The organism is Flavobacterium sp. (assembly GCF_052437795.1).
Lineage (GTDB): Bacteria > Bacteroidota > Bacteroidia > Flavobacteriales > Flavobacteriaceae > Flavobacterium.
Map to the genome: position 1 here is coordinate 57672 of NZ_JBQVPA010000003.1, position 115343 is coordinate 173014.

Here is a 115343-nt window from a genome sequence, read left to right on the forward strand (position 1 = left end):
TTAACTTCGGCTGTGTTCAACATTGGTAATTTTAACCTGACTTTAGGCGATAATGCGATAGCGGGAAGCTTCTCAGCCTCAACCATGATCGCTGCGGAAGGTACTGGCGTTGTGCGCAGGCCCTATACGGCTACAGGGTCTTACCTGTTCCCAATAGGAGAACTTACCAGCAATCCATCCTATTCGCCGATAACCGTGAATGTAACATCGGCGTCATCGTTTACGAACGCCTATATAAGCGTGAACCTGAGGGATGCGGTACATCCGAATAATTACAGCACAGGCAGTTACATGACCCGTTACTGGAATGTTACGCAAACAGGTATTACCGGCGCCATTGCAACTGTTACAGCAAATTACATAACAGGTGATGCTGTGGGTGGCGAAAACACCCTGGCGGCTGCACAGCTCAATGGCACTTTTAACATCAATACTAACTCATGGGTTAAGTTCGGGACGCTTTCCGGTAATACCCTAACGGCTGCTAATGCAGTACTTAACGATGGACAGGTATCGGTATTTACCGGAATAAAAGCCTCTAATATTACAGCGCTTATCTCCGGCGAAGGCTCATTCTGCCAGGGTGATGCAGTCATCCTAACTTCTGAAGTTTCAGGTGGCGATACGCCATATAGTTACTCATGGTCAGGAGGGTTAGGTACCGGTACATCGGCCACTCCTCCCACAAGTACTGCCAGCACTATTACCTATACCCTTACTGTGAGGGATGCCAATGGTATCGTATCGTCTGATACTGCAGATGTTACCGTAACTACACCTCCGGTGGCGGGAACGCTAACCGGCAACCAGGAAATATGTGCCAACACTACCCCTGCAGACATTACGCTGACCGGTTACAATGGTACGATCGTACGTTGGGAACGTTCTACAAATACCGGCTTTACAAACCCTGCTTTCATTGCAAGCAACTCTCCAACACTCACTGGTGCGCTGATAGGAAGCGGCCTTACTTCTACAAGGTATATAAGGGCAGTTATACAAAATGGCTCTTGCCCGATAGTATATTCCAACTATATCGAAATAAAGATCAGTTCAACTACATGGAATGGTACCTGGAGCAACGGCACACCTACTGCGACCACAGCCGTTATTTTCAATGCCGATTATACCGCAACATCTGATCTTGCTGCATGTACAGTTGTTGTAAACACTGATGCAGACGTTGTAATACCGGCAGGATTTAATATGACTGTCGATGGCGCAGTAACCGTGAACGGGGGAACATTCACTGTAGAGAATAATGCTAACCTTATACAGGTACGCGATGTAAATAATAGTGGCAGCATAAGCGTTGTTAAAACCAGTTCGCCATTATACAGGCTCGACTATACACTGTGGTCATCGCCGGTCGAAGGCCAGCTGCTTCAGGAATTCTCACCTGAAACTTTGAGCAACCGTTTTTACACCTACAATCCTGTAAACGATACTTATAGCTCAGTAACTAATCCTTCAAGCACTAATTTTGGGGAAGGAATAGGTTACCTGATCCGTGTTGCGAACGATCACCTTGACTTTGTTAACGTTACTATTCCTGGTGTTTCCTGGACAGGGACATTTACCGGAGTGCCTCACAATGGAGATGTTAATGTATCTGCAATACCTGGCTTCAATGCAGTCGGTAATCCGTATCCGTCATCGATCAATATAGCAGATTTTTATGCCGAGAACGCAAGTAATCTTGCACAAGATGCGCCATTATTCTTCTGGAGAAAGAAAAACGACAGTGAGGCATCAAGTTACGCTTCATTGACCCTTGCCGGGTACATAGAAAATGATGCTTTAGGGGGCGATAGCAGTGATGGAGTGTTCACTGACCCTGATGAGAGCGATGAATGGGTGATAAATACCGGACAAGGCTTTATTGTCGAGGCTGTAACCAACACGATATCTTTCAATAATGAAATGCGCCGTGGAATAAATAATGGACAATTCTTTAGGAATGCCCAGGATCTGCAGAAGTCGAGGCTATGGCTTAACCTTACAGGGACTGATAGTGAGTTTAGCCAAATGTCTGTAGCGTATACAGATAATACTACCCTTGATATTGATTATGGCTGGGATGGCAGGGCCCTTACCGATGGTAAAATATCGCTATATTCACTTGCCGGGCAATCTAAACTAGGCATACAGGCTCGCGGAACATTTAACGCAGCTGACATTGTTCCGCTGGAAATGAAAATTTCTACCGCAGGAAACTATATCATCGCTATCGACCATGTTGATGGTGTGTTTACCGAAGGGCAGGATATTTTCATAAAGGACAACCTGTTAGGAGGCACAACACATAACTTGAGCCAGGGACCTTATTCATTTGCCACCGAAGCAGGAATTATTACCGGGCGGTTTGAGGTAGTATACGCAGAAGCTCTGGGAACAGGAAACCCTGTAGCGCAGGCAAATGCCATCAGGATCTATAAAATGGAAAATATTATACACATCGATTCCGGTAAGGTAAATATGAAGTCGGTTTCAGTATATGATACCCGCGGAAGGGTGTTATACATCACCAATGATATTAATGATGTTTCTGCGGTTATCTCTACACTGCAGTCTCAGGAACAAATGCTTATAATTAAAATAACTGATGTGAACGGTGTTATAACAAATAAGAAGATAATTTTTTAGCGCTGTCCCCTCACTATGAATCAGCCCCACTGCACATTGCATCGGGGCTTTTTTATTATACTTACCGGTAATTTTGATGATATACAACGATTAAATCTGCTGTTTATCCGTAACTTTCTCATTAACAATCTACTTTAAAAGAAAAAATTTGGTTGATACCGAGGCTTTGACTTATTTTTGCCGCGAAATCCAACTACAACCATATGAAACACATTTATTTTAAATGTTTTAAAACGGCATCAGTCCTATTTTTGGCATTATTAGCTAGTCAAACCTATGCCCAAAACCCCACGAGTCATGATGAAGCTTCAAATTATGATGAAGGCGAATTCACCTATGGTTCCGGCCGGGGGATGGGCTTTGTTCCTTGGCAGTTGCAGGGAGGCAGCGAAACTTCGGGCTTTTCACTCGGGAGTAGTACTGCAGTAGGCCTTGGTGATGTAAATACAGATGGGCAGGCTTTTTATATTTATGGTTATAATCAGCAAGGTGTTGGTGCTACAAGGTATTTTCGCGGCACAGGGTCAATAGCAGACCCTGGTGATGCAAGGTCGTACCTGCTTCCGGGACAAGTTTTCTCGATAAAGATAGCAACCGGGAATGGCAGCGGATATAAAGGTATTGATATAACAACAGATGATGGCTCAGTAAGGCTTGCTACTTTTGGAATTGCATTGGGCAATTACAGATTTGGCAGCGAAGATGATGGTTCTTTTGTAATTGTAAATGATGAACTAAGCCCCAGTGTCAATTCTATTTTTACCTTAGAAGCGTTCCAACTAACAGCCACCACCTGCGAAATAAGGCTTACTAGTAACACAGGCGGCACTGTAACTACTGGTGAAAAGTCGGGTACTATAGGAGGGTACAAACTATACGTGGGTACTACCAATGGCGACAACCCCCATAACAGGATTTACTTTAATCACCTCCTTGTAGAAAGAAGATGCCCCGAAATTACTACATGGAATGGCACGGAATGGAGCGATGGCACACCCGACATTACCAAAACGGCAGTTATAGCATCGGGTTCACTAACCGTAGATGAAGACTTGGAAATGTGTACACTATTTGTCAGCGGGACTGCGCAAGTTATTGTTGAATCTGATGTTAACCTTACTGTAGCTAATTTTGTAAATGTTGACCCAACAGCTTCGATGGTAGTGGAAAATAATGCTAACCTTATCCAAATCGATAATATCCAAAATTCCGGAAAAATTAAAGTGCTAAGGAATAGTTCTGCGATAAAAAGGCTCGACTACACTTTGTGGTCTTCGCCGGTTACAGGCCAAAACCTTTTTGGATTTTCGCCCGAAACGCTTCCTAACCGTTTTTATACATATAATTCTGCTACAAACATTTACAACACCATACAGGGCCTAGGGGAGGAATCGGAAACAATATTTGACAAAGGCCGTGGCTATTTGATCCGAGTGGCAAATAACCATCCTGATACCCCGACAATATGGGAAGGCGAATTTGAAGGCCTGCCTAACAGTGGTACTGTTTCTATTCCCATGAATACCAGCAATGACCCGTCTCAAAGATATACGCTTATTGGTAATCCGTATCCTTCTGCGATCAGCGTTGAAAAGTTCGTAAGCAGGAACTCCCTCAATATAACCGGTCAGCTGTGGTTTTGGAGAAAGACCAATAATCCTGCAACTTCAAGTTATTGTACTGTAATGGCAGATGGTGACTATGTTGGAAATGGTGCACTTGAAGATAGCGAAGCATTCGATCCACAAGGGGTCATAAGGACCGGACAGGGCTTCTTTGTTCAGGCGGCATCATCTTCTCCTGCCAATATAATATTCAATAACAGCCTTCGCGAAGCCGATAACAGCAACAGGTTTTTCCGTAACGCCATGAACAGCGAGACCGAAAATAACCGTTTTTGGCTCAACATTTCCAAAGGCGGCGACTATTTTGGGCAAACGTTGGTCAATTACAGGACAGGTGCTACGATGGGAATGGATTACGGAATGGACGGTAAGGCCCGAGTAAATGAAGGCAGCTTAAAGCTGTACACTGTTGAAGCGGAAAATATGCTTGCCATACAGGCACGAAGCCTTCCTTTTTCTACAGAAGACATTGTTCCTGTTGGGTTCAGGGTCGAGGAAGCGGGAATGCTTACCATTGTACTTGATAAAACAGACGGGCTTTTTACAACCCAGGATATTTACCTGGAAGATAATTATCTGGGCATTACGCATGACATTAGGGGCGGAGGTTATGAGTTTGCCACTGAAGCAGGAACATTTAACGACAGATTCCGGGTCGTGTATGCAGAAGCGTTGGATACGGATATCCCTTCAGTTTCAGGCAATGGCATCATTGTCTACAAACAAGGCAATGTACTGAACATTAATTCAGGGAAAATCAATCTGACATCGGTTGAAATATTCGACGTCCACGGAAAGACTATCTTTGAAAAAGCTGCTATTAATGACACAGAGACTTCGATCAGTTCATTACTGCCGCAACAGCAATTCCTAATTGTGACCGCATTAACAGAGAGTGGCGTGAAAATTTCGAAAAAAGTGATCTTCTAAACTCAAAAATATATTTAGTATAGCCCCGCCCGATATTTTAGGCGGGGCTTTTCTATTACGCTCAATCAAGCGCAGCCCGGTAAAACCTCAATTCGCTCCACGTGAACGTATTACCATGCTTTTCCTTAAGAGGACTAAGAGATTCGCCTTCAAACCCCTCAAATGCGGCCTTTAGGGTTTCTATGCGGTCGCTTGGCAGCAGGTCGGTAAGTTCGACCTTGCCCGACTCAATAAGTTTCGCTAGATGGCCTTCTATCGTCTGGATGGTCAGTTTGCGGATTCGTGCAATATCTTCTACCGACATTTTTTGCTGCCAAAACTCAAAAGTCTCATCAATAGTGGTTTTCTTCGCTTCAGACGGTTTTTTCTTTTTGGACACATAGCGTTGCGCAACATACAGTTCTTCCTCATCATCGCCATCCATGAGGGACGCATGGCTGTTGCGCATTATTGCCCGTATGGCGTCTAGCTTTTTAGCCTTGTATGATCCTATTTCGGGGGTAATGAGGCTTTCCCTGCTAATACTTGTGCCCTCCTTTACCAGGTCGATCAGCAGCCTGGCCTTCATAAGCCGTACTGCCGCAGCGGTTTGCAGGTCCTCGAGTTCGGCCAGCTCCTCGTAGAACTGTTTCGCTTTGCGATGGCGCTTTATTTCCTCCATCGTCTCCAAGATCCCCTGGACCATACGGTCGAGTGTTGGGAAAAAGTAGTCGGTCGCCGCTGTAACCCTCTCACCGATAAAGACCAGATCTATAGGCTGCTGTGCAAAAAGCTTGTTGAGCTGGTTAATGAACCTGCCCGATGCATCCAACAATCCGTGGATGCTGTTCTCGTGGCGGGCGGCCCATTCGCGGTACTGCGATTTGAGCGCCTTTGGCCCCTCCTGCAGGTAGCTCATTTTGTGTCGTTGCCATTCTGTGGCCAGTTCGTTCCATAAAAAACTGTTTACCAAAAAGTTATGGATAAAATTTTGTGTTTCAAGCTTCAGTGATTGCTCGAGGTGCGATGTTTCGGCTTTGGCCGAAGCATAATCCATTACATCTGCATCGCTCGAAATGCCATTCATTTGCATCGGAGAAAGCAAAATAAGCCCCTCTAGCGAACGCAAACGCGACAAAGCCACATAGGCCTGCCCCGGCATGAAAACCCGCGATACATCGAGTACAGCTTTGTCAAACGTCAACCCCTGGCTTTTATGTACTGTTATGGCCCATGCCAGACGCAGAGGATACTGTGTGAATGTACCCAGTACCTCTTCATTAATGTCTTTGGTGACAGCATCTACAAAATAGCGTACGTTCTTCCATTCATATTTTTCGGCCTCGATGGTAACATTCTCCTCAGGGAAATGTACGAGCACTTCGTCCTCCGATAGTGACTTTATAACCCCTATTTTCCCGTTGAAGTAGCGCTTTTCGGGAGAAAGGTCATTCTTGATGAACATGACCTGCGCACCTACTTTCAGCTTTAGCTCCTCTTCTACCGGATATATCTTATCTGGAAAATCATCTACTATGTCCGGCCGGTATATATACTGCTTACCTTCAAGTTCTTCGAGCGATGCCGCGTTCATGGCATCAGCTTTGGCATTGTGTGTGGTTAGTGTAATATAGCCCTTATCCTTCTTTATGTCGAATGCAGGGTTCACAAAACCATTGAGGATGGCAAGGTCGGAACTTGTTATCACATTGTTCCTCAAATTGTTAAGCACTCCAATAAAAGCCTCGTCAGTCTGGCGGTAAATTTTGTCCAACTCTATGTACAATGGCGGGTTTTGCAGTACCACATGCGAGTGGAAAAAGAATTTACCTTTATAATATTTTTTCAGGACCTCCCATTCCTCGTTGCGCACCACTGGCGGCAACTGAAGCAGGTCGCCAATGAAAAGTACCTGTACACCACCAAAAGGCAGGTCTTTCCTGCGAGTCGTCCGCAGCATATAGTCTATCGCATCCAAGAGGTCGGCTCGCAGCATGCTCACTTCGTCGATCACGAGCAGCTCCAGGTTCTCCAGCACGGCCTTCTTGTCACCTCGCATACGGAAATGGCGCCTCAGGCTGTCCTTTGTTTCAAATTTTACAGAATCGCTAAACTGGAATGGGATGTTGTTTTCAGGTAGGAAGCCGGCAAAGGGCAACTGGAACATGGAGTGGATCGTGACACCTCCCGCATTGAGCGCGGCAATGCCTGTCGGAGCGACAACAACCGTATTCTTGTGTGTGGTACGAATGATCTCGCGCAGTAATGTTGTTTTCCCTGTACCGGCCTTTCCGGTAAGGAATACAGATCTGTTGGTTTGATTGATGAATTTGAGTGCATACGATGCGGCGGTAGATAGTGTTTCCATTGGCGTGTAAATAATGCCGAAAGTACAAATTTTTACTTATATAAAAGAAAAAAATCTTATATTGTACTTTTGATCTAATGAATGTTTCCCGTGGAACATAATAAAAAATGCTCCCTTAAAAGGAGCATTTTTTATTATGTATATGACAGAAAATTACTTCTTAACTTCTTCTTTCTTAGGTGTATCTTCAGATTTAGTTCCTCCTTTGTATGTGGAATTCAATTCTTTAAGTACGTCATTAGTAATGTCATAACTGTCTTTAGCATATAGTATAGTATTAGTTGCATCACCGGTACCGTAAACGTAGTCATAACCCTTTTTCTTTCCGTAGTCCCTGATCAGCTTTTTCATCTTGCTAACAGCAGAGTCATTTTTAACTCCAAATTCATCCTGAAGCTGCTTCATCATTCCCTGTTGAAGCATATTGAGCTCCTGCTCCCTTTTCTGGAGTTCCTGCCCTTTAAGTTGTGCCCACTGGGGCCCCTTTACCTTAGCTTCTTCCTGAAAACTGGCAGCATCAAGTTTCCATTGATTTACTTTGCCATCAAGTTCCCTGCCCATTTCTTCCATCTTTACTTTGCTTTGTGACTCAAGGTCTTTAAATTCCTCATAGTCTTTTGAAAGTTTAGATGTATCAACGTAGGCAGTCTTAAATCCGGAAGCCTCTCCTCCTTCTTTATTGCATGAGAACATTGCCAAAGCACAACCGAATATCAATAATGATTTTTTCATTTCCTGGATTTAGATTAAAAATTTCGCGTAAAAGTAGTGATTAGTTTTTATGTGCCAAAATTCATTTAAGTAGATATGATATTGACTTTATTACCAAAATATTTTTGCTTGATCAACAGGAAAGTGCCTGATCGCCTCCGGATAAAGAAAATACGAAGGAAAGACCGTCTATAAATAATTACTATGAACAACCAAATAATAATAAATTATAATAATTGAAACAGGCTTTAAACAAATCGTTTTAAGCCATTTTCTCAATTATTCCCACTAGTTACACATTTATCGCTTAAAAAGGCCCTAAAATGAGCTCTATTTAATTTTTAGCGATTTTCATGACATAAATGTGAGATGAATACTCCATATTTCGTGATGCTTTACGGTTAGACTTCCATCCGGTCAAAAATCCTTTGACAAAATTCATTTTCCCGTTTTTATATTTCTCAGAAAGAAGGCTGACGTAAAAACTATCAAATTTCATTGGCAGTACCTTAATTAGTTTGATGCCCTGGCGTGCGAAAAGTTTTTCAATAGCCGTTTTTGAGAAATGCCACAAATGCCTTGGAACGTCGTAAGCTGCCCAAAATTCTCCGTAGTATTGGGCATCGTATGATCTGTAATTCGGCACCGCAATAATGATCACTCCATCGGGCTTAATGATCCTTTTCAGTTCTGAGATCTGGGCATCTACATCAGGAACGTGTTCCAATACATGCCACATGGTGATGACATCATATGACTCATCGGCAATTGCCTCTAAGCCTTCCATAAATACCACGCCCTTACTCTCTGCTATTTTTTTCGCTTTATCATTGGGCTCAATGCCTGCAATATCCCAGCCATTGGCTTTTGCTACAGCCAAAAGATCTCCGGTGCCTGCACCAATATCTAACAGTTTCCCCTTTTGTGGCTGGAAGTTCTGTATTAACTTTATTTTATCACGTAATGCCTTTTGCTTTACTGTATGGTAGATCTTTTCGAATAGCGACCTCTTTCCGTCCGTGTGTGAAATATAATCATCACTTTCGTAATAGCGCCCAAGTTTTCCGGGAGCTGGCTGAGGGTGCGTTTTAAGGAGTTCAAGGTCAGCATCGAGCAGTAGCTCAAATTCTTCTCCTGACACAGAGTGGTCCTTAACTTTGATATATGTTGTAGCGTTACTAAAATCCATTAGCTTTTATTGAATTCGTCTTTTAATCTTTCGAGGTATTTGATAGTAATGTTTTTGTACAGGGAATTATCTTCAAGGCAGTCCTCATTCATTTCACTGATCACTGATAGCGCCAAAAACCTCGCTTTGGTAAGCGTGTTCACTTCTGTCTCTGCATTGGTCACCATAAATTGCGATACATCAAAATACTTTTCAAGTTCATCATTCGTATACAACATAACTTTAAGGCGATGGCCATCTACAGTTACCCAATAAGCTATATCGGTATAATTCCCTAAATTATACTTCGTGGCAAGGAATTGCGCAAAGGGCATTTTACTTTGGTTGTTCTCAAATACGAAAGCTGTTAAACCCTTTTCCCTCCCCAACACTTCTTTGCCATTATCCATCAGTACAAAATTGTTGATCTCTACAGTATGTCTCGGCGTAATGCATGACACTGCCAATATCAGTATCAAAAACACTAAAAACCCTTTACTCGAAAGGGTTTTTATAAATCGTTTCACGTGGAACATTTTCATTATCGTCCCATGTGTATTAATAATACCGATACATCTGCAGGAGATACACCGCTTATGCGCGATGCCTGTGATATGGTAACCGGCCTGATCTTTTTCATCTTTTCACGGGCCTCGTGCGACAACGATCTTACCTTGTCATAATCAAAAGTTTCGGGGATCGCTACATCTTCAAGCCTATTCAACTTGTCGGCATTGTTCTTTTCTTTTTCGATATAGCCCGAATACTTTACCTGCACCTCTGCCTGCTCTATCATTTCAGTATCCAGTTCGTGTTCGGCAATATAATCCCTTACCTTATCGAACTTAAGCATATCTACCATTTCAATTTGCGGACGGGATAGTACTTTAAACATTTTATCCGGCTGATTTACCCCCGGAGTATCCTTGGCTTCCAGAACAGGGTTTACTTCTGCAGGGCTCACACTTGTAGTTTTAAAGAAGTTTACGAACGCATCACTTTTATCACGCTTTAGTTCCATCCTGCGCATCCTGTCTTCTTTGGCAAGGCCAATTTCGTATGACAGGGGCGTAAGCCTGAAATCGGCATTGTCCTGGCGCAGCAACGTACGGTATTCAGCACGCGAGGTGAACATCCGGTAAGGCTCTTCAGTACCTTTGGTGATCAGATCGTCTATCAGAACGCCTATATAGGCCTCGTTACGCTTCAGGATGAACGGATCTTTATCATGTACTTTCAAATGTGCATTAATACCCGCCATAAGCCCTTGCGAAGCCGCTTCTTCATAGCCCGTTGTACCGTTTATCTGGCCCGCGAAATACAATCCTTCGACCAGCTTTGTTTCAAGCGTGTGCTTCAACTGTGTTGGCGGGAAGTAGTCGTACTCTATCGCGTAACCGGGACGGAAGAACTTCACATTCTCAAATCCCGCAACCGAACGTAATGCTTTAAACTGGACATCCTCCGGCAACGAGGTAGAAAAGCCGTTCACATATACCTCTACCGTATCCCAGCCTTCCGGCTCAACGAACAACTGATGTCGGTCTTTATCGGCAAAGCGGTTGATCTTGTCTTCTATAGATGGACAGTAGCGTGGTCCAAGGCTTTTTATGCGGCCATTGAACATTGGTGAACGGTCAAAACCCTCTTTCAATATGTCATGTACTTCCTGCGACGTATACGTCATGTAACATGAACGCTGCTGTTTCAATGGCTGCGTTACGTTAGAATAAGAGAACTTATCCGGCTTATCGTCACCGGGCTGCTCCTCCATTTTAGAGTAGTCAAGCGAGCGCCCGTCTACGCGTGGCGGGGTGCCTGTTTTCATTCTTCCTGCTTCAAATCCCACACGCACGAGATCCTCGGTAATACCATAGGCAGCGCCCTCTCCTGCCCTACCACCGCCAAACTGTTTCTCCCCGATATGGATCAATCCGTTCAGGAACGTACCATTGGTCAATACAACGGCTTTCGCCTTTATCTCTATGCCCAGCGATGTACGAACACCGGCAATTTTGCCGTTCTCAATAATTAGTCCTGACACCATTTCCTGGTAAAAATCCAGGTTTGGGGTGCGCTCCAGCATCAGCCGCCATTCCTCTGCAAAACGCATCCTATCGCTCTGTGCACGGGGGCTCCACATGGCAGGCCCTTTGGACTTGTTAAGCATTTTGAACTGGATGGCTGTTTTATCCGTCACGATCCCCGAATAGCCTCCCAAAGCGTCGATCTCCCGCACGATCTGTCCTTTTGCAATGCCGCCCATAGCAGGATTGCAGGACATTTGCGCTATGTTTTGCAGGCTCATCGTCACCAGCAGGGTCTTCGACCCCATATTAGCAGCGGCGGCCGCGGCTTCGCTTCCAGCGTGCCCAGCCCCCACAACTATCACATCATATACCTCGTTGAACATTGTCTATTTCTTTCTCCTTGTTCCACGTGGAACAAGGATTGTTATATAAAATAAAAAGTATTATTGTTCCACGTGGAACAATAAATGGTACGGCAATTTAATTATAGTTCCACGTGGAACATTTCCATCTTCTCATCTTCCTTCGCACGCATTTCAAGGGCATCTTCGTCGGTCTTGTCTTTGTAACCGCAATAATGCAGTATGCCGTGGACCATTACACGGCGCAGCTCGTCCTCAAAAACCACGCCGAACTCGGCTGCATTTTCGCGGACACGCTCTACCGAAATAAAGATGTCGCCACTGATCAGGCTGCCCATCGTGTAGTCAAAACTAATGATATCGGTCAGGGTATCGTGATCGAGGAACTCAATGTTCTTCTGCAACAGGTCTTCATCGTTGCAGAAGATATAGTTGATCTCCCCTTCTTCATACTCCTCAGAGTCGATCACTTGCGATAGCCATGCTTCGTACTTTGGCTCATCGGCCAACTCAAAATCGGTCTCGTAATTAAAGCTTATCATCTTTCCTGAAATAGGTTTGCACCCTTTGATTAAAATTTGGGCGCAAAGGTAGGCTTTGCCGGTTTAATATCTCCACGCTATTTAAATATTCTTTCAGTGCCTCAGGAAGTTCCCTTGGCGCGTTACTAAAGTCTTTCTGGTTGGTCTGCGACTGGCGCTTGTTCTCCTCGCCCTGTTGCTGCATGGCTTTGTCAAGCTTCAATAGCTCGTGCTTCAGGTTTTGCATCTTCTCCATGGTTTGCTTGTTCAGGCCTTTGTTGAGCAGCTGCTTTTCAATGTCCTTCATCTGCTTCATAGCATTCTGCCCATTGCCGCCCATACCTTCCTTTTCGAGTGCTTTCTGCAACTCCTCGCGAAGGCGCTGTTGCTCTTTGTATATCTCTAAAAGCTTACCTGCATCACCTTCTCCGCCTTCACCATCGCCCTCACCCTGCTGGCCCTGGCCTTTACCTTTGCCGTCCTTATTTCCTTTTTCGCCACCGCCGGGCTCTTCACCCTCTCCTGGTTTCTTCCCTTTGCCTTTGTCCTTATCCATTCCTTCCTGCATCTTTTTGGCAAGGCCTTCCTGTTTTTTTATTATGTCCGGAAGCTGCATGCCTTCGCCCTGGCCCTGTCCCTTGCCTTGCCCTTTACCCTTGCCCTTTCCTTCGCCCATGCCCTGCAACTGCATCTGCATGCTGTTAAGTACATCGCTCAGAAAGTCGGCCAGCTTATTCGCAGAAGTAACTGCGTACTGCTGGTTCGAAACGCCCCGCGGAACAATGTTCTCGGCAAGGTCAGCCAACGCCTTGTCAACGTAGTAATGCACGTTACCCACCTCTTTGGTGATCTGTTCGGTTATCTTCGGGTTGCGCAGCGACATGGCGAACAGGCTGTCATCTACATGGCGGAACTGCTGCTTAAGGTCCTGCTGCTTTTTCAGGTATTTGGCATAAGAGGCCGAACGCCCCGTAGTCGATTTGAACTGCCCCATTACATCTTCCTGCGAGAAGGAATACGCCAACAGGTTATCTAATATCTGGCGGAGCATTTTCACGTCTTCTTCCATCTGCTCCATTTCACCGCCGGCCATGGCATCCATCATCTGGCCGCCCATCTGCTTCATTTTCTCGGCAGCCGACTTTTGTTTCGGCTTGGCTTTGGATGCTTTTTCCTTACTGTCCTTATTCTCTTTCTTCAGTTCTTCAGACGCCTTTTTCATATCCTCATCAATGCTCTTTTCCTGCTTCTCGTCGGTAGGTACATCCATAGGTTTCTTGAGGTCCTTGTTCTGTTTGTCAAGTTCGCGCATCTCTTCCTGCAGTTTATCAAACTCCTTATTGATCTCGTCCTGCTTCTGCGCATTGTTGTCCTTATCTTCCGAAAGCTTGTCCTGCTTCTCTCCCAGCTTATCCAGCTTTTCGGCGATCTGCTGGGCTTTTTTCTCTACATAGAAACGTTTCGTCAGTTCCACAAGCTGCTCCAGGTTCTTGGAGTTGTCTTTAGCATTCTGCTTGAACTTATCCATCTTATCGAACAGTTCCTCTTCCTTCAGCTTGTTGGTAAGCTCCTTCAATTCATCTAACAGCTTTTGGTTCTTCTCAGCCTCCTTCTCATTCTTTTCAAGGCGTTTCATCAGTTCTTCCTTAAACTCATCCTTCTTTTCGGGGTTGAACTGTTCCAGGTTTTCATTCAGTTTTTTCGAGAATTCCTTCATCATTTCGTCCTGCTGTTTTTGGCGATTGATGAAATCCTGCACCTTCTTCTGGTCCTTGAAGTCCATATTGGTTTTCTCCTTGCCCATTTTTTGCAGCTTATCCAGCTCGCTCATCTGCTTGTCCTGGTTCTTGATCGACTTCTCAAGGCTGTTGATGTTGCTGTTCTGCTCCTGCAATGCATTCTCCTGTTTCTCTTCCTCTGTCAGTTCCCTATGTGAGAAAACCGACGACTTGGTACTCTTATAGTTGTGTACCGCATCGTTATCGAATACTTCAAAATAGTATTCGTAGTTCACACCCTGCTTAATGTCGAGTCCTGTGGGGAACGAATAGTAAAAGCGATCCACCGGTTCCTTTTTCACGGCAAGGCTAAGGCGTTTGGCGGCGTTGGGGTTATCCTGTGGGTAATATACGATCTGCAATTTCGTCAGCCCGTAATCATCGCTCAGCTGGCCAAGCACTATATTGCGGTCCAGCTTAAGGCTATCCGGCGCGTTCTCGACACTGATGGTTGGGTACTGGTCTTTGATGGTCGTGATCTGGTATTGGAGCTTTTCGTGGTTTTTTACTTTATCATTAGAAGTAAGTATCTGGTAATCGGTATTTTGCATGATAGTTTTGGCCAAAGTAAAACCATTATCACCTGAATTGAAGGCTGTTGCCGCGCCATTGCTGTTCCATTCTATAGTTTTGGTAGCCAAAGCCTTTACCCTCCATGTTACCTTCGTGCCTTCGGGAACCACGGCATTGCCTGTTCCACGTACAACCTCAGCCTTCTTGCCCAAATAGCCCGGAAAATTAAGCACCATTTCAAAGTTGGCAATAGTAGGCACGGCGACGACCGCAAGTTCATAAGGCTGCGAGGTAACATCGTTGGCCTTCAATTGGAATTCCAGGCTCTTCGTAGGCTTTTCAAAGCGGTATTGGAACACGCCGGGTTTTACGCTCTCCAGATAATAATTTTCGTCACCAATGGTGATCATGGCATTCTCGGGCACTACTGTACCCTGCGTTTTTACCTGCAATAGGAAATCGGTGTCCTGCTGCGCCGTAAGCGAATTATTGGTCACGATAAACTCAAATGGTGCCGGCGGTGCATAATGCTTATTGTAGTTCACCACCCTGTCAAAACTCTTTGTCAGTACAGCTGAATTGCCGCTGATCATGAAGAACAAGATCAGCAGTAGCGGAATGGCCGCATAAGGGATGTATCTCAAATTCTTTTTAAGGTTTATAGCATTAGCGAAAGGTACAGGCTGGAGGCTGTTGGCTTTCTGTTCGATGGAAGCGGCCAGTAGTTCGGACTGTTGCGATTGCCCCGACAGCTGCAGGAAGTTGGTCAGCTTGTCGCTTACCTCGCTGAAGTGCGTGCCAATGATGTAAGAAGCCTGGCGGTAGTCGATACCCTTCTGCAATTTGAACAGTCTGGAAAGGGGGAACAAAATAAATCTCCCCAACAGGACCACTTCTACTCCAACGAATATCCAAAATAGCGCCGTTCGCCCTCCCTGTGGCAGCCACAGGAAATATTCCACCAGTAAGGTAAAGATGAGATACAGTAGCCCGAGGCCAATAAAAAAGATCGTTCCACGTAAAAGTTCGTTGGTATAGTACTTTTTAATGAAAGCTTCAAGCTTGGCATATATGATGTTTTTTGTTTCCAAAATGTTGACAATTGTTAATAACCGATAAAAATACAAATTCCGCTGGATAAGTAACGTTAAAAATGTTATTGTATGATATGGGGAGAGATCATTAGTACCGATAGTTATCAGAATGATTATTAGATCGTTATATTTTGAAAGGATTATTTCGGAAAGAAACACAAAGAAGGCGCAAAGATTCGCGAAGGTTTTCGTTGTTGATAACTCTTATGAAGACCTCACCCCCCGCCCTCTCCAAAGGAGAGGGTGACGTGGCGTAACACTCATACGCAATCACGAATTAATAATAATTAGTCAGGCTACTACCTTTATGACTTTGCAACTTTGAGACTTTACAACTTTACCACTTCTTTCCCCTATCTTTGCCCCCAAAATTATAACCAATGCCAAAGCAAGTCCGTGTGCGTTTTGCGCCAAGCCCGACCGGGCCATTACACATAGGCGGTGTCAGGACCGCCCTTTTCAATTACCTGTTCGCCAAGAAGCATGGCGGCGTTTTCTATTTGCGAATTGAGGATACCGACCAGAACCGTTTTGTTCCGGGAGCCGAAGAATATATCATCGAAGCCCTTAACTGGCTGGGCATACCGTTTGATGAAGGCGTTGGCAAGGAAGGCAAGTTCGGGCCGTACCGCCAAAGCGAAAGGAAAGCGATATACAATGCCTACGCAGATGAACTGATCAACTCCGGATGGGCCTACTATGCGTTTGATACCCCGGAAGCGCTGGACGAACTCCGCAAGCAGGATGAAGCCGAGGGAAAGACGTTCATATACAATCATACCAACAGGGAAAAGCTGGACACTTCACTTGTCATTTCAAAAGAAGAAGTCCAAAAGCGCATTGATGCCGGAGAGCATTACGTGATCCGCTTTAAAACACCTGTAAACGAAACACTGCACCTTAAGGACATCATCCGTGGCGATATAAAGTTCGATACCAACCTGCTTGACGATAAAGTATTGTTCAAGAGCGACGGCATGCCTACCTACCACCTGGCCAATATCGTAGATGACCACCTGATGGAAACCACCCACGTGATCCGTGGCGAGGAATGGCTACCCTCAATGCCGCTACACGAATTGCTATACAAAGCATTCGGTTGGGAGGCACCACAGTTCGCGCATCTTCCACTGATACTGAAACCTGTGGGCAACGGAAAGCTCTCTAAGCGCGATGGCGACAAGCTGGGCTTCCCGGTATTCCCGTTAGAATGGAAAAACCCCGACGGTACTACATCTTCAGGCTACAGGGAAAACGGTTTCCTTCCGGAAGCGGTCATCAACTTCCTGGCACTGCTGGGCTGGAACCCGGGCACCGACCAGGAGCTGTTCACGCTTGACGAACTGGTACACCTTTTTGATTTGGAGCGTGTGCATAAGGCCGGCGCCAAATTCGACCCGGAGAAGAACAAGTGGTTCAACCACCAGTATTTCGGCAGGCAGGATAACGAGGTTTTGGCAAAGCAATTGTCACACGTACTGTTGGAAAAAGGCATCAATAGGCCGATAGAATATACTACAGAAGTTGTAGGATTGGTAAAGGAGCGTGCTTCTTTTGCAAGTGAACTTTGGGACCTGACCGATTATTTCTTTGAAGCGCCGTCATCATACGATGAAAAGGCCGTGAAGAACTGGAAACCAGAGACGGCAGAAATTATGGAACAGCTTATCAACGTTATTGAAAACACGCTGGACTTCTCCTCTGCCAATGTAGAGGCTGTTACAAAGGCCTGGATGGAAGAGAACGGCATTGGTATGGGCAAGGTGATGCAGCCGCTGCGTTTAAGCCTTGTAGGCGCCATGAAGGGCCCACACCTGTTTGACATCATATCTTTGATAGGGAAAGAAGAGGCGATCGCAAGGATCAAAAAGGCGATAGGAACATTATAGAACTTGCAAGGTAACGTGATACCTGTAGGTTTAACAACAGTAAAGCTTTCCTTCGGGAAGGCTTTTTTATTTCCCTAAAATTCCATATCTTACCAAAAATCAATAAAAACAAACAGATCATGGAAAACATTTTTTTGTATGTGTTGCTGTTTTTTGCAGTAGTCATTTTTCTCTCATCATTCTTTACCGTTAAGCAGCAAACCTCGGTTATCGTGGAACGCTTTGGTAAGTTCCACAGCATCCGCCACGCAGGGTTACAGTTAAAGATACCTATCATCGACCGCATTGCCGGAAGGGTGAACCTCAAGATACAGCAGCTCGACGTGATCATCGAGACCAAGACCAAGGAGAACGTATTCGTGAAAATGAAGGTATCGGTGCAGTTCAAGGTGATACAGGAAAAAGTGTACGATGCCTTCTACAAACTCGAATTCCCGCATGACCAGATCACTTCTTATGTTTTTGACGTAGTGCGTGCCGAAGTACCAAAGCTGAAACTGGATGATGTATTCGAGCGCAAGGATGACATTGCCGTTGCAGTGAAACGCGAACTGAACGAAGCTATGTCAGGCTACGGCTATGACATCATTAATACGCTGATCACCGATATCGACCCGGATCCCCAGGTAAAACATGCCATGAACCGCATCAACGCCGCTGACAGGGAAAAATCGGCTGCAGAATATGAGGCCGAGGCACAACGCATTCGTATCGTAGCCAAGGCAAAAGCAGAAGCGGAAAGCAAAAGGCTGCAGGGACAGGGTATCGCCGACCAGCGCCGTGAAATTGCCCGTGGACTGGTAGAAAGTGTAGATGTGCTCAACAAAGTAGGCATCAACTCTCAGGAAGCTTCTGCGCTTATCGTAGTAACACAGCATTATGATACGCTACAGGCCATAGGCAGCGATACCAACTCCAACCTTATCCTGCTACCCAACTCGCCACAGGCCGGCAGCGACATGCTCAACAATATGGTAGCATCATTCACCGCCTCCAATCAGGTGGGAGAAGCCATAAAGCAAGGCAGTAAAAAACGGGAAAAGCGTGAACAGGAAGAACGCAGGAGTACATGGCAGCAGCCTCCAACCGCAGAAACACCTGATGAAGCCCCAACAGAATAATTTTAGAAGCCGCTGAGAGATCAGCGGTTTTTTTGCTACTTTTAGTTAAATTATTAACTTGCATTAAACCAAACAACTATAGAGAAGTCTAACCTCATATCAAAATATCAAATTATGAAAATGAAGTTTTTAGGACTGATGATGCTTGCAGCATTGTTTACCACAGCAGGTGCTGTTGCACAGGAAAAAGAAAAAGTTCGTGAAGGGAAAGGAAATGGCGAAATGTTCGCTAAGCTGGATACCGACAATGATGGGAAAATAAGTCTGGCGGAAGCAGACAAAGCGCCTAAAGGAAAACTTAAGGAGAACTTTGCCGCCATTGATACCAACAAGGATTCTTATCTCGATAAAGATGAGCTTAAAGCCTACCGCGAGCAAAAGCGCAAGGAAAGGCAAGGCAAAGGCAGGAAATAATAAAACCTGCCGGTAAATAAAAAGCCGCTGATGTAATGTCAGCGGCTTTCTCTTCATTGTCCTCCCCCATTAAAATACTTTCTTGAATAACCATGTTAGCGCTGCACTCTTCAGCGGCCCCGATAATAGTCCGAGTATCCCCAATACCTGTCTTGGCTTTTCGCCGATCAGGTTCATGGGTGTAAGGCTGTCTTTTGTTTCCTCAAGGTCTTTCATAAACCTTGCATAAGCAAGGTCCTTCTCTACTTTAAGGATCTCAAGGTCCCTGTTGATCTCGTCGTATGAGCTGTATACCGTCGTATTCATGGTTAGTACTTTTTTAAGAATATCTTTGAAAAGCGCGACAGCATCGGGCCTTCCACGATCTTATCCTGAACATAATACACTACAATGGCCATTATCAGGTATATAAGGCCTACTATAAGGAAGCCCCAGGCAAAATTATCAAGCCAATACCCAATGCCCAAAGCGGCGGCAATGGAAAAGAAGACCGTAACGATCATCAGCATGACGGCAAGCAGGAAAAGCTTGAGCATCATGGTGGTCGACTTCATGAGTATCTTAAAGCCCCACAGCTTGTAGTACTTTAAGTTAGCGTCTATTACACGCTTTGCCTCATTTTTAAGGTCTTCCACATTATCCTTTACATCTTCTAATGCCATAGTACGTTATTAATTATTTCCTCCTGCAGCGTTACCGTTCGTGCCGGCTGCTGCAGCTTTACTGCTTTTCAATTCGTCCAGTTTCCTTTCAAGGGCATCGATGATCTCATCTTTCTTGCTCTCAACATTTGTTACCAGGTTGTCAAGCGTGCCCTGTAGGTCCTGCTTCGCGCCACCAAATTTGCTTTTTACGGTTTCAGTAAGTTCGCTCAACTTGTCTTTGATCTCATCGGCTTTCGAACCAACGCCGTCTTTGATCTTCCTTCTTGTCTTAGAACCCTCGTCCGGGGCAAACAAAATTCCCAACGCTGCTCCTACTGCCGCACCTGCAAGCACGGCTACTATTGTTCCTGTTTTACCAGCCATAATCTTTTATTTTTTGAATTAATAATTTCTTTTCATAAAGATACGGCAAATAAAATTTTGTAGGATGTTAATGTGTAGTTAATTGAACGCTAAAGTATGTGAAAACTAAAAATAAGGCGATTTAAAGCTGTTTTACAACCGCCAATAAGGATTTGGGTTTCTTACAAAAATTATTGCAGGAGGATCAGTTTATGGAGGCTGTTTTCAATAGATTAAATTTATCAGTACTTAATTATTATCAGAATTGTAAATAATAATTGAAATTGATCTGATATTGAAGTAGGATCGATAATTATTATTCAGAGCTGAACAGGCATAAATAAAAAAACCGATAGCTGTTAACTATCGGTTTCATCTAAAGATACGGCAAATAAAATTTTGTAGGATGTTAATGTGTAGTTAATTGAACGCTAAAGTATGTGAAAACTAAAAATAAGGCGATTTAAAGCTGTTTTACAACTGCCAATAAGGATTTGGGTTTCTTACAAAAATTATTGTAGGAGGATCAGTTTATGGAGGCTGTTTTCAATAGATTAAATTTATCGATACTTAATTGTGATCAGAATTGTAAATAATAATTGGAATTGATCTGATATTGAAATAAAATCGATAATTATTATTATTCAGACGTAACAGGCATGAATAAAAAAACCGATAGCAGTTAACTATCGGTTTCATCTACTGTATGTAAAATTATTCTTTACTTTCAAGTTTTGCCCACGTGTCCCTAAGCCCGACCGTTTTATTGAAAACGATCTTCTCGGCATTCGTATCCGGGTCAACGCAGAAGTATCCTAATCTTTGGAACTGGTACCGCTCCCCTGCTTCGGCACTTTTAAGGCTTGGCTCAAGGTAACCGGTAATAACTTCCAATGAATTAGGGTTAATGAACGTCTTAAAATCAACATCTTTATCACCATCAGGCGCTTCGTTGCTGAAAAGCCTGTCGTATACCCTCACTTCGGCAGTAACGGCATGCTGTATCGATACCCAGTGAATAGTTCCTTTTATTTTACGCATGCTGGCCTCGCTGCCACTTCCGCTGCGGCTGTCAGCATCATAGGTACAATGTATTTCTGTAATATTTCCGTCAGCATCTTTAACAACACTTTCCCCTTTAATGATGTACGCATTCTTAAGGCGTACTTCTTTGCCTAAAGTAAGGCGGAAATACTTACTGTTGGCATTCTCCATAAAGTCCTCGCGCTCAATGTACAATTCTCTCGAGAAAGGTACTTCACGGAAGCCTGCACTTTCGTCCTCCGGATTGTTCTCGGCCTCAAGCCATTCCTCCTGTCCTTCAGGGTAATTGGTAATTACAAGCTTTACCGGGTCAAGCACTGCCATTACACGCGGTGCGGTCTTGTTCAGTTCTTCCCTCACACAGAATTCAAGCAGCGATACATCTATAAGGTTGGTACGCTTCGCTATGCCTATGGTATCAGCAAAATTACGAATGGCCATTGGCGGGTAGCCCCTCCTACGCATACCCGAAATGGTGCTCATCCTTGGATCGTCCCAGCCGGTTACGTGGTTCTCGTTCACCAGTTGTAAAAGTTTCCTTTTGCTCACAACGGTGTGGCTCAGGTTACGGCGGGCAAATTCGCGCTGTTTAGGACGCACTTTGGTACTGTCATATATCTGGTCAAGGAACCAGTCGTAAAGCTCCCTGTGCGGCAGGAATTCCAGCGTACACAGTGAGTGTGATATTTGTTCGAGGTAGTCGCTTTCACCATGGGCCCAGTCGTACATCGGGTATATGCACCAGTTGTCGGCGGTGCGGTGGTGATGCGCGTGGAGTATGCGGTACATGATCGGGTCGCGCATGAGCATATTAGTCGACTGCATGTCGATCTTAGCTCTAAGGATATGGGTGCCTTCAGGAAATTCGCCATTTTTCATGCGTTCAAAAAGCTCGAGGTTCTCTTCTACCGAACGGTTCCTGTATGGGCCTTCTACCCCAGGTTGTGTAGGTGATCCTTTTTGCCTTGCCATCTCTTCAGACGACTGGCTGTCAACATACGCCACACCTTTTTTAATGAACTCCACGGCCCAGTCATACAGCTCCTGAAAATAGTCTGACGCATAACGCTCCTCAGCCCATTCATAGCCCAGCCATTGTACGTCTTTCTTTATAGCGTCCACATATTCCTGTTCTTCCTTGGCAGGGTTGGTATCGTCAAAACGCAGGTTTACCGGTGCATTGTACTTTAGCCCCAGTCCAAAGTTCAGGCAAATGGCGCTTGCGTGGCCTACATGCAGGTAACCATTAGGCTCCGGTGGGAAGCGGAAACGCAGCTTATCGTTGGGCAGTCCGTTAGTTAAATCCTCTTCAATGATATGCTCTATGAAATTGAGCGACCTTTCTTCAGTTGACATAGTTTTCTTGTATGAAGTGCAAATGTAATTAAATAGTTGCAAAGTGACAGAATAGCAGAGTTGCAAAGTTTGGGAAGAGGCCCAGGGTTTGAAGTTGTGTTAAATCCCTGAAAAAACAAAAAAAGCTGCCTTTACAGACAGCTTTTATGAGGCATCTAGCGGATTCGAACCGCTGTAGCAGGTTTTGCAGACCTGTGCCTAGCCACTCGGCCAAGATGCCATAAATATGGATGGCAAATTTACATATATTTTGCACTAACGCAAGAAAAAACGATATAAAGTGCAATAAAAATCAGGTGCGGTATTCTTCCAGTTGAATTGTTACGGACTCTACATCACCACCAATGGGAGGGTTAAGCTTTGAAACTGAAAGCACTATCCTCGAAACTTCGGGCAATTCGCTAAAAATTCGTTTGACTATGCGCTGTGCCACATGCTCCAGGAGCCTGGAACGAATAGCCATTTCTTCCACTACAATTTTGTTCAGTTGTACATAATCCACCGTGTCGGCCAGTTCATCGGTTTCCATGGATCTGCGGAGGTCAGCCTTGATCTCGAGGTCAACGCGGTAATCAGAGCCTATTTTGCTTTCTTCTACAAGGCAGCCGTGGTAAGAAAAGGTGCGGATATTCTGGAGTTTTATGGTGCCCATTTATTATTATTCTTAGTTTTTTAAAGTGTAATTCTACAAGTTATAACCACTGAATTTTTCAGGAAAGAGTGAAGCTCGATCTGAAATTACTCCGCTGCCGACTGGTTCTCAAACTGCTCGATCATCTTTGTGCTTTCCTTCGGGAACCATCCCTGTACCAACAGTGCAAGGCCAAAAACCATTAGTATGATACTTATACCCTTCTTGATCTTAGCAATATTTTGCGAAGTTAGCTTATTGCGAAGCTGCTTGGCCAACATTATCTTGCCGAGGTCGATCATAAAATAAGTGCCGATCACTGATGTAAAGAAAATAAACATCCGTGAGGGCTTCAGGTCAAGCTGCGGCCCCCAGGTAATGATGATCGCGAGCCAAAAGCCCAATACACCAATATTGATGAAATTTAGCAGGAAACCTTTTGCGAACAGGCTGAAATAATCTTTTTTAATGATGTCGCGGGAAGCATCGTCTATCAGTTCGTTCTTTGATGTTTTCCTGATCTTAAAGAAAGAAATAAGCCCGTAAGTAAGCATTATAAGCCCGCCGAAAATGAAAAGGGCCGGTTCATCCTTGATCTTTTCAAGCAATTTGTAGCTGCTGAAATAAGCAATGAGGATAAAAACAATGTCGGAAGTTATGGCACCAAGGTCAAATGCAATGGCCGACCTAAAGCCCTTAACGACACTGGTTTCCAATAATACAAAAAATACAGCGCCGGGCATGACACTCAGGAAAAAGCCAAGCGGGATAGCGCTGAAAATGTCCTCTAACATTAAATCTTGATTAAGAAGGCAAGTTACAATTTTAAATTTTTAAATAAAAACAGTTATTTTTTAGTTAACCGGATAATACAGATCCGGATAAATTTATAGGAATGATCGCTAACCCGCATGAGTGAAGCTGAACACTTAAACTTAAGAGAGGTGCCGGTGTGAAACCAAACAAAAAACCCGGAAACACATCACTTCCGGGCTCTTTACAACTCCTATTAAATTCTATTTCACCAGTGTTATTTTTGCGTCAGACCCTTTAGTTTCCTTTACATTCTTTGGGTTGCCATATATGGTCAACTGCCCGTCAGATGCTACTACTGCGCTTACTTCGCCCTTTGCATTGATCATTACTTGTGCATCAGAGGCCATGGTAACTAAAACATCCTGAGATTCTAATTCCTTAGCATCAAGCTGCACATCCGACCCAACAGTGAACTTTGCATTAGCCGACTTTCCCTTGAGCGCGATCTGCGCATCAGAGCCTGCTGTTACACTTAGCTCACTTACATTAAAGCTTACAGCCACTTTACTGTCCGATCCGGTAGCCAGCGTGAACGTTTTACTTTTTATTTCGTCCTTACCAACCACTTTTACGTCAGATCCTACTGTAAGGCTTTCTAATGCATCTTTATAATAAAGGGTTGCCGTACCATCTCCCTCGAGGTAGAGCGAACCGTTATCGTATTTAATATCGCCCGGTTCTGACCCTTCCCCGAAAACAACTTTGTTTTGGGAATCTTTTACAAGGGTTACCGCAAGATCGCCTTTTATAGCTATCCTTTTCAATTCTTTAAACTCCTGTGTGTGCTGGGCAAGGGCTAACTGGCATAGGGCAACTGCCGCAATAGCAAATAATGTTTTCATAATGTAGGTTTTAGATGAATGATCGTATTCATGCTAAAGACTTTGTAGTATTTTGAAATGTTACAGTTCCCGTAAAAATTTCACAGATCGAACTTCATCATGTTGGAGATCAGTGAAAACCTTTATAGTATTTTGCAAAAAAAGATCCCGGGGAAAAAAATTGCTCTCCCCGGGATCTCATTAAAGTGTATTACGAAATTATCCTTTTACGATCTTTATCCTGCCGCCGGCAAATTCTTTTTGGTCCACCTGCTTAGGATTTCCATAAATGTTGATGTCCCCTCCTGCCCTGGTCTTTGCATCCACATATTCGGTCGCATAAATATCGGCTTCGCCACCTGCATTAATGGTAATGGCAGTCTGTTTTGTCTCAAGGTCCCTCATATGTAAAATACCACCGGAAGTCACTACCGAATCATGGTTTCCGGCTGTACCGGAAATGTTCAATATACCGCCCGAATTTGCTTTCGACTTCAACTTTTGCACATCAAGGTTCAGTTTTATTTCAGCACCTTCTTTAGCATTTACCTCAAAAGCGGTAGCCGAAAAAGTTTCCTGCGATGCTATCCTGGCACCTTCACTGGCCTCTACCTGACTGATCTTTCCTGTATAATATACGGTCACGCTAACATCATCGCCTTTCAGAAGCTTGGCCAGCTTCATGCGAATTTTCAGTTCATCATTCTTGGTCACTACTTCTACATCATCCTTACGGGAACCATTGATAATTACCTCATTCTTATCAGATCTGATAAGGGTTACATCGATCTGGTCAAAGGCCTTGATGGTAGTGAACTGCCCTATAGTCTTGGCTACTTGGGCCGTAAGGATTTGCCCTAACCCTAAAAATGCGATCACAATAAACTTTTTCATACTCTTTGTTTTTGAATAGGTTCTCTAAATTTCTAATAAAGACTCAAAAAGCAAGCCAGTGTTACAGTTTTGGTTTTTTTACACCAAACACACCCGTTCTTTTTCAGGAAGAGGTGCGTCATAAAATGAGATTAAATTTTAAAACAGGATCTATTCGTCCCCTTTCTTTTTCAAGAAAGTAAAATCAAGCTGTTTTTTTACCAGGTCGGCATTCTTTACTTTAACGTATACCTCGTCGCCCAGCTGGATAATGTTATTCGTCACCTGCCCTACCAGCGCATATTGCTTTTCATCAAAGGTGTAGTAATCGTCCCTTATTTCGCGGATGCGGCACATGCCTTCACATTTGTTGGAAACGATCTCCACATAGATCCCCCATTCTGTCACACCTGAAACCACACCCAGGAATTCCTCGTCCTTGTGGTCAAGCATGTATTTCACCTGCATATACTTAATGCTGTCGCGCTCGGCTTGTGCCGCCAGGTATTCCATGTTAGATGTATGGTTACACATAACTTCATAAGCCTCCTCGTCTACAGATTTGCCGCCATCAAGGTAAAACTGCAGCAATCTGTGCGCCATCACATCCGGATAACGGCGTATGGGCGATGTAAAATGCGAATAGTGATCGAATGCCAGGCCGTAATGCCCAATGTTCTGGGTGGAATATTTAGCCTTGCTCATGCTTCGGATCGCAAGGGTATCTACAAGGTTCTGCTCTTTTTTGCCTTGTACATCCTGCAAGAGCGTATTTAGCGATTTTGAGATAAGGCTCTTCGATTTGAAGTTGATGCTATAGCCGAATTTAGAGATCACGGTTTGTAACGCGATCAGCTTGTCCTCATTAGGTTCTTCGTGGATACGGTATACGAATGTTTTCTTTTGCTTGCCAATGAATTCCGCAACCTTCCTGTTCGCTAAAAGCATGAATTCCTCGATCAGATGGTTAGAGTCTTTAGCCTCCTTAAAATAAACACCGGTAGGCTCTGCCTGTTCGTTAAGGTGGAATTTTACTTCTACCTTATCGAAAGAGATCGCACCGGCAGCCATCCGCTTCCTGCGCATGATCTTGGCCAGCTGGTCCATTTTAAGCGTTGCATTTCGAATATCTTCGCTTACGGTATAGGTTTCCCCTGTCAGCGATATTTCGGCCGGTATGGTCGCGCTTTGCGTCTCTATCATGTATTGTGCCTCTTCGTAGGCAAAACGCTGGTCAGAATAAATCACTGTACGCCCGAACCACTGGTTCACCACATCTGCCTTTTCATTGATCTCAAACACTGCAGAGAACGTGTATTTTTCCTCATGCGGCCGTAAAGAACATGCAAAGTTAGACAATACTTCGGGAAGCATGGGTACTACCCTATCTACCAGGTAGACAGATGTGGCACGCTGATACGCTTCGGCATCCAGTATCGTCCCTTCCTGCAAATAGTAGGAAACATCGGCAATATGTATGCCTATTTCATAGTTGCCGTTATCGAGCTTTTCGAATGATAATGCATCATCAAAGTCTTTCGCGTCCTTAGGGTCAATGGTAAAGGTCAGTGTTTTGCGCATGTCCCTTCTGCGGGCAATTTCATCTTCGTGTATATCGGTATCCAGTTTTTGCGCGAATATTTCCACATCAACAGGGAAATCGTATGGCAATCCGTATTCCGCCAATATAGCATGGATCTCAGTATTGTGTTCACCCGGCTTGCCCAGTACCTTGATCACTTCCCCAAAAGGGCTGTCGGCTTTCGCAGGCCAGTCTTCCATTTTCACGAGTACAACATCGCCGTTCTCAGCTTCACCCAACTTGTTCTTCGGGATAAAAATGTCAGTATACATTTTAGCGTTGGCTGTAGAGACGAATGCAAAATTCTTCTGTATATCGATCACACCAACGAATTCGGTCTTGTGGCGCTCCAGTATCTCTACCACTTCACCTTCGGGCCTGCGGCCTCTCCTGCGGTTGTATATGTATACTTTTACCTTGTCTTTATCCAGGGCTTTGTTCAGGTTGTTCGTTGGTATAAATACATCATCCTCAATCTCGGGCGATACAAAATAAGCCGTTTTCCTGCTTGTCATGTCAATGGTCCCCTCTACATAGTCCGCTTTTGCGATCACTTTGTACTTGCCGCGGTCGGTTTCCTCTATCTGCTCCTGGGATGCCAGTATCTTCAGTTCCTTTATAATTTCATTCCTGCTCTTGGTGTCGTCCAGTTCCAATACCGCCGCGATCTGCTTGTAGTTATACGATCTGTTAGGGTCTTTTGCAAGGATCTTGTAGATCTTCCTCGAAAAATCCTTTTCCTTTTTTGGCGACGGTTTTCCGTTCTTCTTAGTCATAATTTTCTTAAATAATGCAGGAAAATTACGAATAACAATCAGATAAGCGCTTACCTTTAATGAAATAATAACTTTTAAATATGTAAATTTATAAAGGCTTTACGCAATACCACACTATATGAACAACTTCGTTACCGCCGCGGTCTTTACCTATCCCCACGAGATCACCGTGATAAAGCACCTGCTTCAGGAGGCAGGGATATCCCACTATTTCGAAAATGAAGCCATGGCAGGCATTGCCCCAATGTATTCGCACGCCTTCGGTGGCATCAGGCTAAAGGTACATCCAAATGATCTCATCACTGTTAAGGATATCATTGACCAATTCACTTCCGAACAAGATCTGAAGATCGTCTGATAGCTGAAAAGGTTATCAACATTTATTAAAAACAAAAAAAAAAGATTTTTTAAAATTTAAAATTTTTGGTGATTATGATTGCTTGTTAATAGCAGCTATAACTTTTTCCCGGTGACACGGTATTTATGACTTATAGATAGTTTTACAACGCTATCAACAATGTTAAGAAAACGTAAACAGATTAGAGTGAAGTGGTTTCGTTGTTTTCGTAAAAGGTTATCAACAATGGTTAATTTCCATTTCTACCCTTATATTTTTAATAAGTCAGATTGTTAATTCATGTTAATAAGTAGTGTTAACGTTTTCATAACATTCCAATAAGATCATGAGAAATAAATTTGGAAATATCGTTTGGATTTTGTCTTAGAAAAAATTCGGTCAACTTCTGAAAAAACTTCTCTTTTTTCATTTATACTTATTAACAATAACTGTTAAAATACAAACGCTTTGTTTTCAGTAGTTTTTTATATTTATCAACATGATACGATTTTAACATATTTAGTTCTATATTATTACGCCACGAAAATCTAATGGTTGTATAAATAATTGATAATGAATGCGCTGCTGAAACATTAGGTATGCATCAAAAATAATCAAGACCCTCAAGATGATCTGCTCATCAATAATGTATAATTCTTTTATTGAAGTAAGATGACCGACATAAAAGTGTGAGCTTTCTACTTTGAGTCCCGATAGCTATCCGGAGGCTGTGAAACTTATTTTCCTACCTTTGCCCTACAACAACATAACTCTTATTACAAATGAAAATTTCCATCGGCAACGACCACGCAGGCCCCGAGTACAAACAAGCCATTGTAAAATACCTTCAGGACAAAGGATATGAAGTGATCAACCACGGTACCGACACCTTCGACAGCGTAGACTACCCTGACTTCGTGCACCCGGTAGCTGCCGACGTTGAGAACGGTACTGTAGATTTCGGCATCATAATCTGCGGAAGCGGCAACGGTGTGGCCATGACCGCCAACAAGCACCAGAAAGTACGCGCGGCCCTGTGCTGGACCAAAGAAATTTCGGCGCTGGCGCGCGAGCATAACGATGCGAACATCCTCAGCATCCCGGCCCGCTTTACCGCCATCCACCAGGCAGTAGATATGGTCGATACGTTCCTGAATACAGACTTTGAAGGCGGCAGGCACCAGCAAAGGGTGGATAAGATCTCTTGCTAAGGGAATACGGATGACGTTTATTTAGCGTATCATCACGGATAGTATAAACACTGATCTAGTCAATACACGACTGGTCAGTGTTTTTTTATTGTAATAATTATTCCGGCAGGAGTGTTACGTCCTGTCATTTGAGATTCCTCCTATCGTCGGAATGGAAGAGCCGCGTTGCGCAGCCGGCAGGAGTGTTACTTCACGTCTCCCCCTCCCTCGGAGGGAGCCGGGGGGAAGACAAACCCCTCAAATGCCTTTTTTAACTCTTTCCGGCTTATGGACGCCTCAATAACCGCCTCATTTTGCCGGTAAATCGTTGCTACCCTCTCCCCCATTCCGGGGTGTTTTTCCCAAAAACCGCCTTCAGCGGAAAGCACCACTTTAAGCAGGTCGCCCTCATAAAAATCGCCTTCGGCGAGGATGTTTTTTCTAAGCTCCAGGATGGCCAGCGGCATCAGGTATTCCAATGAAATGTTCTGCCCGATCATAATGCGAAGGTCCTCAATGGTAAAGTCCTTTAAGGGCTTTTTACGCAACGCGTGGCAGGTACGCACCAGGTAGGAATCGTAAGTGGGTTCGCCCCAAGAGGTCTTTTCGAGTTGGTCGAGGGTGAGGGATAGATTGGGGAGCATTTAAGGTTTTTATTTCGCTGGATCAATGATCTTGCTTGTCACTTAAAGATGTACATAACCTCAAATTTGGGCTAGTAAAGGTCAACAGTTTAAAATTATTTTTCCTGTATTTTGCTCCCATCCTTTTATTTTACTGTATAGATTTGTTGTTTTAAAAAATCTACTATCATATGCTAAAGCAAATTCTCTTTCAATTTGTTTGTGTCCAATAGCATTTGAATTTAAATTAGAAATATTTTTTCTTAGCGCCAATGCTATGAGTTGCATAAAATCGTGTCCATTACATAAATGATATTTATCTATATTTTTATCTAAATTCTTGATATCTTCTAATAAAGTTTTTCGGTCGACATTGATCTTAGCTTGTTGATTTTCATATTTAAGAACCGTATCTATCAATTCCTTATCACCTAAATACGCTAATGATTTAATATCTACAAATTTGGAATAGTCAATATATTTACCATCGGGTACGTCAGGTTTAAATTTTATTTTATAATTATTTCTGTTATTGATTAATTTTAAATGACCAATAGATTTCACAATTTCAAAAAGATGCATTCTAAAGTCAATATAAGATTTCCATTGTGAAGCTAGTTTCTGTTCTACATTATAAGCGTTAAGAACATCACTAAAAGTATCTGAAGAAATAAACATTATTTCGAGATCATGAAAATCAGATAAAAAAATTGGCCCTTCACCAAAAATTTCGCCGTTAATGACTCTAAAGTCAGAATCAATTATACCTATAGCTCCACTAAATCCACCAGTAGCTAAATTCTGCACGACTGCAATAACATTTAAATTTCCAAAAGCTATTTCAATATCACAGTAGCTTTTTTCTATAAACTTATTAAAAAAAACTTGATCAGTAATTCCCTCGACAATTAGGAAATTTTTTGTTTTATTTTTATCTTTCATACGAATTGCATTAGCAATACGATTAGCAGTAATATCTCCTGTCATATTACACTCCTTTTAGCTGTATTGTTAAATCCCAGTTTTTATCTATTATATCTGGTGAATGTGTTGCAATAATTGCATAAAAGTTATTTAATCTTTTTATTTCTCGTAGGTCGTTTATAAATTGATTTTGCCAAGAAATATGTAACGAAATTTCAGGTTCGTCAATTAGCAGCAGTGTATTTGGTTCAAGATCAAATAGAAGTTGGTAAAATAATACTAATTCATGTTGTTCACCGGATGATAAGCCATTTAATGGAATATCTTTTTTTGTAATTGTTGATGTGAATACAAATCCCTTTTTTTTGTCAATTGCCAATGTTTTATATAAGAATCTTTTATTTATCAATTTAATCAATAAATCAAGCTTTAAGGCTATATCTTCATAGATATCTAATTTTTCGTGACTATCAATTTGATAAATATGTAGTACGTCCTTTAATAATTCTTTCGAACTAAAGTCATCTTGAAATTTGTTTGTAACCTCAACAATATCTTCCTCAGCTGTATCCAACAGCCCGACACGATTTAATAATTCTCTACGTTGATTAAGATTTTTTAAACTAATTTCTAATTCTTCATCTGATACTAAAGACTCTTTAGTTATTGCTCGAATAATACGGTTAGGGTAGCTTCTATCTAATTTTGAAGCAAAATCAGTTGCTGCGACTGTTTTATTTTTAATTATTTCGGTAAGTTCTCTTGAATATTTTAAAACTGATGATTCATATTCGCTCTCTTGAGCCTTTCTTCTGTAGAGCAATCTTTGTGTTTCGATGATTTTTACGTTTAGAGAGTCAACTTTGCTAGATAACCATAATGGTATATTGTCTAAATCTTCTAACAGAGAAGTTGGTAAAAATTTTCGATATTTCTGTAATAATGTGCTTGTTGAAAGTAGTTCGCTTTCAAATTTATCATGCCACATATCTATATCTATTCTCTCAATATGAGATGGAAGATAATTTGATAATCTTGATTCTAAATCATCAAAGTAAAAAGTTCTTTGATAACCCTTTCGGCTTCTTCGAGTATGGTTAAGATCATCAATATTTATAGAAAACTTCTCATTTTTTTTCTTGGATTCTTTATATACAAAATTTAAAAATGTTTTATCATCCTTTATGCTTTTCGAAATTATAATCTGAGTATTATCGTCAAAAACTAATTTAAATGTTTCATAACTATACGTGTGTAATTCATTAAAATTTTTGTCAAAAAATGATTTAATCATTTTTAATATTAAAGTTTTCCCAAGCCCATTTTCTCCAAGAATAAGAGTTATATCTTCCTCTTTTAAATGAATTGGATGATCAAAAACTTCGTACAATCCCTTTACTTCAATTTCTTTAATCATAACCGTTAGTTTATTATCAAACCTACAAATTTTTTCCTTACAAAAACTTTTTCTCCATATTTGCATTCCAAAAATTCTACCCATGACCAATCTCCAATACATAGCCACCCACGTCACCGCCAATACCAAAAGCATCGAAGCCACACTGCAATTGCTTGCGGAAGACTGCACCATACCCTTCATTGCCCGCTATCGTAAGGACAGGACCGGCAACCTCGATGAGGTGGTTATTGAGCAGATCGCAAGGCTGAGCCAGGCGTATGAGGCCATCGTAAAGCGTAAGGATGCGATACTGAAAAGCATAACCGAGCAGGATGCCCTTACCAAAGATCTGGAACAGAAAATAACCGCCAGCTTTGACCTTACCGAGTTGGAGGACCTGTACCTCCCCTACAAAAAGAAGAAAAAGACCCGCGCCGATGTGGCCCGCGAAAAAGGCCTGGAGCCGTTGGCAAAGGTCATCATGGCGCAGAACGCTGACGATGTGGATTTCATCGCCTCCAAATACCTGAACGGGCAGGTGCTGAATGAGGACGAGGCGTTGCAGGGTGCGCGCGACATCATCGCCGAATGGATCAACGAGAACGTATACATCCGCAAGTCGCTCCGGAAAATTTTCGGCCGCAAAGCGGCTGTTACAACAAAGGTCACCAAGGCCGGCAAGGAAGACGAGAAAGCCAAGAAATTCGAGCAGTATTTCGATTGGAGCGAAAACCTGGCCAAGGCTCCCTCCCACCGCCTGCTAGCCATGCTGCGCGCCGAGAATGAGGGCTTCATCAAGCTAAAGACGGAAGTGGATAATGATGAGGTGCTCGACTTCATGGAGCAGACCGTAATTAAGAACAACCGTGATACCGCGACTCAATTAAAGCTCGCCATAGCCGACAGCTACAAGCGCCTGCTGAACCCCGCCATATCCAACGAGGTCATGCAGGAGGCCAAGGCCAAAGCCGATGCCGTTGCCATACAGGTCTTTGCGGCCAACCTGCAGCAATTACTTTTGGCTCCGCCGCTGGGCGAAAAGCGGATCATGGCCATTGACCCCGGTTTCAGGTCAGGGTGTAAAGTCGTATGCCTCGATGAGAACGGCGGCTTGCTTTACAACGAGACCATTTTCCCGCACGCCCCCCAAAATGAGTCGGCCATCGCGATGAAAAAGATCCGCTCGATGGTGAATGCCTACAAGGTCGACGCGATATCCATCGGCAACGGTACTGCCAGTCGCGAAACGGAACATTTCATCAAAAAAATAGCGTGGGACAAACCGGTGCAGGTGTTCATAGTAAGCGAGGCCGGTGCATCAGTATATTCTGCATCGAAGATCGCCAGGGAGGAATTCGGCAGTTATGATGTGACGGTAAGGGGCGCGGTATCCATTGGCCGCCGCCTGAGCGACCCGCTGGCCGAACTGGTAAAGATAGAGCCAAAAGCCATTGGCGTAGGACAGTACCAGCACGACGTTGACCAGGGCATGCTTAAAGATGAACTGGATACGGTGGTAATGCGCTGCGTGAACTCGGTGGGCGTGAATATTAATACGGCAAGTAAGTCGCTCCTGGGCTATGTGTCGGGCATTGGCGAGAAGCTGGCCGAGAACATCGTAGCCTACCGTGCGGAGAACGGCCCGTTCGAAGACCGCAAGCAGCTGAAGAAAGTGCCAAGGCTGGGCGAAAAAGCCTACCAGCAGGCGGCGGCGTTCATCCGTATACCGAATGCGAAGAACCCGTTGGATAATTCAGCCGTGCACCCCGAGGCCTACCCTATTGTTGAGAAAATGGCCAAAGACCTGAAACTAAAAACGGCTGACCTGGTATCGAACAAAGAGGCCATTGCCAAAGTCCCTGTAGACAACTACATTACCGGAGACATAGGCGTTTTAGGATTAAAAGACATACTGAAAGAACTTGAAAAACCGGGCCTCGACCCGCGCAAGTCGGCAAAGGTTTTTGAGTTCGACCCCAATGTAAAAACCATGAAAGACCTCCGCACAGGAATGGTACTGCCGGGCATTGTGAACAACATTACCAACTTTGGCTGCTTTGTAGATGTCGGCATTAAGGAAAGCGGGCTGGTACACATCTCACAGCTCAAAGAAGGCTTTGTAAGCGATGTAAATGAAGTGGTAAAGTTGCACCAGCATGTTACCGTAAAAGTGGTTGAGGTAGATGAGGACAGGAAAAGAGTGGCGCTGACGATGATCATCAACTAATCGATAAGACGAAAAAGTCTGTATTATGCAATGTCGGCCTTTGTATTGTCAGGTATTCTTGACAATTATATATTTAAAGCAGGCATTTATCAGGTTTTATTACGAAATAGGGAAAAGGAGATATCGCATTTGGTCGTATTTCAAAAATTTATATATTCGTAGCTTAACCATTAACAAACTTTTAACATGTTAGGATTAGGACTTGGGATCATTTTATTTGCGTTGGCTATCATGATAGTTATGATAATAGCGCAATGGAAAATTTATGAGAAAGCGGGGAAACCCGGATGGGCGTCGCTCATCCCAATTTACAACATTATAGTTTTATTGGAGATCATCAGGAAGCCCTGGTGGTGGATATTAATGCTCATTATTCCTATTGCGAACATTGTTTTTGCTATCATGATGGTCAACCAGCTTTCTAAAGCTTTTGGCAAGGATGCCGGTTTTACGGTCGGTCTGCTGTTTTTAGGTATGATATTCTACCCTATCCTGGCTTTCGACAAGTCTATTCAGTATGTTTATAATAAGAATACTGAATTTGACAGCATCGGCAAAGAGTATTAGTATTCCCACGAAAGAATAAAAAACCCCTCTGAATAATTATTCAGAGGGGTTTTGTTTATAACTACCTTTTGGTAATTACAGTTTATTTTCTTCCTGCGCTGGCTTCTTAGAAGTAGCAGGCTGTTCTCCGTCTTTTGCAGCGTTCTTGAATTCCTTGATACCGGTACCCAATCCTTTCATAAGCTCAGGGATCTTTTTACCCCCGAACAGCAACACCACGATCACCAATATGACAAGGATCTCTGTTAAACCAAATTTTCCCATGACAACAAGTTTTAATTATCCCACAAAGTTATATATAAAATGCATTACAAAAACTATTTACGCTAAATTTTTGTTTTTGGTTTGCATTATATGAAAATTTGAACAATGTTCGAAAACCTATAAATTAGAGCCTTTTTGGACACTACTGGCCGAAATTGTAGAATTTACGGGATTGGTGGCTAGATCCATATTACTATATTTGTGAATTAAACGGTTGTTATGTCGGCAAAAAGGCTCAAAAGGCAATTGATCAGGAAAAGGCTGTTCACCAAGAACCGCCTGGTGATACTTAATGAAGACTCTTTTGAGGAACTGTTCTCATTGAGGCTTAACCTCATGAACGTTTTTGTAGTGCTGACATCGGTGAGCATCGTAATGATCGCCCTTACAACTTATATCATTGCCTTTACACCCCTGCGGGAGTACATTCCCGGCTATGCGTCGACCAAACTGAAGCGTGAAGCCACGGAGAACGCCCTTCGCTCCGATTCGCTGCAAAAAGTGATCAACGAGAACAGTGCTTACCTGGCCTCAATAAAAAAGGTGCTTACAGGCGACCTTGACCATACCAAACTGAGCCGCGACTCTATAGTTCCCGGAGACCAGCCGGCCCTTACCGACGAAGAAATGCAGCCCTCCAAAGCAGACCTGAAGCTACGGGAGGAGGTAGCAAAAGAAGATAAGTATAACCTGTTCGAATCGGCTAAGCCTAAAGTAGGCCTGGTGCTGTTCGCACCGGTAAAAGGGCATATTACAGAGAACTATAATGCCAAGGCCAAGCACTTTGCGGTAGACATTGCCCTTGCAAAAGACACACCGATAAAATCTATAGCCGCAGGAACGGTTATCCTGGCCGACTGGACGCCTACTAACGGCAATGTGATCGTGCTGCGCCACAACGACGGGATCCTTTCGGTATATAAGCACGCGGCATCGCTTACCAAGGAGCAGGGGGATATCGTGAAGTCGGGCGAGGTGATCGCACTGGCTGGATCTACAGGTGTACAGTCTACGGGAGTACACCTGCATTTTGAGCTCTGGAAGGACGGCTACCCGATAAACCCTACACAATTTATAGATTTTGAATAATATGGAAGAAATTTTTACCAACTCGTTTGCGGTATCATTGCTATGTGGTGTGATCTTCCTTATCGCGGCAATGGTCACCTACTGTTTTCCGCCAAAAAAGATCAATCCTCTTTATGGTTATCGCACTGCGTCATCTATGAAGTCGCAGGAACGCTGGGATTTTGCACAGCGGTATTCTACCATGCAAATGATAAAAGGCGCATCTGTTATGGTCGTGATCTCATTACTGGGTTACTTTGTCCCGGTGTCACCCGATGTAAAGTTTTGGATCGGCATTGCACTGCTGGCGGCAATGGTGTTCTATCTTTTTAAAGGTACTGAGAAGGCGATAAAAGAGAAATTCGAGACTATGTAAATCTGAATTCTGAATTCTACAATCTGAAATAAGAAATGTCCATAAAATCCTTTGCAGCAAAAATATTCGCAGGCATCATCCACAACAAGACCCAAAAATGGGCAGGCAGCCCTGTGGAAACCCAGCAAAAGGTTTTTAGCGAACTCATAGCGAAGGCATCGAATACAGCTTTTGGCAAAGACCACGATTTTGGAAGCATAACATCCTTTGCAGATTTTGCTGCCAAAGTCCCCGTGCGCGACTACGAAGCTCTGAAGAACTATGTAGACCGTGTAGTGAAAGGGGAGGAAGGTGTGCTGTGGCCGGGCAAACCGCTTTATTTTGCCAAGACATCAGGCACTACCTCGGGCGCGAAATACATCCCGCTGACGAAAGAAAGCATGCCTTTCCATATACAGGCTGCGCGAAATGCCATATTGGCCTACATACATGAGACGGGGAAAGCAGACTTTGTGGACGGCAAAATGATCTTCCTGCAGGGCAGCCCCGAACTGGACGAGAAGCACGGCATAAAGTTGGGCCGCCTCTCGGGAATTGTCGCACACTATGTTCCGGCCTACCTTCAAAAGAACCGTATGCCAAGCTGGGAGACCAACATTATCGACGATTGGGAAACCAAGGTAGATGCCATTGTGGAGGAGACTTATAATGAAGACATGCAGGTAATATCGGGCATACCGTCCTGGGTGCAGATGTATTTTGAAAAATTGCAGCAGAAAGAGGGAAGAAAAGTTGGCGACATCTTTAAGAATTTTAACCTCTTTATATATGGAGGGGTAAATTACGAACCCTACCGGGCGAAGTTTGACGGCCTCATTGGCCGGAAGGTCGACAGCATTGAGCTGTTCCCTGCCTCCGAAGGCTTTTTTGCCTACCAGGATTCACAAAAGGAAAAAGGCATGCTGTTGTTGCTCAACGCAGGGATATTCTACGAGTTCATAAAGGCAGATGAGTTCTTTACCGAAAACCCGAAACGCCATACCATAGGAGAAGTGGAACTGGGCCTAAATTATGTTTTGATCATTTCTACCAATGCCGGGCTGTGGGCCTACAATATTGGCGATACCGTTGCGTTCACTTCACTGAGCCCCTACCGCGTTGTCGTGACCGGAAGGATAAAGCACTACATCTCGGCATTTGGCGAGCATGTGATTGGCAAGGAAGTGGAAAGCGCCCTGAAAGAGGCAATGGAAGGAACGGACGTGAGTGTGAATGAGTTTACCGTAGCCCCGCAGATAACGCCGGGAGAAGGGTTGCCGTACCACGAATGGTTCATTGAGTTTGAGCAGGAACCAGCGGATAAAGACGCCTTTGCCCTGAAGATAGACACCGCCATGCGGAAGCAGAATGTGTATTACGACGACCTGATAGTAGGGAAGGTGCTGCGCACGCTGATCATTACCCCGGTAGGAAAGGACGGCTTTAAGGAATATATGAAGTCCATTGGCAAGCTGGGCGGGCAGAACAAGCTGCCAAGGCTGAGCAACGACAGGAAAATTGCGGATGCACTTTTAAATTTATTCTCATGACAAAAGTTGAGGCAATTGCAAAAGTATTAGTAGATAATGGAGGAATTGCTACCTGGCCAGTTATCTACAATCAAATTGAAAAATATTACCCTAATGTTAGGGCTCAAAAAGAATGGAAAGCCGGTGTAAGAGGAGTTCTTTATAGGGAATTGGAAAAACAATTTAAGATGATTGATATTGGGGTAATAGCCCTTATTGATTATCAGGAAAATAATTTACTGCTTGATGAGCATAAAGAATTAGGCGATACCACAAGAACGATTTTGGGTAAGATTAGGGTAGGGCAAGATAAATTCCGAACAGAGTTGCTTAAACATTTAAAGATTTGCCCAATAACAGGTATTGATGAAAAGATGATACTATCCGCAGGGCACATCAAACCATGGGCATTATCTACTAATTTTGAAAGACTGGACATTTATAACGGTTTCATTTTTAGCCCTACGATTGATAAATTGTTTGACAAGGGCTTAATTACATTTGAAAATAACAAAGAATTAATTATTTCGAAATCATTATCATTGAAAAACATAGATATAATCGGAATACAGGGAGGTAGAAAATATCAAAAGCTTCCGATTGAAAACAGATTACAATACTTGGATTTTCATAGAAACAATATCTTTATACTTGAATAACATGAGGTATAATATTGATTTATTAAGAGTTGGAAATTGCAGGCATAGAAAGGGCAAGGACAATATTTATTCTTCAAATGGAGAATTGTATATGCATCAGTATACAGGTCCATTAACTATGCAGGTTTGGTCACCGCAAGCTGATGATGCTCCTGATATGCCTGGTTGGGCATATTTCCATCTAAAAACTGTGGAGGAAGATGAACAAACAATTCTTAACTATATTGAAGAAGTAAAAAGCAGAATAATATAGAAAACCTATACTATTGCCCGTTCCCCACACTAAAAAATAAAATAGCTACATTTGCCACAAAACAAACAAAATGCAATCGATAAAAAACATAACACGCTCCAGGGCACAGGAATCGTCCGCAGCCATTGAGCGGTTGTACATAACTATGCGCCACCTGTTTAACAGGGGTTTTTATAAACCAATGGGCATATCGGGCGATACATTAAGGGAAGCACTATTATCCCTTCGCCCTGAAATTTACGGCTCTATCGCTGATGAAAAAGCGGAACTCGACGGGCTGTTATACGTTATAGAGCGCCTACCCGTAGGAATTGAAGAGTGCCGTTTCATCAACCTTACTTCAGATGAGGGATATTCAAAATCGCACTTTAAAGCCATCGTTCCGCCAAAAAGGAGGCGTAACTGCTACCGCATAGACGATGAGCAGATGAACGTGGAAATTACCCGCGGCCGATCTGACATTTATGATATCATGACGCACCTTACCTTCATCTTTATCGAATCGCATAAGATCAAGGACAGGGTGCTTGTAGACGATAACGGCGAAATAGCCCGCGACTGGGTTAAGCTGGAGCAGGCCATAAGCCAGGAAAAGAAACTGACGCTGGAAGAGCGCGAAAAAGCCATATCGCACGTGTCGAACGTACTGGGCAGGACCTTTGCCGAGATAATAGACATTTACGATGCCTTTGCTACGCCTACATCGCCCGACAGGTTCCTCCACGTGATCTACCACCTGGGCAGGCTTGCCATTGAGGAAGCCATGGGCGGGCCAAAGCGAACAATTACCTTTAGTCCGATACTCCGCGAAAGGCTGGGCCACCACATTCATGGTGAGATATGGGCTAATAATATTAAGAATGTGCTCAAGCAGAACGGATTGCTGGAAAGGCCGATACACATCATCAGTGCCAACATGCACAGTGTGATGAATTCCATTTTTGCCGTACCGATGTTCAAAACCAAATTCAAGGATAAGGACGAGTACTTTATTTACGAAGAGCTGAGTAAATCAGGCAACGGTGCCATGCGAGGCAAAGTAGAGGAACTGGCCCTGAAGAGCGGCATGATCGCGATGCCCGACACATCGGGCACCAACATTGACGTGCAGATATTCGATACCGCCAAAATAGACTTTGCCAAATCGGCGTTCCCGGGCGCAAAGCTTGCCAAGGACATGCCCGTTATCGTGGTAATGGACTATGCGTTTGGCGAACAGGCCTATGAGACCATCGATGAACTGCTGAAACCATTCCGTGAAGGCGACCTCCGCACACTGGTTAATGTAGAGTCGGTATCCATCATGGGTAAAGCCGGCATCCTGGAAGGCAACAAAGGTGATATCATGATACCTTCGGCACACATTAACGAGGGTACGGGCGACAATTATCCGTTTGAGAACGAGCTTACAGGCAATATGTTCGAAGGCGAGGGCATTCCTGTATATTCAGGGCCTATGGTCACGGTACTGGGCACATCGCTGCAAAATAAGGACCTGCTCAAGTTTTTCAACCAGTCTACCTGGGGCGTTATAGGCCTGGAAATGGAAGGTGCCTATTACCAGAAGGCGATACAGTCGGCATCAAAGATCCGCAAGAGCATCAATCCTGACGTAAAAGTGCGTTATGCCTACTACGCATCGGACAACCCGCTGGAGACAGGCAGTACGCTGGCTTCGGGAGGATTGGGTACAACAGGTGTGAAGCCTACTTACCTGATCACGATAAAGATCCTGGAACAAATATTCAATATAAAATAAATTATGGCAAACCCCAACCATAACGACCCGGACAATGAGATCGACCTGGCGCAGGTATCGGCAAAAGTAAAAGGCTATTTTACACGTGTGAACGACTCATTTTTTGACTGGATATTATTTGTAAAGCGTAATGTAATAGTCATTGCGGTTATTGTGATCATTGGTGCGGCACTGGGTTTTTATATGGATAGCGGACCGAAAGCATATTCGCAAAAGATCATTGTACATCCCAATTTTGAAAGTGTGGATTACCTGTATGAAGCTGTTGAGGAGGTTAACGTGAAGATAAGACAGCGTGATACCGTTTTCCTGAAAGGTATTGGCATAGTGCATCCAAGGCAGATCGCCAAGATCGAGATCGAGCCTGTGGTGGACATCTACAATTTCATGAATAAAAATGAAAATGAGCAAAAAGATGACAGGGACAGGAAACTTTCGGTATTTGAGCTTATCGCCGAGAACGGCAGCATGGAAGATGTGCTTAAAGATCCTACCACCAGTAAGAACTATGAGAACCACCTGATCACCATTACTTCAAAAGACAGGGCAAAACGATCGGATATTGTGGACCCTGTCATGGCCTATCTTAATTCGAACCCTTATTTTAAACAGAGGCAGGCAGAATATATTAATAATGTAAACCTCAAACTGGTATCAAATGACTCTGCCATAAAACAGGTCGATAAGGTAATTAATTACCTGACCGATGCCAACAGGAAACCTTCGGGAAGCTCAGTATATTATAGCGAGACAACGAATGTAGCCGATATGATGCATTTTAAGAACATGCTTGTTATGGAACAAGGAAGGTTGCGATTGAACAAGGCTGATTACACCAATGTGATCAAAGAACGTGGCATGATGCTTAATGAAATTAGCAAAAGCGCTGTAGCCGGCAGGATGAAGTTTGTGATCCCTGCCTTATTATTTATATTCTTTGTGGTCTTTGTGATGCTAAGGTCTTATTATAAAAGCCAGACCGAAAAAAGAAAAATTGTTATTACCGAATGAAAAAACCACTTTTAATAACCGGTGGCGCCGGCTTTATCGGGTCGAACTTTATTGTGCATTTCCTGGCCAATAACCCGGAATACTTTGTAGTGAACCTTGACAAGCTTACCTATGCTGGTACGCTGGACAACCTTACAGAGGTCGAGGGTGCCGAAAATTATAAATTCGTTGAAGGCGACATTTGCGACAGGGATTTTGTAAACGGCCTGTTTACCGAGTACGACTTTAAAGGCGTGATACATTTCGCGGCCGAGTCGCACGTGGATAATTCCATATCAGGGCCGGAAGCATTTATCCGTACCAATGTACTGGGTACGTTCAACCTGCTGGATGCCGCCAGGAAACACTGGATGAGCGCTCCGCAACAGTACAGGGACGGCTATGAAGATTGCCGTTTTCATCATATATCAACCGATGAGGTGTATGGCACACTGGGGGCAGAAGGCCTTTTTACAGAGGAAACCCCTTATGCGCCCAACAGCCCGTATAGTGCCAGTAAGGCATCGAGCGACATGGTGGTGCGCAGCTATTTCCACACTTACGGAATGAACGTGGTAACCACCAACTGCTCCAATAACTACGGCCCTAAACAGCATATAGAAAAGCTGATACCTACCATCATCCGCAAGGCATTGACCGGGGAGAATATCCCCATTTACGGCAAGGGCGAAAATGTACGCGACTGGCTGTATGTGCTAGACCATTGCACCGGCATTGAGCTGGTATACAAAAAGGGCAGGGCAGGCGAAACCTACAACATAGGCGGGAGGAACGAGCGCAACAACCTATACATAGCCCACACGATATGCGGGCTTATGGACGAAATGAAACCAAAGGCCGCAGGCAGTTACAGCGACCAGATAGCGTTTGTAAAGGACAGGCCGGGGCACGATATGCGTTATGCCATCGATGCTACAAAAATAGAGACCGAACTGGGCTGGAAGGCCGATGAGAACTTTGAGACCGGCATCGTGAAGACCATAGAGTGGTATTTGGAAAAACTAAGCTAAGAAGCAATGAAGGGAATCATACTCGCAGGAGGATCGGGCACGAGGCTGCACCCACTAACGCTGGCGGTAAGCAAGCAACTGATGCCGATATACGACAAACCCATGATATATTATCCGCTGTCTACATTGTTGTGGAGCGGGATCAGGGAGATACTCATAATTTCTACGCCGCACGACCTGCCTTTGTTCAGGCAATTGCTGGGCGATGGGAGCAGGCTGGGGTGTCGCTTTGAATATGCCGTACAGGAACACCCTAACGGCCTGGCAGAGGCATTCATCATTGGCAGGGAATTCATCGGAAACGACAAAGTAGCCCTCATACTGGGCGATAACATATTTTACGGTACGGGACTATCTACGCTGCTGCGATCCAACAACGACCCAGAGGGAGGCATTATATATGCCTATCATGTACATGACCCGGAGCGCTATGGCGTGGTGGAGTTTGACCCAAATGGCAAAGTACTTTCGATAGAAGAAAAGCCTGAGCAGCCGAAATCGAATTATGCGGTGCCGGGCATTTATTTTTACGATAATGATGTGGTGGAGATCGCCGCCAATATACTGCCAAGCCATCGCGGCGAGTTGGAGATCACCGATGTGAACAGGGAATACCTGAACCGCGGAAAGCTCAAGGTAAGCATATTGGACCGTGGCACGGCATGGCTTGACACGGGTACCTTTAATTCCCTGATGCAGGCAGGACAATTCGTACAGGTCATTGAGGAGCGCCAGGGACTTAAAATAGGGGCCATAGAAGAGGCTGCCTATAACATGGGCTTTATTACCGCTGAAGAATTGAAAAATCTTGCACAGCCGTTACTGAAAAGTGGCTACGGCAAGCATTTATTAAGCTTAATATCATAAGATGACCTTTACACCCACCAAGCTGGAAGGCTGCTTTATACTCGACCCCACTATCATTAACGATGGCAGAGGCTACTTTATGGAAAGCTTCAACGAGAACAAGTTTGAAGCGGGCACAGGCCGGCGTGTACATTTTGTACAGGACAACCAGTCTTTTTCTACCAAAGGCGTATTGCGCGGGCTGCATTATCAAACCGGTGAACATGCACAGGCCAAGCTGGTGCGCGTGCTGCAGGGCGAGGTGCTGGATGTGGCGGTAGACATAAGGCCGGGATCTGAAACTTACGGGCAGCATGTTGCTGTATTGCTTTCTGGCGAGAACCAAAGGCAGTTGTTCGTGCCGAGGGGATTTGCGCATGGTTTTTTGGTACTGAGCGAAACAGCCGTATTCTTTTACAAGTGTGACAACTTTTATAATAAAGGGTCGGAAGGCGGGATCATATATAATGATCCAATGATAGGCATCGACTGGGGTATGAAAAAGGAGGATCTCATCATCTCTGAAAAAGATACTGTTTTACCAACTCTCGAAAACAGCAGGGCAGCATGGTAGTATTGGTAACAGGCGCAAATGGCCAGTTGGGGCAGGCATTGCAGGCCCTTGCGCCAAAGTATGAAAAAGACCTGAAGTTTTATTTTACAGGCTCGCAGGAGGCAGACATTGCTGATGTTGACAGCCTGAGATCAACATTTGGCAAAATACAGCCTGATATATGCATTAATGCCGCGGCCTATACCGCTGTGGACAAAGCCGAAAGCGAACCTGAAAAAGCACATACCATCAATGTGGCAGGGGCTAAGAACCTGGCTGAGATTTGCAGGGAGTACGGCACAACGCTACTGCATATTTCTACCGACTTTGTGTTTGACGGGCAAAAAATGTCCCCATATAATGAAATGGATCAAACCGATCCTCAAGGAGTATATGGCTTGACCAAGCTTCAGGGGGAGCTGGAGATACAAAACCTACTTCCTGAGCACTTTATCGTAAGGACATCATGGCTGTATTCGGAATACGGCAATAACTTCATGAAAACCATGATACGCCTGTCTGGTGAGCGCGACAGCCTGGGTGTGGTGGACGACCAAAAAGGCACACCCACCAATGCCAATGACCTTGCCGATGCTTTGATAAAAATAATACTTAGCGGCGTGAAGGAGTATGGTATTTACCATTACAGTAATGAAGGTGAAGCTACATGGTATGATTTTGCAAAAAAAATATTTGAGGTAAACAATATTACCATAGATTTACGCCCAATTCCTACAAGCGCTTATCCTACGCCTGCCAAAAGGCCGGAATATAGTGTTATGGATAAAAGCAAGATCAAAAAGGTCTTTGGGCTGGAGATTAAGGGATGGGAGAAAACATTGAAATTAACTACGTAAGCCGGGGAATATGCAGGATGGTGTTCACATATCAATTGTAAGCCCGGTATATATGGCTGAAAATATTGTAGGTAAACTTTTGTTGGAAATACAGAAAGTTATGTCTGCAATAGGCTGTAGTTATGAAATAATATTAGTTGACGACCGCAGTCCCGATAATTCCTGGTTAGAGATGAATAATTTATCTTTAAGCTACCCGGAATTGATTAATGTGCGCCTGAGCAAAAATTTTGGAGAATATCCGGCTATTATGGCAGGATTATCCTTGGCGCGTGGAGAATGGGTGGTAGTTATGGATTGTGACCTACAGGATAAGCCCTCAGAATTGGAAAGACTGTATTCTATGGCACTGCAAGGATATGACATTGTTGTGGGCAAAAGAGCAAAAAGAAAGGATAACTATTTTAAGAAACTTTCTTCGAAATTATTTTCAGCAGTATTTAGCTACCTTACCAGTATAGAATATGATAATGAGAGGGCTAATTTTGGCATTTATAATAAAAAAGTAATTAAAGCAGTATTGAATATGGGAGACAGGGTAAAATTTTTTCCTTTGTTTATATTGATCTCCGGATTTAGAAATACTACTATTCCTGTAGAACATGGCGAAAGGTTTTCAGGAAAAACAAGCTACAATTTTAAGAAGCTTATGAGCCTGGCATTTAATATATTGATTTCATTCTCGGATAAGCCGCTAAGGTTTTTTGCTAAACTGGGTATGTTAATTATTGTATCGGCAATGGCAATAGGATCATATGATATATATGAGTATCTATATGGATCAGGAATATCCGGTAATGCTGCAATTATAGACAGCATTTGGTTTTTATCCGGCATAATTATTACCGCTATCGGAGTTACGGGTATTTATGTTGGAAAAATATTTGAGCAGGTAAAACAACGGCCGGTTTACATTATAGATGAGGTTAGATGAATAACATAAGTATAGACATATCAATCATTGCCCCGCTTTATAATGAAGAGCAGGTTTTTTCGCTTCTTATCCAAAGACTTACCTCTGTAATAGATAATTGCGGCTTTAACTGTGAAGTTATATTAGTAAACGACGGGAGCAGCGACGCTACTGCGGGGCTTATTGAGGAGCAATGTAAAAGAGATTCCAGGTTTACAGGCGTGCTTTTGTCCCGCAATCATGGTCACCAGCTTGCAGTTACTGCAGGTCTTGCTTATGTGCGGGGAAAAAAAGGCGCCATGATCATAGACGGCGACCTCCAGGATCCGCCTGAGTTAGTAACGGAATTTTATAAGTTGCTGACCGATGGATATGATGTAATTTATGCGGTAAGGAAAAGCCGCAAGGAAAGTTTTCTTAAAAAAGCGGCATACAAAACCTATTACAGGTTCCAGAAGAGCATATCTAATTTTTCCATACCGATAGACAGTGGGGATTTTTCGATGATAAGCCGCCGCGTGGTTGATATTATGAATGAAATGCCGGAGCAAAGCCGTTACATCCGCGGTATGCGGGCGTGGGTAGGTTTTAAACAAATAGGCTTTGTATATGAGCGTGATGAACGTCATGCAGGAGAAACCAAGTATAGCTGGAAGAAACTGTTCCAGCTGGCATTTAACGGGATATTTAACTTTAGCGATTTCCCTATAAAGGTTATTACCAGGCTGGGCCTTATAACCGTTCTTATATCACTTGTATATTTTGGATACAATATTTACAGGAAAATTTTTTACAATGATGTTCCCCAGGGTTTTACAGCAACCATATTGACAATAATCCTTTTTTGCGGGGTGCAGCTGATCTCTTTGGGGATCATTGGTGAATATGTGCTGAGGATATACAACCAGGTACGCAACAGGCCATTGTTCGTTGTAGATAAAGTAATTCAGGAAGCAGAGGAAAAACAACAATAGCATGCAGCACGAGTATTACAAGGAGTATTATGAACTGGAGCGCAGCCATTGGTGGTTTATGGCGCGCGAGCGTATCATTACCAATTATATAAAGCAGCTAATAAGTACGGGGAAACTAAAGGAGAACCCGACGATACTGAATGTAGGCTGTGGGCCGGGCAGGAGTTCTGAGTACCTTTCTGCTTTTGGCCATGTTACGTCAATAGAATATGATAAGTTTTGTTGCGAATTCGCATCGGAAAAAACGGGGCTGGAAATACTGCACGGGTCTATAACTGAATTGCCTTTTGAAAATGAGTCGTTTGACCTTGTTTGTGCTTTTGACGTTATTGAGCATGTGGAGGACGATATGCTTGCTGTATCAGAACTAAAAAGGGTAGCGGTTAACAAAGGCATATTGCTGATCACAGTACCTGCATTCATGGGCCTGTGGAGTCACCATGATGTCATCAATCACCATTTCAGGAGGTATAAAATGGATCGGGTTGACCGTATTTTTAAACCAGGCCAAAATGGTACATCATTATATTATACTTACTTTAATTCGTTCCTGTTCCCGCCGGTTTATTTTTTCAGGAAGCTGAGTAATATGCTGGGCAGCGGAAAAAAGAGAAAAGGTTCGGGCAGCGATTTTGAGGCTTTCAACCCCGGAATGGTCAACAGTATTTTGTTCAGGCTGATGGGATCGGAAAGCAGGTTTATAAACCGCGGGACAAAGCTTCCTTTTGGGGTATCTATATTATATTGTTGGGAAAAGGGTCATTAATACAGAAATAAATGATGGCAAATCAAAATAAGGCAGCCTATTGGGTAATAATGATACTTGTTATCATAGTTTTCCATATTAATTACGGACTGGACATCCTTGTACCTACCAATATTGCCTGGCTTATGGATGCCCGCCACGACTGGGGGACCCATTATTTGGGATGGGCATTTTACAGGGATGCACCCTGGGCTTTTCCTTTGGGAAGCATGAATAATTACTGTTATCCAACCGGAACCAACATAGGCCTTACGGATTCTATAGTTTTGCCTGCTTTGCTTTTAAAGCCTTTTTCGGGCATATTACCGGATGATTTCCAATACCTTGGATTATTTTTGCTTTTTTGCCACCTGATGACGGCCCATTATGCGGTGAAGATATTCAGGCTATATAATATCAGGGCATTGTATGTGGTGATTGCAGCAGTATTCGTTGCTTGTAACCCTATATTGTTTTACAGGGGCATGCACCCGTCTTTGTGTACCCATGGTTTTATTTTAGCATCTGTATATTATTATTTAAAGCCGGCAACGTCGGCAAACGTAAGCGCCCTCAATAAAGCACAGGTCGTACTTACCCTGACCATGTCGTTGATCAGCCCCTACATGTGGCTAATGATGATAGGATTTAATGTTATATTGCCACTTAAGCACTGGATCTATGATAAGCAGCTTACCTGGAAAAAAGCATTGATCTATCCGGCGGTAGTGCTTTTTGGAAGCTTGTTTTTATGGTATGTAATAGGGATATTGAATTTTGATACTACAAGCCTGGAGGTTGAAAGCAGTTATGGCCTGTATGCTTTTAATCTCAATTCATTTCATAATTCGGGAGGTTTTTCTTTGCTCATGCCGCAGCGCCCATGGTTTAGCTGGCACCAATATGAGGGTTATATGTACCTTGGCGTGGGGATGATGCTCCTTATTGTAATTGTTGCGGCGTACCTGATATTAACAAGAAAGCTATTTACAATTATAAATAGAAAAAAGTATCTTTTGCCCTTAGCGATCTTGGCCATTCTGTTGGCGCTTTTCGCAATAACAAATAAGGTTACCTATGATGACCGCTTACTTTTTGAATATCCGCTGCCAAATATAATTACAAAAGTGGGCAGTGTTTTCAGGGCGAGCGGACGTTTTATGTGGATGCCTTATTACCTGCTGCTTGTATTTATGCTGTTAGTCATTTTCAGGAACAGATTTCCTGAATGGTTGAAATTATCTGTTATATCAGTTGTCATACTCATCCAGGCTTACGACCTAAAGCCGCTCTACACATTTCGGAATTATGGTTACGGGAGTTATGACAGCCCTCTTGATGAGGCAAAGTGGAATGCGATCATCCCACACTACGACAGGATGATTACCTATGTACCATTTCAAAATAATTTATTGGTGCCTGCAGACTACCAGGACCTTGGCTTTTTGGCAGTAAAAAATAAAAAAAGCATCAGCATGGGCTATGCAGCCCGTGAGAATGTTACGGCCAACAAAAAATATACAGATTCCCTCACTGCTGTTATAGGTAATGCAGAGCTCCCGGATAATGAACTTTATATTACGACCCCCCAAAACCTGAACGTATTTGGTGCCATCATCCAGCAAAAGACAATGGAGCTTGATTACCTTGACGGCTACTATCTTTTCTACCATAAGAAAAAAGGAATGGAAGCCCGGTTTAAAAGGGATGATGCGACACAAAAGAAGCTGGATTCTGTAAGAAATGTATATTCTGCCACTAAATTCCTGAAGGTTATTGACAGACCGGAATTTGTAACCGATAAAGTGAAATTCAATGTGGAGGATCTGTCGGTAAAAGATAAATTTTTCCGTATAGACGGATGGGCGTTTATCGAAGGAAAGTCGAATAACAAGGGAGATTCATTATATATAACAATAACTGTAAACGACAAAACCTACATTGCCAATGCCACACAGGTTGCAAGGACCGACCTCACAACAGCTTACAAAAAAGAAAACCTGGAGAGTTCAGGATTTAAAGCTTCGGTTGTTACAACAGATATTGCAAAGAGTGATTACACAATTGGTGTGGCCATCAGTGAACCGAATGGAAAATGGACCTATGTAAGCCTTGGAGATATGGGCAAAGTTGAAAAGCTGAAAAAACCGGCAAGATTGGAAAAACGCCCTTCTATGCAAAAGCAAATGGGCAATATCGACGAACTTGTACAAACAAAAAAGGATATAAAAATAAGCGGCTGGTCGGCATTTGAAGACGCACATTCAGATGATAATGAAATACAGGTTGTGTTTATGCAGAAAGAGCTTATTTTTGCAGTACCTGTAAAAAAAATGATGAGGCCGGATGTAACCGCGGCCCAACAAAACAAGTACAGGTATGATAATTCAGGCTTTACTGTGACAGTAAATAGTAAGGACCTGGATAAAGGAAACTATAAAATAGGCATTTTGCTGACAAATTCCAAAAATGGAAGGACATCCCTAATGGAAACCAATAAGAATGTTACCGTAAAGTAACATATATAATTATATAAAGATAAAGACAAATACTTAAAAAATGAAAACACTTAAAACCTGTATTATTGCACTTGTACTATTGTCAGTTATAACAGGATGCAAAAAGGAAGAGTCTAAAACATCCGTGCCAGCTGCAGAGAACGCGGCGGCCGAACCTGCCGTACAGGTTGTGCTTGATATGGTGGTAAAAAAAGATGATACATTCGAGATGTTTTATGTAGAAGATGAATCGCTCGATTTTGGAGACAATAAAACAAGGGTAAAGGTAAAAGGTAAAAACGAAAGCCAGGAAATTGTGTTCAACTTTCCTGATAATGCAAGTATTGGCAACCTGAGGTTTGATGCAGGTGAAAATCCTGAGCAGGAAGAAATGACCATAAATAAGGTGATAATAAAGCAGAAAGATAAGGAACTGGAGTTAAGCGCAGCTGACTTTTTTACACACTTTACCGCATCGGGTTATGTTAAGACATTCCCTGAAAAATTTTCGTTTAAAGGCATAAAAGTAAATAATGTATATGACCCTATGATCTATGGCAATACAACGCTGATGCACATTTTAAGGGAATTGAAAAAGTAATAGGCATAAAAATTATAAATGAACTACAGCGATAAAGCATCCAGTTATTATGCGAATATAAGGCACGACCTTATTACCCTTTTAAACCCTGAAAAAAGAGGGCTTAAGGTGCTCGAAATTGGCGCGGCCTATGGCGAAACGCTGTATTATTTAAAGCAGCAGGGTATTGCTGCGGAAGCTGTGGGTGTGGACATTTTTGAAGATACAGAGAACCCGCAAAACTATAAGCCGCTTGACAGGTTCATCTTTGGCAACATCGAGGAGCTGGATTTCCCGGAATTTGTGGGTTATTTCGATATTATACTGCTGCCCGATGTACTGGAGCATCTTATCGAGCCAAAAAAAGTATTGGCCAAAGTATATAAGTACCTTGCGCCAGATGGCGAGATATTGGTAAGTATGCCAAACATAAGGCACTACTCGGCATTCAAAAAAATATTTTTAAAAGGCGATTTTGAGTATGAAGAGAGTGGCCTTTTTGACTATACGCATATGCGTTTTTACTGCAAAAAAAATATGGTCGCGCTTTTGGAAAAGTCCGGATTCAAGGTGGTTTATACCGAAAGTTCCATCAGGAATTTTAAAGGGAGGTCGGTCGCAAAAATGGTCAACAGCCTTACATTCGGTATTTTTGAGGAATTTTTCTCACTGCAATATTTCCTGAAAGCGAAAAAGGCAGGAGGAGCAACATAATGAAAAATGACTTCTGAATTCAAAAAAATAGTATCTTCATCTGGCATCAATTTTCTTTTCAGGATCTTCGGGCTGGTCGCCGCATTTTTTTCATCGGCATTCATCGGGAATTTTTTTGGAGAAGAGACCTGGGGCAGCTATTCGCTTGCATTTACAATATCGCAGGCCGCAGGTATGCTGTTCGCATTAGGTATACCCAACGCACTGATAAAGATCGTAGGCGGCAACAGCCTCAACGTTTTGCAGGCAAAAAAAATTTTGCGCCAGGGGCTAACCATAACATTGCTCATTTCGCTGGTACCGGCACTCATTTTTTTTGCGGAGGCCGAGTTTTTTGCCGTGCGGATATTTGGTAATGAAAAGCTGGTAAATTACTTCCTTATCATTACCATTTCGCTGCCATTGTTTATATTTCATGAATTGTTCCTTTATTTTTTTATCGCTACAAAAAATTTTATCCGGTACAGTCTGTTCATGTTCGTGCTGCCCAATGTGTTGCTCATACTCTTACTTTTTCTGTGCTATAAAATGGACCTTACCGGGCATTATGTGTTTTTGGCCTTCGCCTTATCCATACTTCTGGTGGTACTGACAGAAGCCCTGACGGTATTTGAATTAAGGCCTGAAAGGACCGAAAAAGTAATGTCGTCCCGCGAGTTGGTAAAAACAGCTTCGCCCATGATGTTTAGCGGACTTTTCCTGTATCTGCTCAACTGGTCAGACCTTATCATCCTCGGTATTATGGTCGATGAAAAGCAGGTAGGCATTTATAATTATGCTTTTAAGGCCGGCAGTGCCGGTTTTTTGGTCATTGTGTCGGTCAACCTCATTATGATGCCAAAAATGGCAGAACTATACGGACGTGGCGACCTTACGGGTTTACGAAAGATCATTAATAACACGACCAGGCTGGTGGCCTTGCTTTCATTGGGCATAACAGGGATCTTGGTGGTATTTGCGCCTTTTATCATGTCACTGTTCGGGCAGGAGGCCGCACAGGGGGTTACAGCCATGATGATCGTAGCTGTCGGGGTATTTTTCAGCGCGGCAATGGGCAACGTGGACCAGATACTCAATATGACCGATAATGCCAGGACATTCAGGAATATTACCGTGGTATGTTTTTTTATAAATGCTTTGCTCAATGTAGTACTTATACCACATTATGGAATTAATGGGTCAGCATGGGCAAGCCTTATAACAAATGTAGTTATAAACATTGTGTGTGTTTTGTACATTAAAAAGAAGCTCGGTTTTTATACATTTGCTTAAATTGATATCAAAATCACCCGGAATGGGATAAAAGACCCGCATGCAACCAATAGAACTGTCCGTAATTATAGTGAACTACAATGGCATGAAATACCTGAATGGGTGTTTCGGATCATTATATGCTCAACTGGCGGGGATCAACTTTGAGATCATAGTTCTTGATAATGATTCGAAAGATGGCAGTTGCGATCATATAAAACAAAACTTTAAGGAAGTACGGCTTATAGAAAGCACAGAGAACCTTGGCTTCGGCCGTGGCAATAATGCTGCAGTTGAGGCAGCGAACGGAAAGTACCTTCTGCTCATAAATAACGATACTATTGTACAGGACCACCTTTTGCCGGCGCTGGAGTTTATGAGAAATGATGAATCTGTTGGCGCCCTTGGGATACGGATGCTTGATGGCAACGGCAATTATATAGTTGCCGCAGGCAAGTTCCCGGCTCCAGTCAACATGATACGGCTTAAGAATATGTTCCTGATGATGGGTCGTGAATTCAGGAGCGGAAATTTTACAAAGCCCTATTATAATGTAGACTGGTTGGGAGGTTCTTTCCTGCTGATGCCCAAAAAAGTATACGATGCCGTAGGCGGGTTTGATAAAGATTATTTTATGTATGTGGAGGACGTTGACCTTTGTAAAAAAGTGGCAAACGCCGGATATAGGAGGGTTTTTATGCCGGGCCTAAGCTATATACATTTTGTAGGCTTTAGCAGATCGAGGGACAACTTGGTGGTTGCGGGGCATGAAATGTACATAAAAAAAAATATGTCAGGATTTCTTAAAGGAGCCTCGATTTCAGCCTTGTACATAAACAAAATGATTAAAAAGGTAAAACGGGCGCTTGGCCGCTAAAGCATGAAAAAGAGAATAGAAAAGAAAACCGTTTATACCGCCCTGTTTATTTTAATAGCAGTATGCCTGCCGTATGTTGAATCTTTTAGGGTCAATATTTTTTTGCAATTAGGCATATTAGGTATTTGCGCTTTTTTAGAACCAATTCGTTTTTCAAAGAAGCTTTATCAACACATCGCCTCTTTAATGCTCATATTACTTGTCGGCTTTATTGGTACTGTCATCCACAAATATGAGCCTTCACCCATTTTTAAAGATCTTTTCCATTTTATTAAGCCAATTGTCGGGCTGTTATTGGGATACATCATTTTTAAACAGATGGGCGATTTTAGATCTTTTGCCAAAACCGTCGTAATAGCAGCAATAGTAACGGCAGTCATACACCTGTGTATCATTTTGCTGTTCACTGATTTTATATCGGGCCGTATAGAAGCTATAAGGCTGTATACAAAAGATAACTTTTTGGAAATATTTGGACTTTTCCTTATCGTCTACTTTCCAAAATTGGAAGGAGATAATGAAATATTTAAAAAGCAGTCTCATAAATGGTTTTGGACATCGGTTTTAATAGTATCCTCATTTTTATATTTTTCCAGGACCATGATAGTCATTGCATTAGTCCTGTGGCTTACAGTTAAAGGCTATACCAAAATTACGGGTAAAGGCTTAAAAGTAATAGGCATAGTGCTGATGATGACAGGACTGCTGTACACCTACTTATACAGCGCCAATATAAAAAGGGATGCAGAAGGATTTGAAGGGTTCCTTTACAAAATAAAAAATGCGCCAGAAGAAGTATTTACGTTTAATATCGACAGGGAGAATCACGCAGACCTTTGGGACCACTGGCGGGGATATGAAGCAAAACGTGCACTGGAACTCATGCACCAGCATCCTTCATCCTATGTTTTTGGAACTGGGCACGGTTCACTGGTAGACCTTAAGTTTTATGCGCCGCTAACCGGTGATGATAAGGGGATCCGCTTTATTTCAGATCTGCATAATGGTTATGTTTACGTCCTTTATAAAACAGGAATTATAGGATTGGTCATCTATCTGTTCGTTCTGTTGCGCTGGTATGCCTATATCTATAAAAAGCATAACCTGATGAACATACTTATATCTGCGGGCGGATTAATATTCCTTATGACAACGATAATGATATCCGGGCTTTATAATGGTAAAGATATCATTGTTTTCATAATTGGTGGGGCTATGTATTTTGTATACAAAGAAAGGACAGAGTTACAAAAGATCCCTGGATCCAGTAGTTTGTAGATCAAAGGTCCATGGCAATAATATCCATTATCTGCTTGCTTGATGTACCGTCTCCGTATGGATTTAAAGATTTTGAAATTTTTGCATAATACTCATTATCACCTAGCAATTTAATGGTTTCAGCCACAATTTTTGTTTTATCCGATCCTACAAGGATCGCAGTACCTGCATCTACACCTTCTGTTCTTTCGGTAACTTCCCTCAGTACAAGTACAGGTTTCCCAAGGCTTGGAGCTTCTTCCTGTATACCTCCTGAATCAGTGAGAATGATATTGCTTTTGCTCATCATCCAAATGAGCTCATGATAATCTAAAGGATGAATAAGCTTGATATTATTCCTTTTCAGGACCTCGTGTGCTGTAATTTTAATATTGGGGTTTGGGTGGACCGGATATACAATTTCAACTTCCGGATAATTGTCTGCGATGTCCAGCAGTGCATGGCATATTTCCAGGAAGGGTGTTCCAAAATTTTCCCTGCGGTGGCAGGTTACAAGCACTATTTTCTTTGTAAAGTCAATAGTGCCGAATGTATTAATAAGCTGTTGCTCATCTGTATGCTCAATTTTCCTAAGGCCTTCAAATAAAGCATCGATCACCGTATTTCCGGTAACATATACATTCTCTGTTATATTTTCTTTTAAAAGGTTTTCTTTGGCCTGTTCTGTAGGGCAAAAATGAAAGTTTGCCAACTTAGAGGTAAGTGCCCTGTTGGCCTCTTCCGGAAAAGGGGAATATATGTTATGGCTCCTCAGGCCGGCCTCTATATGTGCGATCTTTATTTTTTGGTAAAAAGCGGCCAATGCAGCAGCCAGTACGGTAGTAGTATCTCCCTGAACAAATACCAGGTCAAATTTTTCTTTGAGGAGTATTTCGTCGGTTATCCTCAAAATAAGCGTTGCCGTAAGCCCATGTAGTGTTTGGTTAGGGGTCATGACATTCAGGTCATGATCGGCTTCAATATCAAAAAAATCAAGTACCTGGTCAAGCATTTCCCGGTGCTGGGCGGTTATTCCTGTTTTTACCGAAAAACGGACATCTTCTTTAAACGCTTTTATAAGCGGGGCCATTTTGATCGCTTCAGGCCTGGTGCCAAAAAGAAATAGGATATTTTTCATTACGGTATAAATGCAGGACAATTTGTTTGCCCGTAAAACTACTAATTAAAACTATATTTGCAATGCTTAAAAATGATATGATGAAAGTGTTGTTTCAATCAAGGGCGAATCTTTATTCCGCGCCGGGCGGAGACCTTGTCCAAATGGAAAAAACAAAGGAGTTTCTTGAAAAGGAGGGTATCAAGGTGGACATATCGCTCGAGCCAACACCAGATCTTGAAGGATACGACCTCGTACATCTTTTCAATCTCATGGACCCGCATGACATCTATGCACAGATGGATAATGCGAGAAGACAGGGTAAAAAGGTGGTGCTTTCCACCATATATGGACTTTATACAGAGTTTGAAAGGAAAGCACGCGGAGGTTTTTTCCAAAAATTGGCTAACCTGCTTTCACCATTCCAGATATCCTATTTTAAAATAGCTATCAAGCATATTGCAGGAAGGAATTTGCATTCAGGCATCGTTACGATGCTTTATAAGGGGTTTTACGGCATGGCCAGGGAAATAGCAGAATATACCAGTGTGTTCCTTCCCAATTCGCATTCGGAGATGGACAGGGTGGCAAAAGACTTTAAATTAAAAAATTTCAAATACATCAGTGTGCCCAATGCTGTAGATAAGTCAGTTTTTACCCTCAGCAGTAATGATGATGGCAGTTATGCCGAATTTAAAGGCTGTATTTTGTGTGCTGCCCGCATAGAGGGCCGTAAGTCTACTCTCAACCTTGTCAGAGCTGTAAAAGATGCGCCATATAAGCTGGTTATAGTTGGGCGGGAATCGCCAAACCAAAAAAGCTATGTAGAGCAGGTGAGGCGCGAAGCAGGCTACAATGTATATTTTCTTGGGGCTGTACCTCATGAGGAATTGAGAAAGCTTTACAGTGTGGCAAAAGTGCATGCGCTTGTAAGCTGGATGGAAACCCCGGGCCTATCCTCGCTCGAGGCCGGTGCTATGGGCTGTAACATAGTCGTTACAAAAAAAGGTGACACGTATGATTATTTTGGAGACTATGCATATTATTGCGAGCCCGATGATGTGGCCTCTATAAGGAAAGCGATTGATGAGGCATACAAAGCGGATGTAGACCCGAAACTCAGGGAAATGATATTAGAGAATTACACGTGGGAAAAGACAGCTACGGAAACAATAAAAGCCTACAACCTCGCATTGGCGGAAGGGTAAAGGCTTTTATTGTTTAAATTTAAGTAAGGCTACTGGTTCTTCGCCGTCCTGCTGCCAAAGAATTTATTTTTTGTCTGGACCAGGAAATTATAGTTTTTGGCAAATAGCTTTTTCATGGCCGAAGCATCTTCTTTTGGGAACCAGTCGGTAGTACGCGGCGTTTCGATATGCCTTTCGTGCACCTGGAAAACATAGGTAGCTATCGATGTCCTGTACTTGCCTTCGGGGAAATTGGTCATGTCATAGCCGTGCAATGTATAAGGCGCGCACTGCTGTATGATAAGCCTGTTGAAGGGCACATCCAGCTCGGCCTCTTCGTTGGTCCTTAAGTCTTTTATCTTTAGTTGCCCTTTGTATTCCGGTTTCCAGTCCTTGTTGAGGTACAGGAGCAGGTTGAGTTCGCGGTACCAGTTCTTGTTCAGCGGGTGGTAGTTGAAATCCAGGTGCATGTCCAAAAAGCTGTTTTTCTTACCCTGATGAAGCCCGCCGCCAAAGTTCCTTGGATCTACAAATATCTTTTTGGCGGTAATGAACGATAAAATCTTATTGAACCTTTCAGAAGACAATTCGTTATACAGCTCCAGCAATTCGGGGCAAAGTTCCTTGTAGTTGGATTTCTCGAACTTATTATTGGCAAAGGCATAATCCCGGCTTTTATTGTTCAGTTCAGGAATGCTGTCATACGCCCTCAGCAATTTTTCGGTATCGCAAAAATCATCAATGATAAGGTGTGGAAAAGGCTGTGCGGTAAGATATTTTATCTGCAGTTCTTTGAGATTGTTCTCAATATATTCAAAATTGATCATAGCAATATTGTTGTATGAAGCAAAAATAAACAAAACAGTGCTAACGCGGGATGATTAATATCATAAATGGCCGCATTTTTTCGATGGCATATCCTATTTATATGTATTTTTGGCGCGCAGTGAAAGGAATCTCGGATCAATGAAAGTAGCTATACTCGGCACCAGGGGCATCCCGAACCATTACGGTGGTTTTGAACAATTTGCAGAATATTTCTCAGTATACCTTGCTGAGAGGGGGCATGAGGTATATGTATACAACTCACACAACCACCCTTATCAGGAAAAAATGTTCCATGGTGTACACATACTCCACCAGTATGATCCCGAGTATAAAGTGGGTACGTTTGGGCAGTTCATTTACGACCTTAACTGCATACGAGACATCCGCAGGCGCAATTTCGATATCATTCTCCAGCTCGGGTATACCAGCAGCTCCGTTTGGCATTTCCTTTTGCCAAAGAGCGCCATAGTAATAACTAATATGGATGGACTGGAATGGAAGCGTTCCAAATATTCGGCACCGGTACGCAAGTTCCTTAAATATGCCGAAAAGCTCGCGGCAAACCATAGTGACTATCTTGTGGCCGACTCACTGGGCATACAGTCGTTCCTGAAAGAAGAGTATAAAAAAGACTCCACTTACATCGCATATGGGGCGCATCCGTTTTATTCGCCGGACGAAAGTATCCTTGATATCTATAACGTACAAAAAGGCAACTTCAACATGATCATGGCGCGCTTTGAGCCCGAGAATAACCTGGACATGGTGCTGAGCGGAGTAGCAGAGGGTAACGACGCGACCACGATACTGGTATTAGGTAAGCATGAGACAAAATACGGGGCCTACCTTAAGGAAAAATTTAAAAACTATCCGAACATCAGGTTCACGGGCGGCATATATAATATAAAGCATTTGAACAGCCTGCGCTATTATTCAAAAATATATTTCCACGGCCACTCGGTAGGGGGTACTAACCCGTCACTACTCGAAGCCATGGCATCGAGAGCGCTCATCGCGGCACACAATAATAATTTTAACAAAGGCGTTCTACAGGACAATGCCTATTATTTTGCCAACCCGCAGGAGGTTGCGGCACTGCTTGCAGCAGTGTCAAAAGACAGTAACCTCCAAAAGATAGAGAATAATTTTAAAGCTATAGAAAAAGATTTTAATTGGGATAAGATCAATGGGGAATATCTACAACTTTTCGAGCGATGCCTTGCTAAAAAGGATCGGGCTTTCTCCGGGTAAAAAGCTATTGGTTTTTTTCATATCGGCAGTGCTCATTACCCTGCCGTTGGGATATGCCTATAACAGCATTGCTATTGTATTGTTCGTTCTGTACTCGCTGCTGTCGGCAAAAAAGGATGCTTTCTTCTTTAACAAAGCATTACTGCTACCCATGCTGCTCTATGTGCTAATGGCATTATCGCTGCTATGGTCTATAGACTGTAACAGTACCTTCAGGGCGCTCTCAAAAGAAGCTTCGTTGTTGTTTATTCCCATTGCGTATTGCTTTAACGGCAGCTTTATAAGGATGGGAAAAAATAATATCCTCAGGAACTACGGCATTGCCATGGTACTTGCCGGGGTTTTCTTTTTAGGAAGGGCGGTAGTAAGGTACATACAGACAGCGAACACCGATGTGTTTTTTTACCATGAGTTGTCTACCTATTTCATAAACGCAATATACCTGTCGGCATTGTTCTCAGTACCGCTTTTCTATTTCCTTACCGTAAAAAAGAAAACGTGGTGGGACTATGCTTGTTTTATTTTCCTGTTCATCCTTATTTTCCTGTTGTCATCAAAAACGGCCATCATAGTCGATGTGCTGCTCACAGCCATCTACATGCTTTTCTATTCGCGAATGCCTAAAAAAGCACGTATTACCCTGTTTGTGATGTTTATGGCTTCGGCAGCGGCATTAGGCTATTACAGCAAAATAAAAGAACGTTTGGTTGCCGAGTTCACCACACAGGCTACCCTGGCGAACGGGGTGAACAATCTTACAGTAAGGGATGCATGGTCAAAAGAGCGCTTTACCCCCAACGATTACTTTAATGGTTCGGCTTTCAGGGTATACCAGGCACGTGTATTTAAAGATTTGGTGAATGAAGACCCTGAGGTGTTCTGGACAGGCTATGGCCTGAACGCTTCACCGCCCAAAGTACATGAAAAAGGGGTGGAATATAATGTGCACCCGGGCAGTGGCGAGGGTATAAACTACGGGTATGGCCTCCAAAACTTCCACAATCAGTATATCGAAACCTTTGCAGACCTTGGCATAGTGGGTTTTTTACTGCTTTTGGTAATACTTGGGCTTAACTTAAAAAAAGCGCTTAGGGACAAAGATTTTATGCATATTGCTTTTGCAATTCTTATGATAGCCTTACTTTTGACGGAATCATTTTTATGGAGGCAGCGCGGCGTAGTATTTTTCGTTGCATTATATTGCCTCTTTAATGGCTTACCGCCAAAAGGTTTTGGAAAAAGATATGAAAAGAATCCTGATAACGGGAGCAGCAGGCTTCCTGGGGTCACACCTTTGTGACAGGTTTATAAAAGAAGGCTATTTTGTAATTGGGATGGACAACCTCATTACGGGCGACCTTAAGAACATTGAGCACCTTTTTAAACTCGAAAATTTCGAATTTTACCATCATGATGTTACAAAGTTCGTAAATATACCGGGTCACCTGGACTATATTTTGCACTTTGCATCGCCTGCAAGCCCTATCGACTATTTGAAGATCCCTATCCAGACATTAAAGGTGGGATCGCTTGGCACACACAACCTTCTTGGGCTGGCAAGAGTGAAAAAGGCAAGGATACTCATTGCATCAACATCCGAAGTATATGGCGACCCACTGGTACATCCACAAACTGAGGACTATTACGGCAATGTGAATACCATAGGCCCGCGCGGCGTGTATGATGAGGCAAAGCGCTTTCAGGAATCCATTACCATGGCTTACCATACGTTCCATGGCGTAGAGACCCGTATCGTAAGGATATTTAATACCTATGGTCCAAGAATGAGGCTTAATGACGGACGTGTTATCCCAGCATTCATTGGCCAGGCATTAAGGGGCGAGGACCTTACCATATTTGGCGATGGGATGCAAACGCGTTCCTTTTGCTACGTTGACGATCAGGTAGAAGGTATCTTCCGGCTGCTGAATTGTGATTATGTATACCCGGTGAACATTGGAAATCCAGATGAGATCACCATTAAAGATTTTGCCGAAGAGATCATAAAGCTTACAGGTACCGACCAAAAGGTTACCTATCATCCGCTTCCCGTAAACGATCCCCTGCAAAGGCAGCCCGACATTACCCTTGCTAAAAAACTATTGGGCTGGGAGCCAAAGGTAGGCCGTGCCGAAGGCATGAAGATAACCTATGACTATTTCAGGTCGCTCTCGCAAGAGGAACTGCAAAAGGAAGAGCATAAAGATTTTTCAGGATTTATACACTAACAGATGATCTTGTCCCCAAAAGGAAGATATTCTAAATATTTAAGGCCGGTTACCATACTGTTCGATGTTGTGGTAATAACCGTACTGTTCCGGGTATTCTTTTTTGAACTGGGGCTCAACTACCTACATTTCGGAATTTACCAAATAGGATGCTGGGGCATAATTTCCTACTTTTCAGGTTTTTACGCAGTGTACCGTTACACTACGCCAATAAAGATAGTTACCAAGCTTATGGCGCAGGGAATACTGTTCCTGCTTTGTGTTATCGCATTTTTTCCGTTTGCCAAAGAAACCATTTTTAGCGGACAGGCCATTGCTCAATACCTGCTGGCCGCATTTGCCGCAATAACCCTTTTCAAATTTGTCTCCTTCTATTACCTGAAACGCTACAGGTTAGCTACAGGGAGCAATTACCGTAAGGCCATTATTATTGGCTATACCCAGCAGGCCACTCGCCTTAAGGAGGTTTTCGAAACGCGTTCGGATTACGGGTATCGCTTTGAGGGGTTCTTTTCGGACAAAAAAACAAATCCGGATGTAAAGGGCAAGATTACCGATATAGAAAGTTATGTATTGGAGTACAGCATTGACGAGATATACTGCTCGCTCAACGAAATAAGCAATACACAACTCAAGGCCCTTGTAGAATTTGCCGACATCAATAAAAGAACGATCAAGTTCATCCCGGATACCGATGGCATTTTTGCAAAGAACCTGAGGATGGATTACTATGAAATGTTCCCGGTGCTTTCGCTGAAAAAAACGGCACTTCACGACCCGTTCGCCCAAATGGTAAAGCGGGCCTTCGACATCATATTTTCGCTGCTTGTCGTTATATTTCTACTCTCCTGGCTCATCCCGCTGCTTGCCCTGCTTATAAAGCTGGAGTCAAGGGGCCCGGTCTTTTTCAAGCAGAGCCGCCCCGGCATCAACGAAAAAGAATTTTTCTGCTACAAATTCCGGTCCATGCAGATCAATGAGCGTACAGAACAGTCGGTAGTTAAAAATGACCCGAGGATCACCCGTATAGGTAAGTTCATCCGCAAGACGAGCCTCGACGAGATGCCGCAATTCTTCAATGTGCTGAAGGGCGATATGTCGGTAGTAGGGCCAAGGCCGCACCTTTGGTCGCAAAACAACCTGTATAGCCATCGTATAAAGAAATATATGGTTCGCCTGTATGTAAGGCCGGGCATTACCGGTTTGGCACAGGTAAGGGGCTCCAGGGGCGAGATAAGCAGCAATGAGGACATGATCTTCCGTATTAAGTACGACGTGTTTTACATTGAGAACTGGTCGCTTCTTCTTGATATTAAGATAATCATACAAACGGTCGTAAATATATTTACCGGCGACGAGAAGGCCTATTAAGGCTTCGGCAGTATTTTGATCGGGCAGGCATCTAAAAGTTGAACTGTGTTTGCTATGCGGTTACGTTTGTCTTCTTTATTTTTGCAAAGCTTTATCGCAACAACAACTAACAACAACACAACATGAAAATTTTACTACTTGGTTCAGGCGGCAGGGAGCATGCACTTGCATGGAAAATGCTGCAAAGCCCATTGTGCGATATATTATTTGTTGCGCCGGGAAATGCAGGCACAGCAGCTATTGCCACAAACATCAATATCAACCCACTCGATTTTGAAGCCGTAAAAAGCACCGTGCTTGAACAAGGTGTAAGCATGGTGGTGGTAGGCCCCGAAGACCCATTGGTAAAAGGAATATACGATTTCTTTAAAAATGATGATGAACTGTCAGGCATTCCTGTAATAGGTCCTTCTCAACACGGGGCGCAGCTGGAAGGCAGCAAGGAGTTCGCCAAGCAGTTCCTTTTCAAAAACAACATACCTACCGCGGCCTACGACAGCTTTACCAAAGATACTGTAGAACTTGGCTGCGAATTCCTTACTACACTGCTGCCTCCGTATGTACTTAAAGCAGATGGCCTTGCTGCCGGTAAGGGCGTACTTATAATAAACGACCTGGCCGAAGCCCAGCAGGAGCTCAGGAATATGCTTGTAGATGCTAAATTTGGCGAAGCCAGTGCCAAGGTAGTGATAGAAGAGTTCCTTGACGGTATCGAGCTGAGCTGCTTTGTGCTTACCGATGGCAAAAGCTACAAGCTGCTCCCGATGGCCAAAGATTATAAAAGGATAGGAGAAGGGGACACCGGACTTAATACGGGCGGAATGGGTGCCGTATCGCCGGTGCCGTTCGCCGATGCGGAATTTATGGAAAAGATAGAGACACGCATTGTAAAGCCAACCATCGAAGGCCTGAAGGACGACAATATCGAATATAAGGGCTTTGTGTTCATAGGGTTGATAAAAGTGGGCAACGATCCATTCGTGATCGAATATAACGTGCGCATGGGCGACCCGGAGACCGAAGTAGTGATACCAAGGCTAAAGTCGGACCTTGTAGAACTGTTCGCGGCTGTAGCCAATGAAAAGCTGGATGAGGCAGAACTGGTTATTGATGAACGAAGCGCCGCTACCGTAATGGTCGTTGCCGGAGGCTACCCTGAAGCGTATGGCAAGGGCGATATTATATCAGGGCTGGATAAAGTGAACGGCTCCATAGCCTTCCATGCAGGTACAAAGCTGGATAATGGACAGGTGGTAACCAATGGAGGGCGTGTGATCGCGGTTACATCCTATGGGGATACGTTTATGGAGGGCATAAAAAAATCTTATCAAAACATAGCGGGGCTACATTTTGATAAGATGTATTTTAGAAAAGATATCGGGCTCGACTTATGATAAAAATGAGTGGGCCGTTGTATCCTGGTCGTCGTCGTTATTTTGTTTGAAGATGTTCAGTTGCTTCAGCCAGTACCATGTAGCGCCACAGCAAATGATGATAAAAATCCAGGTAATGATGTTGGCGATCCACCAGTTTTCCAGCTCAAGCGCACGGAAAAAATTCATCGGTAAAAAAAGGATGTCGGTAAAAAGATAGCCAAGGCCTTCAAAAAATGCTTTCATCTTTAGATCAAGTGTTATATTTACAATCACAAAAGTATAAAATAATCGCATGCTTGCAAGTGTTTTTAATAAATCCAGGCCTATAAATTATGCTCTCATTGGCGGTGGGCTGGTTTTATTCTACTTTTTATACCTTTTTCAGGACGATCACTGGACGGCCGACTACCTGCTGATACTCCAAAAAGCAGGGTTGCTGCTACTGCTGTCGGGGTCATTGTTCCTTGTCAATTTCATTACACGCCGGAATAACCTTAGTAAGGCCAATACCTATGCCATGTTCCTGTTCATGGTGTTCCTTGTACTGTTCCCAACCTCGTTATCGAATATTAATATCATCATTGCCAATTTTTTCCTGCTATTGGCACTGCGCAGGCTGGTGTCGCTGCAATCGCTCATTACACCCAAGGAAAAAATATTCGACGCCTCTTTTTGGATATTCGCCGCGGCGGTATTCCATTTTTGGTGCATTATTTATATAGTACTGGTTTTCATATCCATCATTTTCCACGTATACCGGGATTATAGGAACTGGATCATCCCGTTCGTGGCATTTTTTGCCGTAGCGGTAATTTATGTCATGGCGGGCCTGATAGCCGGCGAGGGCTTTTTTAAGCAGGTGCTGGATGACACGCGCATCAGTTTCGATTTCACCTATTTCGAGAACATTTACCAGAATATAGCATTGGCGGTTTTTTCATCCATAGCTGTCCTGTTTACCATACCCTACGGTTTTTCTATAAGCAGCAAGCCCCTCAACCTGCAGTCGTCGCACAAAAAAATATTGTATTCATTCCTGATAGGTGTGGGCATTTATGTACTTTCAGACCATAAGAACAACAGCTTCCTGGCCTTTACCTTTGCACCATTGGCCATTATGGCGGCCAACTTTCTCGAAAGCCAGGAAAATGTTTGGTTCAGGGAGATCGCCCTAACACTGATAGTAGCGATAGCGGTGTTTATTTTTATGGTACAGCTGTAGGCTTACAGCTTTACCCCATAGGCAAGGTCTCCTGCATCGCCCAATCCCGGTATAATGTATTTCTTCTCGTTGAGGTGGCTGTCCAGCGCCGCGATCCACAGGTGGCAGTTGTCAGGAAGCGATCCTTTTAAAAGCTCAACGCCTTCGGGCGCGGCGATCACTACGGCAATGTGCAGCGACAACGGCTCTTCGCCCGGTAAGATATTTTTCAGCACCTCTGCCAATGACATTCCGGTAGCCAGCATCGGGTCGAGCACCAAAAGGTTTTTACCTTTAAAGGAAGGTGCGGCCTTATATTCTACAAGTATCTCAAAATGATCGTCGTTGTTCGGGTGGTGCCTGTAGGCCGAAATGAAGCCATTTTCCGCATGGTCAAATACGTTCAGGAAACCATCGTGCAGTGCCAGTCCGGCCCTAAGGATGGAGCACAGCACCACACCATCTTTAATGGCGGTGGTCTTTTTGGTTCCCAGGGGTGTGGTTATCTCTATATCTTCATATTCCAGTTCGCGGCTTATCTCGTAGGCCATTATCTCGCCGATACGGGTAATGTTCTTACGGAAGCGCATGCGGTCGGACTGGACATTTACATCGCGTATCTGGGCAAGAAAGTGGTTGAGGATGCTGTTGTTTTCGGAAAGGTAGTGTATATGCATTGAGAAAAATTTTGTTTTGGCATGTTAAAAGTATTAAAACTATATTTGCAAAAAAAATAAACCCCATGTTTTCAAAGTTAGCCTTCCCCATATTCGAACAGAGTATCGCTGATTACCACAAGTTTGACAGTGTAGAACAGCCAATTGATAATCCGTATGCAAAAGACCAGATAGAGCATTTGCTTTATGCAAAGAACTGGGTAGATACGGTACAATGGCATTATGAAGACATTATCCGGAATCCTGAGATCAACCCCGTTGAAGGGTTGGTACTGAAGAGGAAGATCGATGCTTCCAACCAGGTTAGGACCGATATGGTGGAATATATTGACAGCTATTTTTTACAGAAATACAGCGGTGTTGCGCCTAAGGCAGATGCCAAGATCAACTCTGAGAGCCCGGCATGGGCGCTTGACAGGCTATCGATCCTTGCCTTGAAAATATTCCACATGAACGAGGAGGCTACACGTCCTGACGCTTCGCCGGAGCACAGGCAGAAATGCCAGGAAAAGCTGGATGTTTTGCTTGAACAGAAGAAAGACCTTTCCACAGCTATCGACGACCTGCTTACCGACATTGAAAATGGGGACAAATTCATGAAAGTGTATAAGCAGATGAAGATGTATAACGACGAAGAACTGAACCCGGTACTTTACCAAAACAAAAAATAACTCCCATGGGGAGATCGACTAAACATATCCTGGTCATACGGCTTTCGGCCATGGGCGATGTAGCCATGACCGTACCCGTGGTGCGAAGCCTGGTAGAACAGCACGAAAATGTAAAGGTGACTGTAGTATCTAAAGCAGCGTACAAACCATTTTTTGACGACATTGAGCGCGTAAGTTTTTTTGAGGCGGATACGAACGGAAGGCACAAAGGATTATTTGGCCTGCTCCGCCTTTTTGATGAGCTCAATAAGCTTCATGTTTATTGTGTTGCCGACCTGCATAATGTGCTTCGCTCGAACATCATAAGGAAGTTATTCGCATTGCGGGGTAAAAAAACAGCGAGGGTTGATAAGGCACGCAAAGAAAAGGCAGCGCTTACAAGCCAAGATCCCGTAAAAAAAGTATTCGAGCCCTTAAAGCCAATGGTGCAAAGGTATGCACAGGTTTTTGAAGAGCTGGGCTTTAGTATCGACCTTAAGGACCATGTATTCCCGGAAAAAAAACAGCTGACGGTGGATATTCTTGAATATACCGGACAGAAAAACGGAACATGGATAGGCATAGCCCCGTTCGCCCAGCATGATGGCAAAGTATATCCGAAAGATCAGATGCAGGAAGTGATAAACAGCCTGGCTGTGATGCCCGGCTGTAAGCTGATGCTTTTTGGCGGGGGCAGGCATGAAGCGAGCCAGCTTAAAAAATATGCTGATGGGAGGGAGAACATCTTGGTCGTAGCAGGAAAAATGAGCCTGAAACAGGAAATGCGGCTTATTAGCAACCTCGACCTGATGCTAAGCATGGACAGCAGCAATGCCCATATAGCGGCAATGCTGGGGGTAAAGGTGATAACGCTTTGGGGCGCCACACATCCCTATACGGGATTTGCTACCTTTAACCAGCCGGCGGATCATGCAATTACATCGGACAGGGAAAAGTACCCACTGCTCCCAACATCGGTATATGGCAATAAGATCATAAAAGGCTACGAAGATGCCATGACGACCATAGCGCCCGAAACAGTGGTAAATAAAATAAAACAAGTCCTGAAGTAAGGATACCTTATAGTAATAAAAAAGCTCAAAGGTCTCGAGACCTTTGGGCTTTTTTTATTAGAACTGCACCTTTAAGCTCATTAAACGTCGTCGAAATCTATATAGATCTCCTGGGTGGTAGGATGTCCCTGGCAGGTAAGGATAAGCCCTTCGGCAATTTCGCCATCGGTAAGTATGGCATTCTTTTTCATCTCGGCTTTACCATTGGTAATGCGTGCCATACAGCTGCTGCAAATACCGCCCTGGCAGGAATATGGAGCATCTATGCCCTGTTTTAGGGCCGCGTCAAGGATCGTCATTTGCTGCGACATCATAAAGGTCACCTCCTCATCGTCAACAAGTACAGTGATCTTTGTTTGCCCGTCAAGGTTTTGTTCTATCTTTTTCTCGGCAATAGGGGTAGAGAACAATTCGAACTTAATGTTCTTTTCCGGGATGTTATTCTCTTTAAGTACATCGTTCACGGTAAGGATCATCTCCTCCGGTCCGCAGAGGTAGAATTTTTCGAACTCTTTTTCCTTATGCTTGTTCTTTATAACGAAGTTTACCGTAGAGCGCTCGATCCTCCCGAACAAAGCCTCATCGGCGCGCGCCTGGCTGTATACGAAATGTACAAAGAAGCGCCCCACATATTTTTGCTGAAGCTCATGCAAAAAGTCGTGGAAAATAGTTTCCTGCGGTGTGCGGTTGCCGTATACCAGTACAAAAGTGCTTTCGGGCTCGCCCTGCAATACTGATTGCAGTATGGCCATTACCGGCGTTATCCCGCTCCCCGCAGCAAAGGCTGCATAGTTGCGCTGCCTGTCGGCTTTGGGTTCAAAGGTGAACTTACCTTCGGGAGTCCCTACTTCCATGGTATCTCCGGGAACCAGCTTTTCGTTGGCAAAAACAGAAAAACCGCCATTTTTGACCGCTTTTATGGCTACCCTTAACTCATTGCTCCCGGGTGCAGAGCAGATGGAATAGGCTTTGCGGATTTCCTGGCCTTCGAACTGTGTTTTTATATTGATGTACTGGCCTGCGGTAAAATTATAATCGTCCTTTAATTTCTCGGGTATTTCAAAGGCGATCGAAACCGCTTGTGGCGTTTCGCGCCTTATGTCTTTTATGGCAAGTGAATGAAATGTTGACATGTTCGTATATTTCCCGCAAAAATACACATTCCTTTTTCGGAAATGAAATATTAAGGATTTTTAATACCTAAAACTATTATGCATAAGTATTTTATGTATATTAGTCCTGTAAAAAAAAACTAATGAAAAATTCACAGCTGTACAAAGGCAGCCTTACCACCATTATCATGAAGTTGCTGGAAGAGAACGGAAGGATGTATGGCTATGAGATCACTCAAAAGGTAAAGCTCATTACCGCAGGCGAGCTGAATATTACCGAGGGTGCGCTCTACCCTGCGCTCCACAAGCTGGAAGCCGACGGCCACCTGGATGTAGAGGTAGAAAAGGTGGACAACCGCCTGCGCAAATACTACAAGCTTACCGAAAGCGGGAAAACCGAAACGGTGAACCGTCTTACTGAACTGGAGGGATTTATAAAGAATATGCAAACGCTCGTGGCAAGGGCGGCTCTTAAACCGGAATACTGATGCAACAGACACTAACAGGACAGATCAAAAAAATAAATGTGGAACAGCTGGCACAGCTTTTCGAATTTACACGAAAACACTACGTAGAATACTATGACCTGCAGTGCGAGCTGGCCGACCATCTGGCCCATTCTATAGAACAGCGCTGGGAGGAGGAGCCTTCGCTTTCGTTTGACGAGGCATTGCAGGCGGAGTTCAAAAAATTTGGCATTTTTGGGTTTAGCGATATTGTGGCCGAACGGCAGAATGCGCTATTTAAAAGATATTACAGGCTGGTATGGCATGAATTCAGGTCAGCTTTCACGCCACCGCTGATCTTGATAATACTTGCTACAGCCTTGGGAATGTACTGCTGTATGATGGCATGGCACTATAGCTACTCAGTATTTATGCTTGGATTCTTCGTAATATCAACCTGGAGATTATCATACATATCAAGACAATACCGCCGGAATTTAAAGAAAACCGGCCGAAAGTGGCTATTCGAGGAGATCATATTCAGCTGCGGCGGGTTCGGGGTCATGATGACGGTGCCCATTCAGTTTGTAAATTTTGTTCTCGAGAATAAACTTACTCAGGTTTCGGCCATGGCAATTTCGGTTATACTCGCACTTTTGTTCATTTACGATCATGTAGTGCTTTTCAGGATGCCTGCAACGGCAAAAACCCACCTGAAAAAGGTATATCCGGAGTATGGCATGGAAAATTTAGCATAAAATAATGTAACGTTCGGGTGCAATTCCTGACTGATTGTTCACCAACTTTAAAACAAGCCTATGTTTACAAGATTCATCAGCCTCGAATGGAAGGCATTCACCAGGGCATCTTCTTTTGCTTCCAATGTCGTCATGAAGGTATTCATGATCATTGGGGCCATTTATTTCATCGGCATATTTCTGTCTCTCGGATTTTTCGGTTTCGACATTATCGAAAAAACAGGACAGGATCCGCTGGTTATTCTCAGCAAATTCATGATCTATTATATGCTCATGGACCTGCTGGTGCGCATCTTCCTGCAAAAAATACCGGTAATGAACATTCGCCCATTGCTTACATTGCCCATAAAGCGGGGTACCATAGTACATTTTGCCATTGGCAAAACAGTGTTGTCATTTTTTAACTTCCTGCACTATTTCCTATTCGTGCCTTTCGCTATAAGGCTGATCGCCGAAGGGTATGGCGCAGTAAATGTAGTATTATGGTGGCTGGGAATAACGGCACTTATTTACTGCAACAATTTCCTGAACATACTCGCCAACAATAAAGACTGGGTTTTCATGGCGATACTGGCAGTATTCGCGGGCATAGCGGGGCTGCAGTACTACCAGGTTTTTGACGTTACCATTGTAACCTCCATATTTTATCATGGCTTTTATGCCACGTACTATATGTTCCTGATACCGGTTGCCGTACTGGCCCTGCTTTGGGTGGCAACGTTCAGGTATTTCCGCGATGCACTGTATCTCGATACAGGGCTTAAGGGCAAGCACGATGTAGCCGAAACGCAGGACTACACCTGGCTCAACAGGTTTGGTACCATGGGTACGTTCCTGAAGAACGACATTAAGCTCATACGCCGTAACAAGCGATCTAAGACCACTGTAATGATGAGCGTGCTGTTCCTGTTCTACGGGTTGCTGTTCATGACGGGCGCGCTGGAAATGTATGACAAACCCTTTTGGAAGGTGTTCGCGGCCATATTCGTTTCGGGCGGTTTCCTCTTCACTTTCGGGCAGTTCGTACCCAGTTGGGACAGCGCCTATTACCCGCTGATGATGAGCCAGAATATTAAATATAAAGATTACATTGCCTCCAAGTGGTGGCTCATTGTCATAGCTACACTGGTAAGTACGGTACTGGCGTCATTTTACCTGCACTTTGGCATAGATACCTATCTTTTCATTATAGCGGGCGCTATATATAACATAGGTGTCAATTCCTATCTGGTGCTGCTTGGCGGCGCGTTCATCAAAACCCCTATTGACCTTGCCAGCAGCAAACAGGCGTTTGGCGACAAAAAAGCCTTTAACATGAAAACCCTGCTGCTTACCATTCCCAAGCTGCTGCTGCCCATGGCCCTTTACATTATTGGCGATCACCTGAGCGGCCCGACCCTTGGCTATATGGTCCTTGCCGGTGCGGGGATAATTGGGTTTGCCTTCAGGAACGTTGTGTTCAGGCAAATTGAAAAGGTATATAAAATAGAGAAATACAAAACACTTGACGCTTACAAACAAAGATCATAAAAACAACACAACCATGATACAGGCACAAAACTTAAGAAAAACCTACGGTGGCGTAACCGTACTGAACATAGAGCACCTGCACATACGCAAGGGCGAAAGCCTTGGGCTCGTAGGCAATAACGGCGCGGGGAAGACCACATTCTTCAGCCTGTTGCTCGACCTGATAGAACCATCTAACGGCGAAGTGAAGATAAAAGACATCCGCGTAAACCAGAGCGAGGCATGGAAACCCGTGACCGCGGCATTCCTCGACGAATCGTTCCTGATAGGCTACCTTACGCCCGAAGAATATTTTTATTTCATAGGCGAACTGCGTGGGCAGAACAAGGCCGACGTAGATGCGTTGCTGAAAAAGCACGAGGATTTCTTCAATGATGAGATCCTTAATAAAAAGAAATACCTGCGCGACCTTTCGAAAGGCAACCAGAAGAAGGTGGGCATCATCGCGACACTGATAGGCAGCCCGGAGCTGATCGTGCTCGATGAGCCGTTCGCCAACCTGGACCCTACCACGCAATTCAGGCTCAAAAAGATCATCCGCGAGCTGGCAGATGACAAGAACGTGACCGTACTGGTATCGAGCCACGACCTGATGCACACCACCGAGGTGAGCGACCGCATCGTAGCCCTTGAAAAAGGCCAGATAGTGAAGGACATCCAAACTTCGGAGGAAACACTCAGGGAGTTGGAGGAATTCTTTGCAGTGTAAGAAGTTACCGTCCCCCGCAGTGCGGGGGATTTTTTTTGCCAAAAAAGTCCCACTTACCAAAAAGAAGCGTATTTTTACCCCTCTCTATACTAAAAAGAGATTTTGAAAGTTAAGGATAAAAACCCTTTTACATTGAAAACCAGTACCTGTAAATATATACTTCTTTGCGGTGCGGCAGGTTTCATTATCGCCTGCTCTACCAAAAAAGATTCTTTTATAAACCGTAATTACCACGGCCTGACCACCGAATACAATGTATTGTATAACGGTGAGCTTGCATTGGAGGCCGGCCTCAACGACCTGAAGACCACCTATGCCGATAACTATTGGGACATTCTTCCGGTAGAGAAAATGCAGCCGGCAAAGGATGAAATGGAGCCTACCGACAAGCGTAACGCCAACTTTGAACGCGCTGAGACCAAAGCAACGAAAGCAATACAAAAGCACTCGATGAACCTGGGTGGGAGCGAAAGGAACCCGCAGATGGATGAGGCCCACCTGCTTTTAGGTAAGGCACGCTACTACGATAACCGCTTTATACCGGCACTGGAGGCTTTTAATTATGTATTGTACAAACACAAAGGGAGCAGCCGTATAGATGAGGTAAAAGTGTGGAGGGAAAAGACCAACATACGCCTTGAAAATGAAGGGACTGCAATAAAGAACCTGAACCAGCTCCTAAAAGAAAAGAAAGGACAGATGGACGAACAGATATATTCTGATGCCAATGCCATGCTTGCCCAGGCGTTCATTAATACGCAGGTGCTTGACAGCGCCGCTTTTGTATTGAAAAGGGCAGTAGAATTTAACAAAGACCGCGAAAAGGAAGCACGCTACCGATTCATCCTGGGGCAGCTGTACGGGAAAATGAAACAGCCGGACAGCGCGTATGCCTACTACCAGTCGGTTATCGACATGAACAGGAAGTCGCCGAGGCGCTATGTTATACAGGCACATGCCATGCAGGCCGGGCAGTTCGATTATGAAAAAGGCGATACACTGGCTTTCATGAAAAATATGAGGGACTTGCTCGAAGACCGCGAGAACAGGCCATACCTGGATATCATCAACCACCAGGTAGCCATCTATTTCGATAAGCAGGGCAACAAGCCCAAAGCCATTAAGCATTACAACAAATCGCTCCGCGCCAAATCGGCCGATAAATACCTTGCAGCCTCCAACTACAGGAACATTGGCGAGATACACTTTAATAATGCCAAGTACCCAATGGCCGGGAAGTACTATGACAGTACCCTTGTTTATATGGATGCAAGAAGCCGTGAATATAAATCGATCAAGAAGAAAAGGGACAATCTGGACGATGTTATAAAATATGAGGCCATTGCCCAAAATAATGACAGCATATTGCATGTAGTGTCACTTTCCGAAGCCGGAAGGGTCACCTTTTATGAAGATTATATAAAAAGGCTTAAGGAGCAGGAAGAAAGGGAAAGGAAAAGGCTTGAGGCCGAAGCCCAAAAACAGGCCAATATAGCTGCCGCATCGGCCAACCTGAGCGGCAATGACGATATGCCGATTATGGCTACGCAGGCCGGGGGACAAAGGAACCTTAACAATACCGAATTTGGCACTAGCCCTAAAAATGGAGGTGAAAAAGCCACAAGAGCGAGTCAAACTGCAGCACCGGGTGGTGGCGCGCCTGCAGGTATGCCGGGCGCAGGGGCAAGGCCGGGCGGGGGAGGCAAGTTTTACTTCTATACGCCTTCAACGGTCTCTTATGGAAAGCTTGAATTTAAAAAGCGCTGGGGCGACAGGCAATTATCAGATAACTGGCGTTGGGCTTCGGAGCTTCGCAATAAGCCAAAGGATGCCACCGACGAACAGCTTGCGGCTAAAGAAGGCGACAGCCTTCCGGCAGAGAGCAAAGATGCCAACAAAGTAGATGAAAGATACACTGCCGACTTCTACATCAGGCAGCTGCCTACACGACAGGGTACGCTGGACACCCTGGCTACCGACCGTAATTTTGCCTACTACCAGTTGGGCCTTATTTATAAAGAGAAATTCAAAGAGTACAGGCGCGCGGCCGACAAGCTGGAGAAACTGCTTGTGAGCAACCCTGAAGAAAGGCTTGTGCTTCCTGCAAAATACAACCTGTATAAAATATACCAGATCATCGATCCTGCAAAAGCAGAATCCTACAAGCAACAAGTACTTTCGGAATATCCTGACAGCAGGTATGCCGAGATCATCAGGAACCCCGCGCTGGAAAATGTGAATAACGAGAGCCCTGAGGCCATTTATGCTACGGTGTATAAAAAATTTGAAGAGGGGCAGCCGAGAGAGGTATATGCACTGCTTGTAAAATATATTGAGACCTATACGGCCGAAGAGATAGTTTCTAAATTTGAAATGCTTAAGGCCAGGGTGACCGGAAGGCTCATGGGGCTGGAGGAATATAAAAAGTCGCTCAACTATGTCGCGCTAACTTATCCGAACAGCACCGAAGGCAAGCTCGCCGAGAACCTGTTAAAGACCGATATGCCGACTTTGGAAAAGAATGCTTTTGGCAACCCCGCAGCAAGCTGGAAGATCATTTTTAAATTTAATGATCCTGCCGACCCTAAGATCACGGCGTTGAGGGCTAAGATAGAAAAGTTCATTAAGGAAGGCCTTAACAACAGGATCACCATTACCCAGGACGTATATACTATGAATGAGGACTTCCTGGTGGTGCATGGCTTCAACAGTAAGCTGGCTGCCGAGGAGGCCGCATCGGTACTAAAGGAATACAAGGACTATAAGATCGCCGAAACACCTATAGTAATTTCGAACGAGGATTATAAGGTAGTGCAGATCAAGAAGAACATCGCCGGGTTTTTGGCCATAAAATAATTAGGAGTATGTTTGAAAAGCCCCAAAAATCATATACCGACCTGCTGGGGAAAACCAACAGGATTGTAGAAGGGACCTCTATTAAAGGGGACATCATATCGCAGGCCGACTTTAGGCTGGATGGTGAACTGGTGGGGAACTTCAGTTCAAGAGGCAAGATCGTTATAGGCCCTGCAGGCAGTGTAACTGGCGATATCAAATGTAAGAATGCCGATATCGAAGGGCGATTTAACGGTAAGATCGAGGTCGACGAGCAGCTGAACGTAAAATCTAAGGCGCATATAAAAGGAGAAGTGATCACCGGCAAGCTATCGGTAGAACCTGGCGCTGAGTTTAGTGCCTCATGCATTATGAAAACAGCCATAAAACCATTACTCAAGAATAATGAGCAGCAACAAGCCGGATAAGAACAAAAAATGGATCGCTCTTATCAACATCCCTTTCCAAATGGGGGTGATCATTTGCGCAGGCGTTTTTTTCGGGTTGTGGCTTGATAAAAAAACAGGGAATACCGGCTCACTTTACACCATAATATTCTCATTACTCTCGGTGTTCATCGCACTTTATAATGTCATCCGCCAGGTTAAGAACCTTGGCGACGGCCCTAAACAATAATATGTACAAAACCTTAGTATATTTTACCGTGTTCGCGTTGGCCCTTTTTGGCGCGCATTACTATATAGCAAATTCATTTTTTTCCGGAAAATTTTTCTATGACGTTTGGCAGGTGTATGCCTTTTTGGCTGTCAGCACGATCATTATATTGCTATTGCTGCAATTGGTACACAAAGCACTTCCTGACAAAACAGGTTTTGCCTTCATGGGGCTGTGCCTGCTCAAGGTAATGGCATCGGTGGTGTTTTTCGTGCCGCTGATACAGGCCGATATTGACGCGCCCGAAGCTGATGTTATCAGTTTCTTCATTCCCTATTTCCTGTTCCTTACTTTTGAGGCCGTTTCGGCGGTTCGTTTAATTAACTCTAACTAAAGCCCCTGTTTATTATATATTCTTTAAAACAGGATATGTTTCCAAAAATAATATTTGGATATTTTTAAATGTGAATTAAATATGTACCTTTGCAAAAATTTTTGGGACATCATTTTAGCCATTTAAAATTAAAACATAGTGATTTCAATTAAACCGCTTCAATCTTTCATAACTGCTTTATTGATAGGTTTTTCAGTAAATACTTACGCTGAAGCCCAAAACGACACCACTGCGGCATCCCATGAGGAGGCCCACGCAGGCCATGAAGCCCACGGCGCGCATGGTGAGGACAAGGAATTTAACGCTTCCGACCTTATCAATTCGCATATTGGCGATTCACACGATTTTCACATTTTTGACTGGGGCGGACACCCGGTATCGTTTAACCTTCCGGTTATCCTTTGGACAGATAATGGCCTGACCATTTTTTCTTCTGAGAAATTCCACCATGACAACACCGGCCACCATGTAGTAGAGGCTGGCGGGCAAAAGTTCGTTCGTCACAACGAGGTGATCTACTACGCCGATAAGTTCGAAACACTTTCAGATGACGACAAGTCTGCCTTCAATTTCGAGGCCAGGCCGCTGGACTTCTCTATTACTAAACTTGTATTCTCGCTTCTTATGTCGGCTATCCTGCTGTTCGTGCTTTTCAGCGCTGTGGGCAGGTCATACAATAAGAATAAGATGGCTCCTAAAGGCCTTGCCGCTTTCCTTGAGCCGCTTGTGATCTTTGTAAGGGACGATATTGCTATCCCGAACATTGGCGAGAAAAAGTATGCTAAGTACATGCCGTACCTGCTTACTATCTTCTTCTTCATCTGGGTCAACAACCTTATAGGGCTTATACCTTTCTTCCCGTTCAGCTCTAACCTTACCGGTAACATCTGCTTCACGTTCGTGTTGGCATTTATTACCTATATCGTAACAACAGCAAGCGGAAGCAAGGATTACTGGAAGCATATTTTCATGCCGCCGGTGCCTAAATTGCTTTATCCTATCATGATCCCTGTAGAGATCATCGGCACGCTAACCAAGCCATTCGCACTGATGATACGTCTTTTCGCGAACATCACGGCAGGCCACATTATCATCCTTAGCCTTATATCGCTTATCTATATATTCAAGACAGTAGCCATTGCACCGGTATCGGGAGCGTTCGTATTGTTCATGAGCGTACTTGAGCTTTTGGTCGCCGCGCTTCAGGCGTATGTGTTCACATTGTTGAGCGCACTGTTCATAGGCCAGGCGGTGGAGGAGCATGATCATCATGATCATCACTAAGATCGAGTTTTTTTAATTATTAATTATATAAATTTACTATTATGGTATTAGCTGGAATTGGTGCAGGATTGGCTGTGATCGGAGCAGGTATTGGTATTGGAAAGATCGGTGGATCTGCCATGGATGCAATGGCTCGTCAGCCTGAAGTTGCGAACAAGATCCAAACTGCAATGATCATCGCTGCAGCACTTATCGAAGGTGTTGCTCTTTTCGCAGTAGTAGTTGCGTTGATCGCGAAGTAATTAGATCAAGTTTCCCGCCGCGGTTGGCTGCGGGAAGCTTTTTACAAAAACAAACAATTAAAAAACAAGATATATGAATTTTACCGCACCGGAAAGTTTAGTTTTTTGGACAACAATAATATTCTTAGTGTTCTTCGTACTTTTGAGGAAGTTTGCCTGGAAGCCTATCCTTGGCGCAGTAAAAGGCAGGGAAGAATCGATCAACAAAGCACTTCAGTCAGCTGAAGATGCACGCAGGGAAATGCACAACCTTCAGGCAGACAATCAGAGGATCCTTCAGGAAGCAAGGGCCGAAAGGGATGCCATGATGAAAGAAGCACGCGAGATCAAAGAAAAAATGATCGCCGACGCCAAAGCTGAAGCTGAGGCACAAGGCCAGAAAATGGTAGCGCAGGCAAAAGCCGTTATAGAGGGTGAGAAGAATGCTGCCATGGCAGAGATCAAAGGCCAGGTGGCAAGCCTGTCACTTGAGATCGCTGAAAAACTACTTAAGAACGAACTTTCTAACAAAGAAGCTCAAACTGCATTGGTTGAGAAAATGTTAGGCGACGTAAAACTAAACTAATCCATCGTTATGACAGGTTCAAGAGCTGCAATACGATACGCAAAGGCGATACTTGAAATGGCACAGGCTTCGGGCACCGCACAACAGGTGAGCGAAGATATGGCACAAATTTCTGCATCGGTAAAGGAAAGCAAAGAGTTGGAAGACTTTTTGGGCAATCCTACGGTAAAAGCAGATATAAAGGAGTCGGCCCTTAAAGAGATATTTGCCAACAGCAATAACATTACGCAGGGGCTTTTCAGGCTGCTGCATGAGAACAAAAGGTTCGACATTTTGCCGGCTATTGCCGAACAGTACAAAGTGCAGTTCGATATCATTAATGGCGAACAGGCAGCTACTGTTACCACAGCCTTCCCGATCACTCCCGAGCTTGAGGCCAAAGTGCTTGACAAGATAAAGGAGTTCTCAGATAAAAAGATCACCCTTAAGAACATCGTTAACCCGGACATTATCGGAGGGTTTATCCTTAGGGTAGGAGATTTGCAGTTCAACGCTTCGGTAGCGAACAGCCTTAACACGTTAAAAAGAGAATTAAGTAATTAGTATTTATCACATAAGTGTTTAAACTATAGACCAGATGGCAGAAATTAAACCAGCTGAAATTTCAGCAATATTAAAGAAACAATTGTCCGGTTTTGAATCGGGTGCTACATTGGAAGAAGTGGGGACAGTTCTTAGTGTAGGTGATGGTATTGCCCGTGTATACGGACTATCCAACGCTCAATATGGTGAGTTGGTACAGTTCGACAATGGGTTAGAGGCTATTGTGCTTAACCTTGAGGAAGACAATGTGGGCGTAGTATTGCTTGGCCCTTCAACAGGCATCAGGGAAGGTTCTACCGTAAAAAGGCTTGACCGCATCGCATCGCTTAAAGTGGGTGAAGAGATGGTAGGCCGTGTGGTGAACACACTTGGACAGCCAATTGACGGTAAAGGCCCTATCGGTGGCCAGCTGTATGAGATGCCGCTTGAGCGTAAGGCTCCGGGCGTTATCTTCCGCCAGCCGGTAACTGAGCCGATGCAGACAGGTATCAAAGCGATCGACGCGATGATCCCGGTAGGCCGTGGACAGCGTGAGCTGGTGATCGGTGACCGCCAGACAGGTAAGACTACAGTTTGTATCGATACCATCCTGAACCAGAAAGAATTCTATGATGCAGGCAAGCCTGTATTCTGTATATATGTAGCGGTAGGCCAAAAGGCTTCTACGGTTGCAGGTATCGCAAAGACACTTGAAGAAAAAGGCGCAATGGCTTACACCGTTATTGTCGCAGCCAATGCTTCTGACCCTGCACCGATGCAGGTATATGCTCCGTTCGCAGGTGCTGCGATAGGAGAGTACTTCCGTGATACGGGCCGTCCTGCCCTTATCATCTATGATGACTTGTCTAAACAGGCGGTTGCTTACCGTGAGGTTTCCCTATTACTTAGGAGGCCACCGGGACGTGAGGCTTACCCTGGTGACGTATTCTTCCTTCACTCAAGGCTTCTTGAGCGTGCCGCGAAGGTTATCGCCGATGACAACATTGCAAAAAACATGAACGACCTTCCGGAATCGTTAAGGCCAATTGTTAAAGGTGGCGGATCGCTTACGGCGCTTCCGATCATCGAAACACAGGCGGGTGACGTTTCTGCATATATCCCAACTAACGTGATCTCGATCACTGACGGACAGATCTTCCTTGAATCGGATTTGTTCAACTCGGGTGTTCGCCCGGCCATCAACGTAGGTATCTCGGTATCGCGTGTAGGTGGTAATGCACAGATCAAATCGATGAAAAAAGTTGCGGGTACGCTTAAACTTGACCAGGCACAGTTCCGTGAGCTTGAGGCATTCGCCAAGTTCGGTTCTGACCTTGACGCGGTTACCCTGAACGTAATTGAAAAAGGACGCAGGAACGTGGAGATCCTTAAGCAGGCGGTTAACGATCCGTTCACTGTAGAAGACCAGGTAGCGATCATTTATGCAGGTTCTAAAAACCTTCTTAGGAACGTACCGGTCAACAAGGTAAAAGAATTCGAGAAAGACTATATAGAGTACCTGAAGGCTACGCACAGGGCTACACTTGATGGCCTTAAAGCAGGTAAATTTACAGACGAGATCACCGACGTGCTTGAGAAAGCCGCTGCCGAGATCTCTGCAAAATATTAATTTTAGATATTAGATTTTTAGTATTGAGTAATGAGATAAGGCTTGGTCTCAATTCTTGTTACTCAATACTCAATACTATAAGAGGGGTGTTATGGGCGAAGGCCCAATACTAAATTCTCACTACTCAATACTAAATAAAAAATGGCAAACTTAAAGGAAATACGTAACAGGATCGCTTCCGTTTCATCGACCATGCAGATCACAAGCGCGATGAAAATGGTGTCGGCAGCCAAGCTTAAAAAAGCACAGGATGCCATCACTGCCATGAGGCCTTATTCTGAAAAGCTTACCGAACTTTTACAAAACCTTAGTTCGACCCTTGAGGGCGACAATGGTGGTGCATTTGCCGAGCAGCGTGCGGTAAGCAAAGTGCTTATCGTGGCCATTACCTCTAACAGGGGATTGTGCGGCGCTTTTAATGCCAACGTGATCAAGCAGATCAAAAACCTGCAGGATGTTGTATACGCGGGCAAAAAAGTTGACGTACTTGCTGTTGGTAAAAAAGGTAATGACGGCCTTAAGAAAACCTGCAACATTGTTGATAACCAAAGCGGTGTGTTTGACATGCTTACATTCGAAAATGTGGCTAACATTGCACAGGAGCTTATGGATAAGTTCGCGGCAGGCGAGTATGACAGGATCGATATCGTGTACAACCACTTTAAGAATGCCGCTACGCAGATAGTGCTTACTGAGCAGTTCCTTCCATTGGCCCCGGCTGAGCAAACCGAAACTGTTACACAGGCAACCGATTACATCTTTGAGCCATCTAAAGAAGAGATCGTGAAAAGCCTTGTGCCGCTTTCGCTAAAGACCCAGCTGTATAAAGCCATACGCGATTCGTTCGCATCTGAGCACGGTGCCCGTATGACGGCCATGCACAAAGCGACCGACAACGCTACCGCAATGAGGAACCAGCTGAAGCTGACCTACAACAAAGCCCGCCAGGCTGCCATTACCGGCGAGATCCTCGAGATCGTAGGTGGTGCCGAGGCATTGAACAATTAAGATTACAAACAAACATAGTTGAAGAGGCTCCCTGAAAAGGGAGCCTTTTTGTTATGAGCCTAAGTTAAACTTTTCACCCGTAACCTTTACAGAAACCTAATTTCCTATTCCACCCGAAAATTGTTACTTTTGTTTACAACTAAACGAACCGCTTGAGCCTCTCTAAAAAACTATTCCAGCAGACCGCCATATACGGCATTGCCACTGTTGTACCGCGGATGTTCAGCTTTTTCCTTACGCCGCTGTACACCAGTTCCGGTGTTATGGGTACGGACCAGTACGGAAAGGTTTCGATCATCTTCTCGTGGATCATCTTCTTCAACGTTGTGCTGGCGTATGGTATGGAGACAGCGTTCTTCCGGTTTTACCATACCGATAACAAAAAGAGCGTGATGAGCACTACCACCATATCATTGGTATGGTCATCGCTGCTGTTCCTTGTCCTTGCACTGCTTGGCCGTGAATATCTTGCAAAAGCGCTGGGCATTGATACCGAATACATAACCCTTACCATTTGGGTACTGGTGCTCGATGCACTGGTTATCATACCCTTCAGCCGTCTGAGAGCGGAAGGCAGGCCTATTTTTTACGCGATAGTAAAGGTAGGTACGGTAGCGTTCAACCTGCTGCTAAACATCTTCTTTCTTTTATGGCTGCCAAAGATCGCGCAGTCCAGTCCCGAAGGCTTCATGGCAACGCTCTACACTCCGGGCTTTGAAGTAGGCTACGTGTTCGTGGCCAACGTATTGTCCAGCCTTGCGGCGGTAGTAGTGCTATTGCCGCATTACCTTCGCTTATCGTGGCATTTTGATGCGGCATTGTGGAAAAGGATGATGCATTATTCGCTGCCCGTAATGGTGGGCGGCATTGCCTACGCCATCAACGAGGCCTTTTCGCGCCCGCTGATGGAATACATGAACGTGTCAGAATCAGATATAGGTATCTACTCGGCTTGTTACCGGCTGGCATTGTTCATGACGCTGTTCACTACCGCTTACCGCCTGGGCATAGAGCCGTTCTTTTTCAGCCAGGCGGGCAACAGCAATGCACCGCGAACCTATGCGAAGGTTATGGAATATTTCGTGATCCTCGGGTCGGTCATTTACCTTGGGGTACTGGTTTTTGCCGATATTTTCAAATGGATACTGCTTCGTGATGCAGCCTACTGGGCGGGAATGGATGTGGTGCCTTTCGTAACCCTCGGGGCATTCTTCCTTGGCATTTATACCAATCTATCCGTATGGTATAAGCTAAGCGACCAGACCAAAATGGGAGCGTACATTTCTCTTGCGGGCGCCGCGGTGACACTTATCTTCAACATCGCCCTAATACCTGTATGGAGCTATATGGGTTCGGCTGTTGGCACTGTAGCCGCCTATGGCACCATGATGTTGGTGTCGTATAAGCTCGGCGCGAAATATTATCCTATTCCCTACAACGTGCGCAAGCTGGTATTTTTCCCGCTTATTGCCATAGTGCTGGGTTGCCTTTCATTCTATGTAAGACCGTTGCGCGAAACATACATTTTCGGCATACTGGCTTTTGCTGCCTATCTTTTCCTTATCTTCAAACTCGAAAAAGAAACACTTTTAAAATTCATAAAGAAATAAAATGTCCGTTACCATTAAAGTCATTAATAGATCATCGCACGCATTACCCAATTATGAAAGCATCGCCTCGGCAGGGATGGACCTTCGCGCCAATCTGGACGAGCCTGTAACGCTCCCGCCATTGGGTAGGGCCATCATAAGTACAGGACTGTTCATCGAGTTGCCAATAGGCTACGAAGCGCAGGTACGCCCACGCAGCGGCTTGGCGGCCAAGAAAGGGATAACCGTGCTCAACAGCCCCGGAACGGTTGATGCAGATTACCGTGGTGAGATCGGGGTAATTTTAGTAAATTTATCCAATGAAGTGTTTACCGTAGAAAATGGCGAGCGCATAGCCCAATTGGTAATAGCAAAACATGAACGCGCCGAATGGCTGGAGGCCGAAACCCTGACCGAAACTGTAAGGGGAGAAGGCGGCTTTGGGAGCACCGGCGTAAAATAATTAGTAATAAATACCAACGAACATAACCTCCAATTATAACCAATGAAAATTATCGTACCAATGGCCGGCAGGGGCTCACGCCTGCGCCCACACACACTAACGATCCCTAAACCACTGATCCCTATTGCAGGAAAGCCGATAGTGCACCGCCTTGTAGAGGACATTGCCGGGGTGATCAACCAGGAAATAGAAGAAATAGCGTTCATCATACACAAGGACTTTGGCACACAGGTAGAAAAAGATCTTGTAGCCATTGCCGAAAAACTGGGCGCCAAAGGCAGCATATACTATCAGGACCAGCCGCTGGGCACTGCTCATGCCATTATGAGCGCAAAGGAATCTATGAGCGGGCCTATCGTAGTGGCGTATGCCGATACACTATTCCGCGCTGATTTTGCGTTAGATACTACAGCAGATAGTGTGATATGGGTAAAGCAGGTAGACGACCCGTCAGCATTTGGTGTAGTACAGCTTAATGATAAGAACGAGATCGTGGATTTTGTAGAGAAGCCTGCCGAATTTGTTTCGGACCTGGCCATCATCGGGATCTATTATTTCAAGAGCGGCGAGACCCTTCGTGAAGAGCTGCAGTACCTGCTGGACAATAATGTTATGAAAGGCGGCGAATACCAGCTTACCGACGGGCTTGAGAACATGAAGCAAAAAGGCATGAAATTTGTGCCGGGGAAAGTGGACGAATGGATGGACTGTGGGAACAAGCCTGTAACTGTTGAAACCAACTCGCGTATGCTTGGCTTCCTGCATGCCGATGGCGTGAACATGGTATCGGACGCGGCAACGATAGAGAACAGCACCATTATCCCGCCATGCTGCATTGCCGAAGGCGTGGTATTGAAAAACGCGACCGTAGGCCCGAATGTCTCGATAGGAAAGAACACAAGGGTAGAGAACGCAACTATCAAAAATAGTTTGGTGCAAACCAATTCAGTAATAACAAATGCAAACCTGGATAATGCCATGATAGGCAACCATGCCAAATTCGATGGTAATTTTACCGCGATCAGCATTGGCGACTATTCAGTTTTGGAATAAGTAATAATAAATTCAGCCCTAACGCACCCCTCTCAAAGTAGAGGGGCCAAGGGTGAGGCCTATGAAAAAGATCCTCTTTTACACTTTAGCTTTTGCGGGGACGTTATTGTCTCCGGCGATCCTCCATGCGCAGGCAGAGCCTGACTCGCTTTCATTGGCAAAGAATGAGTTCCAGGAGGATTTTTATGAAGCGTTGAAGCAAAAAGGGATCGAAAATTATGACAAGGCCGTACAGTCATTGCAGAAGTGCATTGGCAAAGAGCCCAACAACCCCGTGCTGTATAACGAACTGGGCAAGAATTACTTCAACATGAAGAATTTTGCCGAAGCCGAACGCGCCTACGCAAAAGCTACCCAACTTGACCCAAAGAACCGCTGGTATTGGCAGGGGCTGTATGATGTGTATTACGAGACTAAGAATTATAACAAAGCCATCCCGACAGTGCTCAAGCTGATGGAATGGAAAAAGGAGTACTATCAGGAGGACCTGGTTTCGCTTTATATGTACACAATGCAGTATGACAAAGCGCTTGAGATGATCAACGAAATGGAATCGACAGTGGGAATGTCAGAGAAGCGGGAGATGTACAAAGCGCAGATAATGGCTGACAACCGCTACAAAAAACCGCAGAAGGAAGGTCTTGAAGAAGCCATAAAGAAGAACCCGAAAGTCGAGGCGAATTATCTGGAGCTGATCTATTATTATTCGGAAAGCAACCAGGAAGAAAAAGCGGAACAGGTGGCCAGGCAGTTGGAAAAGGAGATACCGGAGTCGGATTGGGCGCAAGTGAGCCTTTTTAAGTTCCATATTGGTAACAATGATGGCGATAAGGCGTCTGAATCAATGTTCAGGGTATTAGGAAGCAAAAAGATCGACAGCAAGATAAAGCACAGGGTGCTCAACGAGTTCCTGATATTTGCTGTTGCCAACCCTAAGTATAACCCGCAGCTCGACAAAGCAGTAGGCTATTTTGAAGGCGATAAAAATGTGGATGTAGCCAAAGAAGTGGGCAAGTTCCTGTACAATAAAAAGAGGTTTACCGAAGCCGCGCAGTATTTTGAAAAAAGCCTTGGCAACAAGCCGGATGATATCGAAACGGTTGAGTTGCTGCTGTACTCGTATGCCGATGCGAAGCAATTCGACAAGCTTACAAGCAAGGCCTCTGGCTATCTTGACCTGTACCCAACCCATGCCCGCCTGTACTATTTTGCAGGTTTGGGGGCCAACGGGCAGGGGCAATTCGCGAAAGCGAAAAAATGGCTGGAAGAAGGCATGGATTATATTGTTGAAGATAAAAATTTAGAAGCCGGCTTTAAAAAGGAACTTACAACAGCCAGGAACGGATCGGCGAAAACAAAATAGACCGCACAAGAAAACTGAGATGAAAAAAAGCATAAGCATACTTATCATAGCGGTGGCATTTGCATCGTGCAAGCCAAAACAGGCCGTCGTTTCCGAACAGGCTGTGACGGCGGGAGAGGCAAAGTCGGCGAAGGAAGTTATCGCCGGACACAAAGCGGTACCGAAAGATTTCAAGACCCTTTATATTAAAGGCGATGCAAGCTATAAGGACAGCAAGCAGTCGCAGAACGTATCCGTAGAGATCCGCATCAAAAAAGACGAAACGATATTGGTGAGCGTTCGCGTGCTTGGCATTACTATGGCAAAGGCCCTCATTACGCCTAAGAGCGTGAGTTACTACGAAAAGATAAATGGCCAGTACTTTGAAGGGAACTATGCCGTGCTGAGCCGTTGGCTTGGTACAGGACTGGACTATAAAAAAGTGCAGAATATGCTGTTGGGCGAAGCGCTCGACGACCTTGATAAAGGGAATTACCAGTTCTCTGTAGAAGATGGTAAATATAAACTGCAGGGCAAGGAAAGGTCCATAAGCAAGGAGTTCTTTTTTGAAGGGGCCAATTACCTCCTCAAGAAACAAGTGGTCGCACAAGGCGGGCAGGAGCCGCGCAGCCTTGAGATACAGTACCCTGCCCATAACCAGTATACCAGCGCCCTTTTGCCGAAAGAAATTAAAATAGAAGCCGAGCAAAAAGACAGGGTGAACATAAAGATCGAGTATAAGGTTGTAACTTTCGACGAAAAACTAAGCTTTCCTTATGAAGTGCCCGAAGGCTACGAACAAATATTTATAGATTAACAAACGACAGATGACCAGATCCCTTCTTACTATATTTTTAATCGCCTTTACACTATCGGGCCACGCGCAAACCGAGCAGAAAAAACTTGAGCAACGCAAGGCACAGATACTTAAGGAAATGAAAGCGCTCCAAAGCCTTGTAAAGGACGAGACCAAAAAGGAGAAGGACGTGGTAGGCAAGATCACCGAGAATAGCGCAAAAATAAAGCTTAGTGAAAAGCTCATCAATAATACGCAGAAGCAGACCAAGCTCCTTACCGATGACATTTACCTGAACCAGTTAAAGATCAATAGGCTAAACAGAGAGTTAAAGGTGCTCAAGGAAGACTATTCGAACATGGTGGTCCAGGCCTATAAAAGCCGTTCCCAACAAAGCCGGATCATGTTCATCCTTTCATCCGAAAATTTTTTGCAGGCTTATAAGCGCATGCAATACATGAAGCAGTATGCCAGCTTCCGTAAGATACAGGGTGATGAGATACGCAGCAAAATGCTCCAGCTCGAAGAGCTGAACACAACGCTTGGCGGACAGAAAAAATCGAAGGAAAAGCTTTTGGCAGAAAGTGAGCAGGAGCGTGATAAGCTGAAAAAGGATAAGGACGAGCAGGAAAAACTGGTTAAGGCCATACAAAAAGACAAGAAGAAATATGCATCGGAGATAAAAAAGATGCAGGCCGAAACCAAGGAAATTGACCGTAAGATCGATAAGATAATCAAAGACGCAATTGCCGAAGCTAACCGCAAAGCCGCTGCCAAAGCAACCACTGCAGAGGAGAAGAGAGAGATCACCGCTGCCGCGAAAGCAGAGCCCAATAAGATCGTTCTTACCAAAGAAGGCAAGATCATAGCGGATAATTTTAAAGCTAACAAAGGCAGGCTGCCATGGCCGGTCAAGGAAGGCTATGTATCTGTGCCTTATGGCGACCAGCCCCACCCTTTAGATAGAAAGCTATCGGTACATAATAGCGGTATTGATATCACCACCAATCCGGGTACGGCAGTGCGTGCCGTTTTCGGTGGCGAAGTGGGTAACGTCCAACTGATACAGGGTTCTAACAATAAGATCGTGTATATTCAGCACGGTAACTACATTACCGTATATTATAATCTTGCCTCTATCAATGTAAGGTCGGGCGACAAGGTAAGCGCTAATGAGACCATCGGTACAGTGGCTACCAGCCCATCGGGCAAAACGGTGCTTAAATTCTGCGTGATGCAAAACACCACAAGCCTTAACCCGGCATCCTGGATCGCCCAGTAAGGTCCTGTAAGCCTTTGGTTTATTAGTAAAAATAAGCACCGAATCACACTTAGAATGATCAGTGCAATTCGGTGCTTTAATTATTTAACTTATATACTACTGGAACAATGCCTTCAATTCGGTAGCATCGTGCGGGCTCATTTTGCCGGCAAGCACCAGGCTTAGCTGTTTGCGGCGCAGGGCAGCCTCAAAGCGCTGCTTTTCGAGTTCGGTTTGCGGCTCGATGGGCGGTACCTCTACGGGGCGGCCGGTCTCATCTACAGCAACAAAAGTATAAATGGCTTCATTTGCCTTTGCCCTTGTGCCCGACTCACGGTCTTCCGTCCATACATCGATAAAGATTTCCATAGACGACTTAAAAGTACGCGATACCTTAGCCTCTACGGTTACTACACTCCCTAACGGAATGGAACGGTTAAAGGCTACGTGGTTTACCGATGCCGTTACCGTAATGCGGCGCGAGTGGCGGCGTGCGGCAATGCTCGCTGCACGGTCCATGCGGGCAAGGAGCTCACCCCCGAAAAGGTTGTTGAGCGGGTTGGTTTCGCCGGGCAGGACGATATCGGTCATTATGCACATGGAATCAGAAGGATATTTTGGCTGCATTCGTTTTTTTTTAGCAAAGATAATGCAGATGGCAGGAAAAACTTCATCTAATGCAGGATGGATTTTCACTGCTTCTAATATCCGGAATAAAAGTTAGTATCGTCTTTCTTTCCCTATACTGGAGGGATGTTAGTAAGTTCTATTAACTAATTGATATCCACTGAATAATTGAGCATGTTGCGGTTCACATCCTCGAGGCTTTTGCGGGAACGGAAAGCATTGCGCAGCAGCTGCATGTTCCAGCCCGTACGCTTTTGCCATTGGCCCAAAGTTTCAGTGCGCCAGTCATAATCGTCCTTCCAGGAATATTTTGGGGAAATGTAAAAATAGGTGAAGGGTTTTATGAACGAACTGTCGTTGGAGGTTTTCACCTTGAGCGATTCCTCCTCATTGCGTATGACCGACTCGGGCGACAACAACATGATATTTCGTTCTGCAGCCCCCTGCTTCATGGTTTTCAACACTTCCGGATAATCGTTCTCAATGCTCTTAAGGCTGAAGTCGTTATAAGTGGTTTCGCCTATTTTGTCGATCGGCCTGAGCTGGATGATGTCGATGGCATAGTCGCCGTATACTTTAAAGAAGTCGGCCAGTTCATAAAAATTATCTTTATTAAAAGTATAATTGATACGCAGCCTTAAGTTAGGTGTATGCTTTTTCTGCTCGGTGATCGCTTTAAGTACCGCATGGAATTTCTCGTAATTGCCTTTATCCATCAGGTCTTCATACGACTCTTTGTACACACCGTGCAGCGACATGATGATCTCGTTAAGCCCTGCATTGGCGAAGGCCGCGACATCCTCATCGTTCAGCAGGTTGCCGTTGGTCACCATGCTGATGTAGGGAATGCCATGTTGTTTTGCGAGCTCGATCAGCTGTACATTGTGCTTAAAAAGGGTAGGCTCGGCGCCACATCCTATCTGCAGCTTGAGCGCGTTTTTAAATGCGGCATTGGCAATAGGCTCCAGGTCTTCCTGTTTGAACATGCCCTTCATGGTCTTGCGCACAAACTCATCGTCGGTAAAATAGCACATCTTGCAGCGCAGGTTGCAGGCCAGCACCGGGTCCATGTGTATGGCAATGTAGCGCTTGTTGAGTACCGACAACAGCCAAAGCCCCAGGAATTTTATCCTGTGGCTTTTTATCGACTGGTTTATTTTTAAGAGCTTGTAATTATCCATCCCGCAGATTATTGGGGCAATTTAAACAATTTGTCCGAAAGGCGTATCCTGAAGGGCAGGTTTAACGTTACCCTGTCGCCAGCAGACGCTGTATCAGCCTCTTTCCCATTTACGAACATCTTATCTACGACTAATTTATGGTCGCCTGTTGTAGGTCCCGATATCATTACGGTATCACCCAGCTTCAGTTCGGCTTCAATAGAGAATTGTCCGACACCTGCTTTTGGATAGTAATGCTCGCCCTTGCCAACAAGCACTTTTTTGATACGCTGCCTTGGTGACGGTTTTACTTTTGGCCGGATAGCGATATCGGTCGCTTCTGCTGAAGTCTTTAGGGAAATAGTATTGGAACGGCCTTTCTTGAAGATCATGTTGCCGTTCATGATGCCACGGCGGCGTCGTACCTGTTCGTCCAGCGGAAGCTGTATGATGTCAAGGCACTCCACAGAGCAGGTGTTGTGCATGGCATCCTTACACTCATCACATTGTATGAACAGCAGGTGGCAGCCTTCGTTGGCACAGTTGGTATGGTTGTCGCACGGCTTGCCGCACTGGTGGCAGTTCGATACGATATCGTCGGTAATGCGTTCGCCCAAACGGTGGTCGAACACAAAGTTCTTGCCTATGAATTTTGATTCCAGACCTTCCGCCTTAACCTGGCGGGTATACTCGATAATGCCACCCTCAAGCTGGTACACGTTCTTAAAGCCTTTGTGCTTAAAGAAAGCCGACGCCTTTTCGCAACGGATGCCGCCGGTGCAGTACATCAGCAGGTTCTTGTCTTCTTTATGGTTCGCGATCTGCTCTTCAATAATCGGCAGCGATTCGCGGAACGTGTCCACATCAGGAGTGATGGCGCCTGTAAAGTGCCCCACTTCGCTCTCGTAGTGGTTACGGAAGTCCACCACAATGGTATTCGGGTCTTCGAGCATGGCATTAAAATCCTTTGCTCCAAGGTGGATGCCTTTGTTGGTCACGTCGAAGGTAGCATCGTTAAGGCCATCGGCCACGATCTTGTTGCGGACCTTGATGGTCAGCTTCAGGAAGGAGTGGTCGTCCTGCTCTACGGCCACATTCAGGCGGATGCCGTTGAGGAATGGTATGGTATCTAAATGGTCTTTAAATGCGTAAAAGTTATCCGCGGGAAGCGACAGCTGGGCGTTGATGCCTTCGGCGGCTACATAGATGCGTCCGAGTACCTCAAGGGGGTCCCAGACCAGGAATAAAGTGTCGCGAAATTGTTTTGGATCGTGGATGTGTGCGTAAGCGTAGAAAGACAGCGTAAGGCGCTGTTTGCCGGACTGGTCTATGAGTTCGGCTCTTTCTTCCGCGCTTAAAGTGTTGAACAGTTGCATGCTATACAATTTTAAGTGAGAAAGTTATATAATGGCTTCAATTGGTAAAACCGTGGCAAAGGTAGGGGTTTTTATAAAATGAACAAGTTATTTCCTTTTAAGTAATGTAAGGATTTTTGCTGGCTTTTGACGGTTATCCCAAAATGCAGTAATTATTATTTGGGAATCAAGTTGTTTATAAAACAGGCTGTAATGGCCTAATGAAACTACGCGGGTGTTTTTAAAATCGGTAGGCTTACCAATGCCAATATTAGATTTTAAAATCGAAATACGATCTTCAATAGCTGCATTCAACTTTCTTGAATAAGTATAACTTTGGTTACGCTCGTTCCAATATTCGAATATAATATTTCGCTGGCGCACCGCCATAAGTGTCCAACGAACAATTATCGTAGCCATTCGGGATCCGAAGCCTTCAGGTCTTCGTCAGAAATAAGTCTTCCATTAGCAATATCATCTTCACTCATCTGAAGTATTTCAATTTGTTCCGAAGATAACTCAACTATTTCTTCAATCTGCGAAGAATCGAAAATTGCGGTAATTGCTTTCAAAAAATTTTCGTTTTTTGTAGCAAGTATCCTGTCGATCAAGCTGTGTCGTATGTTTTCAAGGGAAGTCATGGCAGACTTTTTTGTAAAGTTCGTAAATGTGTTCGAATTTTACAAGTTTGAAACCAAAACAATTTCATAAAAGAAATAATTTTACTCAAAGTAAAGCCAAAAAAAATCTTCTAAATCTATCTGTAATAAGAAAATATTCTTATATTTACACCATCAAAAAAAGAATTACTTTTACATCATATACCATATACCATGAGCGGAGATAAAGAAGCAAAGTTAAAAGCGTTACAGCTGACATTAGATAAACTGGATAAAGCCTACGGTAAAGGCACCGTTATGAAGCTGGGCGACCAGGCGGTGGAGGAAGTGGAATCGATACCATCGGGGTCGCTTGGTGTGGACCTTGCCCTTGGGGTGAACGGTTACCCACGCGGCAGGATAATCGAGATCTACGGGCCGGAATCATCAGGTAAGACCACGCTTACGCTACATGCCATTGCCGAAGCGCAAAAAGCCGGTGGTATAGCAGCCTTTATTGATGCGGAACATGCTTTCGACCGCAGCTATGCCGAAAAGCTGGGTGTAGATGTAGAGAACCTGATCATCTCACAGCCGGACAACGGTGAGCAGGCGCTCGAAATCGCAGAGAACCTTATCCGTTCCGGCGCGATAGACATCGTGGTGATCGACTCGGTAGCGGCGCTTACGCCAAAAAGCGAGATCGAGGGCGAGATGGGCGACTCGAAAATGGGCCTCCATGCACGCCTTATGAGCCAGGCACTAAGAAAATTAACTGCTACCATAAGCAAGACCAACTGTACTGTGTTCTTCATCAACCAGCTTCGCGAGAAGATCGGTGTGATGTTCGGTAACCCGGAAACCACTACGGGTGGTAATGCCCTTAAATTCTATGCTTCGGTACGTATTGACATCCGCCGCGCCGCGCAGATAAAAGACGGTGACAATGTGATAGGGAACCGCACGAAGGTGAAGATCGTGAAGAATAAAGTAGCGCCGCCGTTCAAGACGGCCGAGTTCGACATCATGTATGGCGAAGGTGTTTCCAAGACAGGTGAGATACTGGACCTTGCGGTAGAATTCGAGATCATCAAAAAGTCAGGTTCATGGTTCAGCTATGGCGATACCAAACTGGGACAGGGACGCGATGCTGTGAAAACCCTTATAAAAGACAATCCCGAAATGGCTGATGAGCTGGAGATCAAAATAAAAGAAGTCATAAAAGAAAATATGTAGTACATTTAAAACCCGGAATTTTTCGGGTTTTTTTATGTTCCTACGCAACCTTTCCGCAATTTGCGCATCTATTGGGCGTAAGTGGAAATTATATTTTGAAAAGATTTATGAAAAAGATCCTGGCCTTATTAGGCGCACTATTCATCATTACCTCCTGTTCGCTGGAAGAGGACAAGCTGAAATTTGAAATGGAGTTCCTGCCGGCGGTTCCGGTAGGGTTGCCGGAATACATGCAGCCCGGCCAAACGTATGAGTTCAGGGTACAATACAGCAGGCCTACGGATTGCTACTATTTTGACGGTTTTTATTATGAAGCCGACGGAGATACCCATATCATAGCTGTGCAGGCTTTGGTTATCAAGGATGCCGAATGTAACCCCCTTGAAACGCTTACGCCCGAAGAAGGCACATTCCAGGTGACATGCGCTCCTAACTATACTCTGAGCAATTATCATTTTAAATTCTATCAGGGGGAGGATGCATCCGGCGTACAGCAATTCATGGACGTAGTGATACCGGTCCAGCAATAAATAAAAATGCAGATCATTGGGGTTAGACGAACTCATAAAAGATTGTCAGCGAGACAGCATAAAGGCGCAGGAACAGTTATACAGGCTATTTGCCCCAAAGCTGTTCTCGGTATGCCTCAAGTATTCGCGCAATTATGAGGACGCCCAGGACAACCTGCAGGATGGGTTCCTGATCATCTACAGGAAAATAGGCCAGTACCAGTTCAAAGGCTCGTTCGAAGGATGGGCAAAAAGGGTAATGGTGAACAATGTTTTGCAGCGCTACCGTACCGAAGGCATATTTGACATAGTGACAGAGAACATTCCCGATGAGGCCGATGTAGAGATAGAGACCGAAGATATAAGCATGGATTTCCTTGTTTCCATCATACAGGCCCTGCCCGACAGGTACAGGATGGTTTTTAACCTTTATGTAATAGACGGTTACTCGCATAAAGAGATCGGCGAGATGCTTAGTATCACCGATGGTACATCTAAGTCGAACCTTGCCCGCGCAAGGATGATATTGAAAGAAAAAATTGAAACGCAGCAGGGAACACGAATACCTACAGCAAAATGAATGATAAACACAACTTAGACAGGTTATTTCAGGAAAAGTTCAAGGACTTTGAGGTAACTCCGCCCGAATTCGTTTGGGAGAACATAGAGGAAGCGCTCCGGGAAAAGAAAAAAAAGAGGGCGATACCTTTGTGGATAAAGCTTTCGGGCGTAGCAGCCGTATTGATGCTGGGCTCGATAGTCACAGTGCCTTATCTTACCGGCGTGGACACGAATGATAACCCTGTGGTCATTGAAAAGAACAGAGGCAAGCGCATAAGTCCTACCAGCGACCCTATACCTAATAAAGGCACGATCATTGTTGACAGTACCCTTACGAACAGCCGGCAAAATTCGGTTGTGGCTTCAGAAGAAGCCGGGGGCAATGGAAAAACCGGCGGGCGTGATGGAGATAAAGCCGATGATTTGAGAGAACCTAAGCGTAGCAACAAGGCATTTGATACTACCGGTGACGCTATGGCACACGAAGGTAAATCGGGACCCTCTTCTGCAGGCGGGAAACATCCTGACAAACACTCCGGGCATAAAACCGGGGAGGCTACGAACCCTGCATCCCAAAGGGTTGCTCACAATAACGTGAACAAAAGAACTAACGGCAAAGATCCGGCAGGAAATAATGCTAATGATACGAATGTACGTTCCCTCCCGGGCACTGACAGCAACAGTCAAAATGCGGTAGCACGGGCCAATGAAAAGAACAACGTACAGCAGGCCGCAACACAGGATCCGATGTTACCTAACAACACAGGTGACGGGAACGGCATTATCAAAAAAGGCCTTCCGTCAGAAGAAGCGATAGCGGTTGCACCGATCGATACGACATTAGTGCCTGTAGAAGAGAATCCGCTTGAAAAAATGCTTAAGGACAAACTAAAAGAGAAGCAGGACAGCGAAACAGCCATCGCGGAGAATACCGACAAAGGAAAATGGAACGTCAAGCCGCAGGTCGCGCCGCTGTTCTACAATTCCCTTTCGCAAGGTTCTCCTATAGACGGGCAATTTGCGAACAGCAGCAAAAGTTTTGATAATGACCTTAGCTATGGTGTTGGTGTTAACTATGCCGTGACCAACAGGCTTTCCATCCGTTCGGGGATTAATTCGCTAAACCTTAGCTATGCTACAAATGATGTGCATTTTAGCGCATCGCTTAGCAAACAGACTAACAATGTCTCGTCGAGTGCCAGGAAGGCTCATATCGTGGTAACCTCAATGGATAATGTGCCAAATGAAAACCCGCAGGGCATTATCCTTGCGTCAACTTCAAACCAGTCTTTCAACGGGTCCATGGTACAAAAAACAGGATATATCGAGGTGCCGGTAGAAATGTCCTATGCATTGGTGAACCGCAAATTCGGCATCGATGTTATAGGAGGCGTAAGTACGCTATTCCTCAATGAAAATAATATAAGTGTTGTTTCCACACAGGGATACAGCACTGAAGTAGGCGAGGCTCAAAACCTTAACACCGTTCACTTCAGTACGAATATAGGCGTTGGTTTCAAGTACCGTTTCTGGAGATCGTTCCAGGCCAACTTTGAGCCTACGTTCAAATACCAGGTAAATGCCTACAGCAGGGATGCAGGTAACTTTAAGCCGTATTTCATAGGGCTGTACTCAGGGATAAGTTTTAGTTTTTAAGCCTGTTGGTTGGCTTAGAACTTTTAGGTAGTTTCTTTAAAAGCGCTCCGGTTCGGGGCGCTTTTATTATTTACACCAGATATGGAACGGATGAAAATTTATCTTTATAAACGCGCGTGAGGGATAGAAGCGGCATCCTGCCGGAGGAACGGAGGCAGATAGAGCGTAAAGCCCGACGCGCAACGCAGTGGAGCGGCATGCCCAAAAGATCAATTGTTATGGTTATTGTCTTTTAAAAGCTCCCTGTAGATCACCTGGCGTACTTTATCCTTAAGGTCTTTTTTGTCGTCCAGTGTCAGACCTTTCGTTTCTACGAACCCATGCACTTTGGCACGGATGAGCCCGGGATAGCCACTGAAGAACTTAAAGGAGAAACGTTTTTTGTTATCATAAAAGGTCATGGGTACAATGGGTATCTGGTGCTCGATGGCCAGGCGGAAAGCCCCGTCCTTGAATTCGTCCAAAACCACGATCTCATCTTCCGGCACACCGCCTTCAGGGAATATGCAAATGCTTAGCCCCTGGTTAAGCCTTGCCTGTGCGCGTTTGAAAACCTCGAACCGGCTCTTGGAACTGCTACGGTCTACAAGTATGCACGTGCGCTTATAGAAGAACCCGAAAATGGGGATCTTTACCAGCTCCTTCTTGCCAACAAAAACAAATGGATTTTTGGAGACAACGAGCATAAGCATAATGTCGGTCATTGAGGTATGATTGGCTACCAGCATATAACTTTTGCCTTTTTCAAGCTGCTGTTCTCGTTCTATGCGGTACGGTAAGCCCATTCCCCACAGTATTATTTTTGCCCATAGCCTTGCCAGTATAAAGAACTGCGGATAGGTTTTCTCGGAAAGTATGGAGAGTATTAGCAGTGGCGACATCACAATTATGGGCACACCCATAAGGATGTAGAACCAAATGCGCCAAAGCGTCCATAGAATGTACTTCACTATCTTCATGCCTGCCAAATGTAAGAATTCAATCCTTATTATTCCCCAAAACCTTTACCTTTGTGAAAAATTCAGATCACCGATAATGGCAAAGATACTTACCGGCATACAAAGCACCGGCACACCACATTTAGGCAACCTTTTAGGTGCGATACTACCCGCCATAGAAATGGCGAACGACCCTAAGAACGAATCGTACCTGTTCATCGCCGACCTGCACTCTGCAACACAGATAAAGGATGGCAAGACACTCCGCGAAAATACTTATAGTGTGGCGGCAACGTGGCTGGCTTGCGGACTTGATATTAATAAAGTAGTCTTTTACCGCCAGAGCGATGTGCCGCAAACTGCAGAATTATCATGGTACCTGAGTTGTTTTTTTCCGTTCCAGAGGCTAACGCTGGCACACTCCTTTAAAGATAAGGCCGACAGGCTTGAGGATGTAAATGCAGGGCTTTTCACCTATCCGATGCTTATGGCTGCCGACATACTTTTGTATGATGCCAATTTTGTTCCGGTAGGAAAGGACCAGCTGCAGCACATCGAGATAACCCGCGATGTGGCATCGCGCTTTAACCACCAGATGGGTGAAACTTTTGTATTGCCGGAAGCCATCAGCAGCGAAGAGACTAAGATCGTTCCCGGAACTGATGGTGAGAAGATGAGTAAGTCACGCAACAATTTCATCAACATTTTCCTTGATGACAAGGCTTTGCGCAAAGTAGTGATGAGCATCCAGACAGACAGCACACCACTTGAAGACCCTAAAGACCCGGACAGCGATAATGTGTTCGCTATCTATAAACTGCTTGCCACTCCTGAGCAAACCGAAGCCATGAGGGCCAATTACCTTGGTGGCAACTACGGTTACGGCCATGCCAAGCAGGCGTTGTATGAGCTTATAGTAGAGAAATTTAAAGGCGTACGTGAAAAGTACCACTACTACATGAACAACCTTAACGAAGTGGACGCTGCCCTGAAAGCAGGCGCAGGTAAAGCTTCGGCAGTGGCCAATGGCGTATTGGGCAGGGTAAGGGAGAAAATGGGGTATCAATAGATCTCAGTTGTTGGGCAGTCACTGCGAGCGGAGTTTACGGAGCGCGGCAATCTTCGTTCATCATGTTTTTCGTTTATCATGAAAGATCCCTTCGTCGTACCTCCTCGCAATGACCCGTTCACGACTGAAAACTGCTTAGATCGCCTCAAACAATTTCCCCGGCAATGGCCTTATCACTCCTTTAAGCTCCATCGTTAATAACAGAGAGGAAAGCCTGAAAACCGGCATTTCGCATTCCAACGCAATGATGTCTATTAGTTCCTTACCATTTTTTAGAAGGAAGTCATAGATCTTTTGCTCATCGGGTTCCAACACCACGAACAGCTGCTTTTGCACCGGCTTGGATTTCTTGTCTTCCAATTCCCAGTTGAGCATGTAAATGAGGTCGGCGGCATTGGTAAGCAGGTTGGCACGCTGGCTTTTTATCAGGTTGTTGCAGCCCATGCTGTATTTATCGGTCACACGGCCGGGAACGGCAAACACGTCGCGGTTATAGTCGTTGGCAATATTGGCCGTAATCAGCGACCCGCCTTTATCAGCACTCTCAATGATAATGGTAGCTTCAGAGAGTCCGGCCACAATGCGGTTGCGTCTCACAAAGTTTTCCTTATCGGGATTGGAGGTACTCCAAAATTCGGTAAAGAAGCCTCCATTCTCCTCCATCTTCGCCACATACTTTTTATGCGGTTTTGGATACACCTGGTTTAGGCCATGAGCCACCACACCTATGGTTTGCAGGTTTTGCTCCATGGCGATATTGTGCGCATGAATGTCTACCCCATAAGCAAAACCGCTGATGATAACGGGGTCAAGCGGGGCAAGGTCTTCAATAAGCTTCCGGCAGAAGTCGGCACCGTAGGAGGTCATCTGCCGGGTCCCGACGATGCTGATGGTTTTTTTGGATCGCAGGTTGATGTTGCCCGATGAGAACAGCAGCACTGGCCCGTCGATACAGTGGCGCAGCCTTTCGGGATAATCATTATCAAGATAATACAACGGGGTGATACCCGACTTGTCAATGAATTTCATTTCGGCTTCGGCCAAAGCAAAAACAGTGATATTCTTAAGATTGTTGTATAGAATGTCCCCGATGCCTTCAATGGCGGTTATCTGTGATCTTTTAGCTTTAAAAACGGCTTCGGCAGAACCAAGATGGTTGACGAGGCGTTTGGCTACAATGTCCCCAACTCCCTCCACCCGCATCAGGGCAAGGGTACTAAGCAATTCAATTTCAGTCATTAATAGTTGTTTACAGGCGTTTAAATAATCATTTTGGCATTGTTAATAACATTTGTGGATAAAATTTTTGTTTCACCCGCGAATAGTTAATTTTGTTTCTATGATGATAGAAAAACACATATCGGCCTTACTATATCGCTACCAGTGCGTTACCGTTCCGGGCTTTGGCGCTTTCCTTACAGAGATCCGCACGGCACAGCTGGACGCGGCGGCCCATACCTTCTATCCTCCAAAAAAACTCATTTCCTTTAATGCGAATTTAAAAAATAATGACGGGCTTTTAGCCAACCATATCGCATTGCAGGAAAAAATTTCTTATGACCAGGCCGTTACTTATATTGAGCAGTCGGTGGCCTTATGGCTTTACAAGCTGGGACGCAGGGAAACACTGGGCATTAAAAACCTCGGTACAATGGTGTATAATGTAGAGGGCAGCCTTGTATTCACGCCCGATACGCCTATCAACTACCTGGCCGATGCCTTCGGGTTAGGCACAGTAGCCTCTCCTGCCATCAGGCGGGGAGAGTACAAACAGCAGGCCGAAGCCATCGAGGAACTGGCACCGGTCGCCTTTACCCCTGAAAGAAGAAGGAATTACGCATACCTTAAATATGCCGCGGTATTTGTAGTGATGGCAGGCATTGGCGGCACTGGTTTTGTGGCCTGGCGTAACAACCAGATAGACATGCAAACCCTTGTTGTGGAAAATGCCGTACAGGAAAAAGTACAGCAAAAGATACAACAAGCCACGTTTTTGATACATAACCCCTTGCCGGCGGTAAAGCTTCCGGTTAAGGAAGAGCATATAATTTTGCCATATCATGTGGTGGCAGGTGCGTTCAGCAGTCAAGCCAATGCACAAAGAGCGGCAAGCGAGCTTATTGCAAAAGGTTTCAGCTCCCGTGTGATGGAAAAGAACAAATTCGGGCTGTATCCCGTAACGTACGGAAGCTTTGCGACACGTGACGAAGCCCGTGAGAAAATGAGGGAGATACGCCGTACCGTGAATAGTGAAGCGTGGCTGACAGTAAAAGAATTATAATTGAGATCCTCCGCAAGGGGGATCTTTTATTAAGTGACTATTTGGCGCCCTGGATCTTGATCTTGCTGTTTCAGGACATGGGAGATGCGGCTCATGAAGATATTAACCATTTCCTGTTCATAAAAAAATACTATCTTTACCCACAAAAACGTTTTTAAACCAACCAATACGAACCGTAGCGGCACGCCGCGATCTATATATATACACTTATGGCATGTACGAATTGTTCCACCGGGTCCAAAGACGGAACCCCGAGAGGATGTAAAAATAATGGAACCTGCGGAACCGACAGCTGCAATAAACTGACGGTTTTCGACTGGCTTTCCAACATGAGCCTGCCGGGCGGGCAGGCACCCTTCGACGCTGTTGAAGTACGCTTCAAGAACGGGCGCAAGGAATTTTACCGCAATACCGAAAAGATCACCCTAAGCATTGGCGACATCGTAGCTACCGAGGCATCCCCCGGGCATGACATTGGCATTGTGACCCTTACCGGCGAACTGGTAAAGGTGCAGATGAAGAAAAAGAACGAAAAGCCATATGGCGACCTCCCTAAAATATACCGCAAAGCCAGCCAGAAGGATATTGACATCTGGAGTGCCGCACGCGACAGAGAGGAGCCTATGAAAGTGATTGCCCGTGAGCTTGCTATAAAGCTAAAGCTGGAAATGAAGATATCTGATATCGAATTTCAGGGTGATAGCTCAAAAGCAACATTCTATTATACGGCCAATGACAGGGTCGACTTCAGGCAGCTTATTAAAGATTTTGCCCGTGTGTTCAGCATCAGGATCGAAATGAAGCAGGTAGGCTTTCGTCAGGAGGCATCTCGCTTGGGCGGAATTGGATCATGTGGCCGTGAACTGTGCTGCTCAACATGGCTTACCGATTTCCGAAGCGTGAATACCTCGGCGGCACGCTACCAGCAACTGTCCCTTAACCCGCAAAAGCTGGCAGGGCAGTGCGGCAAGCTGAAATGCTGCCTCAACTACGAACTGGATACTTACCTGGACGCATTGAAAGGCCTTCCGGACATGGACACCAAGCTATATACTGAAAAGGGTGATGCCTTTTGCCAGAAGGTTGACATCTTCAAGGGGTTGATGTGGTTCGCCTACACCGATAACATGGCACACTGGCACGTACTGACGGCCGAGAGCGTAAAGGAGATCATGGCTATCAATAAGTTGAAGGAGCGCGCGACTTCGCTTGAGGATTATGCTGAAGAAGTTGCGGCGATAGAGCCTGAAAAGACATTTCAAAATGCCATGGGCCAGGACAGCCTTACCCGTTTTGACGCGCCTAAGCGAAAGAACAGGAAAAAGCCGGGCGGCAACAACGACAGGAATAAAGCCACACTGAGCCCCGAGGGGCCAAGAGATAAAAGGCCGCAGGATAAACCGCGAAACAATAACAGTATCAAGCCGAACCGCGAACAGGGCCAGGGGCCAAAACCCCAAAATGCAGCCCGGAACCAACAAGGCCCAAAACCGGAAAATACAGCGCAGCCAAAGCCGGAAGGTACTGCAGGGCAAAATCCGAACGCAGGACAAAACCCTAATGCCAACCGCAACAAGGACAAGAACCGCAACAGGAATAAAAACCGTAACCGCCCGCCAAGGGATAATAACAATGCAGGTAACGCAGACAATTAAAATCAGCCTTTCGCTGCTGGGTGCGGCATTACTCCTCTGTTCATGCGATAAAGGCCGTGTATTCGACGAGTACAAAGCCATGGACGGCAGATGGAACAAAGACAGCATTGTTTCCTTCAGCTTTGAGCAGAAGGATACTACGGCACGTTATAATGCGTTTGTAAATATCCGGAACAATAACAGCTACCCGTATAACAACCTGTTCCTCATTGTGCAGATGCAGGAGCCGGGCACCAAGATCGTAAAGGTAGACACCCTGGAATACCAGATGGCCAACCCCGACGGGGCGTTGCTGGGCGAAGGCTTTAGTGATGTGAAAGAAAGCAAGCTGGTGTATAAAAAGGCGATGCAATTCCCTAAGCCAGGCAAGTATATCGTTAGCATCCAACAGGCAGTGCGAAAAGGCGGCGAAGTACCCGGTGTGCAGGAACTGGAGGGGGTGACCGAAGTAGGGTTCAGGATAGAAGCAACAGAATAAAATATAAGTATGGCAAAGACAAACAGCAATACAGAAGACTATTCAAAATATGTAAGGAAGTTCTGGAAGATATTCGGTATAGGGTTACTCTCGGTGATCCTGTTCTTCCTGCTGGCCTCGTGGGGCGTTTTTGGCGCCATGCCGTCATTTGACCAGTTGGAGAACCCGGATTCGAACGTGGCGACCGAGATCATTTCATCTGACGGAGTTACCCTGGGTAAATTTTACCTGGAGAACAGGACACCGGTAAAATATGCTGACCTGCCAAAACACCTTGTAGATGCTTTGATATCTACCGAGGATGAGCGTTTTTATGAGCACTCCGGTATCGACTCGAGGGGTACGCTAAGGGCGGCGCTATCGCTGGGAAGCAGTGGTGGTGCGAGTACCATCACGCAGCAGCTGGCCAAGAACCTTTTCCACAAGCCGCCATCCTTCTTTCTTTGGAGGATCGTGCAAAAAGCCAAGGAGTGGATCATCGCAACCAAACTAGAACGCCAGTATACCAAGGAAGAGCTTATAGCTATGTACCTTAATACGGTAGATTTTACACACAATGCCGTAGGTATACGTTCGGCATCCAAAACCTACTTTGGCAAAGAGCCTAAAGACCTTAAGGTGGAGGAATCGGCTGTATTGGTGGCAATGCTTAAAAACCCATCGCTGTACAACCCGGCGAGCAAGAGCGAGAAAAGAAGGAAGCTGGTGCACGACCGCAGGCAGACCGTATTTAGCCAAATGGTTAAGAACGGCAAACTTACCGATGCCGAGAAAACGAAGCTGGAAAAAATAGACATAAAGCTTAACTATTCGCCGGAAAGCCATAAGGAAGGTGTTGCGACCTACTTTAGGGAATACCTAAGGGGATACATGCAGCAATGGCTTAAGGATAATAAAAAAGAAGATGGTACAGAATATGACCTGTATACCGACGGCCTTAAGATCTACACAACCATTGATTCTAAAATGCAGGAATATGCCGAAGAGGCTGTCGATGAGCATTTGGCCAACCTTCAGGAGCAGTTCTACATTGATCAAAAGAATAACAAGAACGCACCTTTCATAAAACTGTCGGACGCCGAGACCCAAAAGATACTTGACCGCGCAATGAAGAACTCAGAGCGCTGGAGGATGATGAAGGAAGAGGGGAAAGAGGAGCAGGAAATAATAGCTTCCTTTAAAAAGAAGACCCGCATGTCGGTGTTTACCTGGAAAGGTGAGAAAGATACTATCATGACCCCGATCGATTCCATACGCTATTACAAGCACTTCCTGCAAAGCGGCATGATGTCAATGGAACCACAAACAGGGCACGTAAAAGCATGGGTGGGCGGGATTAATTATAAGCATTTCCAATACGACCACGTAGCCCAGGGCGCAAGGCAGGTAGGATCTACATTTAAGCCTTTTGTTTATGCTACGGCAATTGAGCAGCTTCACTATTCGCCGTGCGATTCCATTCGCGATGAGCCTTTCAGCATGCCGCAGGGCAAATATGGGATCGATAAAGACTGGCACCCGCAAAACTCCAATGGCAAGTTCATGGGTACGGTCACACTGAAAAAAGCGCTGGCAATGTCTATTAACACGGTATCAGCCAAGCTGATCGACCGTGTGGGGCCAAAAGCCGTGGTAGACATGACCCACAAGCTGGGCGTTGAGACTGAAATTCCGGAGCAGCCGGCCATCGCATTGGGTGCAGTAGAGATCACCGTGAGCGACATGGTGGCGGCATACAGTACCTTTGCTAACCAGGGGATGTATGTAAAGCCTATAGTGATCACTAAGATCGAAGACAAGAACGGTGTGGTGCTTTATCAGCCAAAAGTAGAGACCCACGAGGTTGTGAATAAAGACATTGCCTATGCCATCATCAAGCTGCTTGAAGGGGTTACCGAAAGCGGATCGGGTGCAAGGCTTAAGTGGGGCGGCGGAGGCGGCAACGGCTACGACCGAATGACCGGATACCCGTATGCCATCATCAACCCTATCGCGGGAAAAACAGGAACGACACAAAACCAGTCGGACGGTTGGTTCGTGGGCATGGTACCTAACCTTGCCACAGGGGTATGGGTGGGTAATGAAGACCGTTCGGCACACTTTAAGAGCCTTACTTACGGGCAGGGTGCTACAATGGCGCTGCCTATTTGGGGACTCTTCATGAAAAAATGTTATGCCGACGACAATCTCACATTCAAAATATCAGAAAAACCGTTTGAGCGACCTTCAAACCTTCAAATAAAGGTAGACTGCTGGAAGCCTCCTGTAAAGGATACAACGGCAAGCGACAGTACCAAGCTCCCCATTGACGAGTTTTCAGAATTCTAATAGAAGCGCCTTTTTATAAGGCGCTTTTTTATATATTTATGCACCAAAACTAAACTTTATTGTATGATCAATAAAAAAGTACAAAATGTTGAAGAAGCCCTTAAGGACGTACAGGACGGCATGACCCTGATGCTGGGCGGCTTCGGCCTGAGCGGGCTTCCGGAGAACTGCATCGGAGAGCTGGTGCGCAAAGGCACTACTGACCTTACCTGCATTTCCAATAATGCGGGAGTAGATGATTTCGGGCTTGGCCTGTTGCTGCAGAAGCGCCAGATAAAGAAAATGATATCATCGTATGTGGGTGAGAATGCCGAATTTGAGAGGCAGATGCTTAGCGGCGAACTTGAGGTAGAGCTTACTCCCCAAGGCACACTTGCTGAAAAATGCCGTGCCGCACAAGCCGGTATCCCGGCTTTCTATACCCCTGCCGGATACGGTACAGAAGTAGCCGAAGGTAAGGAAGCACGTGAATTCAACGGAAAGATGCACATCATGGAAGAAGCTTTTAAAGCCGATTTCTCAATAGTAAAAGCATGGAAAGGCGACGAGGCCGGCAACCTGGTATTTAAAGGAACGGCGCGCAACTTCAATGCCTGCATGGCCGGTGCCGCAAAAATTACCGTGGCCGAAGTTGAGGAACTGGTGCCTGTGGGCGAACTTGACCCGAACTTCATCCATGTTCCAGGGATCTATGTGCAAAGGATATTCCGGGGAGAGAAGTATGAGAAGCGAATTGAACAAAGAACCACACGTAAACGTTCATAATAAATCAATATAGCAATTTTTTAATATAACGATCCTGAATTGGTCCATTAAAAAAAGCTAGTGGCAATTGATATATTGCTGCATTAAACAATCGATACATATGTTGACGAAAGAAGATATAGCGAAACGGATCGCAAAGGAAGTACAGGACGGTTACTTTGTAAATCTTGGTATAGGCATACCTACATTGGTAGCTAATTATGTAAGGCACGATATATCGGTGGAATTCCAGAGTGAGAATGGTGTGCTGGGCATGGGCCCGTTCCCTTTTGAAGGCGAGGAAGATCCTGATGTGATCAATGCCGGGAAGCAGACCATCACTACGCTGCCGGGGGCGTCCTTTTTTGATTCGGCCACAAGCTTTGGAATGATCCGTGCGCAAAAGGTAGACCTTACCATTCTTGGAGCCATGGAAGTAGCCGAGAACGGTGACATTGCCAACTGGAAAATTCCCGGCAAAATGGTAAAAGGCATGGGTGGCGCAATGGATCTTGTGGCTTCCGCCGAAAACATCATTGTAGCGATGATGCACGTGAATAAGGCCGGCGAATCGAAAATACTAAAACGCTGCACCCTGCCGTTAACCGGTGTAGGCTGCGTAAAAAAAGTTGTAACCGAATTGGCAGTTTTGGAAATAGTTCCGGAAGGTTTTAAACTGCTGGAACGTGCACCGGGCGTATCTGTAGAAGATATTAAAAATGCTACGGAGGGCAACCTTATCATTGAGGGTGAAATACCTGAGATGGTGATTGATTAAAGCCAGGCCCTAACTCTCAAAAGGGGAACAGCGGTACTAATTAAGGAACAAAAATTTAAAAGCCCAAAGGTTTCAAGCCTTTGGGCTTTCCTATATTCTTTTATTTCCAACATGATAGTGTGAGTGTAGCTGTTCCCACTTTAGAGTTAGAGGAATGATCAATGGTTCGGTATCGCCGCGATCAGCTTCTTCGTATACTCCTTTTGCGGATGGGCATATAAGGCATCGGCCTCGTTCATTTCCTCGATCTTTCCTTTATTCATGACAAGTACCTGGTCGCTCATGTATTTCACTACGGCAAGGTCGTGCGAAATGAAAATGTAGGTAAACCCGAAATTCTCCTTCAATTCATTCAAAAGATTGAGCACCTGCGCCTGAACAGAGATGTCGAGCGCGGAAACCGATTCATCACACACTATAAGCTTTGGCTGCAAGGCAATGGTTCGCGCAATGCCGATGCGCTGTCTTTGTCCTCCCGAAAACTCGTGTGGGTAACGGTTGAAGTGCTCTTCCCCCAAGCCTACGCGGTTCAGGATCTCGATCACTTTTTCCTTGCGTTCTTTATCATTTTTATGCAGCTTATGTACCTGCATCGGTTCCATGATGGCCTTGCCTACGGTTATTCGCGGGTTGAGCGAAGAATAGGGATCCTGGAAAATGATCTGGACCTCTTTGCGCAGTTCCCGTATTTCCTTATCGGAAAGCTTTGCGAGGTCTTTGCCTTTGTATAAAATTTTTCCAGCCGTCGCTTTATCAAGCTGCAATATCGCATTGCCCAATGTGGACTTCCCGCAGCCGGATTCGCCGACTAAACCTAAAGTTTCACCTTCGTATATCTTAAAACTCACATCATCTACTGCCCGGAATCTCACATCCTTGCCAAACAGCCCGGCAAAGGAAACATATTCCTTTTCCACGTTGATGACTTCTAAGATCGGTGGGTTTTCGTATAATGCTTTGTGGTTTTCGTTTCGCTGTTGTGGGGTGATCTCTTCGGGGTTGACCGTATCATTGAGGTGATCCTGTATAGTAGGCAATCGCTTCAGCCGTACATCCAGCGATGGCCGCGAGCTGATGAGCGCCTTGGTGTAGGTGTGTTTCGGGTCGCTGAATATCTCCTGCGAACCGCCCTGTTCCACAATGTCGCCACGGTACATGACCAATACCCGGTTAGCGATTTCCGACACCAGCGAGAGGTCATGCGATATGAACAATATGCTCATGCCTGTTTCCTGCTGCAGTTCCTTCAACAACAGGATGATCTCCTTTTGTACGGTAACATCCAGTGCGGTAGTGGGCTCATCGGCAATGAGTATTTTCGGCTTGCACGCAATGGCCATGGCGATCATCACGCGCTGCTTTTGACCGCCTGAAATTTCGTGCGGATAGCGGTTAAATATGTTGGCGGGGTTGGGCAGCTTTACCTTTTCAAATAATGAAATGACGCGCTCTTTTATTTCTTTTTTGGTCAGGTTCGTATGTTTTGCCAGGATCTCCTCTACCTGGTAGCCGCATTTTAGCGACGGATTGAGCGAACTCATCGGTTCCTGGAAGATCATCGCGATGTCATTGCCCCGGAGACTGCGCAATTCCTGTTGGCTTAAGGCCGAAATATCTTTGCCGTCGAACGCTATTTTACCTTGGGTTACTGCGAGTATCCCTTTAGGCAATAGCCCCATGACCGCAAGTGAAGTGACCGATTTTCCGGAGCCCGACTCTCCTACGATACCCAGTATCTCATTTTGCCCCAACGAAAACGTGGCGTTCTTTACAATAGGTAACCACTGCCCTTCTTTTTTGGCAGAGATCGTAACATTGTCGAGATGAAGCAGTGGATCATTCATGGGAATAAACTTATATAACTTTCTGCAGGTAAAACTTGCGGCCATCTGCGGCAACATGCTCCAGATAGTCGATCTTCTTAAAAAGCCTGTAGTAAAACATGTAAGGTTTCAGGTTTTTGGCTACACTGTTTAACGAGATCACAAAATCTTTAAGGTTGGTGCTGTATACCAGCACTTTATTGTCGGTTTGTGCTACGTATAAATTTTCGATATCTCTTATCATATTGTAAAGGTACTGTTTTTGTAAATTGGTTGCTTAAAACCTGCAGGTCTTTGAGACGCAGTGTTTCTGAAACTGTAATTTTGATCGTGTGTTTCAATTGAAACACTACCAGCTTTATAAATAAAAAGGCTGGGAATCGAAATTCCCAGCCTTCAAATGTAATGAAGATCTTAAACTATTTGGCGATATCAGAATTGTCAAGTGATATCACATAATATTCAAAATCAAGGTCTTTTTTTAGTTCATCTATAACAGGCAGTATTTTAGCTTTTGCCACCCCTCCCAGTTTATAGGAATACAACAAGATCAAGGTTTTCTTTTCCGGATTAAAATGGAGCGTGTCGAAATACCGGAAAGAAGTAATACCCGATTTTGAAAACCTGCCTGAAGCATCGGGTATTGCATGATATAATTGGACGATTTGACCCTGGCAGCTCTTTATATTTAATTCATTAGCACTAATAATTTCAGAATTATAAACAATACCATAGTAAGTGCTTAGTCCGTCTTTTACTATGTCGGCTGCGATGTTGTTAAACGCTTCTTCTTTCAGTATAATAATTCTGTTGCTTTCAAGTCCGGTTTCCTTTGCAATTGTTTCAATATAGGACTGGGATGTTGCAAACTGTCGCTGTGTATTGGCATTATAGTACACGGACTGAAGTGAGCTACATGATGATAAAAAAATAACAGATAGAAGGATTATTGATCTCATTATTAAGGCACTAAGGTAACATCAACTTGTATTTCGGTACTTGTATAGGTAAGTGGGTAGTCGCCTGCTGCAATAACAACTCCTGAACCCATATCGAAATTACTATCAAATCCAAAATCTGCAAGATCTGATGCGACAAAGCCTGCAGCAGAAGTCAGACCCCTGGGGAAACGTATTTTCATCCCAGTACCACTTCTTTTAACTTCAAAAACCACTCTGGCTTGGGTCAGGGAATTATCTAAGGCAGGTGCTGCTCCGAATTCATTATCAACACATTGCCACTCCCATTTACCATCTGAGCAAATCGAGAACCTTCTTGTACAACCGGTCGATCCTCTGTGTAAACGGAGTGTGTTGAATTCATAGACTAGTGCCATATGCTGGCCTTCAGGACATTCGGTAATCCTGGCTGCCAATTCCAATGTTTGTTCAATAACAGGTGTTGTATTGTTCGCATCATTGGGATCGTTGGTACAGGCGAACATAGCAGCCAAGACAAAAAACGCAAATAATTTTTTCATAATTAATATTATTAATTTAGCCTACTCTTTCGTTTTTCGGCATACACGTTGTATAAATGTATGCCATAACTTATTAATTATCAGATTTATAAATATATTTTCGCTAAAGAGCGATTATTTCTGTTAAAGTGAAGACTTAGAGTAAAAGAATTATGAGTTTATAATTATTTAATAGGAGATTTCTCTTGCGTTGAAATGGAAGAAATGGTTTTACAATTAAACATGTATAATTTCATCTTCCACCAGCAGGTCCTCGCGGCGAAAGCGCAGCAGTACCTGGGCTACGGCTATTACATCTTTTTCACAATAGGTTACGATACGGTCGATATCATTTTCAATATGGTATACCTGACCAACCTGGCTGCCGTCGATATCGCCTTTAGGGGAGGGGATGCCTAATATTTTTGTGAGCAGCTTAAGTGATGTAAAGCTTTTATAGTCACCGAATTTCCAAAGTTCCATAGTATCGAGGTGCGGTACTTCCCATGGCTTTTTGCCAAAGAGGTTCAGTTTGGGCGGAATGGCGATATTGTTAATGACCATGCGGCGTGCTATGAAAGGGAAATCGAATTCCTTTGCATTATGCCCGCACATGATGTGCTGCGGCTGGTTGAAGTGGTTGTTTAACAGGTTGGAGAAATCGCGGAGTATCTGTGTTTCCTCACCACAAAAAGAGGTTACCCGAAAATGCCGTATGTCGCCCCTAAAGGTAAAATACCCTGCGGAGAGGCACACGATCTTACCGAACTCTGCCCAAATGCCGGCACGGTCGTAAAATTCGTCAGGCTCATATTCGTCTTTGCGTTGGTACTGGGTCTTTTGGGCAAAGAGCTGCTGCGTTTCCTCGTCAAGCAGGCCGAAGTGCTTTTGCTCCGATACGGTTTCTATGTCCAGGAAAAGGATGTTTTCCAGTCGTACTTTTTCGATCATCGTTTCGCTTCATGTAAGGTTTCAAAACCTTGCAGGTGTATTTCAGATTATTAAACCTAAAAGGTCTTTGAGGACTTGCAGGTCGTTACTTCATCATATCAATTACTTCGGCTTGTTCAATCGTCATGGGCAATCCGTTTCCTTTGCCTTCGGCCGGCTTCATTTTGCCCATCATTTTGTAAGCCTCATCTACATATACATAAAAATCGTTGCTGTGCGGGTCGCTCATGGTCTGGAGGCCTTTGGTGTGCCCCAGTCTTACAATGATAATGTTATCTTTGGGGATGACAATGACAAACTGCCCAAGGTGCCCGCGCATGTAGTACATCTTTTTGCCCAGGTAGTCGTTAAGCCACACACCATAGCCATACTGAGGTGATCCTTTAAACTTTGGCGCTGTCATTTTTGCCACAGCTGTACTGTCCAGTATCTTACTGCCATTCCAGTTCCCGTTGTGAAGGAATAGCTTGCCGAAGCGGGCAAAGTCCCTGGCGTTGCTCCCAATGCAGCAATAGGCTTTTTCGATACCGCCTTCGTGGTCGATCTGCCAAAGCGCGTCGTTCTCCGCTCCCATGGGCTGCCAGAAATGCTTAGACACGTAATCTGACAGATGCTCGCCTGTGGCCTTTACAATGACCATAGCCAGCAATTGCGTAGCACCGCTCACATATTCGAACTCTACTCCCGGCTCGCTCACAATAGGTACGCTCAGCACCGTTTTCTCCAGCTCATCGCCAAAGTAGGCGCGCGTTGTTACCGAAAATGCGCTGCTGTACTGCTCGCCCCAATCCATTCCTGTTGACATGGATGAAAGGTCGCCTACAGTAAGCTTTGCAGCAAGGCCATCTTTATATTCTGGAAAATAGTCGGATACCGGCTGGTCGAGGCTTTTGATCTTGCCTTCCATAATGGCTTTGAACATGGCCGCGGTAACTACCGTTTTTGCCATAGAGAAGGAGTTCGATCTAGAATCCTTGTTATAGCCGTCATAATAGCTTTCGTGCCAAATGCTGTCATTTTTTATGATGAGGTAGGCCACGGTGCCGAGTTCTTTATGAACATCTTCCAGCCGCTTTGTGGCTTTAACCTTGTTATAGTCCTTGTGCATGGCCCATGGCTGTGCAGCCCCTTTTTTTATTTCGCGGTTATCGAAATAGGTGTAGTCGTCGAGATAGGCGGTGGTCTTGCCATTAAGGTACACTACCCGCACGGCCTTGAAAAGGTAATCGACATCAAAAAGATAAGCCAGTATGACAATGAAGGAAATGATGATGGCAAACCCGAGCAGGGATTTTCGAAGGAAGTTCATAGGCGTTTGGTTAAGTGCTGCTACGAATTTACGTAAAATTGTTATATGGTTTTAGCCACGGATCTCACGAATTTTACCAATTGCACTATGGCAGCATTTATGTCCAATGATCAATTGTGGAATTAGTGGCAAAATTCTAAAACAAGCTCTGCTGTACGGGAGGGGTTTCGTGTTCCAGCAGCCATTTTTTGCGCCACAATCCGCCTGCATAACCGGTAAGTGAACCATCGCTCCCAATGACGCGGTGGCAGGGTACAACGATCCATAACGGGTTCTTTCCATTGGCGGAAGCTACGGCGCGTATGGCCTTTACATCGCCCAGTTTTACCGATAGCTCGTGGTAGGACACTGTTTTACCGAAAGGTATCTCCAGCAGGGCATTCCATACTTTCTTTTGGAAATCGGTGCCCGCTGGATCAAGCTTAAAAGTGAAGGATCTCAGGCTACCGGCAAAATAATCCTGCAATTGGCTAACGGCTTCCTTAAGTTCTTTGGGAATTTCCTGTGAAAGTTGCTGCGGGTCGTCCAATATCCATATTTTCGAAATGCCCGCCGCATCGCCCTCTATGAGGCAATGTCCGACGGGCGTATGTATAATGGCTTGTTGCATGCATCAAAGATAAGCATTGCCGATGATCTCAATGTTAATCTCCTTCCTCAAGATCAAATATCTCATTAACGCTTTTGCTGAAAAGGCGAGATAATTTTAGGGCCAATACCGTAGATGGTACATACTTCCCTGCTTCCAGCGCATTGATGGTCTGCCGGCTCACACCTATCTTTTCGGCCAGGTCCTGTTGCGTGAGGTTGAATATGGCACGCTGCACTTTTATGTTATTCTTCATCTTGCCTGGAATTATTGAATTGGTACATTTTGTAACGGAAAAGGATGATAAAGATAACAAGCTGTGAGAACATGGCGCCCATGAGCACATTTAAAAAAGGAAAACCGTAAATGAACAGGTAGCAGAACAACAGTATGCCATAGTTGGCAATGGTAGCCCATGCCAGGCTGTGCAGGCGGATGGATGCGACCATTTCGTCCTCATGCCTTTCTTTCGAAAAGGCGAAAATAATGCCCGATACAATGACCAGAAGGACCAGCAGTTCATCCAGTATAGGATTCCTGGTGATAATAAAATAATCGGCTGGGCCAAAAAAGCCGTTATCGCCAATAATGGCAAACACCCAAACGTTCAGGGGCAGGTCTTCAGCATTCCTCATAGAGCTGTAGGCAATGAGGGCAAAGAATGAAATGATAAACAAAATACCGCTTATCCATTTAAGGCGGTGGGGGAATAAATAATTCGTTTTCATGATGATTGATCTTAAATTTAATCAAATGTAAAATATAATTTCCAATATGACAAATAAACTTTACATTTTGTAAAATAAAAAAGCCATCAGGTTATGATGGCTCTTTCCGACTATCTATAAAAAATAATTAATGTTGTACAGCCGGTGCCGGTGCAGCTTCGCCTTCAGGAGCAATTACCTTACCTTTAATGGTAAGGATCTTGTTCACGTCGCTGTCATTAGTAGTAACAGTAACGGTTTTAGAGAACGAACCAGGGTTAGCAGCATTGAAAGTAGCAGTTACTATACCCGTTTCTCCAGGTTTGATCGGGGTTTTAGTGTAGTTGGTAGCTGTACACCCGCACTGTGCTTTTACACCTGTAACAAGTACAGTCTGCTTTGTGGTGTTCTTAAAGGTGAACTCATGCGATACAGGCTTGCCTTTTTCGATATCGCCAAAAGTATGGCTGTCCTCATTCCATGTAATGCCCGAAGGTGTCATGTTCTTTGGCGCTTCAGTGGTAGCAGCCGGAGCAGATCTGGTAAGCGTTTTAGCTTCAGTTTTAGGCGGGGTCGCTTTCGCAGCTTTTTTTGTAGTGGCCTGTTGTGCATTGGCAGAGAAAGAAAGCAATAAAGCTCCTGCAACTGCGAATAAAGAAAGTTTAAGGGTTTTCATAGTTTTTTAATAATTATGAGTTAATAATTTTTTGGTTTGATAACGATACAAATATATTTACTAATTGCCACAAAGTTGTTAATCCGTTCCACAGTCTTGTTAATAACATGTTAACGCCCTGTAGCTTAACGTTGTTTATACCGTTAGCTGTTATAATTTTATCGCTGTAATTGCAAATCGCGTTCCAAAATTGAAATTCAATAAGTTAAATATCATTGTTTTCATTGGCCTGATAGCCATCATAGGCGTATTAGTCATGCAGCTTGTCATGCTCGGGCAGGCCTATGCGTTCGAAAAAAAGGAATTGGGCGAAAAGATACACTTCGCGCTGCAGGACGTGGTTAAGAAGATCTACCGCGACAATGAGAGCGAGCCACCCGCGGCCAGCCCCATTAAAAAAGTAGCCGAAGACTATTATGTAGTGGATGTGCAGGATGTTTTTGATGCCGAAGTGCTCGAATATTACCTAAAGACGGAGTTCCAGAAAGTAAAGCTCGACATGGATTATGAATATGCCATGTACGACTGCTCATCGGATGAAATGATATATGGCGAATATGTGACCATGAACGGCAGGGAGATCTCGAACGACAAGCTCCAATGCGAAAATTGCTTTACCAAGCGCGAAGGGTTGGTGTATTATTTTGCGGTGCGTTTCCCCAAACTTACCCACAGTTATGTGAACTCGCTACAGCAATACTGGATATATACCAGTGTACTTTTGTTGGTGCTGGTTATATATGTCTATTCGGTATTATTGCTCCTCAAGCAGAAAAAATATACCGAGCTGCAGAAGGACTTCATCAATAACATGACGCATGAGTTCAAAACACCGCTGTCGTCCATACTCATTGCCTCAAACTATGCCGTGAAACAGGAAGCTATCGAAACCAACCCTAAGCTAAGCAAATACCTGAAGATCATTATTGAGCAAAGCAACAAGCTCAACCAGCATGTAGAGCGCATCCTGTCGGTAGCCAAAACCGAATCCAATATCATTACGTTAGAGAAAAAGCCCTTCAACATTGTGGAGTCTTTAGATCTGGTGAAGGAAAATGCGTTGCTGAAGTTTGACCATGCGTCGGTCAAACATGTATCTGGTAAGCCGGTATACCTTGTTAAGGCCGATGAATTCCATTTTTACAACATTGCCTATAATATTGTAGAAAATGCAGTAAAGTATGGCACCGCACATCCAGAGGTGACCATTAGTATAAAGGAGGATAAAGGCATCGATCTGCGATTTTCCGACAACGGCCCCGGCATACCGCAGGAGCACGTCGACTATGTGTTCGACCGCTTTTATCGTGTGCCGCGCGAAAACAAAAAGGAGGTTGAAGGTTTTGGCATCGGCCTTTTTTATGTGAAAAAGATTTGTGAACTTCACGGTTGGAAGGCATCCATAAAAAATAATGCAGGAGCAGGCATGACGGTAACCCTGCACATA

General features: G+C 44.5%; 112 protein-coding genes and 1 tRNA gene (2 of these 113 cut by a window edge). 70 read left to right on the top strand and 43 right to left on the bottom strand.

Annotated features, from left to right (window positions below):
* Both ACT6R0_RS10510 and ACT6R0_RS10515 read left to right on the top strand, forming a co-directional pair.
* Positions 1 to 2646, top strand: the 3' portion of a protein-coding gene (locus ACT6R0_RS10510; protein WP_444653514.1) for a T9SS sorting signal type C domain-containing protein. It extends 4329 nt beyond the left edge of the window; the window shows 2646 of its 6975 coding nt (coding positions 4330-6975); its start codon lies beyond the left edge, outside the window; its stop codon occupies positions 2644 to 2646.
* A gap of 251 nt (positions 2647 to 2897) precedes the next feature.
* On the top strand, positions 2898 to 5201 hold the full coding sequence (locus ACT6R0_RS10515) for a T9SS sorting signal type C domain-containing protein (RefSeq protein WP_444653513.1): 2304 nt from the start codon (positions 2898 to 2900) through the stop codon (positions 5199 to 5201).
* Between the two features lie 61 nt (positions 5202 to 5262).
* On the opposite strand, the gene ACT6R0_RS10520 is transcribed toward ACT6R0_RS10515, so the two are convergent.
* The 7 genes from ACT6R0_RS10520 to ACT6R0_RS10550 all read right to left on the bottom strand — a co-directional run bounded on the left by ACT6R0_RS10520 (position 5263) and on the right by ACT6R0_RS10550 (position 15722).
* Positions 5263 to 7548: a helix-turn-helix domain-containing protein gene (locus ACT6R0_RS10520; RefSeq protein WP_444653511.1), complete on the bottom strand. Its 2286-nt coding sequence runs from the start codon at positions 7546 to 7548 to the stop codon at positions 5263 to 5265.
* A gap of 153 nt (positions 7549 to 7701) precedes the next feature.
* A complete protein-coding gene (locus ACT6R0_RS10525) occupies positions 7702 to 8280 on the bottom strand; it encodes an OmpH family outer membrane protein (RefSeq protein ID WP_444653510.1) in 579 nt (192 codons plus the stop codon).
* Positions 8281 to 8593: 313 nt separating this feature from the next.
* Positions 8594 to 9448 (bottom strand): class I SAM-dependent methyltransferase, encoded by an 855-nt coding sequence (locus tag ACT6R0_RS10530; RefSeq protein ID WP_444653509.1) that lies wholly within the window; start codon positions 9446 to 9448, stop codon positions 8594 to 8596.
* Positions 9448 to 9954: a hypothetical protein gene (locus tag ACT6R0_RS10535; RefSeq protein WP_444653508.1), complete on the bottom strand. Its 507-nt coding sequence runs from the start codon at positions 9952 to 9954 to the stop codon at positions 9448 to 9450. The genes ACT6R0_RS10530 and ACT6R0_RS10535 overlap by 1 nt, the downstream gene beginning before the upstream one ends.
* Positions 9955 to 9968: 14 nt before the next feature.
* A complete protein-coding gene (mnmG, locus tag ACT6R0_RS10540) occupies positions 9969 to 11840 on the bottom strand; it encodes a tRNA uridine-5-carboxymethylaminomethyl(34) synthesis enzyme MnmG (protein WP_444653507.1) in 1872 nt (623 codons plus the stop codon).
* A gap of 101 nt (positions 11841 to 11941) precedes the next feature.
* Positions 11942 to 12361, bottom strand: a complete 420-nt coding sequence (gene ybeY, locus ACT6R0_RS10545; protein WP_444653506.1) for an rRNA maturation RNase YbeY — start codon at positions 12359 to 12361, stop codon at positions 11942 to 11944.
* Complete coding sequence (locus ACT6R0_RS10550; protein ID WP_444653505.1) at positions 12348 to 15722, bottom strand: DUF4175 family protein; 3375 nt, start codon at positions 15720 to 15722, stop codon at positions 12348 to 12350. The genes ybeY and ACT6R0_RS10550 overlap by 14 nt, the downstream gene beginning before the upstream one ends.
* A gap of 383 nt (positions 15723 to 16105) precedes the next feature.
* Here ACT6R0_RS10550 and gltX point away from each other — a divergent pair, with 383 nt between their 5' ends.
* The 3 genes from gltX (at position 16106) to ACT6R0_RS10565 (ending at position 19149) form a co-directional block, all read left to right on the top strand.
* Positions 16106 to 17614, top strand: coding sequence for a glutamate--tRNA ligase (gene gltX, locus ACT6R0_RS10555; protein ID WP_444653504.1), 1509 nt, complete (start codon positions 16106 to 16108; stop codon positions 17612 to 17614).
* Between the two features lie 119 nt (positions 17615 to 17733).
* Positions 17734 to 18735 (top strand): SPFH domain-containing protein, encoded by a 1002-nt coding sequence (locus ACT6R0_RS10560; RefSeq protein WP_444653503.1) that lies wholly within the window; start codon positions 17734 to 17736, stop codon positions 18733 to 18735.
* Positions 18736 to 18849: 114 nt separating this feature from the next.
* Complete coding sequence (locus tag ACT6R0_RS10565; protein WP_444653502.1) at positions 18850 to 19149, top strand: EF-hand domain-containing protein; 300 nt, start codon at positions 18850 to 18852, stop codon at positions 19147 to 19149.
* A 69-nt stretch (positions 19150 to 19218) separates the two neighbouring features.
* On the opposite strand, the gene ACT6R0_RS10570 is transcribed toward ACT6R0_RS10565, so the two are convergent.
* The 10 genes from ACT6R0_RS10570 to rnr all read right to left on the bottom strand — a co-directional run bounded on the left by ACT6R0_RS10570 (position 19219) and on the right by rnr (position 28055).
* Positions 19219 to 19455: a DUF6327 family protein gene (locus ACT6R0_RS10570; protein ID WP_444653501.1), complete on the bottom strand. Its 237-nt coding sequence runs from the start codon at positions 19453 to 19455 to the stop codon at positions 19219 to 19221.
* A 2-nt stretch (positions 19456 to 19457) separates the two neighbouring features.
* Positions 19458 to 19811, bottom strand: coding sequence for a competence protein (locus ACT6R0_RS10575; protein ID WP_444653500.1), 354 nt, complete (start codon positions 19809 to 19811; stop codon positions 19458 to 19460).
* A gap of 9 nt (positions 19812 to 19820) precedes the next feature.
* Positions 19821 to 20177, bottom strand: a complete 357-nt coding sequence (locus ACT6R0_RS10580) for a YtxH domain-containing protein (protein WP_444653498.1) — start codon at positions 20175 to 20177, stop codon at positions 19821 to 19823.
* A 693-nt stretch (positions 20178 to 20870) separates the two neighbouring features.
* On the bottom strand, positions 20871 to 22556 hold the full coding sequence (locus ACT6R0_RS10585) for a glutamine--tRNA ligase/YqeY domain fusion protein (protein WP_444653497.1): 1686 nt from the start codon (positions 22554 to 22556) through the stop codon (positions 20871 to 20873).
* Between the two features lie 149 nt (positions 22557 to 22705).
* Positions 22706 to 22776, bottom strand: a tRNA-Cys gene (locus ACT6R0_RS10590).
* A gap of 72 nt (positions 22777 to 22848) precedes the next feature.
* Complete coding sequence (gene folB / locus ACT6R0_RS10595) at positions 22849 to 23208, bottom strand: dihydroneopterin aldolase (protein ID WP_444653496.1); 360 nt, start codon at positions 23206 to 23208, stop codon at positions 22849 to 22851.
* An 86-nt stretch (positions 23209 to 23294) separates the two neighbouring features.
* Positions 23295 to 23981: a LysE family translocator gene (locus ACT6R0_RS10600; RefSeq protein ID WP_444653494.1), complete on the bottom strand. Its 687-nt coding sequence runs from the start codon at positions 23979 to 23981 to the stop codon at positions 23295 to 23297.
* 222 nt (positions 23982 to 24203) lie between these two features.
* Positions 24204 to 24845, bottom strand: a complete 642-nt coding sequence (locus ACT6R0_RS10605) for a GIN domain-containing protein (RefSeq protein WP_444653493.1) — start codon at positions 24843 to 24845, stop codon at positions 24204 to 24206.
* A 198-nt stretch (positions 24846 to 25043) separates the two neighbouring features.
* Positions 25044 to 25718, bottom strand: coding sequence for a head GIN domain-containing protein (locus ACT6R0_RS10610; RefSeq protein WP_444653492.1), 675 nt, complete (start codon positions 25716 to 25718; stop codon positions 25044 to 25046).
* 150 nt (positions 25719 to 25868) lie between these two features.
* Entirely contained in the window at positions 25869 to 28055 is a 2187-nt protein-coding gene (rnr, locus tag ACT6R0_RS10615) for a ribonuclease R (RefSeq protein WP_444653491.1), read from the bottom strand.
* A 118-nt stretch (positions 28056 to 28173) separates the two neighbouring features.
* Between rnr and ACT6R0_RS10620 the strand changes: the two genes are divergently transcribed.
* Both ACT6R0_RS10620 and rpiB read left to right on the top strand, forming a co-directional pair.
* Entirely contained in the window at positions 28174 to 28413 is a 240-nt protein-coding gene (locus ACT6R0_RS10620) for a DUF2007 domain-containing protein (protein WP_444653489.1), read from the top strand.
* Positions 28414 to 29174: 761 nt separating this feature from the next.
* Positions 29175 to 29603 carry a ribose 5-phosphate isomerase B gene (gene rpiB, locus ACT6R0_RS10625; protein WP_444653487.1) on the top strand — a complete coding sequence of 143 codons (429 nt, stop codon included), beginning with the start codon at positions 29175 to 29177 and terminating at the stop codon, positions 29601 to 29603.
* A 185-nt stretch (positions 29604 to 29788) separates the two neighbouring features.
* Here rpiB and ACT6R0_RS10630 read toward each other — a convergent pair whose 3' ends face one another.
* From ACT6R0_RS10630 to ACT6R0_RS10640, 3 genes are all read right to left on the bottom strand, one after another.
* On the bottom strand, positions 29789 to 30226 hold the full coding sequence (locus ACT6R0_RS10630; RefSeq protein WP_444653486.1) for a contact-dependent growth inhibition system immunity protein: 438 nt from the start codon (positions 30224 to 30226) through the stop codon (positions 29789 to 29791).
* 81 nt (positions 30227 to 30307) lie between these two features.
* On the bottom strand, positions 30308 to 31192 hold the full coding sequence (locus tag ACT6R0_RS10635) for a hypothetical protein (RefSeq protein WP_444653485.1): 885 nt from the start codon (positions 31190 to 31192) through the stop codon (positions 30308 to 30310).
* 1 nt (position 31193) lies between these two features.
* The gene (locus ACT6R0_RS10640; protein WP_444653483.1) at positions 31194 to 32546 is read right to left on the bottom strand and encodes an AAA family ATPase; all 1353 of its coding nucleotides are present in this window, start codon (positions 32544 to 32546) and stop codon (positions 31194 to 31196) included.
* Between the two features lie 82 nt (positions 32547 to 32628).
* Between ACT6R0_RS10640 and ACT6R0_RS10645 the strand changes: the two genes are divergently transcribed.
* Both ACT6R0_RS10645 and ACT6R0_RS10650 read left to right on the top strand, forming a co-directional pair.
* Positions 32629 to 34755, top strand: a complete 2127-nt coding sequence (locus tag ACT6R0_RS10645; protein ID WP_444653482.1) for a Tex family protein — start codon at positions 32629 to 32631, stop codon at positions 34753 to 34755.
* Between the two features lie 186 nt (positions 34756 to 34941).
* Complete coding sequence (locus ACT6R0_RS10650; protein WP_444653481.1) at positions 34942 to 35322, top strand: DUF5684 domain-containing protein; 381 nt, start codon at positions 34942 to 34944, stop codon at positions 35320 to 35322.
* 75 nt (positions 35323 to 35397) lie between these two features.
* Here ACT6R0_RS10650 and tatA read toward each other — a convergent pair whose 3' ends face one another.
* Positions 35398 to 35586, bottom strand: a complete 189-nt coding sequence (tatA, locus tag ACT6R0_RS10655) for a twin-arginine translocase TatA/TatE family subunit (protein WP_444653480.1) — start codon at positions 35584 to 35586, stop codon at positions 35398 to 35400.
* 219 nt (positions 35587 to 35805) lie between these two features.
* Here tatA and ACT6R0_RS10660 point away from each other — a divergent pair, with 219 nt between their 5' ends.
* The 20 genes from ACT6R0_RS10660 (at position 35806) to ACT6R0_RS10755 (ending at position 55316) form a co-directional block, all read left to right on the top strand.
* Positions 35806 to 36675 carry a M23 family metallopeptidase gene (locus ACT6R0_RS10660; protein WP_444653479.1) on the top strand — a complete coding sequence of 290 codons (870 nt, stop codon included), beginning with the start codon at positions 35806 to 35808 and terminating at the stop codon, positions 36673 to 36675.
* A 1-nt stretch (position 36676) separates the two neighbouring features.
* A complete protein-coding gene (locus ACT6R0_RS10665) occupies positions 36677 to 37030 on the top strand; it encodes an SdpI family protein (RefSeq protein ID WP_444653478.1) in 354 nt (117 codons plus the stop codon).
* Between the two features lie 35 nt (positions 37031 to 37065).
* On the top strand, positions 37066 to 38559 hold the full coding sequence (locus tag ACT6R0_RS10670) for a GH3 family domain-containing protein (RefSeq protein ID WP_444653476.1): 1494 nt from the start codon (positions 37066 to 37068) through the stop codon (positions 38557 to 38559).
* A complete protein-coding gene (locus ACT6R0_RS10675) occupies positions 38556 to 39197 on the top strand; it encodes an HNH endonuclease (protein WP_444653475.1) in 642 nt (213 codons plus the stop codon). Before ACT6R0_RS10670 ends, ACT6R0_RS10675 begins: the two co-directional genes overlap by 4 nt.
* A 1-nt stretch (position 39198) precedes the next feature.
* A complete protein-coding gene (locus ACT6R0_RS10680; RefSeq protein ID WP_444653474.1) occupies positions 39199 to 39450 on the top strand; it encodes a hypothetical protein in 252 nt (83 codons plus the stop codon).
* Between the two features lie 70 nt (positions 39451 to 39520).
* Entirely contained in the window at positions 39521 to 41209 is a 1689-nt protein-coding gene (locus ACT6R0_RS10685) for a DUF6909 family protein (protein ID WP_444653473.1), read from the top strand.
* A gap of 3 nt (positions 41210 to 41212) precedes the next feature.
* Complete coding sequence (locus tag ACT6R0_RS10690; protein WP_444653472.1) at positions 41213 to 42220, top strand: hypothetical protein; 1008 nt, start codon at positions 41213 to 41215, stop codon at positions 42218 to 42220.
* Positions 42217 to 43230 carry a dTDP-glucose 4,6-dehydratase gene (gene rfbB / locus ACT6R0_RS10695; protein WP_444653471.1) on the top strand — a complete coding sequence of 338 codons (1014 nt, stop codon included), beginning with the start codon at positions 42217 to 42219 and terminating at the stop codon, positions 43228 to 43230. The genes ACT6R0_RS10690 and rfbB overlap by 4 nt, the downstream gene beginning before the upstream one ends.
* A 6-nt stretch (positions 43231 to 43236) precedes the next feature.
* Positions 43237 to 44097, top strand: coding sequence for a glucose-1-phosphate thymidylyltransferase RfbA (gene rfbA / locus ACT6R0_RS10700; protein ID WP_444653470.1), 861 nt, complete (start codon positions 43237 to 43239; stop codon positions 44095 to 44097).
* Position 44098: 1 nt separating this feature from the next.
* The gene (rfbC, locus tag ACT6R0_RS10705) at positions 44099 to 44650 is read left to right on the top strand and encodes a dTDP-4-dehydrorhamnose 3,5-epimerase (RefSeq protein WP_444653468.1); all 552 of its coding nucleotides are present in this window, start codon (positions 44099 to 44101) and stop codon (positions 44648 to 44650) included.
* A complete protein-coding gene (gene rfbD / locus ACT6R0_RS10710; RefSeq protein WP_444653466.1) occupies positions 44644 to 45486 on the top strand; it encodes a dTDP-4-dehydrorhamnose reductase in 843 nt (280 codons plus the stop codon). Before rfbC ends, rfbD begins: the two co-directional genes overlap by 7 nt.
* Before the next feature lie 10 nt (positions 45487 to 45496).
* Positions 45497 to 46420 carry a glycosyltransferase family 2 protein gene (locus tag ACT6R0_RS10715; RefSeq protein ID WP_444653464.1) on the top strand — a complete coding sequence of 308 codons (924 nt, stop codon included), beginning with the start codon at positions 45497 to 45499 and terminating at the stop codon, positions 46418 to 46420.
* A complete protein-coding gene (locus tag ACT6R0_RS10720) occupies positions 46417 to 47373 on the top strand; it encodes a glycosyltransferase family 2 protein (RefSeq protein WP_444653463.1) in 957 nt (318 codons plus the stop codon). Before ACT6R0_RS10715 ends, ACT6R0_RS10720 begins: the two co-directional genes overlap by 4 nt.
* A gap of 1 nt (position 47374) precedes the next feature.
* Positions 47375 to 48139, top strand: coding sequence for a class I SAM-dependent methyltransferase (locus ACT6R0_RS10725; RefSeq protein WP_444653462.1), 765 nt, complete (start codon positions 47375 to 47377; stop codon positions 48137 to 48139).
* 11 nt (positions 48140 to 48150) lie between these two features.
* A complete protein-coding gene (locus ACT6R0_RS10730) occupies positions 48151 to 50637 on the top strand; it encodes a DUF6311 domain-containing protein (RefSeq protein WP_444653461.1) in 2487 nt (828 codons plus the stop codon).
* A gap of 40 nt (positions 50638 to 50677) precedes the next feature.
* The gene (locus ACT6R0_RS10735; RefSeq protein WP_444653460.1) at positions 50678 to 51217 is read left to right on the top strand and encodes a hypothetical protein; all 540 of its coding nucleotides are present in this window, start codon (positions 50678 to 50680) and stop codon (positions 51215 to 51217) included.
* An 18-nt stretch (positions 51218 to 51235) separates the two neighbouring features.
* Complete coding sequence (locus ACT6R0_RS10740; RefSeq protein WP_444653458.1) at positions 51236 to 51910, top strand: class I SAM-dependent methyltransferase; 675 nt, start codon at positions 51236 to 51238, stop codon at positions 51908 to 51910.
* Positions 51911 to 51916: 6 nt separating this feature from the next.
* A complete protein-coding gene (locus tag ACT6R0_RS10745; RefSeq protein WP_444653457.1) occupies positions 51917 to 53182 on the top strand; it encodes a flippase in 1266 nt (421 codons plus the stop codon).
* A gap of 40 nt (positions 53183 to 53222) precedes the next feature.
* Positions 53223 to 54038, top strand: coding sequence for a glycosyltransferase family 2 protein (locus ACT6R0_RS10750; RefSeq protein WP_444653456.1), 816 nt, complete (start codon positions 53223 to 53225; stop codon positions 54036 to 54038).
* Positions 54039 to 54224: 186 nt separating this feature from the next.
* On the top strand, positions 54225 to 55316 hold the full coding sequence (locus ACT6R0_RS10755; protein ID WP_444653455.1) for an O-antigen ligase family protein: 1092 nt from the start codon (positions 54225 to 54227) through the stop codon (positions 55314 to 55316).
* 1 nt (position 55317) lies between these two features.
* Here ACT6R0_RS10755 and wecB read toward each other — a convergent pair whose 3' ends face one another.
* Positions 55318 to 56433: a non-hydrolyzing UDP-N-acetylglucosamine 2-epimerase gene (gene wecB / locus ACT6R0_RS10760; RefSeq protein WP_444653454.1), complete on the bottom strand. Its 1116-nt coding sequence runs from the start codon at positions 56431 to 56433 to the stop codon at positions 55318 to 55320.
* 143 nt (positions 56434 to 56576) lie between these two features.
* On the opposite strand from wecB, the gene ACT6R0_RS10765 reads away from it, so the two are divergent.
* A complete protein-coding gene (locus ACT6R0_RS10765) occupies positions 56577 to 57620 on the top strand; it encodes a glycosyltransferase family 4 protein (protein WP_444653453.1) in 1044 nt (347 codons plus the stop codon).
* A 29-nt stretch (positions 57621 to 57649) separates the two neighbouring features.
* On the opposite strand, the gene ACT6R0_RS10770 is transcribed toward ACT6R0_RS10765, so the two are convergent.
* On the bottom strand, positions 57650 to 58426 hold the full coding sequence (locus tag ACT6R0_RS10770) for a 2OG-Fe(II) oxygenase (protein ID WP_444653452.1): 777 nt from the start codon (positions 58424 to 58426) through the stop codon (positions 57650 to 57652).
* Between the two features lie 139 nt (positions 58427 to 58565).
* Between ACT6R0_RS10770 and ACT6R0_RS10775 the strand changes: the two genes are divergently transcribed.
* The 5 genes from ACT6R0_RS10775 to purD all read left to right on the top strand — a co-directional run bounded on the left by ACT6R0_RS10775 (position 58566) and on the right by purD (position 64671).
* A complete protein-coding gene (locus ACT6R0_RS10775; protein ID WP_444653450.1) occupies positions 58566 to 59678 on the top strand; it encodes a DUF1972 domain-containing protein in 1113 nt (370 codons plus the stop codon).
* Positions 59614 to 60978, top strand: a complete 1365-nt coding sequence (locus ACT6R0_RS10780) for an O-antigen ligase family protein (protein WP_444653448.1) — start codon at positions 59614 to 59616, stop codon at positions 60976 to 60978. Before ACT6R0_RS10775 ends, ACT6R0_RS10780 begins: the two co-directional genes overlap by 65 nt.
* The gene (locus ACT6R0_RS10785; protein ID WP_444653447.1) at positions 60923 to 61906 is read left to right on the top strand and encodes a UDP-glucuronic acid decarboxylase family protein; all 984 of its coding nucleotides are present in this window, start codon (positions 60923 to 60925) and stop codon (positions 61904 to 61906) included. The genes ACT6R0_RS10780 and ACT6R0_RS10785 overlap by 56 nt, the downstream gene beginning before the upstream one ends.
* Before the next feature lie 3 nt (positions 61907 to 61909).
* On the top strand, positions 61910 to 63277 hold the full coding sequence (locus ACT6R0_RS10790) for an undecaprenyl-phosphate glucose phosphotransferase (protein ID WP_444653445.1): 1368 nt from the start codon (positions 61910 to 61912) through the stop codon (positions 63275 to 63277).
* 122 nt (positions 63278 to 63399) lie between these two features.
* Positions 63400 to 64671, top strand: a complete 1272-nt coding sequence (purD, locus tag ACT6R0_RS10795) for a phosphoribosylamine--glycine ligase (RefSeq protein WP_444653444.1) — start codon at positions 63400 to 63402, stop codon at positions 64669 to 64671.
* Here the strand turns inward: purD and ACT6R0_RS10800 are convergent.
* The gene (locus ACT6R0_RS10800) at positions 64666 to 64896 is read right to left on the bottom strand and encodes a DUF6341 family protein (protein ID WP_444653443.1); all 231 of its coding nucleotides are present in this window, start codon (positions 64894 to 64896) and stop codon (positions 64666 to 64668) included. The two genes, purD and ACT6R0_RS10800, sit on opposite strands and share 6 nt — an antisense overlap.
* A gap of 49 nt (positions 64897 to 64945) precedes the next feature.
* Here ACT6R0_RS10800 and ACT6R0_RS10805 point away from each other — a divergent pair, with 49 nt between their 5' ends.
* Positions 64946 to 65875, top strand: a complete 930-nt coding sequence (locus ACT6R0_RS10805) for a DUF6427 family protein (protein WP_444653441.1) — start codon at positions 64946 to 64948, stop codon at positions 65873 to 65875.
* Between the two features lie 2 nt (positions 65876 to 65877).
* Here ACT6R0_RS10805 and upp read toward each other — a convergent pair whose 3' ends face one another.
* The gene (upp, locus tag ACT6R0_RS10810) at positions 65878 to 66531 is read right to left on the bottom strand and encodes a uracil phosphoribosyltransferase (RefSeq protein WP_444653440.1); all 654 of its coding nucleotides are present in this window, start codon (positions 66529 to 66531) and stop codon (positions 65878 to 65880) included.
* Between the two features lie 65 nt (positions 66532 to 66596).
* Here upp and ACT6R0_RS10815 point away from each other — a divergent pair, with 65 nt between their 5' ends.
* Positions 66597 to 67202, top strand: a complete 606-nt coding sequence (locus tag ACT6R0_RS10815; RefSeq protein WP_444653439.1) for a DUF4254 domain-containing protein — start codon at positions 66597 to 66599, stop codon at positions 67200 to 67202.
* Positions 67203 to 67207: 5 nt separating this feature from the next.
* Positions 67208 to 68254 (top strand): glycosyltransferase family 9 protein, encoded by a 1047-nt coding sequence (locus ACT6R0_RS10820; protein ID WP_444653438.1) that lies wholly within the window; start codon positions 67208 to 67210, stop codon positions 68252 to 68254.
* Positions 68255 to 68334: 80 nt separating this feature from the next.
* On the opposite strand, the gene ACT6R0_RS10825 is transcribed toward ACT6R0_RS10820, so the two are convergent.
* Positions 68335 to 69387: a 2Fe-2S iron-sulfur cluster-binding protein gene (locus ACT6R0_RS10825; protein ID WP_444653437.1), complete on the bottom strand. Its 1053-nt coding sequence runs from the start codon at positions 69385 to 69387 to the stop codon at positions 68335 to 68337.
* 122 nt (positions 69388 to 69509) lie between these two features.
* Between ACT6R0_RS10825 and ACT6R0_RS10830 the strand changes: the two genes are divergently transcribed.
* The 20 genes from ACT6R0_RS10830 to ACT6R0_RS10925 all read left to right on the top strand — a co-directional run bounded on the left by ACT6R0_RS10830 (position 69510) and on the right by ACT6R0_RS10925 (position 88429).
* Positions 69510 to 69854: a PadR family transcriptional regulator gene (locus tag ACT6R0_RS10830; protein WP_444653435.1), complete on the top strand. Its 345-nt coding sequence runs from the start codon at positions 69510 to 69512 to the stop codon at positions 69852 to 69854.
* Entirely contained in the window at positions 69854 to 70570 is a 717-nt protein-coding gene (locus tag ACT6R0_RS10835) for a hypothetical protein (protein ID WP_444653434.1), read from the top strand. The genes ACT6R0_RS10830 and ACT6R0_RS10835 overlap by 1 nt, the downstream gene beginning before the upstream one ends.
* A gap of 60 nt (positions 70571 to 70630) precedes the next feature.
* Positions 70631 to 72100 (top strand): DUF5687 family protein, encoded by a 1470-nt coding sequence (locus tag ACT6R0_RS10840; RefSeq protein WP_444653433.1) that lies wholly within the window; start codon positions 70631 to 70633, stop codon positions 72098 to 72100.
* Between the two features lie 13 nt (positions 72101 to 72113).
* A complete protein-coding gene (locus ACT6R0_RS10845) occupies positions 72114 to 72809 on the top strand; it encodes an ABC transporter ATP-binding protein (protein ID WP_444653431.1) in 696 nt (231 codons plus the stop codon).
* A gap of 132 nt (positions 72810 to 72941) precedes the next feature.
* Positions 72942 to 75665: a type IX secretion system periplasmic lipoprotein PorW/SprE gene (gene porW, locus ACT6R0_RS10850; RefSeq protein WP_444653429.1), complete on the top strand. Its 2724-nt coding sequence runs from the start codon at positions 72942 to 72944 to the stop codon at positions 75663 to 75665.
* Positions 75666 to 75673: 8 nt separating this feature from the next.
* Entirely contained in the window at positions 75674 to 76072 is a 399-nt protein-coding gene (locus ACT6R0_RS10855; protein WP_444653428.1) for a bactofilin family protein, read from the top strand.
* Positions 76050 to 76280: an AtpZ/AtpI family protein gene (locus ACT6R0_RS10860; protein WP_444653427.1), complete on the top strand. Its 231-nt coding sequence runs from the start codon at positions 76050 to 76052 to the stop codon at positions 76278 to 76280. Before ACT6R0_RS10855 ends, ACT6R0_RS10860 begins: the two co-directional genes overlap by 23 nt.
* Before the next feature lies 1 nt (position 76281).
* Positions 76282 to 76653, top strand: coding sequence for a hypothetical protein (locus ACT6R0_RS10865; RefSeq protein ID WP_444653426.1), 372 nt, complete (start codon positions 76282 to 76284; stop codon positions 76651 to 76653).
* Positions 76654 to 76791: 138 nt separating this feature from the next.
* Complete coding sequence (gene atpB / locus ACT6R0_RS10870) at positions 76792 to 77937, top strand: F0F1 ATP synthase subunit A (RefSeq protein ID WP_444653424.1); 1146 nt, start codon at positions 76792 to 76794, stop codon at positions 77935 to 77937.
* A gap of 41 nt (positions 77938 to 77978) precedes the next feature.
* Complete coding sequence (atpE, locus tag ACT6R0_RS10875) at positions 77979 to 78179, top strand: ATP synthase F0 subunit C (RefSeq protein ID WP_159801307.1); 201 nt, start codon at positions 77979 to 77981, stop codon at positions 78177 to 78179.
* Between the two features lie 73 nt (positions 78180 to 78252).
* Entirely contained in the window at positions 78253 to 78744 is a 492-nt protein-coding gene (locus ACT6R0_RS10880) for a F0F1 ATP synthase subunit B (RefSeq protein WP_444653423.1), read from the top strand.
* Positions 78745 to 78753: 9 nt separating this feature from the next.
* Complete coding sequence (gene atpH / locus ACT6R0_RS10885) at positions 78754 to 79287, top strand: ATP synthase F1 subunit delta (RefSeq protein ID WP_444653421.1); 534 nt, start codon at positions 78754 to 78756, stop codon at positions 79285 to 79287.
* A 34-nt stretch (positions 79288 to 79321) separates the two neighbouring features.
* Positions 79322 to 80896 (top strand): F0F1 ATP synthase subunit alpha, encoded by a 1575-nt coding sequence (atpA, locus tag ACT6R0_RS10890; RefSeq protein ID WP_444653419.1) that lies wholly within the window; start codon positions 79322 to 79324, stop codon positions 80894 to 80896.
* Positions 80897 to 81037: 141 nt separating this feature from the next.
* Positions 81038 to 81904, top strand: coding sequence for an ATP synthase F1 subunit gamma (atpG, locus tag ACT6R0_RS10895; RefSeq protein ID WP_444653417.1), 867 nt, complete (start codon positions 81038 to 81040; stop codon positions 81902 to 81904).
* 152 nt (positions 81905 to 82056) lie between these two features.
* Positions 82057 to 83514, top strand: a complete 1458-nt coding sequence (locus ACT6R0_RS10900; RefSeq protein ID WP_444653415.1) for a lipopolysaccharide biosynthesis protein — start codon at positions 82057 to 82059, stop codon at positions 83512 to 83514.
* A gap of 1 nt (position 83515) precedes the next feature.
* On the top strand, positions 83516 to 83956 hold the full coding sequence (gene dut / locus ACT6R0_RS10905; protein WP_444653414.1) for a dUTP diphosphatase: 441 nt from the start codon (positions 83516 to 83518) through the stop codon (positions 83954 to 83956).
* A gap of 42 nt (positions 83957 to 83998) precedes the next feature.
* On the top strand, positions 83999 to 85009 hold the full coding sequence (locus ACT6R0_RS10910; RefSeq protein WP_444653413.1) for a sugar phosphate nucleotidyltransferase: 1011 nt from the start codon (positions 83999 to 84001) through the stop codon (positions 85007 to 85009).
* A 61-nt stretch (positions 85010 to 85070) separates the two neighbouring features.
* Positions 85071 to 86372, top strand: a complete 1302-nt coding sequence (locus ACT6R0_RS10915) for a tetratricopeptide repeat protein (RefSeq protein ID WP_444653411.1) — start codon at positions 85071 to 85073, stop codon at positions 86370 to 86372.
* Between the two features lie 19 nt (positions 86373 to 86391).
* Positions 86392 to 87168 (top strand): DUF4292 domain-containing protein, encoded by a 777-nt coding sequence (locus ACT6R0_RS10920; RefSeq protein ID WP_444653410.1) that lies wholly within the window; start codon positions 86392 to 86394, stop codon positions 87166 to 87168.
* Positions 87169 to 87178: 10 nt separating this feature from the next.
* Positions 87179 to 88429: a murein hydrolase activator EnvC family protein gene (locus ACT6R0_RS10925; protein WP_444653409.1), complete on the top strand. Its 1251-nt coding sequence runs from the start codon at positions 87179 to 87181 to the stop codon at positions 88427 to 88429.
* 96 nt (positions 88430 to 88525) lie between these two features.
* Here ACT6R0_RS10925 and ACT6R0_RS10930 read toward each other — a convergent pair whose 3' ends face one another.
* The 5 genes from ACT6R0_RS10930 to ACT6R0_RS10950 all read right to left on the bottom strand — a co-directional run bounded on the left by ACT6R0_RS10930 (position 88526) and on the right by ACT6R0_RS10950 (position 92191).
* On the bottom strand, positions 88526 to 89035 hold the full coding sequence (locus tag ACT6R0_RS10930) for an acyl-CoA thioesterase (protein ID WP_444653408.1): 510 nt from the start codon (positions 89033 to 89035) through the stop codon (positions 88526 to 88528).
* A 146-nt stretch (positions 89036 to 89181) separates the two neighbouring features.
* Positions 89182 to 90216 carry a radical SAM protein gene (locus ACT6R0_RS10935; RefSeq protein ID WP_444653406.1) on the bottom strand — a complete coding sequence of 345 codons (1035 nt, stop codon included), beginning with the start codon at positions 90214 to 90216 and terminating at the stop codon, positions 89182 to 89184.
* An 8-nt stretch (positions 90217 to 90224) separates the two neighbouring features.
* The gene (gene trhO / locus ACT6R0_RS10940) at positions 90225 to 91571 is read right to left on the bottom strand and encodes an oxygen-dependent tRNA uridine(34) hydroxylase TrhO (protein ID WP_444653405.1); all 1347 of its coding nucleotides are present in this window, start codon (positions 91569 to 91571) and stop codon (positions 90225 to 90227) included.
* An 87-nt stretch (positions 91572 to 91658) separates the two neighbouring features.
* Positions 91659 to 91970 carry a type II toxin-antitoxin system RelE/ParE family toxin gene (locus tag ACT6R0_RS10945; protein WP_444653404.1) on the bottom strand — a complete coding sequence of 104 codons (312 nt, stop codon included), beginning with the start codon at positions 91968 to 91970 and terminating at the stop codon, positions 91659 to 91661.
* On the bottom strand, positions 91958 to 92191 hold the full coding sequence (locus ACT6R0_RS10950) for a hypothetical protein (protein ID WP_444653402.1): 234 nt from the start codon (positions 92189 to 92191) through the stop codon (positions 91958 to 91960). The genes ACT6R0_RS10945 and ACT6R0_RS10950 overlap by 13 nt, the downstream gene beginning before the upstream one ends.
* Positions 92192 to 92383: 192 nt before the next feature.
* On the opposite strand from ACT6R0_RS10950, the gene recA reads away from it, so the two are divergent.
* The 4 genes from recA (at position 92384) to ACT6R0_RS10970 (ending at position 96111) form a co-directional block, all read left to right on the top strand.
* Positions 92384 to 93385 carry a recombinase RecA gene (gene recA, locus ACT6R0_RS10955; RefSeq protein WP_444653400.1) on the top strand — a complete coding sequence of 334 codons (1002 nt, stop codon included), beginning with the start codon at positions 92384 to 92386 and terminating at the stop codon, positions 93383 to 93385.
* Positions 93386 to 93492: 107 nt separating this feature from the next.
* Positions 93493 to 93915: a hypothetical protein gene (locus tag ACT6R0_RS10960; protein ID WP_444653399.1), complete on the top strand. Its 423-nt coding sequence runs from the start codon at positions 93493 to 93495 to the stop codon at positions 93913 to 93915.
* 16 nt (positions 93916 to 93931) lie between these two features.
* The gene (locus tag ACT6R0_RS10965) at positions 93932 to 94474 is read left to right on the top strand and encodes an RNA polymerase sigma factor (protein WP_444653397.1); all 543 of its coding nucleotides are present in this window, start codon (positions 93932 to 93934) and stop codon (positions 94472 to 94474) included.
* Positions 94471 to 96111: a hypothetical protein gene (locus ACT6R0_RS10970; RefSeq protein ID WP_444653396.1), complete on the top strand. Its 1641-nt coding sequence runs from the start codon at positions 94471 to 94473 to the stop codon at positions 96109 to 96111. Before ACT6R0_RS10965 ends, ACT6R0_RS10970 begins: the two co-directional genes overlap by 4 nt.
* Before the next feature lie 209 nt (positions 96112 to 96320).
* On the opposite strand, the gene ACT6R0_RS10975 is transcribed toward ACT6R0_RS10970, so the two are convergent.
* The gene (locus ACT6R0_RS10975; RefSeq protein ID WP_444653395.1) at positions 96321 to 97070 is read right to left on the bottom strand and encodes a lysophospholipid acyltransferase family protein; all 750 of its coding nucleotides are present in this window, start codon (positions 97068 to 97070) and stop codon (positions 96321 to 96323) included.
* Between the two features lie 76 nt (positions 97071 to 97146).
* Between ACT6R0_RS10975 and trpS the strand changes: the two genes are divergently transcribed.
* The gene (gene trpS, locus ACT6R0_RS10980; protein WP_444653393.1) at positions 97147 to 98118 is read left to right on the top strand and encodes a tryptophan--tRNA ligase; all 972 of its coding nucleotides are present in this window, start codon (positions 97147 to 97149) and stop codon (positions 98116 to 98118) included.
* 135 nt (positions 98119 to 98253) lie between these two features.
* Here trpS and dprA read toward each other — a convergent pair whose 3' ends face one another.
* A complete protein-coding gene (gene dprA / locus ACT6R0_RS10985) occupies positions 98254 to 99357 on the bottom strand; it encodes a DNA-processing protein DprA (protein ID WP_444653392.1) in 1104 nt (367 codons plus the stop codon).
* Positions 99358 to 99457: 100 nt separating this feature from the next.
* On the opposite strand from dprA, the gene ACT6R0_RS10990 reads away from it, so the two are divergent.
* The 6 genes from ACT6R0_RS10990 to ACT6R0_RS11015 all read left to right on the top strand — a co-directional run bounded on the left by ACT6R0_RS10990 (position 99458) and on the right by ACT6R0_RS11015 (position 106382).
* Positions 99458 to 100399 carry an HU domain-containing protein gene (locus ACT6R0_RS10990; RefSeq protein ID WP_444653391.1) on the top strand — a complete coding sequence of 314 codons (942 nt, stop codon included), beginning with the start codon at positions 99458 to 99460 and terminating at the stop codon, positions 100397 to 100399.
* Positions 100400 to 100608: 209 nt separating this feature from the next.
* Positions 100609 to 102054: a regulatory iron-sulfur-containing complex subunit RicT gene (ricT, locus tag ACT6R0_RS10995; protein ID WP_444653390.1), complete on the top strand. Its 1446-nt coding sequence runs from the start codon at positions 100609 to 100611 to the stop codon at positions 102052 to 102054.
* On the top strand, positions 102032 to 102532 hold the full coding sequence (locus tag ACT6R0_RS11000; RefSeq protein WP_444653388.1) for a gliding motility lipoprotein GldH: 501 nt from the start codon (positions 102032 to 102034) through the stop codon (positions 102530 to 102532). Before ricT ends, ACT6R0_RS11000 begins: the two co-directional genes overlap by 23 nt.
* 9 nt (positions 102533 to 102541) lie before the next feature.
* A complete protein-coding gene (locus ACT6R0_RS11005) occupies positions 102542 to 104860 on the top strand; it encodes a penicillin-binding protein 1A (protein ID WP_444653386.1) in 2319 nt (772 codons plus the stop codon).
* Positions 104861 to 104923: 63 nt separating this feature from the next.
* The gene (locus tag ACT6R0_RS11010) at positions 104924 to 105625 is read left to right on the top strand and encodes a CoA transferase subunit A (protein ID WP_444653385.1); all 702 of its coding nucleotides are present in this window, start codon (positions 104924 to 104926) and stop codon (positions 105623 to 105625) included.
* A gap of 100 nt (positions 105626 to 105725) precedes the next feature.
* Positions 105726 to 106382, top strand: a complete 657-nt coding sequence (locus ACT6R0_RS11015; protein WP_444653384.1) for a 3-oxoacid CoA-transferase subunit B — start codon at positions 105726 to 105728, stop codon at positions 106380 to 106382.
* 158 nt (positions 106383 to 106540) lie between these two features.
* Here ACT6R0_RS11015 and ACT6R0_RS11020 read toward each other — a convergent pair whose 3' ends face one another.
* The 10 genes from ACT6R0_RS11020 to ACT6R0_RS11065 all read right to left on the bottom strand — a co-directional run bounded on the left by ACT6R0_RS11020 (position 106541) and on the right by ACT6R0_RS11065 (position 113896).
* Positions 106541 to 108226, bottom strand: a complete 1686-nt coding sequence (locus ACT6R0_RS11020) for an ABC transporter ATP-binding protein (protein ID WP_444653383.1) — start codon at positions 108224 to 108226, stop codon at positions 106541 to 106543.
* Between the two features lie 10 nt (positions 108227 to 108236).
* Positions 108237 to 108449 (bottom strand): hypothetical protein, encoded by a 213-nt coding sequence (locus tag ACT6R0_RS11025; protein WP_444653382.1) that lies wholly within the window; start codon positions 108447 to 108449, stop codon positions 108237 to 108239.
* A gap of 175 nt (positions 108450 to 108624) precedes the next feature.
* Positions 108625 to 109164, bottom strand: a complete 540-nt coding sequence (locus tag ACT6R0_RS11030) for a hypothetical protein (protein WP_444653381.1) — start codon at positions 109162 to 109164, stop codon at positions 108625 to 108627.
* Positions 109165 to 109166: 2 nt separating this feature from the next.
* Positions 109167 to 109685, bottom strand: a complete 519-nt coding sequence (locus tag ACT6R0_RS11035) for a hypothetical protein (RefSeq protein ID WP_444653380.1) — start codon at positions 109683 to 109685, stop codon at positions 109167 to 109169.
* 216 nt (positions 109686 to 109901) lie between these two features.
* Entirely contained in the window at positions 109902 to 110615 is a 714-nt protein-coding gene (locus ACT6R0_RS11040; protein ID WP_444653379.1) for a 3'-5' exonuclease, read from the bottom strand.
* An 85-nt stretch (positions 110616 to 110700) separates the two neighbouring features.
* Positions 110701 to 111924, bottom strand: a complete 1224-nt coding sequence (locus tag ACT6R0_RS11045; RefSeq protein ID WP_444653377.1) for a serine hydrolase domain-containing protein — start codon at positions 111922 to 111924, stop codon at positions 110701 to 110703.
* A 136-nt stretch (positions 111925 to 112060) separates the two neighbouring features.
* Positions 112061 to 112534 carry a methylated-DNA--[protein]-cysteine S-methyltransferase gene (locus ACT6R0_RS11050; protein ID WP_444653376.1) on the bottom strand — a complete coding sequence of 158 codons (474 nt, stop codon included), beginning with the start codon at positions 112532 to 112534 and terminating at the stop codon, positions 112061 to 112063.
* Between the two features lie 34 nt (positions 112535 to 112568).
* Positions 112569 to 112769 carry a helix-turn-helix transcriptional regulator gene (locus ACT6R0_RS11055; protein WP_444653375.1) on the bottom strand — a complete coding sequence of 67 codons (201 nt, stop codon included), beginning with the start codon at positions 112767 to 112769 and terminating at the stop codon, positions 112569 to 112571.
* The gene (locus tag ACT6R0_RS11060; protein WP_444653373.1) at positions 112759 to 113241 is read right to left on the bottom strand and encodes a hypothetical protein; all 483 of its coding nucleotides are present in this window, start codon (positions 113239 to 113241) and stop codon (positions 112759 to 112761) included. Before ACT6R0_RS11060 ends, ACT6R0_RS11055 begins: the two co-directional genes overlap by 11 nt.
* A gap of 127 nt (positions 113242 to 113368) precedes the next feature.
* On the bottom strand, positions 113369 to 113896 hold the full coding sequence (locus ACT6R0_RS11065) for a DUF1573 domain-containing protein (protein WP_444653372.1): 528 nt from the start codon (positions 113894 to 113896) through the stop codon (positions 113369 to 113371).
* 190 nt (positions 113897 to 114086) lie between these two features.
* Here ACT6R0_RS11065 and ACT6R0_RS11070 point away from each other — a divergent pair, with 190 nt between their 5' ends.
* Positions 114087 to 115343 carry the 5' portion of a sensor histidine kinase gene (locus ACT6R0_RS11070; RefSeq protein WP_444653371.1) on the top strand. Its footprint extends 21 nt past the window's final position, so the window shows 1257 of its 1278 coding nt (coding positions 1-1257); it begins with the start codon at positions 114087 to 114089; its stop codon lies beyond the right edge, outside the window.

Excerpts from the sequence above, each read along its gene's own strand:
- ACT6R0_RS10520 (WP_444653511.1), bottom strand. The coding sequence starts at position 7,548 with ATGGAAACACTATCTACCGCCGCATCGTATGCACTCAAATTCATCAAT.
- ACT6R0_RS10525 (WP_444653510.1), bottom strand. The coding sequence starts at position 8,280 with ATGAAAAAATCATTATTGATATTCGGTTGTGCTTTGGCAATGTTCTCA.
- ACT6R0_RS10530 (WP_444653509.1), bottom strand. The coding sequence starts at position 9,448 with ATGGATTTTAGTAACGCTACAACATATATCAAAGTTAAGGACCACTCT.
- mnmG (WP_444653507.1), bottom strand. The coding sequence starts at position 11,840 with ATGTTCAACGAGGTATATGATGTGATAGTTGTGGGGGCTGGGCACGCT.
- ybeY (WP_444653506.1), bottom strand. The coding sequence starts at position 12,361 with ATGATAAGCTTTAATTACGAGACCGATTTTGAGTTGGCCGATGAGCCA.
- gltX (WP_444653504.1), top strand. The coding sequence starts at position 16,106 with ATGCCAAAGCAAGTCCGTGTGCGTTTTGCGCCAAGCCCGACCGGGCCA.
- ACT6R0_RS10560 (WP_444653503.1), top strand. The coding sequence starts at position 17,734 with ATGGAAAACATTTTTTTGTATGTGTTGCTGTTTTTTGCAGTAGTCATT.
- ACT6R0_RS10565 (WP_444653502.1), top strand. The coding sequence starts at position 18,850 with ATGAAAATGAAGTTTTTAGGACTGATGATGCTTGCAGCATTGTTTACC.
- ACT6R0_RS10570 (WP_444653501.1), bottom strand. The coding sequence starts at position 19,455 with ATGAATACGACGGTATACAGCTCATACGACGAGATCAACAGGGACCTT.
- ACT6R0_RS10575 (WP_444653500.1), bottom strand. The coding sequence starts at position 19,811 with ATGGCATTAGAAGATGTAAAGGATAATGTGGAAGACCTTAAAAATGAG.
- ACT6R0_RS10580 (WP_444653498.1), bottom strand. The coding sequence starts at position 20,177 with ATGGCTGGTAAAACAGGAACAATAGTAGCCGTGCTTGCAGGTGCGGCA.
- ACT6R0_RS10585 (WP_444653497.1), bottom strand. The coding sequence starts at position 22,556 with ATGTCAACTGAAGAAAGGTCGCTCAATTTCATAGAGCATATCATTGAA.
- folB (WP_444653496.1), bottom strand. The coding sequence starts at position 23,208 with ATGGGCACCATAAAACTCCAGAATATCCGCACCTTTTCTTACCACGGC.
- ACT6R0_RS10600 (WP_444653494.1), bottom strand. The coding sequence starts at position 23,981 with ATGTTAGAGGACATTTTCAGCGCTATCCCGCTTGGCTTTTTCCTGAGT.
- ACT6R0_RS10605 (WP_444653493.1), bottom strand. The coding sequence starts at position 24,845 with ATGAAAACATTATTTGCTATTGCGGCAGTTGCCCTATGCCAGTTAGCC.
- ACT6R0_RS10610 (WP_444653492.1), bottom strand. The coding sequence starts at position 25,718 with ATGAAAAAGTTTATTGTGATCGCATTTTTAGGGTTAGGGCAAATCCTT.
- rnr (WP_444653491.1), bottom strand. The coding sequence starts at position 28,055 with ATGACTAAGAAGAACGGAAAACCGTCGCCAAAAAAGGAAAAGGATTTT.
- ACT6R0_RS10620 (WP_444653489.1), top strand. The coding sequence starts at position 28,174 with ATGAACAACTTCGTTACCGCCGCGGTCTTTACCTATCCCCACGAGATC.
- rpiB (WP_444653487.1), top strand. The coding sequence starts at position 29,175 with ATGAAAATTTCCATCGGCAACGACCACGCAGGCCCCGAGTACAAACAA.
- ACT6R0_RS10630 (WP_444653486.1), bottom strand. The coding sequence starts at position 30,226 with ATGCTCCCCAATCTATCCCTCACCCTCGACCAACTCGAAAAGACCTCT.
- ACT6R0_RS10635 (WP_444653485.1), bottom strand. The coding sequence starts at position 31,192 with ATGACAGGAGATATTACTGCTAATCGTATTGCTAATGCAATTCGTATG.
- ACT6R0_RS10640 (WP_444653483.1), bottom strand. The coding sequence starts at position 32,546 with ATGATTAAAGAAATTGAAGTAAAGGGATTGTACGAAGTTTTTGATCAT.
- ACT6R0_RS10645 (WP_444653482.1), top strand. The coding sequence starts at position 32,629 with ATGACCAATCTCCAATACATAGCCACCCACGTCACCGCCAATACCAAA.
- ACT6R0_RS10650 (WP_444653481.1), top strand. The coding sequence starts at position 34,942 with ATGTTAGGATTAGGACTTGGGATCATTTTATTTGCGTTGGCTATCATG.
- tatA (WP_444653480.1), bottom strand. The coding sequence starts at position 35,586 with ATGGGAAAATTTGGTTTAACAGAGATCCTTGTCATATTGGTGATCGTG.
- ACT6R0_RS10660 (WP_444653479.1), top strand. The coding sequence starts at position 35,806 with ATGTCGGCAAAAAGGCTCAAAAGGCAATTGATCAGGAAAAGGCTGTTC.
- ACT6R0_RS10665 (WP_444653478.1), top strand. The coding sequence starts at position 36,677 with ATGGAAGAAATTTTTACCAACTCGTTTGCGGTATCATTGCTATGTGGT.
- ACT6R0_RS10670 (WP_444653476.1), top strand. The coding sequence starts at position 37,066 with ATGTCCATAAAATCCTTTGCAGCAAAAATATTCGCAGGCATCATCCAC.
- ACT6R0_RS10675 (WP_444653475.1), top strand. The coding sequence starts at position 38,556 with ATGACAAAAGTTGAGGCAATTGCAAAAGTATTAGTAGATAATGGAGGA.
- ACT6R0_RS10680 (WP_444653474.1), top strand. The coding sequence starts at position 39,199 with ATGAGGTATAATATTGATTTATTAAGAGTTGGAAATTGCAGGCATAGA.
- ACT6R0_RS10685 (WP_444653473.1), top strand. The coding sequence starts at position 39,521 with ATGCAATCGATAAAAAACATAACACGCTCCAGGGCACAGGAATCGTCC.
- ACT6R0_RS10690 (WP_444653472.1), top strand. The coding sequence starts at position 41,213 with ATGGCAAACCCCAACCATAACGACCCGGACAATGAGATCGACCTGGCG.
- rfbB (WP_444653471.1), top strand. The coding sequence starts at position 42,217 with ATGAAAAAACCACTTTTAATAACCGGTGGCGCCGGCTTTATCGGGTCG.
- rfbA (WP_444653470.1), top strand. The coding sequence starts at position 43,237 with ATGAAGGGAATCATACTCGCAGGAGGATCGGGCACGAGGCTGCACCCA.
- rfbC (WP_444653468.1), top strand. The coding sequence starts at position 44,099 with ATGACCTTTACACCCACCAAGCTGGAAGGCTGCTTTATACTCGACCCC.
- rfbD (WP_444653466.1), top strand. The coding sequence starts at position 44,644 with ATGGTAGTATTGGTAACAGGCGCAAATGGCCAGTTGGGGCAGGCATTG.
- ACT6R0_RS10715 (WP_444653464.1), top strand. The coding sequence starts at position 45,497 with ATGCAGGATGGTGTTCACATATCAATTGTAAGCCCGGTATATATGGCT.
- ACT6R0_RS10720 (WP_444653463.1), top strand. The coding sequence starts at position 46,417 with ATGAATAACATAAGTATAGACATATCAATCATTGCCCCGCTTTATAAT.
- ACT6R0_RS10725 (WP_444653462.1), top strand. The coding sequence starts at position 47,375 with ATGCAGCACGAGTATTACAAGGAGTATTATGAACTGGAGCGCAGCCAT.
- ACT6R0_RS10730 (WP_444653461.1), top strand. The coding sequence starts at position 48,151 with ATGATGGCAAATCAAAATAAGGCAGCCTATTGGGTAATAATGATACTT.
- ACT6R0_RS10735 (WP_444653460.1), top strand. The coding sequence starts at position 50,678 with ATGAAAACACTTAAAACCTGTATTATTGCACTTGTACTATTGTCAGTT.
- ACT6R0_RS10740 (WP_444653458.1), top strand. The coding sequence starts at position 51,236 with ATGAACTACAGCGATAAAGCATCCAGTTATTATGCGAATATAAGGCAC.
- ACT6R0_RS10745 (WP_444653457.1), top strand. The coding sequence starts at position 51,917 with ATGACTTCTGAATTCAAAAAAATAGTATCTTCATCTGGCATCAATTTT.
- ACT6R0_RS10750 (WP_444653456.1), top strand. The coding sequence starts at position 53,223 with ATGCAACCAATAGAACTGTCCGTAATTATAGTGAACTACAATGGCATG.
- ACT6R0_RS10755 (WP_444653455.1), top strand. The coding sequence starts at position 54,225 with ATGCTCATATTACTTGTCGGCTTTATTGGTACTGTCATCCACAAATAT.
- wecB (WP_444653454.1), bottom strand. The coding sequence starts at position 56,433 with ATGAAAAATATCCTATTTCTTTTTGGCACCAGGCCTGAAGCGATCAAA.
- ACT6R0_RS10765 (WP_444653453.1), top strand. The coding sequence starts at position 56,577 with ATGGAAAAAACAAAGGAGTTTCTTGAAAAGGAGGGTATCAAGGTGGAC.
- ACT6R0_RS10770 (WP_444653452.1), bottom strand. The coding sequence starts at position 58,426 with ATGATCAATTTTGAATATATTGAGAACAATCTCAAAGAACTGCAGATA.
- ACT6R0_RS10775 (WP_444653450.1), top strand. The coding sequence starts at position 58,566 with ATGAAAGTAGCTATACTCGGCACCAGGGGCATCCCGAACCATTACGGT.
- ACT6R0_RS10780 (WP_444653448.1), top strand. The coding sequence starts at position 59,614 with ATGGGGAATATCTACAACTTTTCGAGCGATGCCTTGCTAAAAAGGATC.
- ACT6R0_RS10785 (WP_444653447.1), top strand. The coding sequence starts at position 60,923 with ATGAAAAGAATCCTGATAACGGGAGCAGCAGGCTTCCTGGGGTCACAC.
- ACT6R0_RS10790 (WP_444653445.1), top strand. The coding sequence starts at position 61,910 with ATGATCTTGTCCCCAAAAGGAAGATATTCTAAATATTTAAGGCCGGTT.
- purD (WP_444653444.1), top strand. The coding sequence starts at position 63,400 with ATGAAAATTTTACTACTTGGTTCAGGCGGCAGGGAGCATGCACTTGCA.
- ACT6R0_RS10800 (WP_444653443.1), bottom strand. The coding sequence starts at position 64,896 with ATGAAAGCATTTTTTGAAGGCCTTGGCTATCTTTTTACCGACATCCTT.
- ACT6R0_RS10805 (WP_444653441.1), top strand. The coding sequence starts at position 64,946 with ATGCTTGCAAGTGTTTTTAATAAATCCAGGCCTATAAATTATGCTCTC.
- upp (WP_444653440.1), bottom strand. The coding sequence starts at position 66,531 with ATGCATATACACTACCTTTCCGAAAACAACAGCATCCTCAACCACTTT.
- ACT6R0_RS10815 (WP_444653439.1), top strand. The coding sequence starts at position 66,597 with ATGTTTTCAAAGTTAGCCTTCCCCATATTCGAACAGAGTATCGCTGAT.
- ACT6R0_RS10820 (WP_444653438.1), top strand. The coding sequence starts at position 67,208 with ATGGGGAGATCGACTAAACATATCCTGGTCATACGGCTTTCGGCCATG.
- ACT6R0_RS10825 (WP_444653437.1), bottom strand. The coding sequence starts at position 69,387 with ATGTCAACATTTCATTCACTTGCCATAAAAGACATAAGGCGCGAAACG.
- ACT6R0_RS10830 (WP_444653435.1), top strand. The coding sequence starts at position 69,510 with ATGAAAAATTCACAGCTGTACAAAGGCAGCCTTACCACCATTATCATG.
- ACT6R0_RS10835 (WP_444653434.1), top strand. The coding sequence starts at position 69,854 with ATGCAACAGACACTAACAGGACAGATCAAAAAAATAAATGTGGAACAG.
- ACT6R0_RS10840 (WP_444653433.1), top strand. The coding sequence starts at position 70,631 with ATGTTTACAAGATTCATCAGCCTCGAATGGAAGGCATTCACCAGGGCA.
- ACT6R0_RS10845 (WP_444653431.1), top strand. The coding sequence starts at position 72,114 with ATGATACAGGCACAAAACTTAAGAAAAACCTACGGTGGCGTAACCGTA.
- ACT6R0_RS10855 (WP_444653428.1), top strand. The coding sequence starts at position 75,674 with ATGTTTGAAAAGCCCCAAAAATCATATACCGACCTGCTGGGGAAAACC.
- ACT6R0_RS10860 (WP_444653427.1), top strand. The coding sequence starts at position 76,050 with ATGAGCAGCAACAAGCCGGATAAGAACAAAAAATGGATCGCTCTTATC.
- ACT6R0_RS10865 (WP_444653426.1), top strand. The coding sequence starts at position 76,282 with ATGTACAAAACCTTAGTATATTTTACCGTGTTCGCGTTGGCCCTTTTT.
- atpE (WP_159801307.1), top strand. The coding sequence starts at position 77,979 with ATGGTATTAGCTGGAATTGGTGCAGGATTGGCTGTGATCGGAGCAGGT.
- ACT6R0_RS10880 (WP_444653423.1), top strand. The coding sequence starts at position 78,253 with ATGAATTTTACCGCACCGGAAAGTTTAGTTTTTTGGACAACAATAATA.
- atpH (WP_444653421.1), top strand. The coding sequence starts at position 78,754 with ATGACAGGTTCAAGAGCTGCAATACGATACGCAAAGGCGATACTTGAA.
- atpA (WP_444653419.1), top strand. The coding sequence starts at position 79,322 with ATGGCAGAAATTAAACCAGCTGAAATTTCAGCAATATTAAAGAAACAA.
- atpG (WP_444653417.1), top strand. The coding sequence starts at position 81,038 with ATGGCAAACTTAAAGGAAATACGTAACAGGATCGCTTCCGTTTCATCG.
- dut (WP_444653414.1), top strand. The coding sequence starts at position 83,516 with ATGTCCGTTACCATTAAAGTCATTAATAGATCATCGCACGCATTACCC.
- ACT6R0_RS10910 (WP_444653413.1), top strand. The coding sequence starts at position 83,999 with ATGAAAATTATCGTACCAATGGCCGGCAGGGGCTCACGCCTGCGCCCA.
- ACT6R0_RS10915 (WP_444653411.1), top strand. The coding sequence starts at position 85,071 with ATGAAAAAGATCCTCTTTTACACTTTAGCTTTTGCGGGGACGTTATTG.
- ACT6R0_RS10920 (WP_444653410.1), top strand. The coding sequence starts at position 86,392 with ATGAAAAAAAGCATAAGCATACTTATCATAGCGGTGGCATTTGCATCG.
- ACT6R0_RS10925 (WP_444653409.1), top strand. The coding sequence starts at position 87,179 with ATGACCAGATCCCTTCTTACTATATTTTTAATCGCCTTTACACTATCG.
- ACT6R0_RS10930 (WP_444653408.1), bottom strand. The coding sequence starts at position 89,035 with ATGCAGCCAAAATATCCTTCTGATTCCATGTGCATAATGACCGATATC.
- ACT6R0_RS10935 (WP_444653406.1), bottom strand. The coding sequence starts at position 90,216 with ATGGATAATTACAAGCTCTTAAAAATAAACCAGTCGATAAAAAGCCAC.
- trhO (WP_444653405.1), bottom strand. The coding sequence starts at position 91,571 with ATGCAACTGTTCAACACTTTAAGCGCGGAAGAAAGAGCCGAACTCATA.
- ACT6R0_RS10945 (WP_444653404.1), bottom strand. The coding sequence starts at position 91,970 with ATGGCTACGATAATTGTTCGTTGGACACTTATGGCGGTGCGCCAGCGA.
- ACT6R0_RS10950 (WP_444653402.1), bottom strand. The coding sequence starts at position 92,191 with ATGACTTCCCTTGAAAACATACGACACAGCTTGATCGACAGGATACTT.
- recA (WP_444653400.1), top strand. The coding sequence starts at position 92,384 with ATGAGCGGAGATAAAGAAGCAAAGTTAAAAGCGTTACAGCTGACATTA.
- ACT6R0_RS10960 (WP_444653399.1), top strand. The coding sequence starts at position 93,493 with ATGAAAAAGATCCTGGCCTTATTAGGCGCACTATTCATCATTACCTCC.
- ACT6R0_RS10970 (WP_444653396.1), top strand. The coding sequence starts at position 94,471 with ATGAATGATAAACACAACTTAGACAGGTTATTTCAGGAAAAGTTCAAG.
- ACT6R0_RS10975 (WP_444653395.1), bottom strand. The coding sequence starts at position 97,070 with ATGAAGATAGTGAAGTACATTCTATGGACGCTTTGGCGCATTTGGTTC.
- trpS (WP_444653393.1), top strand. The coding sequence starts at position 97,147 with ATGGCAAAGATACTTACCGGCATACAAAGCACCGGCACACCACATTTA.
- dprA (WP_444653392.1), bottom strand. The coding sequence starts at position 99,357 with ATGACTGAAATTGAATTGCTTAGTACCCTTGCCCTGATGCGGGTGGAG.
- ACT6R0_RS10990 (WP_444653391.1), top strand. The coding sequence starts at position 99,458 with ATGATGATAGAAAAACACATATCGGCCTTACTATATCGCTACCAGTGC.
- ricT (WP_444653390.1), top strand. The coding sequence starts at position 100,609 with ATGGCATGTACGAATTGTTCCACCGGGTCCAAAGACGGAACCCCGAGA.
- ACT6R0_RS11000 (WP_444653388.1), top strand. The coding sequence starts at position 102,032 with ATGCAGGTAACGCAGACAATTAAAATCAGCCTTTCGCTGCTGGGTGCG.
- ACT6R0_RS11005 (WP_444653386.1), top strand. The coding sequence starts at position 102,542 with ATGGCAAAGACAAACAGCAATACAGAAGACTATTCAAAATATGTAAGG.
- ACT6R0_RS11010 (WP_444653385.1), top strand. The coding sequence starts at position 104,924 with ATGATCAATAAAAAAGTACAAAATGTTGAAGAAGCCCTTAAGGACGTA.
- ACT6R0_RS11015 (WP_444653384.1), top strand. The coding sequence starts at position 105,726 with ATGTTGACGAAAGAAGATATAGCGAAACGGATCGCAAAGGAAGTACAG.
- ACT6R0_RS11020 (WP_444653383.1), bottom strand. The coding sequence starts at position 108,226 with ATGAATGATCCACTGCTTCATCTCGACAATGTTACGATCTCTGCCAAA.
- ACT6R0_RS11025 (WP_444653382.1), bottom strand. The coding sequence starts at position 108,449 with ATGATAAGAGATATCGAAAATTTATACGTAGCACAAACCGACAATAAA.
- ACT6R0_RS11030 (WP_444653381.1), bottom strand. The coding sequence starts at position 109,164 with ATGAGATCAATAATCCTTCTATCTGTTATTTTTTTATCATCATGTAGC.
- ACT6R0_RS11035 (WP_444653380.1), bottom strand. The coding sequence starts at position 109,685 with ATGAAAAAATTATTTGCGTTTTTTGTCTTGGCTGCTATGTTCGCCTGT.
- ACT6R0_RS11040 (WP_444653379.1), bottom strand. The coding sequence starts at position 110,615 with ATGATCGAAAAAGTACGACTGGAAAACATCCTTTTCCTGGACATAGAA.
- ACT6R0_RS11045 (WP_444653377.1), bottom strand. The coding sequence starts at position 111,924 with ATGAACTTCCTTCGAAAATCCCTGCTCGGGTTTGCCATCATCATTTCC.
- ACT6R0_RS11050 (WP_444653376.1), bottom strand. The coding sequence starts at position 112,534 with ATGCAACAAGCCATTATACATACGCCCGTCGGACATTGCCTCATAGAG.
- ACT6R0_RS11055 (WP_444653375.1), bottom strand. The coding sequence starts at position 112,769 with ATGAAGAATAACATAAAAGTGCAGCGTGCCATATTCAACCTCACGCAA.
- ACT6R0_RS11060 (WP_444653373.1), bottom strand. The coding sequence starts at position 113,241 with ATGAAAACGAATTATTTATTCCCCCACCGCCTTAAATGGATAAGCGGT.
- ACT6R0_RS11065 (WP_444653372.1), bottom strand. The coding sequence starts at position 113,896 with ATGAAAACCCTTAAACTTTCTTTATTCGCAGTTGCAGGAGCTTTATTG.